77 protein-coding genes (2 of these 77 running past the window's edge) are annotated in these 115,343 nt (G+C 58.3%); 38 read left to right on the top strand and 39 right to left on the bottom strand.

The annotated features are described in order from the left end of the window. The 4 genes from UH5x_RS22900 to UH5x_RS22885 form a co-directional block, all read left to right on the top strand. Positions 1-407: the 3' portion of a hypothetical protein gene (locus UH5x_RS22900; RefSeq protein WP_047814514.1), read on the top strand. The gene continues 532 nt to the left of window position 1, outside the view; the window shows 407 of its 939 coding nt (coding positions 533-939); its start codon lies beyond the left edge, outside the window; the stop codon is at positions 405-407. Positions 408-616: 209 nt separating this feature from the next. Continuing rightward, the gene (locus UH5x_RS22895) at positions 617-2,704 is read left to right on the top strand and encodes a cytochrome c3 family protein (protein WP_482636056.1); all 2,088 of its coding nucleotides are present in this window, start codon (positions 617-619) and stop codon (positions 2,702-2,704) included. Then, the gene (locus tag UH5x_RS22890; protein WP_482633784.1) at positions 2,691-3,431 is read left to right on the top strand and encodes an ATP-binding protein; all 741 of its coding nucleotides are present in this window, start codon (positions 2,691-2,693) and stop codon (positions 3,429-3,431) included. Before UH5x_RS22895 ends, UH5x_RS22890 begins: the two co-directional genes overlap by 14 nt. An 11-nt stretch (positions 3,432-3,442) precedes the next feature. Then, positions 3,443-4,066, top strand: a complete 624-nt coding sequence (locus tag UH5x_RS22885; RefSeq protein WP_047814512.1) for a hypothetical protein — start codon at positions 3,443-3,445, stop codon at positions 4,064-4,066. A 703-nt stretch (positions 4,067-4,769) separates the two neighbouring features. Here UH5x_RS22885 and UH5x_RS22880 read toward each other — a convergent pair. After that, positions 4,770-6,701 (bottom strand): DUF3352 domain-containing protein, encoded by a 1,932-nt coding sequence (locus tag UH5x_RS22880; RefSeq protein WP_482633783.1) that lies wholly within the window; start codon positions 6,699-6,701, stop codon positions 4,770-4,772. Positions 6,702-6,858: 157 nt separating this feature from the next. Here UH5x_RS22880 and UH5x_RS22875 point away from each other — a divergent pair, with 157 nt between their 5' ends. From UH5x_RS22875 to UH5x_RS22860, 4 genes are all read left to right on the top strand, one after another. Then, entirely contained in the window at positions 6,859-7,521 is a 663-nt protein-coding gene (locus UH5x_RS22875; RefSeq protein ID WP_482633782.1) for a BON domain-containing protein, read from the top strand. A gap of 127 nt (positions 7,522-7,648) precedes the next feature. Next, on the top strand, positions 7,649-8,746 hold the full coding sequence (gene rlmN / locus UH5x_RS22870; RefSeq protein ID WP_047814510.1) for a dual-specificity RNA methyltransferase RlmN: 1,098 nt from the start codon (positions 7,649-7,651) through the stop codon (positions 8,744-8,746). A 131-nt stretch (positions 8,747-8,877) separates the two neighbouring features. After that, the gene (locus UH5x_RS22865; protein WP_236696229.1) at positions 8,878-9,507 is read left to right on the top strand and encodes a hypothetical protein; all 630 of its coding nucleotides are present in this window, start codon (positions 8,878-8,880) and stop codon (positions 9,505-9,507) included. A 1,102-nt stretch (positions 9,508-10,609) separates the two neighbouring features. Continuing rightward, positions 10,610-10,918 carry a hypothetical protein gene (locus tag UH5x_RS22860; protein WP_482633781.1) on the top strand — a complete coding sequence of 103 codons (309 nt, stop codon included), beginning with the start codon at positions 10,610-10,612 and terminating at the stop codon, positions 10,916-10,918. A 525-nt stretch (positions 10,919-11,443) separates the two neighbouring features. Here UH5x_RS22860 and UH5x_RS22855 read toward each other — a convergent pair. The 4 genes from UH5x_RS22855 to arfB form a co-directional block, all read right to left on the bottom strand. Beyond that, on the bottom strand, positions 11,444-12,109 hold the full coding sequence (locus UH5x_RS22855) for a response regulator transcription factor (protein ID WP_047814506.1): 666 nt from the start codon (positions 12,107-12,109) through the stop codon (positions 11,444-11,446). A 466-nt stretch (positions 12,110-12,575) separates the two neighbouring features. Then, positions 12,576-13,976 (bottom strand): sensor histidine kinase, encoded by a 1,401-nt coding sequence (locus tag UH5x_RS22850; RefSeq protein ID WP_482633780.1) that lies wholly within the window; start codon positions 13,974-13,976, stop codon positions 12,576-12,578. Positions 13,977-14,033: 57 nt separating this feature from the next. Continuing rightward, positions 14,034-14,768: a UvrB/UvrC motif-containing protein gene (locus UH5x_RS22845; RefSeq protein WP_047814504.1), complete on the bottom strand. Its 735-nt coding sequence runs from the start codon at positions 14,766-14,768 to the stop codon at positions 14,034-14,036. Positions 14,769-14,876: 108 nt separating this feature from the next. Beyond that, positions 14,877-15,305 carry an alternative ribosome rescue aminoacyl-tRNA hydrolase ArfB gene (arfB, locus tag UH5x_RS22840; RefSeq protein ID WP_482633779.1) on the bottom strand — a complete coding sequence of 143 codons (429 nt, stop codon included), beginning with the start codon at positions 15,303-15,305 and terminating at the stop codon, positions 14,877-14,879. Between the two features lie 97 nt (positions 15,306-15,402). Between arfB and UH5x_RS22835 the strand changes: the two genes are divergently transcribed. From UH5x_RS22835 to UH5x_RS22825, 3 genes are all read left to right on the top strand, one after another. Continuing rightward, a complete protein-coding gene (locus tag UH5x_RS22835) occupies positions 15,403-16,860 on the top strand; it encodes an outer membrane protein assembly factor BamB family protein (protein ID WP_482633778.1) in 1,458 nt (485 codons plus the stop codon). A 292-nt stretch (positions 16,861-17,152) separates the two neighbouring features. Continuing rightward, the gene (locus UH5x_RS22830; RefSeq protein WP_047814500.1) at positions 17,153-18,895 is read left to right on the top strand and encodes a VWA domain-containing protein; all 1,743 of its coding nucleotides are present in this window, start codon (positions 17,153-17,155) and stop codon (positions 18,893-18,895) included. 134 nt (positions 18,896-19,029) lie between these two features. Continuing rightward, positions 19,030-19,791, top strand: coding sequence for a YggS family pyridoxal phosphate-dependent enzyme (locus tag UH5x_RS22825; RefSeq protein ID WP_047814499.1), 762 nt, complete (start codon positions 19,030-19,032; stop codon positions 19,789-19,791). Between the two features lie 576 nt (positions 19,792-20,367). On the opposite strand, the gene UH5x_RS22820 is transcribed toward UH5x_RS22825, so the two are convergent. Then, on the bottom strand, positions 20,368-21,549 hold the full coding sequence (locus UH5x_RS22820; protein WP_482633777.1) for a serine hydrolase domain-containing protein: 1,182 nt from the start codon (positions 21,547-21,549) through the stop codon (positions 20,368-20,370). A 331-nt stretch (positions 21,550-21,880) separates the two neighbouring features. On the opposite strand from UH5x_RS22820, the gene UH5x_RS22815 reads away from it, so the two are divergent. Then, complete coding sequence (locus UH5x_RS22815) at positions 21,881-22,291, top strand: DUF3859 domain-containing protein (protein ID WP_482633776.1); 411 nt, start codon at positions 21,881-21,883, stop codon at positions 22,289-22,291. Positions 22,292-22,480: 189 nt separating this feature from the next. Here UH5x_RS22815 and UH5x_RS22810 read toward each other — a convergent pair whose 3' ends face one another. Both UH5x_RS22810 and tkt read right to left on the bottom strand, forming a co-directional pair. Continuing rightward, positions 22,481-23,794 (bottom strand): adenylosuccinate synthase, encoded by a 1,314-nt coding sequence (locus UH5x_RS22810; RefSeq protein ID WP_173442651.1) that lies wholly within the window; start codon positions 23,792-23,794, stop codon positions 22,481-22,483. Positions 23,795-23,994: 200 nt separating this feature from the next. Then, a complete protein-coding gene (gene tkt / locus UH5x_RS22805; RefSeq protein WP_083434931.1) occupies positions 23,995-26,046 on the bottom strand; it encodes a transketolase in 2,052 nt (683 codons plus the stop codon). A 541-nt stretch (positions 26,047-26,587) separates the two neighbouring features. On the opposite strand from tkt, the gene UH5x_RS22800 reads away from it, so the two are divergent. Beyond that, positions 26,588-27,610, top strand: coding sequence for a hypothetical protein (locus UH5x_RS22800; RefSeq protein ID WP_482633775.1), 1,023 nt, complete (start codon positions 26,588-26,590; stop codon positions 27,608-27,610). A 1,385-nt stretch (positions 27,611-28,995) separates the two neighbouring features. Here the strand turns inward: UH5x_RS22800 and UH5x_RS22795 are convergent. The 3 genes from UH5x_RS22795 to UH5x_RS22785 are packed head-to-tail and all read right to left on the bottom strand — an operon-like array spanning position 28,996 to position 33,486. After that, positions 28,996-30,060 (bottom strand): hypothetical protein, encoded by a 1,065-nt coding sequence (locus tag UH5x_RS22795; protein ID WP_482633774.1) that lies wholly within the window; start codon positions 30,058-30,060, stop codon positions 28,996-28,998. Positions 30,061-30,112: 52 nt separating this feature from the next. Next, a complete protein-coding gene (locus tag UH5x_RS22790; RefSeq protein WP_482633773.1) occupies positions 30,113-33,049 on the bottom strand; it encodes an exo-alpha-sialidase in 2,937 nt (978 codons plus the stop codon). After that, positions 33,046-33,486 (bottom strand): fluoride efflux transporter FluC, encoded by a 441-nt coding sequence (locus UH5x_RS22785; RefSeq protein WP_150122568.1) that lies wholly within the window; start codon positions 33,484-33,486, stop codon positions 33,046-33,048. Before UH5x_RS22785 ends, UH5x_RS22790 begins: the two co-directional genes overlap by 4 nt. A gap of 147 nt (positions 33,487-33,633) precedes the next feature. Here UH5x_RS22785 and ilvB point away from each other — a divergent pair, with 147 nt between their 5' ends. From ilvB to UH5x_RS22765, 4 genes are all read left to right on the top strand, one after another. Further along, on the top strand, positions 33,634-35,427 hold the full coding sequence (gene ilvB / locus UH5x_RS22780) for a biosynthetic-type acetolactate synthase large subunit (protein WP_047814493.1): 1,794 nt from the start codon (positions 33,634-33,636) through the stop codon (positions 35,425-35,427). Between the two features lie 8 nt (positions 35,428-35,435). Further along, positions 35,436-36,386, top strand: coding sequence for an acetyl-CoA carboxylase, carboxyltransferase subunit beta (gene accD, locus UH5x_RS22775; RefSeq protein ID WP_482633772.1), 951 nt, complete (start codon positions 35,436-35,438; stop codon positions 36,384-36,386). 3 nt (positions 36,387-36,389) lie between these two features. Then, positions 36,390-37,307, top strand: a complete 918-nt coding sequence (locus tag UH5x_RS22770) for a serine/threonine protein kinase (protein WP_047814491.1) — start codon at positions 36,390-36,392, stop codon at positions 37,305-37,307. A 250-nt stretch (positions 37,308-37,557) separates the two neighbouring features. Next, positions 37,558-38,469 carry a sugar phosphate isomerase/epimerase family protein gene (locus UH5x_RS22765; protein WP_482633771.1) on the top strand — a complete coding sequence of 304 codons (912 nt, stop codon included), beginning with the start codon at positions 37,558-37,560 and terminating at the stop codon, positions 38,467-38,469. Positions 38,470-38,760: 291 nt separating this feature from the next. Here the strand turns inward: UH5x_RS22765 and UH5x_RS22760 are convergent, their stop codons facing one another. The 5 genes from UH5x_RS22760 to UH5x_RS22740 all read right to left on the bottom strand — a co-directional run bounded on the left by UH5x_RS22760 (position 38,761) and on the right by UH5x_RS22740 (position 43,444). After that, positions 38,761-39,537 carry a PIG-L deacetylase family protein gene (locus UH5x_RS22760; RefSeq protein WP_482633770.1) on the bottom strand — a complete coding sequence of 259 codons (777 nt, stop codon included), beginning with the start codon at positions 39,535-39,537 and terminating at the stop codon, positions 38,761-38,763. A gap of 9 nt (positions 39,538-39,546) precedes the next feature. Beyond that, a complete protein-coding gene (locus UH5x_RS22755) occupies positions 39,547-40,368 on the bottom strand; it encodes a hypothetical protein (RefSeq protein ID WP_482633769.1) in 822 nt (273 codons plus the stop codon). 210 nt (positions 40,369-40,578) lie between these two features. Further along, positions 40,579-41,385, bottom strand: a complete 807-nt coding sequence (locus tag UH5x_RS22750; RefSeq protein ID WP_173442650.1) for a TerC family protein — start codon at positions 41,383-41,385, stop codon at positions 40,579-40,581. A 35-nt stretch (positions 41,386-41,420) separates the two neighbouring features. Next, on the bottom strand, positions 41,421-42,422 hold the full coding sequence (locus UH5x_RS22745; protein ID WP_482633768.1) for an RluA family pseudouridine synthase: 1,002 nt from the start codon (positions 42,420-42,422) through the stop codon (positions 41,421-41,423). Beyond that, on the bottom strand, positions 42,422-43,444 hold the full coding sequence (locus UH5x_RS22740; protein ID WP_482633767.1) for a YfgM family protein: 1,023 nt from the start codon (positions 43,442-43,444) through the stop codon (positions 42,422-42,424). Before UH5x_RS22740 ends, UH5x_RS22745 begins: the two co-directional genes overlap by 1 nt. Before the next feature lie 114 nt (positions 43,445-43,558). On the opposite strand from UH5x_RS22740, the gene UH5x_RS22735 reads away from it, so the two are divergent. Together UH5x_RS22735 and UH5x_RS22730 are read left to right on the top strand one after the other, a co-directional pair. Beyond that, positions 43,559-43,951: a response regulator gene (locus UH5x_RS22735; RefSeq protein WP_482633766.1), complete on the top strand. Its 393-nt coding sequence runs from the start codon at positions 43,559-43,561 to the stop codon at positions 43,949-43,951. A gap of 1,788 nt (positions 43,952-45,739) precedes the next feature. Then, positions 45,740-46,909 (top strand): DUF1559 domain-containing protein, encoded by a 1,170-nt coding sequence (locus UH5x_RS22730; protein ID WP_482633765.1) that lies wholly within the window; start codon positions 45,740-45,742, stop codon positions 46,907-46,909. 185 nt (positions 46,910-47,094) lie between these two features. On the opposite strand, the gene UH5x_RS22725 is transcribed toward UH5x_RS22730, so the two are convergent. Then, positions 47,095-48,108: a zinc-dependent peptidase gene (locus tag UH5x_RS22725; RefSeq protein WP_482633764.1), complete on the bottom strand. Its 1,014-nt coding sequence runs from the start codon at positions 48,106-48,108 to the stop codon at positions 47,095-47,097. A gap of 183 nt (positions 48,109-48,291) precedes the next feature. On the opposite strand from UH5x_RS22725, the gene UH5x_RS22720 reads away from it, so the two are divergent. The 8 genes from UH5x_RS22720 (at position 48,292) to UH5x_RS22685 (ending at position 57,459) form a co-directional block, all read left to right on the top strand. Next, the gene (locus UH5x_RS22720; protein ID WP_482633763.1) at positions 48,292-49,485 is read left to right on the top strand and encodes an amino acid aminotransferase; all 1,194 of its coding nucleotides are present in this window, start codon (positions 48,292-48,294) and stop codon (positions 49,483-49,485) included. A 79-nt stretch (positions 49,486-49,564) separates the two neighbouring features. Further along, the gene (locus UH5x_RS22715; protein WP_482633762.1) at positions 49,565-51,532 is read left to right on the top strand and encodes a peptide ABC transporter substrate-binding protein; all 1,968 of its coding nucleotides are present in this window, start codon (positions 49,565-49,567) and stop codon (positions 51,530-51,532) included. Next, positions 51,529-52,458 carry an ABC transporter permease gene (locus UH5x_RS22710; protein WP_047814480.1) on the top strand — a complete coding sequence of 310 codons (930 nt, stop codon included), beginning with the start codon at positions 51,529-51,531 and terminating at the stop codon, positions 52,456-52,458. Before UH5x_RS22715 ends, UH5x_RS22710 begins: the two co-directional genes overlap by 4 nt. Further along, positions 52,455-53,690, top strand: a complete 1,236-nt coding sequence (locus UH5x_RS22705) for an ABC transporter permease (protein WP_482633761.1) — start codon at positions 52,455-52,457, stop codon at positions 53,688-53,690. Before UH5x_RS22710 ends, UH5x_RS22705 begins: the two co-directional genes overlap by 4 nt. A gap of 32 nt (positions 53,691-53,722) precedes the next feature. Then, positions 53,723-54,772 carry an ABC transporter ATP-binding protein gene (locus UH5x_RS22700; RefSeq protein WP_047814536.1) on the top strand — a complete coding sequence of 350 codons (1,050 nt, stop codon included), beginning with the start codon at positions 53,723-53,725 and terminating at the stop codon, positions 54,770-54,772. Continuing rightward, a complete protein-coding gene (locus UH5x_RS22695; protein WP_482633760.1) occupies positions 54,769-55,809 on the top strand; it encodes an ABC transporter ATP-binding protein in 1,041 nt (346 codons plus the stop codon). Before UH5x_RS22700 ends, UH5x_RS22695 begins: the two co-directional genes overlap by 4 nt. A gap of 56 nt (positions 55,810-55,865) precedes the next feature. Then, positions 55,866-56,471 carry a peptide deformylase gene (gene def, locus UH5x_RS22690; RefSeq protein WP_047814477.1) on the top strand — a complete coding sequence of 202 codons (606 nt, stop codon included), beginning with the start codon at positions 55,866-55,868 and terminating at the stop codon, positions 56,469-56,471. Continuing rightward, on the top strand, positions 56,464-57,459 hold the full coding sequence (locus UH5x_RS22685; protein ID WP_482633759.1) for a methionyl-tRNA formyltransferase: 996 nt from the start codon (positions 56,464-56,466) through the stop codon (positions 57,457-57,459). The genes def and UH5x_RS22685 overlap by 8 nt, the downstream gene beginning before the upstream one ends. A 630-nt stretch (positions 57,460-58,089) precedes the next feature. Here UH5x_RS22685 and UH5x_RS22680 read toward each other — a convergent pair. The 4 genes from UH5x_RS22680 to rplA form a co-directional block, all read right to left on the bottom strand. Then, on the bottom strand, positions 58,090-59,034 hold the full coding sequence (locus tag UH5x_RS22680) for a sugar phosphate isomerase/epimerase family protein (RefSeq protein WP_482633758.1): 945 nt from the start codon (positions 59,032-59,034) through the stop codon (positions 58,090-58,092). Positions 59,035-59,443: 409 nt separating this feature from the next. Beyond that, the gene (gene rplL / locus UH5x_RS22675; protein WP_047814473.1) at positions 59,444-59,857 is read right to left on the bottom strand and encodes a 50S ribosomal protein L7/L12; all 414 of its coding nucleotides are present in this window, start codon (positions 59,855-59,857) and stop codon (positions 59,444-59,446) included. A gap of 97 nt (positions 59,858-59,954) precedes the next feature. Further along, positions 59,955-60,479 carry a 50S ribosomal protein L10 gene (rplJ, locus tag UH5x_RS22670; protein ID WP_047814472.1) on the bottom strand — a complete coding sequence of 175 codons (525 nt, stop codon included), beginning with the start codon at positions 60,477-60,479 and terminating at the stop codon, positions 59,955-59,957. A gap of 172 nt (positions 60,480-60,651) precedes the next feature. Further along, a complete protein-coding gene (rplA, locus tag UH5x_RS22665; protein WP_047814471.1) occupies positions 60,652-61,329 on the bottom strand; it encodes a 50S ribosomal protein L1 in 678 nt (225 codons plus the stop codon). A 522-nt stretch (positions 61,330-61,851) separates the two neighbouring features. On the opposite strand from rplA, the gene UH5x_RS22660 reads away from it, so the two are divergent. Then, positions 61,852-62,646 carry a glycosyltransferase family 2 protein gene (locus UH5x_RS22660; RefSeq protein WP_482636055.1) on the top strand — a complete coding sequence of 265 codons (795 nt, stop codon included), beginning with the start codon at positions 61,852-61,854 and terminating at the stop codon, positions 62,644-62,646. A gap of 777 nt (positions 62,647-63,423) precedes the next feature. Here the strand turns inward: UH5x_RS22660 and UH5x_RS22655 are convergent. After that, positions 63,424-63,834: a hypothetical protein gene (locus tag UH5x_RS22655; RefSeq protein ID WP_047814469.1), complete on the bottom strand. Its 411-nt coding sequence runs from the start codon at positions 63,832-63,834 to the stop codon at positions 63,424-63,426. A 269-nt stretch (positions 63,835-64,103) separates the two neighbouring features. On the opposite strand from UH5x_RS22655, the gene ffh reads away from it, so the two are divergent. The 4 genes from ffh (at position 64,104) to rplS (ending at position 67,207) form a co-directional block, all read left to right on the top strand. Beyond that, positions 64,104-65,579: a signal recognition particle protein gene (ffh, locus tag UH5x_RS22650; protein ID WP_047814468.1), complete on the top strand. Its 1,476-nt coding sequence runs from the start codon at positions 64,104-64,106 to the stop codon at positions 65,577-65,579. A 155-nt stretch (positions 65,580-65,734) separates the two neighbouring features. After that, positions 65,735-66,109: a 30S ribosomal protein S16 gene (gene rpsP, locus UH5x_RS22645; RefSeq protein WP_047814467.1), complete on the top strand. Its 375-nt coding sequence runs from the start codon at positions 65,735-65,737 to the stop codon at positions 66,107-66,109. After that, a complete protein-coding gene (trmD, locus tag UH5x_RS22640; RefSeq protein WP_047814466.1) occupies positions 66,106-66,834 on the top strand; it encodes a tRNA (guanosine(37)-N1)-methyltransferase TrmD in 729 nt (242 codons plus the stop codon). The genes rpsP and trmD overlap by 4 nt, the downstream gene beginning before the upstream one ends. Positions 66,835-66,853: 19 nt before the next feature. After that, a complete protein-coding gene (gene rplS, locus UH5x_RS22635) occupies positions 66,854-67,207 on the top strand; it encodes a 50S ribosomal protein L19 (RefSeq protein ID WP_047814465.1) in 354 nt (117 codons plus the stop codon). 1,030 nt (positions 67,208-68,237) lie between these two features. On the opposite strand, the gene UH5x_RS22630 is transcribed toward rplS, so the two are convergent. Beyond that, positions 68,238-69,011 carry a gamma-glutamyl-gamma-aminobutyrate hydrolase family protein gene (locus UH5x_RS22630; protein WP_047814534.1) on the bottom strand — a complete coding sequence of 258 codons (774 nt, stop codon included), beginning with the start codon at positions 69,009-69,011 and terminating at the stop codon, positions 68,238-68,240. Positions 69,012-69,831: 820 nt separating this feature from the next. Between UH5x_RS22630 and UH5x_RS22625 the strand changes: the two genes are divergently transcribed. The 3 genes from UH5x_RS22625 to UH5x_RS22615 all read left to right on the top strand — a co-directional run bounded on the left by UH5x_RS22625 (position 69,832) and on the right by UH5x_RS22615 (position 72,642). Continuing rightward, on the top strand, positions 69,832-70,953 hold the full coding sequence (locus UH5x_RS22625; protein WP_482633757.1) for a 3-oxoacyl-ACP synthase III: 1,122 nt from the start codon (positions 69,832-69,834) through the stop codon (positions 70,951-70,953). 193 nt (positions 70,954-71,146) lie between these two features. Then, a complete protein-coding gene (locus tag UH5x_RS22620) occupies positions 71,147-72,208 on the top strand; it encodes a TraB/GumN family protein (protein WP_482633756.1) in 1,062 nt (353 codons plus the stop codon). Between the two features lie 83 nt (positions 72,209-72,291). Beyond that, positions 72,292-72,642, top strand: coding sequence for a hypothetical protein (locus UH5x_RS22615; protein WP_482633755.1), 351 nt, complete (start codon positions 72,292-72,294; stop codon positions 72,640-72,642). A 615-nt stretch (positions 72,643-73,257) separates the two neighbouring features. Here the strand turns inward: UH5x_RS22615 and UH5x_RS22610 are convergent. Next, positions 73,258-74,739: a hypothetical protein gene (locus tag UH5x_RS22610; protein WP_047814462.1), complete on the bottom strand. Its 1,482-nt coding sequence runs from the start codon at positions 74,737-74,739 to the stop codon at positions 73,258-73,260. 924 nt (positions 74,740-75,663) lie between these two features. On the opposite strand from UH5x_RS22610, the gene polA reads away from it, so the two are divergent. After that, complete coding sequence (gene polA / locus UH5x_RS22605; protein ID WP_482633754.1) at positions 75,664-78,843, top strand: DNA polymerase I; 3,180 nt, start codon at positions 75,664-75,666, stop codon at positions 78,841-78,843. 1,019 nt (positions 78,844-79,862) lie between these two features. On the opposite strand, the gene UH5x_RS22600 is transcribed toward polA, so the two are convergent. The 11 genes from UH5x_RS22600 to UH5x_RS22550 form a co-directional block, all read right to left on the bottom strand. Continuing rightward, a complete protein-coding gene (locus UH5x_RS22600) occupies positions 79,863-81,953 on the bottom strand; it encodes a PulJ/GspJ family protein (RefSeq protein ID WP_047814461.1) in 2,091 nt (696 codons plus the stop codon). Positions 81,954-81,995: 42 nt separating this feature from the next. Next, entirely contained in the window at positions 81,996-87,449 is a 5,454-nt protein-coding gene (locus UH5x_RS22595; RefSeq protein WP_482633753.1) for a hypothetical protein, read from the bottom strand. 77 nt (positions 87,450-87,526) lie between these two features. Next, a complete protein-coding gene (locus UH5x_RS22590) occupies positions 87,527-88,783 on the bottom strand; it encodes a type IV pilus modification PilV family protein (RefSeq protein ID WP_047814459.1) in 1,257 nt (418 codons plus the stop codon). Further along, a complete protein-coding gene (locus tag UH5x_RS22585) occupies positions 88,780-89,937 on the bottom strand; it encodes a pilus assembly FimT family protein (RefSeq protein ID WP_482633752.1) in 1,158 nt (385 codons plus the stop codon). The genes UH5x_RS22590 and UH5x_RS22585 overlap by 4 nt, the downstream gene beginning before the upstream one ends. Before the next feature lie 8 nt (positions 89,938-89,945). Further along, the gene (locus UH5x_RS22580; RefSeq protein ID WP_047814457.1) at positions 89,946-91,217 is read right to left on the bottom strand and encodes a type II secretion system protein; all 1,272 of its coding nucleotides are present in this window, start codon (positions 91,215-91,217) and stop codon (positions 89,946-89,948) included. 67 nt (positions 91,218-91,284) lie between these two features. Continuing rightward, complete coding sequence (locus UH5x_RS22575; protein ID WP_482633751.1) at positions 91,285-92,430, bottom strand: type II secretion system protein; 1,146 nt, start codon at positions 92,428-92,430, stop codon at positions 91,285-91,287. Positions 92,431-92,595: 165 nt separating this feature from the next. After that, positions 92,596-94,035, bottom strand: a complete 1,440-nt coding sequence (locus tag UH5x_RS22570) for a type II secretion system F family protein (protein WP_047814455.1) — start codon at positions 94,033-94,035, stop codon at positions 92,596-92,598. Positions 94,036-94,237: 202 nt separating this feature from the next. Beyond that, complete coding sequence (locus UH5x_RS22565) at positions 94,238-94,594, bottom strand: four helix bundle protein (protein ID WP_482633750.1); 357 nt, start codon at positions 94,592-94,594, stop codon at positions 94,238-94,240. A gap of 59 nt (positions 94,595-94,653) precedes the next feature. Further along, entirely contained in the window at positions 94,654-96,369 is a 1,716-nt protein-coding gene (locus UH5x_RS22560) for a GspE/PulE family protein (protein ID WP_274405405.1), read from the bottom strand. Between the two features lie 132 nt (positions 96,370-96,501). Continuing rightward, positions 96,502-97,608 carry a type IV pilus twitching motility protein PilT gene (locus tag UH5x_RS22555; RefSeq protein ID WP_047814452.1) on the bottom strand — a complete coding sequence of 369 codons (1,107 nt, stop codon included), beginning with the start codon at positions 97,606-97,608 and terminating at the stop codon, positions 96,502-96,504. A 491-nt stretch (positions 97,609-98,099) separates the two neighbouring features. Beyond that, positions 98,100-99,857 carry a GspE/PulE family protein gene (locus UH5x_RS22550; protein ID WP_047814451.1) on the bottom strand — a complete coding sequence of 586 codons (1,758 nt, stop codon included), beginning with the start codon at positions 99,855-99,857 and terminating at the stop codon, positions 98,100-98,102. 1,085 nt (positions 99,858-100,942) lie between these two features. Here UH5x_RS22550 and UH5x_RS22545 point away from each other — a divergent pair. After that, positions 100,943-101,272: a hypothetical protein gene (locus tag UH5x_RS22545; RefSeq protein ID WP_482633749.1), complete on the top strand. Its 330-nt coding sequence runs from the start codon at positions 100,943-100,945 to the stop codon at positions 101,270-101,272. A gap of 171 nt (positions 101,273-101,443) precedes the next feature. Here UH5x_RS22545 and UH5x_RS22540 read toward each other — a convergent pair whose 3' ends face one another. Then, a complete protein-coding gene (locus UH5x_RS22540; protein WP_047815982.1) occupies positions 101,444-102,559 on the bottom strand; it encodes an EAL domain-containing protein in 1,116 nt (371 codons plus the stop codon). 632 nt (positions 102,560-103,191) lie between these two features. Next, complete coding sequence (locus UH5x_RS22535; RefSeq protein WP_482633748.1) at positions 103,192-106,302, bottom strand: vitamin B12-dependent ribonucleotide reductase; 3,111 nt, start codon at positions 106,300-106,302, stop codon at positions 103,192-103,194. A 1,312-nt stretch (positions 106,303-107,614) separates the two neighbouring features. On the opposite strand from UH5x_RS22535, the gene UH5x_RS22530 reads away from it, so the two are divergent. After that, a complete protein-coding gene (locus UH5x_RS22530) occupies positions 107,615-109,240 on the top strand; it encodes a 2-isopropylmalate synthase (RefSeq protein ID WP_102017633.1) in 1,626 nt (541 codons plus the stop codon). Between the two features lie 1,526 nt (positions 109,241-110,766). On the opposite strand, the gene UH5x_RS22525 is transcribed toward UH5x_RS22530, so the two are convergent. Together UH5x_RS22525 and purM are read right to left on the bottom strand one after the other, a co-directional pair. After that, entirely contained in the window at positions 110,767-112,269 is a 1,503-nt protein-coding gene (locus UH5x_RS22525; protein ID WP_482633747.1) for a S1C family serine protease, read from the bottom strand. A gap of 2,316 nt (positions 112,270-114,585) precedes the next feature. Further along, positions 114,586-115,343, bottom strand: the 3' portion of a protein-coding gene (gene purM, locus UH5x_RS22520) for a phosphoribosylformylglycinamidine cyclo-ligase (protein ID WP_047815986.1). Its footprint extends 322 nt past the window's final position; 758 of the gene's 1,080 nt are visible here — the last part of the coding sequence; its start codon lies beyond the right edge, outside the window; it ends in the stop codon at positions 114,586-114,588.

Raw genomic sequence — 115,343 nt, 5'->3', positions numbered from 1 at the left:
ATCAAATCGATTGGCACCGAGAACAATTGGCGGCGCGAGCCACGCAGCGACTGGACAGTTTGACCAGCGTGGATTCACAGCGAGTGCTGGGTGAGTTCGACGACCAATACTTGCGTCGGTACTTGGAATCGCCGCTTTCATGGTCCCACCGGTTGTTCGCACACTCGTTTCGTCGTCGCCGTTTGGTGATCGGGCTGAAAGAGCTGCACCGTTACCTGGAAGACGATGGCAAAGAAGTCGCCGATGAGCTGGCAGGTTTGGTTCGTCGCCGCGATGAACTGGACACACAACATGCTCTTCAGTGGCGACTGCGAGCCTGGGTGGCGGTTCACGCCGTGATGTCGTTGGGATTGGTGGCGCTCGCCATCATGCACACCATTCATGCCCTGCAGTTTGTGGAATCATGAGACGCGACGACTTTCAACTGCCGACACCACCACGGATCGAGCGTCCTGGGCACCCGTACTCCTGCGGTCGTTCACCGGGATGCGATCGATGTCTGCAAGGCCCGAGCCTGACGGGCGAGTGCCCTTTCGCCAACAGCAACGATCCGGAACAGGAAGCCTGCCATCCCCGGCGGACCTGGGCCGGTCGCCGTCGTCAGTTCACCGCTGTGATGTTGGCGTTGCTGGCGGTTGCGATGGTGATCCTGTTTGCGACTCGGATGACGCCCAAGGTGATCCAGCCCGGCAACCTGACCACCGCTCACTCGCAAATCCTGTCCGGTGAATTGGCTCAGGACCGATGTGCGGCGTGCCACCAAAACGCAACCAGCAATCGTTGGCTGGCAACGGCCAGCGAAGCGTCGGGCTCGGCCCCAAACACAGACAAGGGACTCTTCAGCCTGGCAAGCTGGATCAGGGGCGGCCAACACGCCGACTTGCCAACGGTGCCGATGACCGATTTGTGCCTGAATTGCCACGAACAACAGATGCCGCGTCAGTCCGCTCGCTGGGCACACAACTTGTCACCTGAGATTCGTGATGAGCTGACTTTGGCAGCGCTCGAAAAACGAGACGGCAAGACATTCGATTTGGAAGCCAGCTTGCGGGAGGCAGAAGCTTCCCAGAACAATCTGTCCCTCCAAACGGTGAGCCGAACGTCAGCGTTTCAAAACAACTTGGCGTGCAGCATTTGCCACCAAGAGCACCACGGAGCGGACGCCGACTTGGCTGCGATCACGGATTCGCGTTGCCAAACCTGCCACGTCAACCAATTTGGTTCCTTCGCTGAATCGCACCCTGAATTTGGGCAGTGGCCATACCAACCAACATCGAACATTCACTTCGATCACGGCCGCCACGCAAAAATTCACTTTCCCAGCGAAGCAGAGAAACAACACAGCGAAGCCGAGAAAAAAAACAGCGAAGCAGAGAAGAACTCCGGCGACCCGGCAACGAGCAACCGCTTCGCAACGTTTGATTGCAAGGCATGTCACATCGGCCCAAGTTTCTCGAGTTTTGACTTGGACTCCACCGATCCGGTGATGACCACGTTGCCTTACGAGATCGCTTGTGCCCAGTGCCATGATTCGTCCTTGCGAGTGCAGATCGCCGAAGGCCCGTCGCTATTGCAGTTGCCAACGCTGCCGGAGGACATCGCCGCACAAGTCGCCGAATGGCCTGAACTGGCGACGGGATTCGCGGATGGCACCGTCGACGGTTGGATGGCGTTGATGTTGCGAACCGAAACCAGCGAATCGGCACTCCGTCGATTCCAACGAGTGGAAGCGGCCAACTGGGACTCGCCCATCGTTCAAGTCGAAGCCGTGTCGCTCGCCAAGGCCATCACCCAGCTATCTCAAGACCTGGCCACCTCCGGCCAAGACGCGTTGATGCAGCGATTGCGTGACGCCGGCGTGGAGGAGCAGATCGCTCAACCGCTGGTCGAATCCTTCCCGCCCCAACTCATCCGAGACGCAATGGGAGTTTGGTTTGGAGGCGTTCCACCGATGCCCGCCACTTCGCCCGAGGCAGAACCGGTTGCCGACTCAGGCTTTGGATTGTTGGACAACGAACTGGACCGAGATCCGGCCGAACTGGATCCTTTGCTCGCCAATGACCCGTTGCTGACTGTTGATCCGTTGCTGGCGGACGATCCACTGACCGCCTGGGGAGCGTCCGAGGAGAGCTCAACGTTGCCCACCAAGATCGATTGGGCGGCAGAACTGGCCGCTCGATACGATGCGGCGAAGACACAATCATTCGGCGGTTGGTACCGCGACGACCTGACGATGTCGATTCGATATCGCGGCAAAGGGCACTCCGACGCCGTGTTGCGATCGATGATTGAAATCATTCAGCGTCTGCCAGCCGACGATCCGCTCAGAGAAACCATGTTGGCGCAGCCCGCCGTCCAAGCCTGTGCGGCGTGCCATCAAGTCAACGCGAATCCCGGATCGGAACCGACCCTGGCATCCATGCGGTGGCGAGCTTTCCAAGCGAAGACCAACGGGGATCGGCTGACCCATTTCTCCCACACGCCGCACTTGAACATCCAGGGACTGCAGGACTGCCGGCACTGTCACCAATTGGGAACGACCAACCCGGCCAATGCGGTGCACATGGAAGGCGAATCGCCGGTGGAATTGTCGCCGGAGTTTCTGCCGATGACCAAAGCCAACTGCGCCAGTTGCCACACCAAGTCCGCCGCGGGGGATCACTGCACACGATGCCATCGCTATCATGTGCATGATGTCCCATGATTTTCACCCGCCGTCTCCACGCACCAATCCGTTTGCCAGTCGCCACACGCGACCGGGTGCGATCCCGTATCGCTTTGATCCAAACGGGAACGACTCGGACCAGCCGATTGCTTCGATCCTATCGGGTCTGAGGCAACATCGACTCGGCTTGATTGTTGGGAACCACGGGTCCGGCAAATCAACCTTGCTGCATGGGATCGCGGAATCCCTGCAGGCCGAATTTCCCGGCGGGAAATGGATCCAGTTGACCGGTGATCCAGATCGTCCGCCGCTTCGAGGCGTTTCCAGCGTGTTGGCGAATGATCGTGCGGTGGGCGAGGTGCAGGCGACGGTTTCGCCCGGCGGGGTGCTGGTCGTCGACGGGGCGGAACAATTGTCGCCCTGGGGACGTTTCCATCTTCGTCGTCGAGCCCGGCGTGCGGGACATGCTTGTTTGGTCACGGCCCACCGAGACCTGCGTGGTTTTCACGTGTTGCACCGAACCAGAGTGACCGCCAAGCTGATCGAAGACCTGCTGCACGAATTGTTGCGAGACCACCCGGAAGCTCGCGAAAAATTGAAGCGTGCCAGCGAGGGTGGCTTGCCCGAGATGCTTGACGATGTCACCGACGTTCGCGAATTGTGGTCCCGACTTTATGATGTCGTGGGATTGCCAGCGGAGAAGTCTGAGTCAGGATGTTCCAGCAATCGTCTCGACGCCCTTCCCGAAAACTGCCCCGACCACTGAGTTGATCCTTCATGGCTGTTCGTTTGAACGTGATCGTGCTGCGTCCCACCGGCGAGCATCGCCATTTCGACCCGGCCTGCGACGATGCCGTGGGGCAATTGCTCGGTCGGCCTGGTTTGGACTTGGTGTTGCTGGATCGGATTCCTGGCCCCAACGAATCGGGTACCGAACGGTTGGCGGTGGAATCCGTCGCGGGCGACGTTGCCTGTGTGGCTTGGACGGATGCCGAACAAGTTTCCAAACCACTCGGATTGTTGGGCAAACGAGTCGCTCGCGTGCCCCATCGTCGCGACGTGGAAGCCGCACCGGTTCAAGACGCCGAACCGATCGCGAAGCTGTACCACTTTGACATGCGTCGCGAGGGAGCCTCGCAGACCATTCTGGCGGACTTGCAAGCCTTGCTGGCGACCCGGCAGACGCCGACGTTTCAGATTGGGGCGGGCGGATCGGCGAAGCCCATGCGAGCGAGTGCGCCGGCGGCTCCGAAAGCCCAGTCCAAAGTCGCCCCCATCCAGAACATGACACCGTCCCCGGCCAAGCCATCGGCGGCCGTCGTCTCGCCGCCGCCATTGACTCCCAATCAAGCCACGGACTTGGATGCATTGGTGGATCAACTGGACGAGCTGGATCTTTGATTGGAGTGGGTGTGCGAGGGTTGCAGATCGAATGCTTGCGAGCGGATTTGGTTGCGAGGGGGCTTGGCCGTTGAGGGTGGCCCGACGGAACAGTGGAGGACAACTGTTCTACTCTGGTGCCCGGACTGTGGAGCACTTTGGTTGCGCAAGTTGTCATCCCGGTGGTGCAATCCAGGAATCTACTTGGCATCCGCAAGCAGAGCGTCAATGGTGACGGATTGTCGACTCAGTTCTCAACGACGTTTCGACGCTCGTAGGATGGGCACTCTTGCCCCTCAGAGCCGGCCAAGACCACCCATCACAACCCGACGCGTGAGCGAGGGACGGCCCCAACTCGCACGACGGCCCCATCCGGGGCGACCGTTTGTTTTCCGGCATCGGTCTCTCGGGGCTTCCGCCCCGAGCTAAGCAAGACGGCCCCATCCGGGGCGAAACCCAGACGGCAGCCACCATTCATTTTTCGAATGTCCCGCGCAGCTACCCCCGGCTACCATCCTTCATCCCTACCGGGATGAAGGGAGAAGCAAACATTTAAGCATTCATGCATTGGGTTGCGAGGGGGCTTGGCCATTGAGGGTGGCCCGACGGAACAGTGGAGGACAACTGCTCTACTCTGGTACGCTGAGCGTCGTCGTTCCCATCAACGGCCGTTCTCAGACCATTCCGCTGATATGAGAACGAACCGTTCGAGATGAACAGCGACTCACTCGATCGGGCGAAGGTTCAGCGAGCCGATGTGGATGCCGCCTGGTTCGTCGTAACCGAAGATGCCGCTGACGCTGAAGTACTTTTCCAGGTCTTCCCACTCCGGCCAATCATTGCGCCGCATCAGCTCGGCCACGCGGCCCGCGATGGGGTTTTCGCCGCCACGCTTCTCGACCGACTGAGCGGTCTCTTCTGAGTTGGCCATTTCGTACAAGATGCGGTACGACTCAGCATCACGATTGAACTGGAACAGGAACGGCGTTTCGCCTTCGAGTTTGGCTCCCAGTTCACTGGTCAACAGCACGTAGTCCTCATCGTCGGCTAGGCGATCAATTTCACCGGCCTCGGCACGCAGCACTTGCAGCAGCACTTCGCGGCTGTCGCTGAACAGCAACCAGTTGTCCAGCAACATCACGCTGTTTTCTGGCACGCGGACACCGGGTTGTTCAAATTGACGCTGTTCGGAGAAGTACACCGTTTTGCCGCGAAGAACCTCGGGCTTCATGCGTTGCGGTGGTGCCTTGGCTTTGACCTTGTCGAGCAACTTGCCAGCTTCCTTCGCGTCTTTGACCTCGATTGCGATCACGCGTGCCATGGAGTTCCAGTTGGCGGGCAACTGATAACGCTGGATCGTGACGGCCCGACCGGTCATCAACGGGAACACTTCTTCCTTGAGTGAGACATCAAATCGCTCTTTGGCTGGCTTCTCCGTGTTCTTTTCGAAACTGCCTTCCCCCGCGAAACGGTTGACAATCTTGGCAATGTTTTTGAACGCGGTCTCAATGTCCCATCCCACACAGGTGAAACTGGCGGCGTCGGCGGGAACCCAAGTCGGCGGCGAGACTTCGATGTCCTCGGGACGCAGCACACCGAAGAATCCATCACGCGGTGGATCGATCAGCACATGCATGTGCCCAACCGATTCAATGATTTCACCTCCGCGAAAGACACTGCCGCCGATCCCGCGAATTTTTTCGATGCCCAGGTCTTGGACAATCGGCGCGATGAAGAACGCCGAACCACTTCGGGCGATGATTCGTTTCACAATGCCATAAGGATTGACGAAGAACGTGATCTGCGGGATCTCGGCTTCGGCACCGATCGACCGACTCATCACCGCCACGAAGTCCGCGTTTTGGGCCAGCGTTTCGGTTTCGGGAGAAGAAGTGGTGGCGGAGCGTCGCGAGCGTCCGGAGGATTGGCTGGTGTCTCGTTGTTCGTCATTCAGTTTCTTGGCAATGGATTGAGCGATCGTGCGTCCCAGTCCAATGACATAGAAGCCGTCTTGTTCGAACCATTCAATGACATCGCCATTGCCACGCTGACGAACCAAACGTGTCAGTTCGATCGAACCGATCTGTTCGTTCTGGACGATGAAGCGGTTCTTTTCAGCCAGCTCCATCAAGCGTCCGACCAAAGTTTCCATCGCTTGGTTGTTCGGCCCAGCATCGATCATGATCGCCACCGCGAAGGAATTCTGTTGCCGGCGTTTGTCTCGCAAGCGACGAGCGATCGCGTCATCGTCTTCTTCCTCGTCCGCCTTCTTTTCGTCCGTTTTCTCTTCCGGCGGCGGGCCCTCGAGCAGGGCGATGGCGAGTTGGCCTTGCGGCAGTGACCGAAGTTCGTCGAGCGTCAGCCCCATTTCTTTGCCGGGTTTATCGAACAGATCGTTCAGAATTTGATAGATGTCTGAAACGAAGGGACGCATCTTGGGATCGTCCAGCATTTTCCCCAAGGAGGACCCGCCCCAGTCGGCGCGAATGTCGTTGACATTGTCGACCCGCAAGTAAGCCAAGGTCCCCGAGGGCAACAGCCGGGGAGCCGGAACGGTGGTCCGACTGTCTTCCGTCGGTGAACTTTGAGCAGCGACCTCCGGTGCCAAGGCGATCGAGCCGATCGCGAGCAGAAGGCAGGCGACTGTCGTTATCAACGTTACAACTGGAAACTTCCGTGTGAACGAGCGACTGAAAGGCAAGGATCGAAGAGGAATCATTTTGGACGAGCTCGTGGGGGCTAGCTACAATCAGAGAAGGAGTGTCACTCCCTCAATCGTATCCGAAACCCAACGTCCACCGAGCGATAGTCGCATGAAACGAACGTCTCAAATTGTAGCGTGCCTGGCCGCATCCACTCTCTGGATCGCACTGGGATCGTCGGCGCAGGCACAGCAGGGTGAAACAGGAACCGCCGCGGGCGGCCAAACAGACGGCGCCATCAGCCAAGGTTTGGACCCCGACGCAGTCTTCAGTGAGGGCATCCAGCGAGGCGGAGCAGTGGGTGCCAACACAGCATCGCCTGTCGGTGCAGCCGCGGTGTCCCAAGCGGGCGGTGGCGGCACGGGAGGCGGCGGATTTGGCGGTGGATTTGGCGGTGGCGGTGGCCTTGGAGCGGCCTTTGGCAGCCTGTTTGGAGGTGCCAACGCGGCCCGTGGCAACACAGCCACCCCTCCGATTCGAACACGACTTCGCAGCGCCGTGGAAGTCGCCCCCCTTGAATCCAGTCGTGTGCAGCAGTCCGCCTCATCGCGTCTGCGGGGCACATCGAATTTGACCACCGTCAACGGCAACCTGCCTGGCCGTATGAATTCTCAATCCTCGCGGTATGATGGTGTGAACGTTCAGATCCAAGATCGCACCGCCACGCTGAGCGGCATGGTTCGCAACGAATCCGATCGCCGAATGACCGAATTGCTGATGCGATTGGAACCGGGCGTCTCGCGAATCGACAACCAAATCAGCGTTCAACCCTGACGCTGCCGTTGCAGGTTGGTTGGCCATGATTTCCATTTGCATTCCAGGCCAACGAAGCGTCTGATAGGGAAGTCACGCCGGATCAAAATCACACCGCCGCTTCCTCTTTTCAATTTGTTTGACTCCGATGGTCTCATTGCCGCTCGTCACGACCTCTGATTCGGAGTCCGCCGGCCCCCGTAAAAAGCACTTGCTGAACTGGTCGCTCGATCAGCTCAAAGAATGGTTGCAAGAGCAGGGCCAAAAACCCTTTCGTGCCAAGCAAATCCGGCGTTGGCTGTTTTCCGGACGAGCCACCTCGTTCGACGAAATGACGGACTTGCCGGCCAAGCTGCGAGATCAGCTGGAAGAGCACTTTGCGATCTTCAACGCCACCGAAGCCGTCGTCTCAAAGTCCAAGGACGGCACTGAGAAAATCCTGATTCGTTTGGTCGACGGCGGCGAAGTCGAATGTGTGTTGTTGCGGGACGGTCCGCGACGCAGCATTTGCGTCAGCAGCCAAGTCGGTTGTGCGATGGGCTGCGTGTTCTGCGCCAGTGGACTGGATGGCGTGGATCGCAATCTGACCGGCGGCGAAATCCTGGAACAAATGCTGCGACTGCAGCAACGCCTGCCCGCCACCGAACGGCTCAGCCACATCGTGATGATGGGGATGGGCGAACCGCTGGCCAATTTGCCAGGTGTGTTGGCCGCTCTCGACGTCGCTCGCAATGAAGATGGGCTGGGCATCAGCCCGCGACGCATCACGATCAGCACGGTGGGTTTGCCACCGGCGATCGACAAACTGGCGGCAACCGGGGTTCCGTACAACCTGGCGGTCTCGCTGCATGCCCCCAACGATGAACTGCGAAGTGAGCTGGTCCCAATCAATCGCAAGATTGGAATCGAACCTGTCTTGGAAGCCGCGGATCGCTACTTCCACTCCTCGGGTCGACGTTTGACGTTCGAATACGTGTTGTTGGGCGGGATCAATGATGGCGATGAACACGCGCGTCAGTTGAGCCAAATTCTTCGCGGCCGCAGCGTGATGATGAACGTGATTCCCTACAACCCCGTGGCGGGTTTGCCCTATCGAACGCCCAGCGGGGCCGCGATCGCACGATTCCGAGCGATTTTGGAATCCGCGGGGGTGAACGTGAATTTCCGGCAACGCAAAGGCGACGAAATCAACGCGGCATGCGGCCAACTGCGTCGCAACCGCGGTGCCCAAGAAGCCGCGAAGTAGTGCCAACGCGCTGTTTTGGCGAATTCTCGCAATTGTGTTGACCCCTGTGGGCTGAATCGACTATTCCACGACCTTGGCGATGAACGCATCGCCATTTGTGTGTCAGTCATTCAATTCCAGGGATGGAAAATATGTCCGTTTCAGTCATGCGGATCTTGGGTCGTTTTGCTCTTGGTTTCTCGGTCGCAGCCGCAACGCTCTCGATGACCGGTTGTGGTTCGTCCACCCCCGAATCCGTTGCCTCCCAATCCGCCACAGCCACCCCAACCACCGCTGCTTCTGCGGACGAAGCCGAATCGGTTGTCGGTCAGTTCCTCGACCGTATTCGTCGTGGTGGCGCCGAGAACACCGCCATGACGCTGCTGACCAAGCGTGCTCAGTCGGAATTGGCTCGAATTGGCCACGTCGTCCAGCCGCTTGGATCGCCTGACGCCGAAGTCACCATCACCCGCAGCGAAGAAGTCGGGATGGAACACCTTCCCGAAGGCCAGAAGTACCCCACGCGATTGGTTCACTGCGTCTGGAGCGAGCCCTCCCAAGCCGATGGAACCAAACAGGAATTCCAAATTGTCCTGCCCGTCGTGCAACAAAGTGAAGGCTGGAGAATTTCGGGAATGGTCCTCGGGATCGCGACCGGCGAACCCGAACTGATCCTGGACTTCGAAAACGGCGACGAAATGGCTCGCATCCTGAACGCTCAGGACCAAACCCAAACCGCTGCGGCCCCCGCTGCAACCGCCACCGAATCGATGCAGCGATAGTTCGTCGATTGGCGTCCACCTCTCCCGAAACGAAGTTTGGGGAGAAGTGGAGCGAAGCGAGGGGAGGGCTCTGCATTGGATCCGGCGCGTAACCGTCCCCGGCCCGAAGCGGTCCGACCCTCCCAAAGGGAGGGTGAATTAAAACGGCACGACCTCCTTCGTCGGGCGGGGTTCTGACGGCGTTACTGGCACGGCACTTAAGAACCGCGCGACCTCTGAATCCCGGGTGTCCCGCGAGACGTCTTTGGTTGGGAACGCTTTGCGCACAATCCTCCGCCACGAAATCCGGCCTGAGGAAGATTCCACGCCATTTCTGATTGGCCGCCTTGTCCGCGGCGAGCGACTTCTAAGATGCCAGTCGCCCCGGCCATCCCGCAAATCCCCTTGAAAACGTGAATTTGCGGGGCAATCGGCTGAATCCGCTGGGAAATCGTCGTCCCGATTTCGAGGGGCGAGCCACGGACTGGGTTCCGAGCGGACGGCCCAAACCCGCTCGGCAGAAGGAGTTTGGGTGCTTTGGGCAATTGACAACATTTACGAGCGAGCTACCGTAACGCAAAGTCACTGCAAGCGGTAATGTCACCGCACCTCCCCCTGAACCCCCTCTCATGGGCGAATGACGGACGGAGTGTAAACGCAATTGATCAGGGTGACCGGATGCCACCTCAATTCAAGCGTGCGAACACGGATCGCACCGAAACCTCCGAACTTAACTCTGGAGAAACACATGAATCGGAATTTGGTGAAGGGTACCGCCGTCGTCGCACTGATGTTGGGTGCGTCGTTGGCTTTCAGTAGCAATGCAAGTGCTTTCAAGTTCTTGCACTCCAACCAATGCTGCAACTCAGGCGGCTTGTTCAGCGGCTTGAAGGCTCACAAGTGTGGCGGCGGATTGCTGGCCAAACTGAAGTCGAAGAAATGCTGTGCACCAGAGCCTTGCTGCGAACCAGCTCCAGCACCTTGCTGCGAACCAGCTCCTGCACCGTGCTGTGAAGCAGCACCTGCACCAGCACCTTGCTGTGGCACACCTGCACCTGCTCCTGTTGTCGAAGCAGCTCCTTGCTGCGGTGGCTCAGTTGCTCCTGTGATGGAAGGTTCCGTCATGCAAAGCAGCGAAGGCTTTGAATTGGCTCCAGGCGAAACTTTGGTTCCTGGTAGCGTCGTCACCGACGAAGCTGCTGCAACCGAAGAAGCTGCACCTGCTGCTCCCGTCGCTGACGAAGCAACGGACGCGACTCCTGCCGAAGAAGCTGCTCCACCAGCACCTGCTGCTGAGGAAGCTCCTGCTGCTCCTGCTGCTGAAGAAGCTGCTCCTGCCGCACCTGCTGCAGAAGAAGTCAAAAGCAGCAGCGACCAAGCTCAAGAAGCTGCTCCTCCAGTGCCACAACCCGATGCCAACACCGACATCTAGTCTGTGCTGATTGAGTTTCGACTCAATCCATCGAGAATGAAATTCAAAACCCCGCCTGTGTTCTCACAGGCGGGGTTTTGTTTTGTTGGCACGGGTTTGTTGTGGTGGAACGCTGAAGGACGCTGGGTTGGAACGCGAACGGGCCTGAGGGAACAAGGGCCGAGGGACCGCTGGACGGCGTCTGGGTATCGCCCCGGATGGGGCCGTCGTGGGAATTGGGGGCGTCCCTCGCTCACCGGCTTGTTGATTCACTCGATTTCACAACCCGACGCGTGAGTGAGGGACCCACAGGCTCGTTGCAATGTCACGCGATCCCTCGCTAAGCAGGCACGCAGGAATGATTGGGTTTCACCTTGTGAGCCGTTTGGGCGTTAGCCCCGGTTTTGCGTGGGAACCGTGGCTAACGCCAAACGGCTCACATACTCGATGACACCTGCGTACCTGCTTAACGCTTCGGGTTAGGATTCAATCAACAGGCCGTCACGTGTCGGGTTGTGATTGACGGCCTCAGCGTTCGACGCGAAATCAATCCTCGTCGTCTTCGAAGACGTCGTCCGCACCAGGGGTCTTGGGATCCTCCGGGGCTCGCTTGCGAAGCTTTCGTTGCAGCGAACGACGGTGGATGCCCAGTCGGCGGGCGGCTTCTGAGATATTGTTGCCGCAATCGGACAGCACCCGGTGAATGTGTTCCCACTCGTTCCGAGCCAGTGACGGTGCTGGGAATGCCAGCCCGCCTTCGGGAACGTTCTGCCCTTCTCCACGAATGAAGGCGGACAGAATGTCGTCGGTGTCTGCGGGTTTGCTCAAGAAGTTGACCGCACCGGCACGGACCGCATCGATCGACGCAGGAATGCTGCCGAACCCTGACAGCATCAGGACGCGGCAATCCGGTTTGATCTCCAGCAATCGGCGGAGCAAATCCAAGCCGCTGCGACCTGGCATTCGCAAATCAAGCACTGCCAAGTCGGTTGGCGATTGGCTGAAAACGGCCACGGCTTCGTCGTAATTCCCCGCCATCGTGACGCGAAAACCACGGCTTTGCATGGCCACTGCCATCCGTTCGCGAAGCACGACGGTGTCGTCGACCAGCAAGATGCTTTCTGCACCCACGGTTTCGGAGGTGCACACCTCGGATGGACTGGAATAGGGCAGCACACCGTCGTTGCCGCTGTTCGGATCAGAGAAACTCATCGTTGCACCAGTGCATCAGTCGGTGGGAGTACGGGCGTTCCAGTATAGCAGTCGAGGGAAACGATTCAGCCCCACGGTCGGCATGGATTTCGCCAGTCGTCCGATCACAGAGGCCCACACGTCAGACGCATCCAGATTCCCCCCTGGTGAAGAGGTCGGGCAGTTTTCTGATGCTGGGTTTTCGCCAAGTTTCCACATGGCGTACCTCTCCCGAAACGAAGTTTGGGGAGAGGTCGAGCGACGCCGTTCAGGCGTACGCGAGGGTGAGGGCCGAGCATGGGATGCGTCGCGGATTGCCCTCCCCCGGAAATCTCGCTGAACGCTCGCTTTCCGACCCCTCCCGCTGCGCGGGCGGGGTTCTCAAGGCGTTACTGGCACGGCACTTCAAAACTGCACGGCCTCTTTCAACGGTCGGGGTTCGCAAGACGCTGTGTGCACAGCACCTCAAAGCCGCACACCCTCTGAATCACTCCGCCGCGGTGGGTTCCTTGGGCAAAGGCAATCGCACCGTGGCGACCGTGCCCAAGCCCGGAGTGCTATCGAACTTCAGCGTGCCGCCCAATCGGGTGATCACATTGCGAGTCAAAAACAATCCCAACCCGATCCCACGGCCGGGTTCTTTGGTGGTGAAGAACGGATCGCCGGCGCGACCGAGCACCTCTTCGGACATGCCTTGGCCCTGATCTCGCACTTGCAAGCGAGCCTCTTCCCCGTCCACAAGCAACTCCACCGCGACGGATTGCTCCTGGTCGCTGGCATCCAGCCCGTTGTGAATCAAATTGCGGATGGCTTGGGCGACCGCCTCCTCAGGCAGCCACATCGGCTGGTCTTCCCACGACGCATCCCCAAAGGGCTCCACGATCTCCACCCGGTGTGGATCGCGAATGCCTTCGAGTGCCGTGTCGATCAAGTCGCCCAGCGTGGTCCGATTCCAACGTTGTGCCGCGGTGTCACCGGAAGCCGCTCGCATTCGGGAAAGAATCTGGCGGCACATCAGCAACTGGCCGTCGATCAACGACAAGTCCTCGTCGACGGACTTCGGTTTAGGAATGTCCTCCAGATGCCGTGTCAACTCACGACAAGCCACATCGATCGCTGACAGGGGCGAGGCCAGTTCATGAGCTGCCCCCGCGGCCAGCGTCGTCAAACCTTCCAAACGCATTGCGTCGGCTCGCTCGGATTGGCTGCGTCGAAGATCCCGTTCTCGCAAACGCAACTGACGAGAAATCCGGGTCACGAAGTAAGACAAAACGGTGGCACACGTCACGAAGGCAAACAACATTCCGCAGTCACGCAAATCCAACGTCGCGATCAACCAACCGGGAGTCACTGCCGGCTGAATCGTCAGCCCCGCCACGGACCAAGAATCGAGGAGCAAAACGACGTAGCCAAGAATCGCCAACCCAGTCAGCGTCCAGGTCAGCGGCGCGGTCAAGATCACGCCGCCAACGGCGATGTTCACCAAGTAAAACAAACTGAACGGGTTGTCCGCCCCACCGGTCAAGTACAGCATGGCGGTCAGCGTGATCAGATCCATCGCCATCAGCACAAACGCCACACGCAGCGGTGTCTCCGATTTGAACTCACTGAGCACATTGGCGTGGCCGTCCATGCTTTGCGAAAACATCTCTGCCTCGGCTTCCGCCCCAGCCGCTGACAAAGCCTGATCCGTTGCGGATTCCGTGGGCGATTTCCCGCGATTGCGTTCCGCTCGGGACAGCCACCAACCATAGGCACCGTTGGTGATGGCAGTGAAGATCACCAATACCAGCAGGGCACTGATGGGAAGCAACGTTGGTGTGAGCAACCCCGCAAAGAGAATCGTGATCAGCTGGCCAACAATCGCGAACGTCCGCAGTTGCAACAACCAAGTGGACGATCCCAGGGCGCGGGTGCGATCAGCGGCATGGCAGGCTCGTGCGAATCAGTGGGTTTCGCGACGAGTCAGCTCGTCACGCAATTGAGCTGCCAACTCGTATTTCTCTTCTTGAACAGCCGCGTCCAAGCGTTCCCGCAACGTTTGTCCGACCGAGTACTCGTTGCGAAGCGATTCGCGAAGGTCAACCAATCGCACGATCAATTCGTCTTCGTCGAAGTGCTCTTCGGCCTCGTGTTTGATAAAAAATTCACGCAGCGTGTCCAGCCCACGATTGATCGCCTGGATGGCTTCCTCGGGAGTGTTTTCTTCCAGTTCGCCGAGAGCCTCCGCTTGAGTGCGATGAAACAGCACAAACGGGCGATATTGCTCGTGCGATGAGATCCACTCGGGATCGTCAGACATTTCGTCGCACAAATCCATCAATCGCAACGTGTGATCAGCGTCCATCACGGCGCGGTGGTAAAACTGCAGCCGCAGCCAGCAGATTCGGCGGTGATAGAACTGCATGAATTCGCGATCGATTTCATTGCAGTCTTTTTCGGAAAGTTCCGCGTCGGGGTTTCCCAAGCGATTCATTTGCAGGTGCTGCAAATACGTTTCGCTGGACTCGATCAATTCGCCGTCCGGCCGGCCGGTCGTTTCCAGCTGGAGGATGCCCATGTCGACTCGCATCTGGATGACGTCGCGATCATCTTTGCCCTTGATCAGACGGACGTTGAGCGAAGTGGGGTCGAATTCCCAACTGCGGAGAAGATCGTCAAGATGCCGAGCACGCTTCATTGAGCAAGGATGCCAAAGTGAATTGAAAGGGAGAAGAGGATTGGCGAGAGTCATTCCATCGGACTCGCGCACGGATCAGTATAGCAAGGGCCCGCCAAACGAGAACCTTCAATCGTCCATGCGGGGCTTTCCACGCATGCGTTTCTTCTCGGATTGCTGGCGTTTTCCCTCCAACCGGCGCCGCTTGCTGCCCAGTGTCGGTCGCGTTGCGTTGCGTTTTTTGGGGGGCACCCGGCATCCCAGCAACATCGAGACCAACCTTTCGCGAGCGTCGGCAAGGTTTCGAGACTGGTCCCGCGTCGTTTCACTGTGCAGGACCATTTCCCCCTCTTTGTTGATGCGGGTCCCGAACTGGGTGACAAAACGCTTGCACCAAAATTCGTCGAATCCCGTCTGCGGCTGCGGCTTCCAACGCAACGTCACCTTGGAATTGACTTTGTTGACATTCTGCCCACCCGGACCACCACTTCGCGAGGCCGACCAATTCAGGTCCGCTTCTGCAATGATAAAACGATTTGTGACGTGTAAATCAGCCATGGTCTCTGGTTCTACAATGCATCTTGGATGGGGACCAGCGTCCGCTGCCGGATCCCACTTCAACAACTTGATTTCACTTCTTACCGAACGTATTTCGATGATCGCTCCACGAGCCCGCTTCCTGATCCCGCCCCGCCTGCTGGCCAGCTTCCGAGCCATTGCTCTGGTGCTGGTCTCATTTTCTCTCGGCTGGGCTGAATCCCCGCTCACTCAGCCCGACTGGCCCCGCTTTCTCAACGACGACTTCAGCGGCAGTGCAAAACTCACCGAGTCGGCTCCCAAATCCATCGCTTCGTTGAACTGGAACGATCCCCCCCAATGCCACTGGACGTTGGAAGTGGGAGACGGCTATGGCATCGGTGTGGTTCGCGACAACAGCTACTTTCACTTCGATGAAAGCAACGACACCGAACGAATTCGCAAGATCGACCTGACAACCGGAGCTGTCCTGTGGTCGCGTTCTTACCCGCTGAACTACCGCGACATGTACGGGTACGAAACCGGTCCGCGATGCAGTCCGACCATCGCCGAATCGAGTGACGGTCCCGATCAAGCCCAGATTTTCACGTACGGCGTGGCAGGCCAACTCACCGCCTGGAGCTGTGCATCGGGCGATCAACAATGGACGACCAACTTGAACGAAAAATACGACGTCGTGCAGAACTTCTTCGGTGTCGGTTCGTCGCCGTTGATCGTCGGCGATCAAGTCATCGTGATGGTCGGCGGCAGCCCCGAGGAACAACAATCTCTGGCCCCGGGGCGGCTGGGCCGAGCTGTCCCAGAAGGAACACTGATGGTCTCGCTGGATCGAATGACCGGTGAGGTACGATGGACCGGCGGAGACGACTTGGCCAGCTACAGCAGCCCACGCACCATCACACTGGACGGCAAAGGCACACTGGACGGCAAAGACTACCTCCTGATGTTTGCCCGCGATCACCTGTGGCTGCTGGATCCCCAGGACGGCCAATCCCTCGGCAAGGTCTATCACCGGGCCGACATTCTGGAGAGCGTCAACGCGATGGTCCCGATCGTCGCTGGCAATCGAGTGCTGATCAGCGAGTGCTACGACGCGGGTGCGGCGGTCTATGACATCAGTGTGAATGGCAAGCAAGCCACATTCGAAACGGTTTGGAAAGATCCCGTCGGTCGCAGGCGATCTCAGTCATTGCGTTCCCACATGTCCACGCCGATCCTGCACGAAGACAACCTGTACGCCTGCAGCGGTCGGAATGCCCCCGACAGCGATTTCCGCTGCCTCGATTTTGCCACCGGCGAGGTCAAATGGACGGCGCTGGATCGACGCCGAAGCACCGCGACCCGGCTCGGCGACGTGCTGTTGGTAGTGAAGGAAACCGGCTCGCTGCACGTCGTCCGGGCCACGCCGGATCAGTTCGACGAGTTGGCGGTCTGGGAATTGGAGACCGCTGCCGGCGACCGGCCCGCCTTGCAGTACCCGTGCTGGTCCGCTCCCGTGATCGTCGGCAATCGCATGCTGATTCGCGGCGACCAAATGGTGCTCTGCCTCTCCCTGCCGGAGCACAACCCGTCCTGAATCGCTGGCCCGTACGACGGTCTTCCAAGACCGTCGACAACAATCCGTACGATGGCCTTCCAAGGCCGTCGACCCACCGGTGAAAAGGTCCTTCCAGGGTCCACTCCAACCCCGCCAAGGCGAAAGAACACGGTTTGGCCGGGCTTGGAAGCCCAGCCTACGAACACCAAGACCAATCCAGCAAAGCACTTGGACCACTTCTTTGAACGCGTCGCTTTGCAGCCGCGTAAAATGCGGTTCCTGGCGATCGCAGGACGCCACCGCAACGCTCGAACTCCCAACGAAACCATTCATGGACACTTCCCAACCCAAATCTGATTCGCCGTCTCGCGACCGACGCGATCCTGTGGGTGGGGTGATCCACTCCTATCAAAAGTACGATCCGGTCGCATTTCCGCCGCCCAGCCAACCGCCGCCGGACCTGGTGTCGCCCGCGTTTGAACAAGCATTGATGTACGGCAACTTCCACGAATTGTCCGAGGAAGACCTCGCCAACGCGGTGAAGCTCGACCCCAGCCAGATCGCGGGCTTGGGCCCCAGCATCGACTTTCTGAAAGCGTTGCTGGAAGATCGCAAACGCAAGATCTTGGAAACCTACGAAGCTCGAACGGTTCAAAAGAAAGCTCGCAAGGCGTTTCATCAGGCCGCCAAACGCGTGCGACCACCCGCCAAGATGGAAAAGCTTTTCCAGATGGCGATCAATCAAGAACAACCCTTCATGATTGAGCGGCTGTGGTACCAGGCGGGCGACGACAACAGCGACCTCGCCCGCAATCTGCTGGCGACCGGTTCGGCGATGGAGGACAAACACAACCTCGAAGAGCTGGCAACCAAGTACGACTTCATCGGCAACGAATCGATGTCGATTCCCAAGGCACTCGAGATCAAAGAAGAACTCGAAAAGATTGACGAGTTGCTGCAGCAATTGGAAGAAGCCGAGAAGTCCGCTCAGATCGGTTTGATCGACATGGACATGCTCAGCGAGTTTGCTCAACCGAGCGACATGGAACAACTGGAGGACATGCGTCGCCAAGTCGAAAACTTGATGCGAGAACAAGCCGAACGCCAGGGCCTGGAACGCAACAAGGACGGCTCCGGCTTTCGCCTGACACCGCAGGCTTACAAGATCTTCCAAGGCCGTTTGCTGGAACAGATTTTCAGTGAACTCGATCCGTCACGCACCGGGCGTCACGAAGGCAATGTGGTCGGCGAAGGTGCCGTTGAACTGCAGCAGACCAAACCCTACGAATTTGGTGACAGTGTCGCCAACTTGGATTTGCCGCAAACGATCATCAATGCATTGCTGCGCCAAAAGGATGAACGTCCGCTGCGACTGCACAGCGATGACATTGTGGTCCACAAGACTCGCAACCACCCCAAGGCCGCCACGGCGGTGATCATGGACATGAGCGGGTCGATGCGGTACGAGGGCCAATACATCAACGTCAAACGCATGGCGTTGGCTCTCCAAGGATTGATCAACAGCGAGTACCCCGGTGACTTTTTGAAGTTCATCGAGATGTACACGTTCGCCAAACTGCGGACGCCGGGCGAAATCATTGAGTGCATGCCCAAGCAGGTCACCATTCATGATCCCTGGGTTCGCTTGAAGTGCGACATGAGCAACCCAGACATCAGCGAGCACGAAATCCACCCGCACTTCACCAACATTCAGCACGCGTTGCAAATGGCCAGGCAAAACCTGGCCACCTGCGACACTCCCAATCGACAGGTTGTGTTGATCACGGACGGTTTGCCAACCGCCCACTTCGAAGGCGAGTGGCTGTACATGCTGTACCCACCCGATCCGCAAACCGAAGAAGCGACCATGCGGGAAGCTCAGCTTTGCGCCAAAGAAGGGATCACGATCAACATTTTCTTGATCCCCAGCTGGTCACAAAGTGAAGAGGACATTCGGTTCGCTTACCGCATGGCCCAATCAACCCGCGGCCGAGTGTTCTTCACCAGCGGCAAGAACCTTGACCGGTTTGTGCTCTGGGACTACGTCAACAATCGCCGCAGCATCATTGCGTAAAAAGTGGCCTAGGCTTCTAGCCTGTGATTCGAACCGACATCCGCGATCTCACAAGCTGGAAGCCAATGCCACATGCTTTTCTCATAGCCTGGAAGCCTATGCCACTTTGGTTGGCGTTGTGCTAAAACGCCTGCATGGCTGAACCAATCTCAAAACAACAGATGGCGTGCGACGAAGCGACTGCGAAGTCGCTGATCGCAGACAATTGGAACGCGGTCCGACAATCTGTATCTGAAACCGCCGAGCGCTGCGGGCGTTCCCCCGACAGTGTGCGAGTGGTCGGTGTCACCAAATACGTTGATGCCGAAATCACCGACTGGTTGGTCGAAGCTGGCTGCCATGACCTGGGTGAGAACCGTCCGCAATTGCTGGAGAGCAAATTCCAAACGCTCGACAACTCCACCATTCGCTGGCATCAAATCGGCAACTTGCAGCGAAACAAAGTCCGCCGCCTCCTTCCCGCCGAACCACTCGTTCACGCGATTGCCAGCGAACGGTTGCTCGCTGCGTTGCACAACGAAAGCCTGCTTCAGTCGCGTTCCATTGCTGGGTTGATCGAAATCAATGTCAGCGAGGAAGAGGCCAAAACCGGATTGCCCATCGAGCAGTTGGAACCGCTGCTGGTTCATTGGCGGGATCTCGCGGCCGCATCCGACTCAGGACTGCAGATCCAAGGCCTGATGGCGATGGCGGGCTGGGGCACCGACGAGGCCGCTGCCGCCAAGCAGTTCGGTAAACTGCGAGAACTTCGCGATCGAATGGAATCCGCCACCGGAATTTCGCTTCCGGAATTGTCGATGGGAATGAGCGGCGATTATCCCGCCGCGATCGCCGAGGGCGCCACGCTGGTCCGCATCGGCACGAGGTTGTTCCAAGGTGTGCTGCCGACAGGTTGATGCCAAGACGGAGGCAGTGGACGAGGTCACGAGTCCTTTTGAGCGAGTGAGAAACGAGGGACTCGTAGCCTCGTCCACTACCACGGACTTTCATTCTAGCAACGCGTGAACAACAAGTGACCATGTTAGCGGTGTGGCGCAAGCCGCCCGGTGAGGAACCGGAGGGCTCGCGCCCTTCCGCTACGTCACTTGTTGTTCACGTGGTCCTTGGGCGTTGACGCGTCTGGAGGGTCCTCGTGGCAATGGATGCGAGAATCGGAAAATGGCTTGACAACGGAACGTGTGAGGACGGAACAATTGGGGACAATTGTTCTACTCTGGAGCCGACTCGGTGATTGCAAATTGCAAAGTGAACATTGCAAACGAGTGGTCTGTTACCGTTAAAAGTTAGGATTGATCGTAGTGGACGAGGCAACGAGTCCTTGGATTTGACGCCAGTTCAGGACTCGTCGCCTCGTCCACTACCCTAAGAACAAGTCGTGACAGACCACTAGCAATTGAGAGAGGGCGGTATCACGTGCCAAAAGCATTTTGCAATTTGCAATCAAGAGCGACGCGACCTCGTACCGCCATCTTCTACAAAGCCTGCATCAACGCTTCGCCAAACGCTTGCCGAACCTTGGAAGCGTCCGCGTTCGGAAAATTGGCTCGCTGGACCATCAGGATCATCGCCACTTCTTTTTCCGGATCGATCCAAACCTGTGTTCCATGAGCACCCCCGTGACCGAACGTTCCCGGCGTGAGGGCCTTGGTCACGCCTTGCGGTTCGCGAATCACGCAGCAACCGATCGCCCATCCGTTGCCGGGGGTGAAACCAGTTTTCAAATCGCCGGTGCAAACGGTTCGCATCTGTTCCACGGCTGACTGAGACAGCAATTGCCGATCGCCCACTCGTCCCCCTCGCAACAACATCTGGCTGAACTTTGCGTAGTCATCCGCCGTGGAAAACAAACCACCATTGGCGGCGGGGAATCGGTTGCGGTTCATGGCGGTGCCACCGGACAAGACTCCGATCGTGGCTTCTTCCAGGTGCTTTGGTTTGTTGCCATCACGATCGACAACGCGGTAGGTCTTCGTCAATCGCTGGTGCTGTTCCGGCGACAAGTAGAACGTCGTGTCGGTCATCCCCAATGGCTGGCAAATTCGCTCTTCGACAAAGCGGTCGAACGTCATTCCAGAAACCACCTCCACAATTCGGGCGGCGGTGTTGATGCCCGTTTGGCTGTACCGCCATTCGCTGCCCGGTTCGAACATCACGGGCAACTCGGCGTATCTTTCAGCGGCGGCTTCCAGCGTGGGTTCGGTGTAGGCACTCTCGCGTGGCAATTCGCTCATGCCCGAGGTGTGCGTCATCAAATGCCGAATCGTGATGTTCGCTGGCGTTCCGTCGGCCAGCTTCAAACCCTTCATCGCTGGCAGGTGCTTTGCGATCGGATCATCGACCGACAGTTTGCCTTCGTCTTGCATCATCAGCACGCAAGCCCCGGTGATGGGCTTGGTCATCGAAGCGATCCAGAACAGCGTGTCTCGTTGCAGCGGCGTTTCATTGGCAACGTCAGCCATCCCGACCACGCTGGCGTGCTTCACCGAATCTGGGCCGACCACCAGCGTGACCGCCCCCGCGATTTCTTTGTCCGCCACGAATTGCTGCATTGACTGCGTGATCGCAGGGATTTCGGGATCGTTTGCTCGAGCGTGATCGACAGCCAAATTCCCGGCCAACAAACTCATCACCAATGCACCCAAAATCCAACGCATGATCTCGCCTCCGCCACCAAGGAACTCACCAGCGTCCGACACAATTGCCTGACGCCCCAAAACATTCGAGCTGTTGATTCACTGAGCGGTTTAGGCGTTCGACATCGGTTCCACCACCGCAGAACCGGGGCGAACGCCCAAACGGCTCACAGGAAGAACCGAAAGTCGACTCAATCAACCTCCTCATTCTATTCGGGCTGACGAACGCAATGTTTGCTCCCCCGCGGCACGGGATTTTCTTCGCCGCCCATTTATGGCATGGTGAAGAACCACAGCGAGGCATCCACTGTCAGGTCGCTCGCACGGATCCTCCTCGAACTGAGAACCATCGTTGGCGAAGAAGAAAATCCAGACGCGAATGCGAACCTTTGGGATTCATTCCAAGTGGGATGGTGAATCCAAAAAACTTCCACGGTTCATCCGCAGCACCACCATCATCCCGGCTCGAGTGGACGTTGAATTTGGGTTCATCGTCAACATCAGGGGTGCCAAAAACCAAGAGCTGTTTTTCTGCATCGATCACCCTGGCATCAAGGATGAAAAAGGCAAAACTCGCGAGCCCTTTGATGGTTCCGTGTACGTCAAAACCAACGATTGGAACTTCTACTTGGGCGACACGGTCTGGGAACCGATCGACGACAAATTGGGTCCGTGGCAAATGTGGCTGGAGATCGACGGCAGCATCGTCGCCGAGAAAACCTTTGAGGTTGTCCCGGCATCGGATGTGGCGGAAGCTTCGTAAGACAGCGGTATCAACTTCCAGCCGGTCACGACAGGCGAAGCAGGCACGCAGTTGTCGCGGGCATGTGAGCCGTTTTGGCGTTCGCCACGGTTCCCGCGTACAACCTTGCTAGCGAAGGGGGGATCGGCGTCCAGCCTGTCAATTCATCGCGACGACAGGTTGGAAGCCTATCCCACACCATTGCCGATCCTAGAGATCCATTGCTTTGGATTCTTCGGTGAAGATGGTTTGAGAACGGTCGGGGCCGACCGACAACACGCCCACCGGAACCCCCACCAACTCTTCGATGCGTTTGACGTAAGCCAGCGCGAGTGGCGGGAAGTCTTCGACCGAACGAGCGTCGTCGACGGGCGTGTTCCAACCTTGAATCGTTTCGTAGATTGGTTTGCAACGACGAAGCTGTTCCGCATGAGCTGGCACGCGATGGATTTCCTTGCCATCCAGTTCGTATGCAACGCAAACTTTCAGCTCGTCGAAGTGAGCGAGCACGTCCATCATCATGAGTGCCAAGCGGGTCACACCAGACAAGCGCGCGGTGTAACGAACGGCGACCGCATCGAACCAACCGCAACGACGCGGACGTCCGGTGGTCGTTCCAAACTCGTTGCCAAGCTTGCGAATCTTCTCGCCGGTTTCGTCTTCCAATTCGCTTGGGAAGGGACCGCCGCCAACACGCGTGCTGTACGCCTTGCAGACACCGAGAACTTGGTTGATCCACTTGGGCGGCACACCGGCACCGGCACATACCCCAACCCCTGACGAGTTGCTGCTGGTGACGAACGGGTAAGTCCCATGGTCGATGTCCAGCAAGGCACCTTGGGCACCTTCGAACAGCATCTTCTGGTTGGCTTCGGCTGCGTCCAAGACCATGTCGGTCGTGTCGGCGATCATGGGAGCCAAACGTTCCGCCCAGGAAGCCGCCAGAGCGACCATCTTCTCAGGTGCGATCGAATCAAGTTCTTCCTCGGAGGCACCCAAGTTCTTCAACAACGCTTGCTTCTGTGAAGCAACGGTTGAGATGCGTTCGTCCCGAGATCCTTCGATCAAATCGATCATGCGAATCGCGTGGGTCCGCCCGACCTTGTCACGGTAACACGGGCCGATGCCGCGGTTGGTGGTGCCGATCGATTCGCCTCGCACGGCGGTGGCGTTGATCGTGGCGTCCTCGATCATGTGCCAAGGCATCACCAAGTGAGCCCGTTCACTGACCTTCAGATTCTCAAAGACGTCGATCCCGCGAGCTTGCAGGCCATCGATTTCTTGGAGCATCGTGGTCGGGTTGATCACGACGCCAGGGGTGATGACGTTTTGAACATCGCTGTGCAGAATCCCGGATGGGATGTGATGCAGCTTGTAGGTTTCATCACCAGCAACGACGGTGTGTCCCGCGTTGGCTCCGCCTTGATAGCGAACAACCCAATCAAAACGTGGTGCCAACAAGTCGACGAGTTTGCCTTTGGCTTCGTCGCCCCACTGCAGACCAATGACGCAAGTTCCGGACAAGGGATTTTCTTTCAGTGATGAAGGGTCGGTGACACGGAAAGGCCGTTCGACGAGCGATCCGCCCGCAAACATTCAGCCTTCCGTTCTCGATCAAAGTTGGAAGAAGTCAGCCGACGGCTGACACAAGATGAGTCTCGCATTCGTTAACGGTCAACGGATTCCCATGCGAGCGAATCCGTGACCGGCAAACACGTTGAGACTCAGGAAAGAGCCGCTTTGACAACCGCATCGGCATTGATGCCGAACTGCTCGTAAACGGCATCGAATGGGCCACTGGCACCAAAGGAGTGCATGCCGACGAATTTGCCTTGCAAGCCAATCCAACGGTCCCAGCACATTTGGATGCCAGCTTCGATCGCAACGCGGTTGGTGACTTCGGATGGCAAGACTTCGTTGATGTAGGCGGCGTCTTGCTGAGCGAAGATGTCCATGCAAGGCATGCTGACCACGCGAACCTTTTTGCCTTGAGCGGTCAATGTTTCAGCCGCGTCAACGGCCATGTAAAGTTCGCTGCCACTGCCCATCAGGATCACGTCGGGCGTGCCTTCGCAGTCGCTCAAGATGTAACCACCACGAGCACATCCGGAGGCCGCGGCGTACTTGCTGCGATCCAGGGTAGGCATGTTTTGACGCGACAGAACGAACGCACTGGGGTGATCGTTGATCCCCATCGCGGTGCGATAGCATTCAGCGACTTCGTTGGAATCACCCGGACGGAACACGTTCAAACCGGGGATCGCACGGCAAGCGGTCAGGTGTTCGACCGGTTGGTGAGTCGGTCCGTCTTCGCCGACGCCGATGGAATCGTGCGTCAGGATGTACATGGTCGGTTGATGCATGATGCTGGACAACCGCATTCCACCACGCATGTAATCGGTGAAGACGAAGAACGTCGCGGCGTATCCACGCAAACCGGACAAGCACAAACCGTTGGCGATTCCGGACATCGCGTGCTCGCGAATCCCGAAGTGCAGGTTGCGGCCCTTGTATTGACGCGGCAAGAATTCGCCGGCACCTTCGAACTTCAAGTCCGATTTGTTCGACGGTGCCAAGTCAGCACTTCCGCCGATCATGAAGGGAACGTTTTTGGCGATCGCGTTGAGGACTTTGCCGCTGCTGTTACGAGTCGCGTCGCCTTTGGCGTCCGCTTCGAAGACAGGAATGTCTTTGTCCCAACCTTCCGGCAATTCGCCAGCGAACATGGCTTTCAGTTCGGCTGCCTTGGCTGGCTCAGCCGCTTCGTACTTGGTCCAAACGTCTTCCCACTGGCTCGATGCAGTTGCACCACGTTTGCCAACGCCTTCGCTGAAGTGCTCTTTGACACCTGCAGGGATGTAGAATTTCTCGTCTTCGGGCAAACCGTAGGACTTCTTGGCCAGGGCGACTTCGTCCCAACCCAGAGGGGCACCGTGAGCGCCGTGCGTGTTTTGCTTGTTGGGTGCACCGTAGCCGATGATCGACTTCACCACGATCAACGTGGGCTTGTCGCCGCAGGCTTGGAATTTCGCGATCGCTTTGCCCAGCGCGTCCACATCGTTGGCGTCGTCCACTTGCAGGACGTTCCATCCGAGGCCTTCGAACTTCTTGCCCATGTCTTCGCTGAAGGCAAGTTCGGTGTCACCTTCGATGGTGATGTTGTTGTCGTCGTACAACCAGCACAGGTTGTCGAGTTTCAAGTGACCGGCAATGGAAGCGGCTTCGGTCGCGATGCCTTCCATCAAGTCGCCGTCGCTGCAGATGGCGTAGGTGTTGTAGTTGAACAGGGTCAAATCGTCGGTGTTGTAGTTGGCAGCCAACCACTTTTCGGCCATTGCCATTCCGACGCTGTTGCTGACGCCGGCACCGAGCGGTCCGGTCGTGGTTTCGATGCCGGCGGCTTCGGCGAATTCGGGGTGACCGGCACAAACGCTGCCGATTTGGCGGAAATTCTTGATGTCTTCCAACGAGATCGATTCGCCACCGGTGGGTTTGCCGTAACGGTCGGTCGCTTCAACGCCGATCAGATGCAGCGTGCTGTAGAGCAGCATGCTGGCGTGACCACATGACAACACGAATCGATCCCGGCCCGGCCAGTGAGGCTTGGCAGGGTCGTAATTCATCGTGTTTTGGAACAATTGGTACGCGATGGGGGCCAACGCCATCGGCGTGCCAGGGTGACCACTGTTGGCGGTTTGAACGGCATCCATGCTGAGGCAGCGGATGGTGTCGATGGCGAGGGTTTGAATGTCAGTGGTGGTGGCAGTCATCGGCACGCGCGAGATGGTTGGAGGAGCAAAATTTCAGACCCCGAAAGCGTACCGGCGGGGCCCGAACCACGAAAGCCCCGGGGTGAAACAGACCACCAAATCGCCCCACCCCCCGATTGTGCCTGATAAACTCTGGCATCTCTGGACGAAACCGGCCCCAATTTGCAGGTGGAAGACGATGAAACAGCGAAACAGGATGAAGGCAGTCGGCACGCTCGTGGCAGCCCTGGTGACTTGCCAGTTCGGAATCACGAACGCGCAACCACCGGCGTTTCAGGGCCCCCAATTCGAAGGCCCCAACCGCGCCCAAACTTCGCCCCGCTACCAAGCCCCCACCCCTGAGTACCCTGATTCGCCCCACCAACCGGGCCCCAACCAGCCCCCACGGGCCTACGCTTCGCCACGGGATAACGCTCAACAGTCCCCCCCATCTCAACCTCCGCGCTCACCTCAGTACTCGAGCCCACCTCAGTACCGCGGCCCGTCCCAACAAAACGCCCCGTCCCAAGGCCCCCCGTCCCACGAACAGAAAGCTCGGGAGTGGGCAATGTTCCTTCAGCATCAATTCCATCAGCGAGTGCAAATCGACACCGAACGCAAACTCAGCGAATTGCCTCGATTGATCCAAGAAGAACTGGGTGTCCCCTGCACACTCGACCAAGCCGCGATGCGAATCGCGAAAGTCGACCCGTCCGCCGCGGTCGTCCAAGTGCGAGCGGCGGAGATCCCGTTGCAGGTTGCTTTGAAGCGAGCTCTGGCTCCACTGAACCTGGCCGCCAAGCTGACCTCGGACGGCCTGGTCATCACCGCTGATTTCACGAAACTGGCTCGGGCTGGCATCGCAACAGATCGCTGGGCGGGGATCTCTGCCAAGACCGTTGAGACGATGGAATCCGACCTGAACCAAACGGTCTCGATTGAGTCCGACGACATGCCCTTGGACGAGGCGGTCGCGTCTCTGCAAGAACAGCTTCATCACCGCATCGTGCTTGACGTTTTCGCGATGGAAGGCGAAGGCCTGTCAGCCGACATCCCAGTGAATATTCATGCCAAGGAAACAAGATTCCGTTCGGTCATGAATCGAATGCTTCGCGATCAGAATATGACCTTCCAATTCGAGGACAACGTGTGGGTCGTGACGACGGTCACGGCTGCCGAGGAACGTCCTCTCCATCGAATTCACTATCTGGAGGCGACCGGGCTGACCAAATCGATTTCCGAAGCCATGCAATTGATTCAAACTTCCATCGACCCAGAGAGCTGGGAAACGCTCGGTGGAATGGGCACCATGGCACCCTTGCCAACCGGCGGATCCAATCGGCCAGGCATCCTGATTTCGACCACGTTCGCAACTCACTTGAAAATCGAAGCCCTCTTCGATGCCCTCCGAGCCGGAACGGTTGGCGAGGATGTGCCAACCAAGTCCGTGCCATTCCAAGATTCTTTTGGCGCTATTGATTCGGGCTATTTCTGTGGGACATGCCTTCAGGCCGCTGAGGGAGGCGGAAACACAAACGGCAGCAGCCAGAATGCTCCTAACACGCCACAACAAACCGGCGGCATGTTCTGAACCTGTAGCACGGTGGTCCCCACCGTGAATCCACCCTCAGCTCGCCCGGAGACCGTTGAGCTGCAGGTTCATGCTCGACTTGCTGGGAGGCCCCAGCAAGCTACAGGTTGCCGCATGTTCGAAACCACCGCGTTGAACGAAAACGGTGGCACGGTGGTCCCCACCGTGAGTTCATGCTCTGCTTGGCGGGAGACTGCTGGGCTGCGGGTTCGCGTTCGGCTTGCTGGGGCTACAGGTTGCGGCGAGATCGTAACCTGTGAGGCCGTGCAGCAAACTCCTCTGCGTCTCCGCGACCCACCGCCTCTGCGTCAAGCTTCGCCCACGATCGCGCCAGACAGCTCGACGATTCCGCACCAGCACGCAAACAGTTGGGGACAACTGTTCGACTCTGACTCAGGCAAAAGGCTGGGTCCGAACCGAGCTGGCATCCGAGACAACCAACTCCTCTGCGTCTCCGCGACCCACCGCCTCTGCGTCAAGCTTCACCCGCGCTCGCGTCAGGCAGCTCAACGATTCCACACCAGCACGCAAACAGTTGGGGACAACTGTTCTACTCTGACTCAAGCAAAAACCGAGGTCCGAACCGAGCTTGCAATCGAGACAACTAACTCCTCTGCGTCTCCGCGACTCACCGCCTCTGCGTCAAGCTTCGCCCGCAATCGCGCCCGGCCGCTCAACGATTCCACACCAGCACGCAAACAGTTGGGGACAACTGTTCGACTCTGACTCAGGCAAAAGGCTGGGTCCGAACCGAGCTAGCATCCGAGACAACCAACTCCTCTGCGTCTCCGCGACCCACCGCCTCTGCGTCAAGCTTCGCCCGCGATCGCGCCAGACGGCTCGACGATTCCGCACCAGCACGCAAACAGTTGGGGACAACTGTTCTACTCTGACTCAAGCAAAAGGCTGGGTCCGAAGCGAGCTAGCATCCGAGACAACCAACTCCTCTGCGTCTCCGCGACTCACCGCCTCTGCGTCAAGCTTCACCCGCGCTCGCGTCAGGCAGCTCAACGATTCCGCACCAGCACGCAAACAGTTGGGGACAACTGTTCTACTCTGATCTCAAGCAAAATCTGGGTCCGAAGCGAGCTAGCATCCGAGACAACCAACTCCTCTGCGTCTCCGCGACCCACCGCCTCTGCGTCAAGCTTCACCCGCGCTCGCGTCAGACGGCTCGACGATTCCACGCCAGCACGCAAACAGTTGAGGACAACTGTTCTACTCTGACTCAGGCAAAAGGCTGGGTCCGAAGCGAGCTAGCATCCGAGACAACCAACTCCTCTGCGTCTCCGCGACTCACCGCCTCTGCGTCAAGCTTCACCCGCGATCGCGCCCGGCCGCTCAACGATTCCACGCCAGCACGCAAACAGTTGGGGACAACTGTTCTACTCTGGCTTTGCGTCGCGTTTGACGGATGGGATCTTCAATGGCTTCGCTTTCGGGCCGTCCCAGACGTCCTCCACTTCTTGCCCGCCAGCGGACTGGCGGAGCAGCAAGTACACGCCGCCGACCATCGCCCAGCCGACGGTGATTCCAACGATGATTGGGAAACGCGAAAGGAGTGCGGTCCAAACCGGATTCCGCATCGTGGAGATCGCGGTCAAACCGACCAACTGCCAGCCACCCACCACGATCGCCAGCACCACACCCGCTGGCACCAACAACAGAACGAACTGAGGCAAACGGCGGAACGTGACCTCGTAGCCTCGGCTCAGGCAATCCATCGCATCCACCTTCTCTTGGCTAACCAGTGCCGCCAACCCGAAGGGAATCGCCGCCTTTGCCCCCGCCATCAACAACCCGACAATCAAGGCGGCGGGAATCGCCAGTGGTGCGAGCAAGAAACTCCAGACCAGATGAGGTTGCTCGCCGGTTGCCAAACCATCAGCCAACACCAGAAACAACACCAGCGGCAAAGCACACACGGCCGGCAACACGCTGATCAACAGGGCCGACTTCCAGCGTGTGCCAATGATCTTCCAGGTCTCCACAAACCCTGGCAAATCACGCCCGGCGGTCAGCAGAATCCCCAATCGCAACAACACCATCGCGACGGGTGTCCACCAAACAAACGTCCACAGCACTGCCGCCCAGTGGAGCATGAACAACGGCACGCCATCCATCCACGGGGCTGGGACCGGACGGCCCCAAGGTCCAGTCCAAATCAAATCTCCTAGGGTCGTGGACGTTTGCCATCCGTCCGCCGCCAGAGATCCACCGGCCGAACGACCAATCATTCGTTCCAGCCCAATCCGCCAGATCAAATCCACGGTCGCGACGACGACCAACCAAACCGGCGCGCCAGCCAACCTGGCCACGCGAACCAATCGCAGCCAAGGCATGACGTCCGTCCACGTCCGAACGCGATCGAACAAGGGCTGCTCGGGCGGCCGGGTGTACGACCGAATGGGTTCGTCGGCGGAATCAGTTTCAGGGGCAGTGTCAGACAAAACCGAACTCAAAGGATCAGGGCGTTCGCATGCCGCGACTCACCAGAATCGATCACTCGCCAGGCATGGGAAAGAAACGCCAGTGTTGCGGATTGGGCAACGCTTGAAAATCAGAGGCCAATCGCCCGGCGTCGCCGATTGGCGAATGGCCTGGCGTTGAATCCGCGGAATCCCCCGCCGGCGACGAACGCACACGGACACCAAATTGTTCTGAAAACCGCGACCAAGAATCCGCACGTGGCAAAATCTCGACCAACGGGATCGCAATTTCCGCCAACACCCGCGGGCCTCGGCTGAAAGACGACTCGGAAGCAACCTCGTCGCTCGATTCGCTCTCGCTCCATCCACTCAGTGCGGCGTACCAGTTCGGTTGCCATCGCACCGACCCGTCCACCGAAGCGTGACGGTTGCCTCGCGAGTCACACCAGAAACGAAACGAGGACATCAAATCGCCATCGCCATCGATCCACAACTCCAATGCCTGGGGCCGACCGGACTCAGCCCCCGTGCCACCGGAGTTCCCTGAGTCAACGACCGCGACGTACAAGTACTCCCGGTCCGTCACGCAAGCGAACATGAGATCGTCGGTGCGCTGCCAACGCAGATCAGTCCAGCAAGCATCGTCCAACTCGCAATCCAATCTCGGTCGCGAGGCAACGCGAGGCAACGCGTTGGATTTCCGGGTTTGCGATCGCGAGGAAGCAGTCGATTCTTCTTCCGAGGGACCATCCCCCGCTTCCACGCCCACGCCCGAGATGCGTCGAGCCGCCATCACAACGGGATGGTATTCCCAATTGGTTCGCTGGCTCATCGGTGACAAGGTTGGCAACGAACTCTCCAGTGCTCCAGATGCCAGTGAATTCAGCGAACCGGCGCGAGCCATTCCGCCAGCGGACGAACGCGAGTTGATCGCAGACGAAGTCGATTCATACGCCACCGGCTTCACCGCAAAGGGCGACAACGATTGCGTTTGCCAATGCATTCCCGATTGCACTGCGTCCTGCTGACCGCCCGCGTTCCCGAAACCGTCCCCTGCCCGGGTGCCGCCATCGCGGTTAGCAGATCCTTTGTCGCCCCAACCGGGGTGCGAACCGCCGGCCTTCGACGCCAGCCAACCAGGCTGGCTCGGTGACATCGAGACCACCGAACGTTCAAAGCTTTCTTGCCGGGCTTGCAACATGCAGTCCGCCCAGCGCCGCACGGAGTCCACGGGTGCGGCATCGACGATCGTCCGCAGCAAAATGTCTTCGCACGCCGTCAAGGATCTAGCGTGCTGCCAATTCCCCTCTGAACTGGCGAGTTGCGCTGCGTGCCGAGTTTGAATCCACAACCACCACAGCATCCGCGTCCGATCCTCCGAAGCCGTCCGGGGCAAGAGGACCTCCAGCGTGTCAGCCAGTTCCTTGGAACGGAGTCCCGGGTCGTGGAGCAACTCTTTCAAACGCGACAACTGGCTCATCCTGGCGGTCGCGATTTGCAAGCGTCGCCGTGAAGCTTGATCGGTCACACCGGAGCCAAACTGTTGACCAGCCGCCAGCACCAACCCGCCGGTCAGTGACAGATCCCGCCGAAGCTCTGTCGCGGTTCCAGGCATGGGCGAAACCACCACGCTCTCGGGCACCGCCGTTCCTGGGGCAACCACCATCATCGCATCCAATGCCAAATCGCCCGCCAACACGGCTCGACCCGACAACAGCGCATCGCTGCGAAGGGCAACGCTGCGGGATGAACTGACGACGGCGCCAGCCAGCAACTCGCTGGCGTAAACACGCCGAGGCTGCTTGCGTGTCAATGACGCAGTCAATGGAAAATTAGAATCCTCCAGCGTCGCATTGACCCAAGCCTTTCGCGTTGCCTCCGGCAAATTCGCGTCCAGCACCACCACCGCGGGCTGATGCTGCTGCAGCAAATCCACGGAAGGCTGCCGATCCGATGTTGGACTGCTGCACCAAACCGCTTTGGCAACTCCCAGTCGCATGGCGGCGTGCCGCACCCGGCCCAGCCTGCCGACGGTTTGTGCGCTAGCGGGATTCGCAGAATCCAGCACGACGACGACACGTCGTTTCATTTCCAATGTTTCGCGACCGATCAACGCCCATGGCACGGTCTGTTCCGAAGCCGCCACAAACATCACCGCAGGCGCACGTCCGGCACCGCGGACAGGGTTCCAAGTTCGTCCGTCGTCCGTCGATCGCTCGATGAGCCCATGAGCATCCACGCGAACTCGCCACCCTTCGCCTTTGGTCTGGCGAGCCGATTGGCTGTCTTGCACCAGCACATCTTGACGCAACCAGTCACGCAACTTGCTGCGTGACTCGGGCGATTGAGCGGTGTCTTCCAACCAAGTCAAACCGCCATCGAAGGAGTGAAAACGATTGCCGGTCGAAGCTTCCGCGTCGTCCCCAATTGCCTCCAGGGAACCAGCGGGCAGCGGTTCGGCATCGAAACTGTTTCGAACCGCCATGCGGTGCAACTTCGTCGCTTCCATCGCGTCGACTCGGTGCCAAGTCCGCCCAGCATCGTCGCTGGCAATCGCCACCCCGCGACTCAGTCCCGTGACAGGCTCGTAGCCACCGCCGACCGCGACCACGCGAGTTTCATTCAAAAACCGAACATCACACAGAGCCAAGTCGACTCCCGAGGCAAAGTTTCGCCAGGTTTGGCCCGCATCGTCACTGCGAACGACCACGCCCCAATCACCCACGGCAACCAAAACCTTGCCATCAGGCGAGACTGAAACCGCGTGCAGCGAGGCGTCATCGGCAAATTGCGAAGCCGAAACGTAGGTGGCAGGCAGATCAAACGTTTCCGACGTCGAGGCCACGTGGCGACTACGCGTCGTGCCGGTCTTGCCGAACGCATTGTAAAAACCAGGCATGGTTTGGCCGCTGGCAGGAGCAGCCATCCAGCCGGCCAGCAGCGCCGCCAGAAGGGGCAGCAACCGCAGAACCCAATTGCCAATGGGAAGTGAAACAACCGAAGCGATCATGAGGTCCAGTTCCGAACGACCGACACCGCGGCCCAAAAAAGACACCAGCCAGCGATGACATTGATCCCTAAAAGCAGGGAACTGGCCAAAATACGTCCCTGCGAGGCAAACACAGCGGTTTCGCCGATCAGGGTGCTGAAGGTGGTTAAACTCCCCAAAACACCGATCCGAACGGCCAAGAGCGTGCGAGGCTGCGCCAGAGACGCCGCCCAACCCGTCGCGACCCAATCGGAGGCCACCAACGCCTGAGAGAATTGATACAGCCCCCCCAAGGCGAAACACCCGAGCAAGTTTGCAAGCGTCGTGCCGACACTGCCATGCATCGTCAACCATCCGCCTAACGGGGCAGAAACCACCGTCAATGCGATCAGGTAGCGAAGAACGGCCCCGATGGAGCCACCAAGGGCGATCGCGAAGAGGTCTAAAACAAAGCTCATTGGGGTCAGTTCCTCGTTTTCACCATTGCCAGTCAGGGCTGAGGAATTTACGTTGGAGGGCCCTAGCTTCGGAAGTTTTTCACGATCGGAGCAAGGTCCATTTCGACTCTTTTCGAATCCCACTCTGTCCCCAGTAGTCAACCACCGATGAGTACCGCTTCGAGCTCTTCCAACGCCAGCGCCGCGAAAGGCGATCAGCAACCGATGAATGGAGCCGATGTACTCGTCAAATCATTGGTCGATCACGGTGTCGAAGTCTTGTTCGCCTACCCAGGCGGCTGCAGCATGCCGATGCACCAAGCCCTGACACGTTACGGGGACTCGATTCGCACGATTCTGCCCCGTCACGAACAAGGCGGTGCGTTTGCCGCGCAGGGTTACTCGCGCAGCACCGGCAAAATCGGCGTGGTGATGGCGACCAGCGGCCCTGGTGCCACCAACCTGGTGACCGCCATCGCGGACGCGAAACTGGACAGCATCCCGATGCTGTGCATCACCGGGCAAGTTCCCACGGGATCGATCGGAACCGACGCGTTCCAAGAAACCCCGATGGTCGAAATCTGCCGTGGAATCACCAAACACCACTACCTCGTGACTGACTTGGCTGACTTGCCTCGCATCATGAAGGAAGCCTTCCACATCGCTACCAGCGGTCGGCCCGGCCCCGTTTTGGTGGACATGCCCAAAGATGTTCAATTGGGAAGCTTCCCAATCGACATGGATCCAGAAATGGATCTCCCGGGTTACACCCCCGAACCACCCAAGGTTGCCAGCGAAACGATCAAGCAAATGGCTGCGGCCATCAAGTTGGCGCGTCGCCCTGTGATCTACGCCGGTGGCGGGATCGTTTCCGGCGAAGCCAGCGAAGAACTTCGTGAACTGATCAAGAAAACGGGCATTCCAACCGTGACCACCATCATGGGCTTGGGCGCTGTTTCGCCCGATGACCCACGCTCGTTGGACTGGTTGGGCATGCACGGTGCCGCCTACGCCAACTACGCCGTTCGCGATTGCGATTTGCTGATCGCACTGGGCGTGCGTTTCGACGACCGCGTGACCGGCAAAGTGGAAGCGTTCGCGAAAGACGCGAAGATCATTCACGTCGACATCGATTCGTCGGAACTGAACAAGAACAAACAAGCTCACATCCCTGTTCGCGGCGACGTGAAGGATGTGCTTCGGGAACTGAACCAAATCGTCCAGGCCCCCGAGATCGAAGCTTGGCAGAAGACCTGCACCGACCTGAAAGCCAAGTACCCGCTGAAGTACGACAACTCGTTCGACGGAATTCTGCAACAGCACGCGATCGCGACGCTCAGCAAAATCACCGCTGATCGCGAGACGTACGTCAGCGTCGGCGTGGGCCAACACCAAATGTGGGCGGCTCAGTTCTTCAAGTTCCGCCAGCCTCGGACTTGGATGAGCAGCTCCGGACTCGGCACGATGGGATTCGGATTGCCAGCCGCCATGGGTGTGCAAGCCGCTCACCCGGACGCTCTCGTCATCGACATCGACGGCGACGGCAGTTTCCAGATGAACATCCAAGAACTCGCGACGTGTTTCTGCGAAAAACTGCCGGTGAAGGTCCTGTTGCTGAACAATCAACACCTGGGAATGGTGGTTCAGTGGGAAGACCGATTCATGGACCGCAACCGCGCTCACACCTACCTTGGCCCCATCGATCACGAAGAAGCCAAGGGCAAGAGCACCGCAGATCGCTTCGAATACGCCAGCGACCGTTACCCGAACTTTGTGCAAATTGCCAAAGGCTACGGTTGCGGAGCCGCCACGGTCAAAAAGAAAGCGGACCTCGAAGGCGCCTTGCAAGAAATGATTGATCACAAAGGCCCCTTCTTGTTGGACGTCGAAGTGCCCTACCAAGAACACGTGCTGCCCATGATCCCCGGTGGAATGACCGTGGACGACATGCTCTTGGACTGATCCCGAAAGTGGAAATGGATACCGCAGTGGAAAATCCCGCAGTGGATAGCGCAGTGAACAGCAACGGGCAACCGTCTTCAGCCGCGACGTCGTCAACCTCCGACGCAACGCCAACCTCTCCCACCCCCAACCGCCCCGCGCCCAACACGGCCGGCAATCGGAAACGAGGGGTGCCCGAGGGCGTGTGGCGGAAGTGCGACTCGTGCGGCGCGTCGCTGTTCTACAAAGAAGTCCAGCAACGCCTGAACGTCTGCCCCCAGTGCGATCACCACTTTTACGTGAGTGCCTGGGAACGCGTCGCTCAGGTGCTCGACGATGGCACGTTCGAACCGATGAACGAACATCTGCGACCAACGGACCCGCTCGAATTCAGCGATCGCCGTCCCTACGCCGAACGACTGATCGGCGAGCAGAAACGCACCGGTTTGACCGATGCGGTCCTGACCGGCACCGGCATGATCCGCGCTCGCCGAGTCGCCTTCGCGGTGACCGACAGTGCGTTCATCATGGGCAGCATGGGATCCGTCGTCGGTGAACGCCTGACGCGGTTGATCGAACGCGCCACCGAACAAAACCTCGCGCTGATCATCATCAGCGCCTCCGGTGGTGGGGCCCGAATGCACGAAGGCATCCTGTCGCTGATGCAAATGGCCAAGGTCTCCGCCGCTCTTTCTCGCTATCACTCCGCAGGCGGACTGTTCATCAGTGTCCTGACCAACCCAACCATGGGTGGTGTTGCCGCCAGCTTCGCCTCGCTCGGTGACCTGGTCTTTGCCGAACCCAAGGCCCTGATCGGTTTTGCTGGACCGCGAACGATCAAAGCCACCATCGGCATCGAACTGCCCGAAGGGTTCCAAACCAGCGAATTCTTGCTGGAGCACGGCTACATCGACCGTATCGTCCATCGCAAAACTCTGAAGACAGAAATTGCCACCGCCATCGACTATTGCGGGAAGTAACCGATGGGGCTGCTCGATTCGATCAAAGGTGCGTTCTCCAAAGGCGGCGGCGGTTCGCTGAAGCGGATCGATGTGGAGAAACGATTCGAGCGATCTCGAACGGCAGCCACCGGCACAATGAGCAACTTCTTCGTTGCCTACGACCTGGAACGCAAAGAGAACGTCGGGGTCAAAATCCTGGACCCCGAAAAGTACGAACTGTTCGAAAGTCGCTTCAAAGGTTTGAACAAACCTTCCGAAGGCGAAATCGCGATGCAGATGAAGCATCCGCTGATCGTGAAAACATTCGAACACGGCATCACGGCCAAAAACCAACGCATCTTGGTGATGGAATACATCGCCGGCGTGGGCATCCAAGACGTGATCGTTCGCAAGAAACGCGATGTCATCGACGGCAAGGAAATGCTGTTGATGCGAGAGATGGCCGAGTCACTTGCCTACGTGCACGACCAAGGCTTCATCCACCGCGACGTTTGCCCTCGCAACTTCATTTGCACACCCCCGGAAGAAGGCGAAGAAACCGTCTCGGGTGTCCGCTTGATCGACTTTGGCTTGTCCGTTCCCGCCACACCACCGTTCATGGCACCCGGCAACCGCACCGGCACGCCATTGTACATGTGCCCCGAAATTGTACGCCGACGTGCGACCGACCAACGCGTCGACGTGTTCTCTCTCGGCGTGACCTTCTACTGCCTGCTGACCTTCAAACACCCGTGGCAAGGTGAGATCGTCAGCGGACGTGCGGCACTGCAACACGACACGGAAACTTCCACCCCGATCCTAGAACGACGCGACGACATCCACCCCAAAGTGGCTCGCGTGATCACGCGGATGATTGAACCGAATGTCGATGATCGACTGCCTTCGATCAAAGAATTCTTGACGCAAACCCGCGGCCTCGAATCCGCGTTCGTCAGCTAACGAATCGCTCGGCACACTGTGTCCCCTCCGAGAAGAGCGACACAAGCCTCGGCTGCGCAGACCTTGGTCTCGCCCGACCTCACGACCGGTCTGCGCCCAACCCTCCTGCGCCACTTCCAACCCGCGATGACACCATTCGCGAAAACGGCAGACACCGGTTCGGTTAAACTGGCTCCCGTCCTCCCTTGCCTGCACGCAAGGCGAGAGTGACGCCCCCACCTCACGCCCCACCGCTCTCTCGGAATCCATCATGCCCAACCGCCGTGATTTCCTCGCTGGCTCGCTCGCCGCCGCGTCCCTGGCGTCGCTTTCCACTCGCAGCCTGCTTGCAGCCGAACCGAAGGCGGATCACCGCTGGCCGATCTGCGTTTTCACGAAGCCCCTGAACTCGATGTCCTTTGACGACATGGCCTCGGCACTCGCCGAAGCAGGTTACGACGGTGTCGAAGCCACCGTCCGCAAAGGCGGCAACGTGGCCCCCGCGGAAGCCGCTGAGAAACTGCCCGAGATGCAAAAGGCAATGCAAAAGCACGGCTTGGAAATCACGCTGATCACGACCGACATTGGCGACATGGACGATCCACATCGAGCGACGGTCTTGGAAACCGCAGCCGACCTGGGCATCTCACGATTCCGCATGCGATACGGCAAGTACGACCATCAACAACCCATCGCAAGCCAGCTGGATCACTGGAAACAACGATTCGGAAAGCTGGCAGACTACTGCGGAAAACTTGGTGTGCAGGCCCTCTATCAAAACCATGCCGGCGAGAACTACCTGGGCGCCTCGCTCTGGGATCTGGACCGAGTCCTCACGGAGATCGCGCCAGATCACATGGGCGTTGTCTATGACATCCGGCATGCCCAAGTCGAAGGCGGCATGAGCTGGCCGGTGACCTGGCGAATGATCCAGCCTCGCGTTCGGATGCTGTACGTCAAAGATTACCAATGGGTCGATGGCCGCGTCGAAAACGTGCCGCTGGGCGATGGACTGGTCAGCCAAAGATTCTTTGACGCGGTGAAAGCCAGCGACTTGAACTGCCCGATCTCGCTGCACGAAGAATACCTCGACCACCGCGATCCAGCCTTGGTCCCCCAACACCTCGAAGCCATGACCACCGATCTAAAAACGCTTCAGCAACGACTCGGCATCAACTCGTAACGTGTTTCCGCAACCGCGGGGGACGTCCGGTTGAAACCCGACGCGATCGAATGTCACCGCTCCGCGGTTGGCCGGCGACATCTTGACCGAACAGCGCGCGTAGGCCAGGTTCCACCTGGCGATCGCTCTCCGCCGGCAGACCCTGCTCTCGCGAAAGCGTTCGAAGAGAGGGCTCGCTTTGTTCCAAAGCATCGGCATGATTGCCATGTAAAACATGGCCTACGGGGTGATTGCAAAATGGCAATTGCCGATTGCAAACACCCCACGTGCCCTCGGTGGCAAACCACCCAGCTACAGATTCCTGGTTCCTTCGGCGATCTGATCGGCCAGCGCGACTCGCAGCGGATCATCGTTGGGGCCACAAAATCCCCAGTGCTCGCGGCGACGCCAGCCTTCGGCGTGCTCAAACTGCCCGCTCATCTTACCGACCATCCGTGACAGGTCTCGCATCGACTCGATGTAGCTGTCCATGCCTTGGCTCTCGTCGAGCCATTGCTTTTGGCTGGCGTGACATGCCAACGCATCGGCCTTCTGCTCCACGACGGATCCGTTGTCGACATAAAAATGCGGCGTCACCAGCTCACCGGTTGGTTGACGACAACCGACCGGCTGAGCGTGATAGACCGTCACAGGATCCATGTAAACCGGCGTCGGCGGAATGCTTTCCAGGTTCGGCATCCCGTGGGCGAACGCGGCACTGACCGCCAACCGACAGGCGTTTTCGTGATCTTCCATGTAATCAATGGGCGAATGTGTCAACACGATCGACGCCTTGGACTGACGCACGACCGCGGCAACCCTCTGAACATTCTCGGTCGTGTAGGCAACTTCCATGTCCGCACAAATCGGTGGATAAAACGTTGCCCCGAGACACTTGGCGGCGAGTTTGCCCTCTTGCAGGCGAGTTGCGGCACACTCCTCGCGTCCCATCGTGGTGCTGCCGCGAGAACCATCGGCCACATTCATGTAGTGCAGATCCCAGCCACGCTGGCCCAGCAACAGCATCGTCCCGGCAAACAAGAACTCAATGTCATCAGGGTGCGCGGCAACAGCAAGAACAGACGGCATCAGGGACCTCTACTTCGATGAAACGAGACTCAACTTTTCCAGAGGCACATAGTAACGAACATAGCGATCCCCGTTGCTGAACAACTCCCCTTTCGGGTCTTTCACCAGCACCGTTGCGCGGCGTGTGATGCGATTGACACGCCCGACCACTCGCCGCGTTCCCTCTCGAAACGCAACTTGGTCGCCAACGCGAATGTTGAACTTGGTCGCGGCCCGCTCACGCTGGGTGATCAAATTGTGTTGGTAATCCGTGTGCCCAAAGAAGCTGCGGGCGATCGACTGAAAACGCTTTTGATTGCAGTTGCCCGCGTTCCAGATCAACATCTCGATCAGGTGTGTCATTTCATGTTCCGCGACTCGCTGCATCGCTTCCAAGCGATCGCGACACGTGCGCCCCGTGACCGTGACAGGCCGATCCACATCCTCAAATGTCTGAAACAAAAGCGTCGACGAAAGGATCATCTCAAAACGCCGCGGACCATCGCGCTTGCCGCCGGGATAGTGCGTCACAAGTTTGCCGGCGGCACTGGTCATCCGAGACGAAAACCCAAACTCCAAACCTTCCGCCTTCGCGACTGGCAACACGCGGCCTTCGAAGAAAGCTTCGTCGAGCAGATGGATCAAACGCACCAAGTCATCGCGTCCAACCCGTTTGAAATTGGGCCGGTCGATCGTCCGACTGAGCCCCAACACCTCGGCGTGAATCTCACGCTGGACGACGGGAATCCGCTGGGGGTCCGGCCGCCGCGCCTGCAGAAACTCTGCCAATGCGAACAATGTGTCTCGGTCGCGAGGCGGAACGACTCCTGGTGGAACCTTCGCTGAATCCACAACCGGCTCGGACGAGTGCTTCCCCGAGGCCGACGACTGGGCTGCAGCAATGGAGGGCGCCGCCCCTTTCGGCCTGGAAGGAGCGACCGGGGGCTGAGCCGACTTCGATCGAACAGCCTTGGGCGGTGGAACTCTGCCAGGTTCCAGATCCGTGACGGGACGTCGCTTGGGAGCAGGTCGCCGGTGCGGGGACGCGGACATACGAACCCTCTAGGCTTGGACTTTCTTTGGGAGATTTGCCTTGGCGGCTTCTTGCCGTGCAAGCAACGTCTTCTGGTACTTGCCCTGAACCACATCGACCACGATCAGAATCGCCAACACAAAGTAGAACGTGCTCTTCGCCATCGCATGGACTTCATGACCAAACAACGCGACGTGAGCCAGGTGACCGCCTTCACTGACCAACATCACCCCGACGATGAACAACACAAACAGGCCCAGCACTTCGTACATGCGGTTCTTCTTCAAGAAATCTGCCACCCGGTCAGCCAAGAAAATCATCATCGCTCCGCTGATCACAATCGCGGTCGCCATGATTGCAAAGCTCTTGGTCAGTGCCATCGCGCTGAGAATCGAATCAAACGAAAAGACCAAGTTCATCATCACGATCAATCCAATCGTTTTGCCAAAACTGGCCTTCGCTGAGTCTTCGGAATGCCCGAGTTCGGGTTCAGCGAGCAAGTGATAGATTTCCTTGAGAGCGGTCCAGAGAATGAACGCACCACCGAACAGAACAATCAAACTGTGCCCGGAGATGGCAGCGTCGATGTAGCCATTGTGGAACTCAATAAAGGGCTCTTCTAACAACGCGATCAACCTCACGACCACGAACAGCAGTACGATTCGCAAGATCACGGCCAATCCGATGCCGATCTTTCGGACCTTGGACTGCTGATCCTCGGCAACACGCTGACTCTCGATGGAGATGTAGAGCAAGTTGTCGAACCCCAACACCGCCTGCAACAGCACCAGCATCCCAAGCGTGAACAAACCGGAGATCGAAAAGAGCTCAGCCATGGCGACGAGATTCCAGGAAATTGCAGAGAGAAGAATTAATGAGAAGGGTCAGAAGACAGCAGATCAAGAACGGCTTGCATGTCGGGAGGAATGGGCGCGGTCAGCGTCATTTCTTTCCCGGTTTGTGGGTTGGTGAAGGTCAATGCTTTGGCGTGCAAGGCTTGACGCCCCAGCAAAACCTGCTGGTCTTCAGAAGTCGGCTGCACACCAGGCGCTGCGACTTCCATGCCGGCCATCCGGCGAATCTGCGAACGGCTCAACTCGGAGTGCCCACCGTACAGTCGATCGCAAAGAATCGGACACCCGATGTGCGCCAGGTGAACTCGAATTTGGTGCGTGCGCCCCGTCTTGGGCCGCACGTCCACTCGCGTCACACGGCCATGGCGTTCCACGACTTCATAGAACGTCGACGCGGACTTGCTGGTCGAATGGTCTTCACGGATCGCTTGTTTGTCGCGCTGGTAGGGATGACGTCCGATCGAAGCGTGAATCCAGTCACGATCTCGATCGAGTCGGCCCGATGTGATCGCGGTGTATTCCTTCTGCACCAATCGGTCGTGCCACTGGGCAGCTAAATTCAGGTGCACCGCGTTGTTCTTGGCAACGACGATCACGCCGCTGGTGTCTCGGTCCAGACGATGCACAATGCCTGGACGAGTGGGACCACCCACGTCGGATAGCGATTGAAACCGAAACGCGAGCGCGCTCGTCAGCGTCCCTGACCAGTGGCCACGTGCCGGGTGCACGACCATCCCAGCCGCCTTGTTGATGACGACCAAACCATCGTCTTCATAGAGAATATCCAGCGGGATGTTCTCCGGCACCGTGTCGTCGGATGCCGGCGGAGGCACGCGAAACCGGATCGTCTGCCCAGCTTTGATTTTGTAGCTGGGACGAATGACCCGCCCATCGACTTCCGCACCATCGTTCTGAACCGCGTCCCGAATTTGCGATCGGCTGTAGCCATCGCAGGACTGGGTCAAGAACAAATCGATTCGAAACCCATGAGCGGATTCAGGAACGACGAATTCGCGCATCACTCGTCAGATACGGCGGGTTCATCGGCAGCGGGTGCTTCTTCTGCGGCGGGAGCTTTCTCAGCGGCAGCTTCCTCAGCTGGCGTTTCTGCTTCCACCGTTTCTTCTGCCGGAACTTCTTCTTTGGCAGCTTCCTCAGTGGACGCTTCTTCGGCCGCAGCCTCTTCCTTCATTTCTTCGGCTGGCTCAGCGGCTTCTTCCGAGGCAGCCTCTTCCTCGGCGGCAGCTTCCGTTTCAGCAACTTCTTCGGTCATCGCTGGCTCTTCAGTTGCCTCAGCTTCCTCCGTCACTTCTGCATCCGCTTCGGTCGCATCGTCCATTGGGAAATCCAAGGGTGGCAAATCCAAGTCTGGCAGGTCGGGGAGTTCACCGGCTCCTGGCAACGACGGTGGCATGCTCGGTTCCGCTGGCGAGAAGTCTTGTTCTTGGAACCAAGCCAAGAATTCCTTCGCTTGAGGTGACGAGAGTGAGGCGACGCGAGTCTTGGCTTCTTCGATCATCGCGGCGGATTCGCCCACCGCCATCGCGGCTTCGTATTCCTGCACTGCCTCTTCCACGTTGCCTCGCGCTTCCGCAATTTGCGCGAGACCGTAGTGGGCACGCGATTGGATCATGGCATCGTTGCTCAGCTCCATCGCTTGCTTGTAAGCGTCGACGGCATCGTCGAGCAATGTTTCCGCTTCATCTCGGCTGGTGTACAACGATGAGAACCCGAGTCCCATTTGCTGGCCGCCTTGGTAAAGACGTGCCCAAGCCGCAGCGGAGGTCTTCGGGTATTGGGCGGCGATGGTCGCTAGACTCTCTGTGTCGCCGGTGATGGACGCATCGATCAACTGCAACGTGGCGTCGCTTCGATTGTCCGATCGAGTACTGGAATAGACTCCATAACCCAAGACAGCAACGAAGAACGCTGCGACACCCAAGGCGATTGTCTTGGAGTAAGGCTCAATCGAGTGATTCAACTTGTCGAGGACTCCGGCAAGTTCATTCTCGTTCAGCTGGTGACGTCGCTCGCTGTTCATACGTTCGCAGGGGTGAAGGGATTCGAATCCGTGAGCCCGAAGTATAGAAATCGCCGGAACTTAACGTCAAGACAAGCAAGGCCGGCACACCCCCATGAATGAACGCAAAAAAACATGAATGCTGCACAAAAAAAACGGGTTTTGATCGCGGAAGACGACCCCGTCCTGCGACATTTGCTGCAATTCACCTTGGACCGCGCCGGAATGGATGTGACCGCGGTCGCAGATGGCCAACTGGCCTGGGACATGATTCAGTCCAGCGAAAAGTTCGATGCGCTGGTCACCGACCACGAAATGCCCGCTCTGAGTGGAGTCGAGCTGATCGGCCGCGTGGTCGAAACGTCGCCAATTTCAGTGATTGTCCTCTGCACGGCCAAGGGCTTTGAAATCGACCCGGACAAAATCGTCGAACGCCCCGGCTTGGTTTCCCTGGTCAGCAAACCCTTCAGCCCCAAACAGCTGGTCAGCATCATCGAAGAACGACTCGCAAAAAACGCCACCGATTGAGAGGGCTCGCGTCCAAATCCCGGCGAATCCGGCTACGACGCCTCAGATCGTAGGCCATGTTTCACATGGCAACCGCACCGATGCTTTGGAACAAAGCGAGCCGTCCAGCAGTTGTAAGCCGGATCAAGGACCGGAGGGACGCCGCTTCGGCAGTCGTGGTGGTTGCGGCCGCGATGATGCGGACCGGGGTTGCTGGAACAACGCTTCGCTTGGTCCGGCCTACGATTGTTCGAGCGTGTTGGCCAGCCAACAACCGCTCACCAAAACCCAACGCCAGGTGGAACCTGGCCTACGTGGTGGCTGGATCGCAAAGTGCCAATTTGCAATCGCCTCGTAGGCCATGTTTTACATGGCAACCGCGCCGATGCTTTGGAACAAAGCGAGCCGTCCAGCAGTTGGAGGCCGGATCAAGGACCGGAGGGACGCCGCTTCGGCAGTCGTGGTGGTTGCGGCCGCGATGATGCGGACCGGGGTTGCTGGAACAGCGTTTCGCTTGGTCCGGCCTACGATTGCTCGAGCGTGTTGGCCTGCCAACAACCGCTCACCAAAATCCAACGCCAGGTGGAACCTGGCCTACGTGGTGGCTGGATCGCAAAGTGCCAATTTGCAATCGCCTCGTAGGCCATGTTTTACATGGCAACCGCGCCGATGCTTTGGAACAAAGCGAGCCGTCCAGCAGTTGGAGGCCGGATCAAGGACCGGAGGGACGCCGCTTCGGCAGTCGTGGTGGTTGCGGCCGCGATGATGTGGACCGGGGTTGCTGGAACAGCGCTTCGCTTGGTCCGGCCTACGATTGCTCGAGCGTGTTGACCTGCCTACAACCGCTCACCAAAGTCCAACGCCAGGTGGAACCTGGCCTACGTGGTGACTGGATCGCAAAGTGCCAATTTGCAATCGCCTCGTAGGCCATGTTTTACATGGCAACCGCGCCGATGCTTTGGAACAAAGCGAGCCGTCCAGCAGTTGCAAGCCGGATCAAGGACCGGAGGGACGCCGCTCCGGCAGTCGTGGTGGTTGCGGCCGCGATGATGCGGACCTGGGTTGCCGGAACGGCGCTTCGCTTGGTCCGGCCTACGATTGCTCGAGCGTGTTGACCTGCCAACAACCGCTCACCAAAGTCCAACGCCAGGTGGAACCTGGCCTACGTGGTGGCTGGATCGCAAAGTGCCAATTTGCAATCGCCTCGTAGGCCATGTTTTACATGGCAACCGCGCCGATGCTTTGGAACAAAGCGAGCCGTCCAGCAGTTGCAAGCCGGATCAAGGACCGGAGGGACGCCGCTCCGGCAGTCGTGGTGGTTGCGGCCGCGATGATGTGGACCTGGGTTGCCGGAACAACGCTTCGCTGGGTCCGGCCTACGATTGCTCGAGCGTGTTGGCCTGCCAACAACCGCTCACCAAAATCCAACGCCAGGTGGAACCTGGCCTACGTGGTGGCTGGATCGCAAAACGCCAATTTGCAATCGCCTCGTAGGCCATGTTTTACATGGCAACCGCGCCGATGCTTTGGAACAAAGCGAGCCGTCCAGCAGTTGTAGGCCGGATCAAGGACCGGAGGGACGCCGCTCCGGCAGTCGTGGTGGTTGCGGCCGCGATGATGCGGACCGGGGTTGCTGGAACAGCGCTTCGCTTGGTCCGGCCTACGATTGCTCGAGCGTGTTGACCTGCCAACAACCGCTCACCAAAGTCCAACGCCAGGTGGAACCTGGCCTACGAACGCCAGTGACTGATCTGGCTTACAATGCACCTGAGACGCTGTTCCCAATTCCCTGAACTGCGAGGTGCGACGATGACAGGCAATCGATCCGGACTGACGCTGCTGGAATTTATGGTGGTTTTGATTTGCATCGTGATTGTGATGGCACTGCTGTTGCCAGGAATTGGCGATGGCAGAATTCATACGCGCCGAAACCAATGCTCCACCCAAATCAAAAACCTGAGCTTGGCTGCGATCCAGTACTCCGCTGCCAAGGGCGAACTCCCAGGATGGGCGATGGAGTTTGGCCACTTTGGCTGGGCCCCTGAAACCGAAACCATTCTTTACCCATTGGTTGATCCCTCCGCCGATTCCCCCGAAGCGAACTCGCAAAACCTCTCCCCTCACCGCAAGATCGGAACCAGGGCAGTCGCCCTGCTGCCTTGGCTGGACGCTCAACCAACCTACGAACACTGGACCGAGGACCGCTTCCCGATCCTCACTCAGGCCGAAGGTTCCACCACCGGATTCAGCGGGCAAGGCTTTCACCCGCTGGCGGCACCCAACCTGGCGACCATGCAGTGCCCAACGGATCCCACCCAAAGTGAAGACGACGGACGCAACAGTTACGTCGCCAACGCGGGTGTCTTCTTCCCACCGAACGACATGATCTCGGGCCAACACGCCATCTTCCATCCCGACGGCACGACCAAAACCGTCACGTTCGCTGAATCGATGAGCAAACAATTCGGAGCCCTTGGGAATCAGGTCTCCGCTCGACTGGAACGATCCGACGCAGAGGCCCGCGTTCCGATCGCGAAACCAATTCAATTGGATGACATTCGCGATGGAGCGGGCAACACGGTCCTTTTCTCCGAATCGCTTCATGCGCTTTCCTGGCATCGATCGGGATTCGTCAACGATGAGGATCTGACCTTCGAGAACCATCCCGACGAAGTGCTTTACCCCACACTCAGCCGGTTCACCAACACGATGGTTTGGCACGGGGTGGACTGGAGCAACAACAAGCAACCCCGCGAGATTCACCGGATCAACGGGGAACGTGCGCTCACTGAAACGATGCAGATGAATTCCACCAACGCCGCCGACTTGGCTCGCCCGTCGTCGGCACATATCGAAGGAGTCAACGCTGCCATGGCTGACGGCGGCACCCGATTCATTTCGGAAACGATCGACCACCGTGTTTGGCAATCGCTGATGACACCTCGCGGCCGCGAACCGATTTCAGACGACGCGATGTGAGCAATGGCCTGGCATCCATGTCGGACCGAAGGGAGCACCAGATCAGAGTAGAACAGTTGTCTCAACTGTTCCGTCGAGCAGGCCTCCACCACCAAGCCTCGTCGCACCCGATTCAGCTCCAAACCGTTCGCTTCACGCTGCTCGACGACACTCATCAGACACGCAAACATTTGAGGACAAATGTTCTACTCTTTTTGAGTGCCCCGAGGGCGTGGCAAGCCTTGCATCGTTTTGCGGCGGCAGCAGTGCTTGAACTTGTCTCCGCTGCCGCAAGGACACGGGTCGTTGCGTTGGACTTTCCCGCGACGTTTGCGACGACCGCGAAACAGACGCTTGGGATCCTGGTGGTACATTTTGCGAAGCATCGCGTAGAGCTTTGGGTTCTTGGCTTGCAACTGCGCCGGCTTTTCAAAGAAGTACTCCGACAACACAGCGAAGTACTCCGCCTCGTTGGTGTACGCGTAATCGTCGATCCCTGAACGCGTTCCCTCGGATTGCAACTCTTCCCCCACCCACTTCACCCACGGCTCGGTGACTTCCGATGAAGCCGACGCGGGGATCCCATCGACTTCGCCGTCCGCTTTGTCGACCAAGTGAGCGAACTCGTGAATGCCAACGTTGCGTTTGTCACCCGGGTTTGAGAATCCAGCCAGCAAAGAAGGCTTGGACAAAATCATCACCCCGCTCAGGTGATTCACGCCGATCATCCCCAACGTGTTTTTGTCGCTGTCACCTTCGGTCTGATAATCCGCACCAAAGGACCCGGGGTAGATCAGCACTTCGCCCAATCCCGAGTACTCGAAGTCGTCCAGCCCCATGATCGGGATCACCGCGCTGGCACCCACCAGGGCTCGCGTCGTTTCATCGACGTCGGTGCGGATTCCCGTGATGGCGACCTCGTCCAAAAAGACCTTCATGCGATTGCGAAAACCCTCGCGTTGATCCTCGTCGAGCATGCGGTAGTACACGACATGCGTTTGCAGCGCGGCTTCCCAAACGTCCGGGAAGGGCGAGGCCATGACTTTCAATCGACGCACCGTTCGCCGGCGGAACCACCAATGCAGGGCCCACGCCAACGACAACGCAGCGAGAGCCCAGGGGCGAACGAACGCGACGCCAACGACCAGCAGGGCGAAGGCGACCGAGATGCCAACCGCCCAGCGACGGTTGGCTTGATCCAATTCAGGAGTGACAAGCATGGCGGTAGCATAGAGTGCCGAGGGCCAATCTGCAGAGAGCGGAGAACGTGCTCCCCACCCTGGGACTCCGGGCTGAGCACTTTCCCGCGTGTAGGCGAAATCCGGCTGGGTAGTTATTCTCGTGGCTCCGTCGACCCAATGTGACGTCGACTCCCTCCCCTCCACTCAGATTTCGGTTTCCCCGTGCACCGATTCGATTCCATTTCTGTTGCTGCTCCCGACGCCATTTTGGGACTGACTGAAGCGTTCAAAGCCGATGAACGCGAAACCAAAATGAATCTTTCCGTGGGCGTGTACCAAGACGCTTCGGGCACCACGCCCGTGCTTCGCTGCGTGAAAGAGGCCGAAAAACGGCTCCTCGAAACCGAATCGACCAAGGGCTACCTCTCCATCGATGGCCTGCCGGATTACCGCGAAGCCGCCCGTCAATTGATTTTCGCCGATCAAATCGCCCCCGAACGCGTGGCTGCCGTGCAGACACCGGGCGGCACGGGTGCCCTCCGCGTGGCGGCGGAATTCCTGGCCACTCAGTGCGGACCGTTGCGGATTTTCTTGCCGACGCCAACCTGGGCCAACCACAACGCGATCATGGCCGCTGCCGGCTTGCCCGTGGAAACCTATTCTTACCTGGGTTCGGACAAAAAGACGCTGGACTTCGACGCCTTGATCGAAGACCTGAAAACCAAAACCAAGGCCGGCGACGCGGTCCTGCTGCACGCTTGTTGCCACAACCCAACCGGAGTCGACCCGACACCGGAACAATGGGAACAAATCGCCAGCGTCGTCGCGGAAAAGAACCTGACCCCGCTGCTGGACTTCGCCTACCAAGGCTTCGGCACTGGCCTGAACGAAGACGCGGCGGGCGTTCGCACCGTGCTGCGGCATGTCGACGAAGCCATCGTGTGCTCGTCATTCAGCAAGAACTTTGGCCTGTACAGCGAACGTGTCGGAACCGCTTGCCTGGTGTCCGGGTCCGCTGACACGACCAAGGCAGCTCTCAGCCAACTCAAGCGAGTCGTCCGAGCCAACTACAGCAACCCACCCCGCCACGGCGGTGCGATCGTGGCCACCGTGTTGGCCGACCAAGGGCTGACTCAGATGTGGCACGAAGAGCTCGCCGAGATGCGAACCCGAATCGCTTCGCTGCGAAAACAATTTGTCGATGGCATGGCCGCGACGGGAGTCGACCAAGACTTCTCGTTCTTGCTGAATCAGAAAGGCATGTTCTCATTCAGCGGTTTGTCACCGATGCAAGTCGACCAATTGCGTAGCGAACATGGCGTCTATTTGGTCGGCAGTGGCAGAATCAACGTCGCTGGCATGAATGAATCGCGGATGGAATGGTTGTGCAACGCAGTGGCGTCTGTCTTGCGATAGACTAGCCACAGTCTGTCCAATGCATTGAAGATGAAACATGATGCTGACGCCCTGTTTCCCTCCCTCCTGATTTTCCGCCATGCCTTTGGAACTTCGTCGAGCGTTTTTGGTTGTGGCTGCCATCGTGGTGATGGTGTCCCTGATCTGGGCGTCTCGATTTGATGCGATGCCGCCGGCTGACTTCAGCTTTCAAAACGGCACCGACCCCAAAACGCTTGATCCACACCGAGCGACCGGCCAACCCGAAAGCCGGATTCTGTTCAACATCTTCACCGGTTTGCTGGAAGAGTTGCCTGAGGGCGACCCGGATCCAGAAACCGGCGTCCAACCCATGACTCCTCAGGCGGGCATCGCTTCGTCTTACGAAGTCTCGCCGGACAACATGACCTACACGTTCCACTTGCGGGACGATGCCACCTGGAGCGACGGGGTCCCGATCACATCGGCTGACTTTGTCTGGTCGTGGACACGGATGCTGCATCCGGAAACCGCCTGCGAATACAACTTCCAACTGTTCGGCGTCCAGCACGCCGAAGCCTACGCGACCGGCGAAGTCCAACCCGGCGACAAGGTCGAAGTCGAACTGTGGGACCGCCCGGGTGAATCGATCGACGGCGATCCAGCCCCCCAAACCTTCCCCCGTGGGACCATCGTTCACGGCACCCTGAAGGCGCTCGACAAACCGCCCCAGCCCACCGTTCCGGAAGACGCCTCCAAAGAGGAAAAGTCCAAGGCCACTGCCGATTGGCAATCCGAATGGCTGTACACCGTTGATCTGGCGAAACGAGACGGCGATGAAATCCTCTGGGACGAGGTCACCGAAACGGTCACCTACACCAAAAACCTGCAGACGCCCTTGGCGAAGGACAACACCCAACGAGCCCATGCCGTCCTGGTCGCCTTCGATCAACTCGGTGGCGTCGAAGCTCCCGACCCATTCACGCTGATCGTCCATCTTCGCGACCCCCTCCCGTACTTCCCGTACCTGACCGCGTACTACCCTCTGTTCCCAGTCCCTCGCCACTGCATTGAAGAGCATGGCAAACCGATGTGGACGCGGCCCGAGAACATCGTCACCTGCGGCCCTTATAAAGTCGGCCTTCGAAAACTGCGCGACCGAGTCCGCTTGGTCAAAGACGAGCGATGGTACGACGCCGACACCGTGGGGATTGAAACGATCGATGCCCTTTCCATCGAGAGCCAAAACACAGCGCTCAACATGTACGAGACCGGCGAACTGGACTGGGTCACCGACCCGCCCGTCACCCTGATCGAAGAACTCAAGCAACGCGACGATTACCACGGCGCGCCGTACTTGTCGGTGTACTACTACGAACTCAACACCAAACGCCCGCCACTGGATGACGTGCGAGTCCGCAAGGCGCTTTCGATGGCGATCAATCGCGAACAGATCGTGCGTGAAGTCACCAAGGCTGGCCAACAGCCTGCCTTTGCCTTGGTACCGCCTGGGATTGCCGGTTACACGCACGTCAAAGGCAATCGAGGATCGCTCGAAGAAGCCAAGCAACTGCTGGTCGAAGCAGGTTACCCCGGCGGACGCGGCTTCCCCAAGTTCACGATTCTGTACAACACCAGCGAAAGCCACCGGGCGATCGCGGAAGTCATCCAACAGCAATGGCAAAACAACCTGAACGTCAAAGCTGACCTGCAGAACATGGAATGGGGCAGTTTCCTCGACAAACGCCAGCAACAGAAGTACGACATTTCGCGAGCCGCCTGGAACGGCGACTACCCGGACCCGAACACGTTCTTGGATCTGTTCCTCAGCAAAAGCCCTCAGAACAACACCGCTTGGAACAACCCTCGCTACGACGAACTGGTGGCCGCCGCGGCGTCCGAATCCGACAAAGTCAAACGCATGGAACTGTTGGCGGAAGCCGAAACGATCTGGGCCGATGAGTTGCCTGCGATTCCAATCTATTACTACGTCGGACTGAACATCATCAAACCCCACGTCAAGGGTTTGTTCCCGACACCACAAGACACGCACCCGTTTCAAACGATTCGATTGGAACCCAAGCCATGAAAGACTTGCTCGGATTCCTGGTCCGACGCCTCGGCTGGATGGCCATCACACTGTGGGCGGTTTACACCGTTTCGTTTGTGCTGATGCGTGCGGCCCCCGGCAGCCCCTTCAGTGCCGAGCGCGCGATGCCTCCCGCGATCGAGCAACAGATGCGTGCCCGGTACAACCTGGATGCACCGCCACTGCAGCAGTACTGGGACTACATGTGGGGCATCCTGAGCCGCGGCGACCTCAGCTGGTCGATCAAGCTGGAGGATTACAGCGTCAACCAAGTCATCGCGGAAGGCTTCCCCGTCTCCGCCTCGCTGGCCATCTTCGCCTTGGTTTTCGCGATCATCCTGGGTGTTTCCGCCGGAGTCATCTCGGCCGTTTATCGCGGCACCGTCGCCGACGTGGCGATGATGGCAACCGCGGTGCTCGGCATCGCCATTCCCAACTTTGTGTTGGCATCGATCGCGATTTTGCTGTTCGTGTTCTTGATCCCTCTGTTCCCGGCCGCAGGCTGGGGAACCCTTCGACAAGTCACCCTGCCGGCGATTTGTCTGGGACTGCCCGTTGCCGCCTACATCGCCCGCCTGACCCGAGCCGGGATGCTGGAATCGCTCACCCGCGAACATGTTCGCACCGCGTTCGCCAAAGGACTGCCCAAACGCACCGTGATCATCAAACACGTGCTTCCCGGCGCGTTGCTTCCCGTGGTCAGCTACCTCGGTCCGGCCACGGCGGGCGTCCTGACCGGATCGCTGGTGCTGGAAAAAATCTTTGCCTTGCCCGGGATGGGCAGCCACTTCATCTATGCCGCGACTCAGCGTGACACGACGCTGGCGACCGGCATGGTGCTGACCTACACCGTGCTGCTGTTTGTGATGAACACCATCGTTGACTTGGCCTACGCTGTCATTGACCCGCGAGTCGAACTGGAATGAACCTTCCCGATTCAGGCAAGAACGAAGAAGCGCTCGCGAAGCTGCTGGAGGAATCCCGCAAGATTCGCGGTGTCTCGCTTTGGAAAGATGCTTGGCGTCGATTGCGTCGCAACCGCCCTGCCATGACCTCGCTGGTCTTCTTGATCGGTTTGGGGTTGGTCGCGTTCCTAACGCCGATGCTGCCGCTGCAAAGCCCGCTCGACAAAGACCTCAACAACCGCCGCTTCCTCCCACCCTCGTTCGAATCGGTCACGATGGGATCGCGGGAAGGGTTGAAGTTCGCCGACAGAAAACTGACCAGCCAACTGGCACTCTTCGAAGCCAACATCGCCGAAGAATCTGCGGCGGCATTGGCAACCACCGACCCGGCCGAACAAGCCAAACAGCTTGAGTCGATCCAAGACCGAATTCGAGTCGAACATCCCTTCAACCAACTCTGGAATCAACTCGGCAGCGTCTCCTTCAAGATGGTGCAGCTTCGCGTCGCGATCTTTGGTGACTACGCGGTGCCATCCATTTTTGGAACCGACAAACTCGGACGCGACCTGCTCGCTCGAGTTTTCTGGGGCGCTCGCGTTTCACTGGTCGTGGGTGTGGTGGCGACGTTGGTCAGTTTGGTGATCGGCGTCAGCTACGGCGCGATCGCAGGCTACTTCGGTGGCTGGGTGGACGCAGCGATGATGCGGATCGTCGACATGCTGTATTCGATCCCGTTCATTTTTGTGGTGATCTACCTGGTCACGTTCTTGGGCGAGGAGAGCGTGAAAGCGTGGCTGGAAAGCTACGGCATCGACCAAATCATGATCTTCTACATCATCATCGGTGCGATCTATTGGCTGACGATGTCACGTGTCGTTCGCGGCCAAGTGCTGTCCCTTCGTCAAGAACAGTTCATTGAGTCGGCTCGCACAATCGGTGCCTCATCGATGCGAATCGTGTTTCGACACCTGGTGCCCAACGTGCTTGGCATCGTCATCGTTTACCTGACCTTGACCATCCCCGCCGTGATGCTGTTCGAAGCTTTCCTCTCGTTCCTGGGTTTGGGCGTTGCCCCGCCCGATGTGTCCTGGGGATTGTTGCTCAACGACGGCGTGGAAGCCCTTTCCAGCGTCAAACTTTTTTGGTGGGTGGTGATTTTCCCAGGCGCGGCTCTGGCCATGACCCTGTTCGCTTTGAACTTCTTAGGCGACGGTTTGCGTGACGCGTTGGATCCAAAGATGAAAAACCGATGAACCCAGCTCCCGGATCGCCCACCGCTTCCTCCATGCCTGCCACAGCGGACGCAATCGACGCCCCTCGCGGGGACGACCAACCACTCCTCCAGGTTGCCGATCTGAAGGTCAGCTTCAAAACAGATGAGGGGCAGGTCCAAGCCGTCCGCGGGATATCTTTTGATGTTCGAGCAGGGGAGACTGTCGGCATCGTGGGAGAGTCAGGCAGCGGAAAAAGCGTCACCAACTTGGCGATGATGGGACTGATCCCACAACCGCCGGGACAAATCGATTCCGGAACGGCGCTGTTTCAAGGTCGCGACCTCCTGAAGATGACCGATCGAGAACTGCAAAGCGTCCGCGGCCGGCATGTCTCGATGATCTTTCAAGATCCGATGACGGCGTTGAACCCACTGATGACCATCGAGCAGCAAATGACCGAGATGACTCGGTTGCACTTGGGACTCACAAAGAAAGAAGCTGCCGCACGCGCGGTGGACATGTTGGGAATGGTTGGGATCACGTCACCCGAAAAACGCCTCCGCGACTACCCGCACCAATTCAGTGGTGGGATGCGACAACGCGTGATGATCGCAATGGCGTTGTCCTGCGAACCGGAACTGCTGATTGCGGATGAGCCCACCACCGCACTGGACGTGACCATCCAAGCCCAGATCATGGATCTGCTCGCTGACCTGCAAGAACGCAAGGGCACAGCGATTGTCTTGATCACGCACGACCTGGGCGTGGTGGCCGGTGTCGCTGACCGCGTGATGGTGATGTACGCCGGACGCATTGTTGAAAAAGCCAACGTGAACGACCTCTTCGCGTCCCCCCAACACCCATACACACTTGGCTTGCTCGGTTCGCTGCCACGGTTTGACACCGATCGCCACGAGAAACTGCTGGCGATTCCCGGTGGCCCGCCGGACATGTCCGAACCCATCGTCGGCTGCGCGTTCTCGCCGAGGTGCAGCTTCGTGCAACCGGTTTGCGAGCGTGAAGAACCCACGCTGGCGTTGAAAACAGAACCTGCCGGCGGTGCGAACCTGCCCGTCGTGCAACCTCACCTCGCGGCTTGCCATGTGGAGATGCCCTCATGAGCGCAGTCAACGCCCCACACGAAGCCACCCAAGGATCAGGCAACGCCACCGCGGACCCACCGCTGCTGCAAGTCCGCGACCTGAAGGTTCACTTCCCCTTTCGACGTGGATCCCTGTTCAATCCCGAGCAAGGCCTGATCCGCGCCGTCGATGGCGTGTCCTTTGACATTGCCAAAGGCGAAACACTGGGGTTGGTCGGGGAATCCGGCTGCGGAAAATCGACCACCGCTCGCGCGATCATCAACCTGGTTCACCCGACCTCAGGCGACGTCCTGGTTGACGGCAAATCGATTGCGGGACTGTCCGACAAAGAGATGCTGCCGTACCGACGCCGCGTGCAAATGGTTTTCCAAGACCCCTTTGCCAGCCTCAACCCTCGGATGACCGTCGGTGGCATCATCGGCGAACCGCTAACGGTTCACAAACTCGCCTCCGGCAAAGACCGCCAACTCGAAGTGCTGCGACTGATGGAATTGGTGGGCCTCAACCCTCGATTCCTGAATCGCTACCCCCACGAATTCAGTGGCGGCCAACGGCAACGCATCGGCATCGCTCGCGCCCTCGCGGTCCAACCGGACCTGATCCTCTGTGACGAACCCGTGTCCGCACTCGATGTTTCGATCCAAGCACAGATCATCAACCTGATGATGGATCTGCAGCAACGACTCGGTGTGGCGTACCTGTTCATCGCTCACGACCTGGCCGTCGTCCGCCACATCGCGACTCGAGTCGGAGTGATGTACCTCGGCCGAATCGCGGAACTCGGCACAGCAGAAGAACTCTACGCCGACCCCAAACACCCCTACACCGAAGCCCTGCTGTCCGCCGTCCCAGTCCCCGATCCAGCGATCGCGGCTCAGCGGCGACGAATCGTGCTGCAAGGCGAAGTCCCCTCGCCGGACAAGTTCTACCCCGGTTGCTCGTTCGCCGACCGCTGCCCGATCGCCGTGGACCGCTGCCGAACCGATCGGCCCGGACTGCCAGACCGATCGCACGCCGCGGCTTGTTGGGAGCGTGATGATCCGCCGGAAGTTTGATAAGCTGCGGGATTGATTGAACTCATCCGCCGTTTCGTCTTTTTCCCAACTTCATCATGCCGTTGTCGATCATCCATTTTCCGCATCCGACACTCCGACACACCAGCCGCCCCATCATGCGGGTGGATGCCAAGCTGAAGTCGATGGCCGAAGAGATGCTCGACCTGATGTACGAGTTCGACGGCGTCGGCCTGGCGGCCAACCAAGTTGACTTGCCCATCCGCATGTTCGTCGCCAACCCCACGGGAAAACGCGACGAGGGCGAGTCCTGGGTGATCCTCAACCCCGAGATCGACCGCCACAAAGGCAACGACACCGCCCAAGAAGGCTGCCTCAGCGTGCCGGGCATTTACGGCCAAGTCAAACGCCCCAAAACCGTGCGGTTGCGTGGATTTGACCTCCAAGGCAACGAGATCAACCAAGTCCTCGATGGTTTCATGGCACGCGTGGTCCAACACGAAGTCGACCACCTCGACGGCATCATGTTCTTTGACCGCATCGGCGAAGAAGGCCTCCGCGACCTCGAAGACCAACTCGAAGAATTCAAAACCGATTACGAGTCCAAGCAGGGCACCGGGTCGATCGCCGACGCAGCAACACTGGCTCGGCAACGAGCCGAATGGGAAGCCATGTACACCGGCGGGACCTCCTCCCATGACTGATTCCCTGCGTTATGTGCTGATGGGGACCGGCCCCTTTGCAGTGCCATCCTTTGAGGCAATCCGCCAACAACTGGATTCCACCGGCGACGAAATCGCCCGCGTATTCGTGCGGCCGCTGCCGCCCATCAAAAGCCGCGGTGGCCCGCCACCGCAACCGGTCCGGGAATGGGCGGAATCACACAACCTTCCCGTCGATGCTCCCGCCAGCATCAACGATCCCGAAACCGTGGCCAGCCTGGTCGCCATGGACGCGGATCTGCTCGTCGTTTGCGACTACGGCCAAATCCTGAAACCCGATGCACTGCAAGCCGCACGCCTGGGCGGCATCAACTTGCACGGCTCGCTGCTGCCCGCCTACCGAGGCGCCGCACCGGTTCAACGAGCCCTCTTGTCTGGCGATCGCGAAACCGGCGTGTCGGTGATCCACATGACCCCGCGACTCGATGGCGGACCAATCGTATCCTCTCGCACCACACCCATTCACGACGACGAGACATCCGGTGAACTGGAAACTCGCCTGTCAGCCATTGGTGTCGATGCCACGCTGGAAGCCATCGGCCTGTTGCGAACAATCGAGTCCCTCGAAACTCACGGCCCCCTTGGCCAACCGCAGGACCCCGCCAAGATTTCCAAGGCACCGCGATTGTCCAAGGCCGAAGCCCAGATCGACTGGTCCGCGACGGCCCGCCAAATCGATTGCCTGGTGCGAGGCATGCAGCCGTGGCCGGTGGCCTTCACCCATGCGATCGTGAACGAAAACAAACCACCGCTCCGCGTCGCGATTCGCGAAGTCCGCACGGAAACGTTCACCGCTGACCCCGCCAACGTGGGCCGGGTGATGGAGCACGATGGGCTGGCCATCGGATGCGGCGACGGCCAAGTCATCGTCGAGCGACTTCAACCGGCCGGCAAAAAAGAAATGTCCGGCCTGGACTTCAAACGCGGCCACCGCCTGACAGCCGGCCAACCGCTGATCGCACAACCGTAGGCCAGGTCTCACCTGGCAATCATGCCAATGCTCCTGTAGGCCAGGTCCCACCTGGCAACCACGCCGATGCTTTGGAACAAAGCGAGGCGTCCAGTCCCCTCGTCTTGCAAGCCCAACGTCCGCCTGCCAAGAACCACCGCCTGCCAAGAACCACCGCCAGGTGGAACCTGGCCTAGGAACGCCGATTTTGCAATTTCAAATTGTCAATTCACTTTTGCAATCGAACTCGAAGCACGCTCCATCCAGGCGGACGCCCCGACGATCACCGCCATCAGAGTAGAACCGTTGCCCTCAACTGTTCCGTCGTGCCACCCGCCAACGCCGGGCATCATCGCTTCTCAGTCCAGCCTCACGCCGCTCGACGACAGCAACCAGCCAACGTAGGCCAGGTCCCACCTGGCAATCATGCCAATGCTCCTGTAGGCCAGGTCCCACCTGGCAACCACGCCGATGCTTTGGAACAAAGCGAGGCGTCCAGTCCCCTCGTCTCGCAAGCCCAACGTCCGCCTGCCAAGAACCACCGCCAGGTGGAACCTGGCCTACGCCTGTCGCCCTTTCCAACTTCCCGCCCAACAAAAAAACCCGACGCAGTGCGCCGGGTTTGCATTTTCAATCAGATGCGAAAGCGACTTACGCTTTGGCCAGTTCGTCGCGAACGCGTTCGAGCAACTTCTTGCTGGCCAGGATGCCTTCGGCTTCGCTGAGCCCACCACCTTCGTATTCAATCCCAACGTAGCCGTTGTAACCAAACTCGGTGACGATCTTCATCATCTTGAAGTAGTCGGTGTTCTTCTCGTTGCCTTCTTCGTCAAAGTCGTGCGTCTTGGCACTGACAGCTTTCGCGTACGGCATCAACGCTTGCACGCCGTGATAGCGATCGAACTCATCTGCGTTCTTGCCACGCGAGATGAAGAAGTTGCCAAAGTCCGGCAGCGTGCCGCAGTTGTCCATCCCAACGCGCTCCATCACGACGGCCAACCAAGCACCGTTGCTGCTCAGACCACCGTGGTTTTCAACGATCACGTTGATGTCCTGCTTGGCGGCGTACTCACTGAGTTGGCTCAGCCCATCGGCTGCGTACCCGATCTGCTCAAGGTAAGAACCGCCGCTGGCTGCATTCACACGAATCGAGTGGCAACCGAGGAACTTGGCCGCGTCGACCCACTGATGATGATTCTCAACTGCTTTCGCACGAGCATCTTTGTCAGGGTCGCCCAAGCGCCCTTCCCCGTCGACCATGATCAACAGGCTCTTCACGCCGTTGTCTTTGCAACGCGAATTCAGCTCCGACAAATACTTCTCGTCACGAGCCTTGTCCTTGAAGAATTGATTGACGTACTCGACCGCATCAATGCCGAACTGCTCTTTCGAAACCTTCGGGAAGTCCATGTTGGTGATTCCAACCGACTGATCCCGGAGCGTGCGGTGCAGCGACCACTCGGCCAAAGAAATTTGAAAGGGAGCGTGATCATGATCATGCCCTTCGTGAGCATGAGCCAACATTCGCGAACCAGCGATTCCGGAAACGGCGGTGGTGGCGGCGAGCGACTGCAAAAATTGACGACGTGGCAACATGCGGGCTGTTCCTAACGGTTCTGAGGTGGGGCGTGGGGACTTCAAAGAGGAAATTCAAGGGCGTTCACATCACTCGGCCTGAGCGCACCAATGTGAGCGCAGCAGCGAATGCAAACCGAATCACAGTCTAACTGGATACCCGTCGCAACGCGCAAGAAATTCGCGAGCTCCACGCGTCGCGAGCCCAACAAACGGGAGGCAAGCGAACGGCCGAACCAAGCGAATCAAAGCTCACCCTCGCAGCGGAGAGCGAGTCAAACGAACGGAGAAACCAGCCGCAGAACAACCCGCCCACGCACTTGCGTGATACCAGCTGCCGGCGCAGCAAAATGACCGCGGATCCAAGTGAATGAATCCACGATCATTGACTGATTTGACCGATTTCCGAACGAACCAATCCGGCTTCGAACTACTTGAGTTCGACGGAGCCGCCAGCTTCTTCGACTTCGGCTTTGACCTTTTCAGCGTCTTCTTTCGAGACAGCTTCTTTCAGGGTTGCTGGGCAACCTTCGACCATCTTCTTGGCGTCCATCAACGATGCACCCGTGATGTTCTTGACGACCTTGACGACGTTCAGTTTCTTCTCACCGAAGCTGGTCAAGACGACATCGAATTCGGTCTGCTCGACTTCGGCGGCAGCACCACCTTCGGCAGGACCAGCCATCATCACAGCACCACCGCCGGCGGCTGGCTCAATGCCATGCTCATCCTTGAGGTAGTCGCTCAATTCTTTGGCTTGCTTCAGGGTCATGTTGGCGATTTTGTCGCCCAGTTCTTTTGCTTCTGCGCTGAATTCAACGACAGCGGTTGCTTCATCGGACATAGTCAAACTACCTCAAAAACGAAAAAGGTGATTCGGAAATGGTTCAGGAAAAAAGCCGGGACACGGACACAGGCCCCGGCTACTTGAGCGGAGACGACTATTCGTCGCCTTCGCCCTTGGACTTGATCTGGCTGTTGAGCGTTTTGCCCGGACCAAGCATTGCAGCACTGAGTGTTGCACCTGGGCCAAGGATCTGACCGACCAACATGGAAATTTGCTCTTCACGGCTGGGCCACTTGCTGACCGCCTTGACGGCATCTGGATCCAGTTTCTCACCGTCCAGAACGCCGCCCGTGGTGACAAACTGTTCGAACTTCTCTTTGTCCTTGTCCAGCCGGACGGCTTCCTTTACCAGACTGACGAAGTCGCTCGAGCCCCAGAGCACGGCGACTTGCCCATTCATTCCATCGAACGCGGGGAAGAGAGACGTGCCTTCAGTGGCGCGACGGGCAAGTGAGTTTTTGACAACCATCATCTGGATGTCTTTTTGGCCCAGCTCGCCACGCAGCTCGTTGGTCGTGTTTGCATCCATGCCGGAGCAATTGACCAACACGGCATCCTCCACGCCATCAAGCCGACGCTTGAGATCGCGAGTCACCAGTTCTTTGACGTATTTACTCATCGGATTTTTTCACTCGAAAGAGCCAAACCTTGGCCGCAGTTGGATGTGATCGTTTGGGGTAGGATCAAGAACATTGATCCTCCAACATCAATTTGAAAACCAACGCTTTCAACCATGATGTTGGTTGACCGGGGCAGCCCGATGAAGCGAATCATCAGGCCAAACCGTGCAGCTAGGTGGTAACGCGAACGCTAGGCGTCATCGTCGCACAGATCGCCACGCCTTTGATGTACGTGCCCTTGATGGACTGAGGCTTCATGGCAGCGATGAAGTCCACGAACGACGTGATGTTTTCTTCGAGCTTGCTGGCGTCGAAGCTCATCTTGCCGACCATCGCGTGAACATTGCCACCCTTGTCGTTCCGGAACTCGACCTTACCAGCCTTGTACTCGCTGACGACTCGACCGACGTCAGGGGTAACGGTTCCAGCACGAGGGCTAGGCATCAAACCACGAGGACCAAGCACACGACCCAAAGGTCCGACCAATCCCATCATGTCGGGGGCGGCGATGCAGACGTCGAAGTCTGTCCAGCCGTCTTTGATCTTCTTGGCCATGTCTTCTTGACCGACTTCATCCGCACCGGCTTCTTCAGCCGCTTTGGCTGCATCGCCCTTGGCGAACACAACCACGCGTTGGGTCTTGCCGATGCCGTGTGGCAACACGAGCGAACCGCGGATGATTTGGTCAGCCTGGTTTGGATCAACGCCCAAACGCATGTGAACTTCGACGGTTTGGTCGAACTTCGTGGCGTCGTATGTTTTCAATACCTCGACGGCCTTGCCCAACGGAAGCATTTCCTTGGGCTGTTTTTCGAGGGCGGCACGATACCGCTTGGATTTCTTTCCCATTTAGTCACGACTCATTTGTGTCGGGTGGTATGGCGATTCCACGCTGGCCCGAACTCTTTGTTGCCAGCTAATCATTCCGATCGGCTGAAAGAACGCCCGGCGGCAGAATCTCCCACTTGTTAAACAACCGAAACCCTCAAAGATCTGGGTTGCGATCGAAGCGGGGGAGTTTGGCGAAGGCCAGCAGCAGCGTCAACCTCAACTGGGCCAAGCAATTCGGTTTTTTTTCTTGGTTTTTCGAAGTGAGGCCTTCATCGAGGCACATCGGTTGCAATCGTGGGAAGATGCAGGAAAACCTGTCACAATCGACCGCAAACCTTAACATGCCCCCTGAAGCACGCCGGGAGCATGGTTTTCACCGGGTCTCGCCCCCCCAGAACTGGCCTGCTGTTGCACCCAAACGACCAAGCCTGACCACCATCCTGAATGGCGGAACCAGATGGCTCGGCAACATTTTGATGAAGCCGATGCAGTGCCAGCACCTCGCAGTGCACGCGAAAGAACCGAAAGAGAAATCGAATGATAAAACCTTGGCTGACCGCACTTCCCGTCTACAACGAAGCTCAATACGTCGACGAAGTCCTCGAAAACGTGCTCCAGCACGCGAACCAAATCCTGGTGGTCGACGACGGCAGCACGGACGGAACTCCCGAACGACTGGACGCCTGGGCCAAACGCCTGCCTGAATCGGTCGCGGTCGTGCACCATCCCCAAAACCGGGGCTACGGCGCCGCACTGCAAACTGTCTTTTCCCACACCATCCAAGAGGGCTACGAAGGCGTTGTCACGCTGGACTGCGACGGGCAACACCAACCTTGCCGGATCCCAGAGTTCATCGAGGCTGGCCAGCATGCGGACATTGTCTCTGGCAGTCGCTACTTGAAAGTCTTCGAGGGCGACGACGCACCTCCCCAAGAACGGATGTTCATCAACCGCCGGATCACAGCGGACATCAACCGCCGACTCGGCTTCTCACTGACCGACGCGTTCTGCGGCTTCAAGGCTTACCGAACCGAAGGCCTGCGAGCGCTCAAAATCACCGACGACGGCTACGCGATGCCACTTCAACTGTGGGTCGAAGCCGCAGCGGCAGGACTGCAGGTCACGGAACTGCCTGTCCCGCTGATCTACTTGGATCTCGAACGCTCCTTCGGCGGTTCGCTGGATCACGCGGAAACCCGCCTGAATTACTACAACCAAGTCCTCGATGACGCGATCGACCTGGCGTGCCGCGAAGGCCGATTCCAACCCAGCGAAGGAAAAAACGGGCAAGCCGACTCGCCATGCAGCGAGAAATCCAAGCGAGCCGCCAGCTAAGCAGCCGCCTTTCCCAAGCAGCCGCCGAGGCTCCCCTCGAGCCCTCGCCTCCCTGCCAACTTCCCTTGCACCCTTCCCCCGGGAGGATCGAGCGGAGGGCAAGCATTGACAATTGCAAAATCCGAGCGATTGACGAGATCCGAGGTGGCACCGTCCAGGAAGACGGGCAACTGCCGTCGCTCTGCGACTGATCGTGCGTGCCTGGTGATCCAGCAACCGCGGAGCGAAGGCTGGAGCGGTTCACCCCCATCGCCCCGGAGGGGCCGTCGTTGCTAGCTCGGGGCGGAAGCCCCGAGTTGGATCACGAAACACAGAAAGGTCGCCCCGGACGGGGCCGTCGTAGATGCGGTGCGGGGCCTGACTGACGCGCCGGGGTTCCTTGCCGACGGGCGGAGAGACCATCCTACGGGCGAGCATTGAAAAAGTTAAATTGACAATTGCAAACTGCAAATTGACTTGCCAGCCGACCAGCCAGTGCCCGTGGTGGACCAGGCACCCACACATCACCAAGCCGAGGCGTTGAAACCAAGCAAGGCGTCCAACATCTCGCCAGCTTCCGCCCTGAGTTCACAATTTCAAATTGTCCATTTCACTCCTTCAATCGAAACACAAGCGTGCGGCCACCGGAGTAGAACCGTTGTCCCCAACGGTTCCGTCGGGCAGCCCTCCAACGCCAAGCCTCGTCGCACCCGAGTCACTGCCAACCCGTTTGCGTCACGGTGCTCGACGACAACCAACAAGCACGCAAACACTGGGGACAAATGTTGGACCCTGCCTTCAGCGAGGCAAACGCTTGGATTCGGTCTCGGGGGAGGCGTTGCCAACCGATTTCCCCACCGCGGCGGTCGCCAGTTGACGCATCGGGCGTGACGCCAGCCCAGCGGCCATCATCAATCGAGCCAGCCCGACCATGGTTTGATGCCATTGGTGCACCATGTCAGGCGTGCCGAAACGGGTCGCATCCTCTCGATGAAACCCCTGCTCACTGACCCGAACCTCGGTGGCCATGTGCATCAGGGCCTCCAGCATCACATGGCTGTGACGGTCAGAATCCGTCAACCCTTCGTCGTCGTAGATCCACAGATGGGGCTGCATCGCGAGATCGACACTGTGCATCGCAGCAGCATCGGCATCCATCGCATCGACGACCAACGAACGGGCACCACATTGAACGTAAAACTTAGCCATGGGATTGATCTTCCGTGAAAAGGCGGTTGCGGGGGGATCCGCCGCCGAGTGAACCTCCCGGCGACACACATAGGATCGCAACCGGCGTGACACGTTAGGTCACGGGGACCGGAGGGAGCTCGTGCTCGTGCTCGTGCCTCCCTAAAACAGACCTGAAAACCGTTTCCCAGCGGAATTCGGCGTTCTCTCCATTTACAAAACGGAGGCGTCCTGGATAAACTGCCGGGCTTTCCTGGAAAAACCGCTTTTTCGCCCGCCCCTTCCGACGCGTGTTCGATTCACTCTCCGACGGTCTGCAATCCGCTTTCAAAAGTTTGTCTGGCAAAGGCAAACTGACCGAAGGCAATATGCGCGATGGTCTCAAGATCGTGGAGCAATCGCTGCTCGAGGCGGACGTCAGCTACAGCGTCGTCCAGGACTTCATGGGGCATGTTTCCGAAAAAGCCCTCGGAAAACGCGTTCTCCTGTCGCTGCGGCCGCAAGAAGAGCTGGTTCGCATCGTCTACGACGAGCTGGTCGAAACCCTCGGCCCAGTCGATTCCGCCCTGAATTTGAAAGCCGATGGTCCCACGATCATCATGCTGTGCGGGCTGCAAGGAAGCGGGAAAACGACCACCTGCGGCAAGCTGACCAAGCTGCTGCAAGAACAAAACATCACTCCCTTGCTGGTCGCGGCTGACTTGCAACGCCCCGCCGCCATCGAACAACTCAAGGTCATTGGGTCGCAACTCGGCGTCCCTGTTCACGCTGAAACGGACCATAAAGACCCGGTCAAGGTCTGCCAAACCGGTGTCGAAATGGCCCGCCGCGACGGCAATCGCGTGGTCATCTTGGACACCGCAGGACGTTTGGCGATCGACGCCGAACTGATGGCCGAGCTGAAGAAAATCGACCGCAAAGTCGGCCCCGATCAGGTTTACTTGGTCGTCGACGGCATGACGGGTCAAGACGCAGTCAACAGTGCCGGTGCGTTCAACGACGCGTTGGAACTGGACGGCGTCGTGATGACCAAGCTGGACGGCGACGCTCGTGGCGGAGCCTTGCTGTCCGTCAAGCAAGTCACCGGCGTACCGATCAAATTCATGGGCACGGGCGAGCACTTCGATGCTCTGGAACCCTTCCGCCCTGAAGGCATGGCCAGCCGCATTTTGCAGATGGGCGACATCGTCGCCGCGGCTCGCGAAGCACACCGAATCGTGGACGAAGACGAACGAGAAGAGCTGGAGGCCAAAATGGCCAGCGGCGACTTCTCGCTCGACGACTTCAAGAACATGATGCAGAAAGTCGCCCAGCCCGGGCTGATGGGACGCATGATGGGGCTGATGCCTGGCATGGGCCAATTCAAAGAAGCGATGGAATCGGAAGCGGCCGGCGGCCAACTTCGACAAATTATCGGGGCAATCAATTCGATGACCCCCGCGGAACGCAAAAACCCTAAGCTGATCGATGCGACTCGTCGCACGCGAATCGCGAAGGGTGCTGGCGTCCAATCGCCAGTCATCACGCAATTGATCAAACAATTTGATGTGATGAAGCCGATGATGCAAGCGATGTCCGGCAAGGGCAGCGGCGATCGGATGGCGATGATGCGTCAAATTCAAGCCAACGCAATGTCGGGCGACCCCCGCTTGGGTGGATTGAAAACAAAGCAGAGCACGGGGAAACGACTCTCCCCAGCCGAAAAGGCTCAGCAACGCAAAGAACGCGACAAGCTGAAACGAAAACTCAAACGAAAAAAACGCTGAGCGAGATCAAGTGGGCCAAGACCGGAGCGGTACAGCCCTCAGTCTTCAGCCCCCGAAATCAACCTCAATTCCTTGGAGAAACGACCGACATGGCAGTAAGAATTCGCATGAAAAAGATGGGACGCACGCACCGTCCTTTCTTTCGTGTTTGTGCAGTGGATCAACGCAACCCACGTGATGGTCGTGTGATCGAAGAACTCGGCACCTACGATCCAATGTGCCCCGAAACCGACGCCCGCACCACACTGAAGGCCGATCGGGTCGACTACTGGATTGGCGTTGGCGCTCAACCCAGCGACAAAGTGGCTGTGCTGATCAAAAAGTACGGCACCGAAGGTTCGCACCTGGAAGCCCAAAAGGCAGCCGTCGAGCGACTCGGACGCCGCAAAGATTACACCCCACCACCAGAAGCTCCCGCTCCCAAGGCTGCTCCCGTGGCAGAAGCCCCTGCGGAAGAAGCTCCCGCAGAAGAACCTGCTGCTGAAGCCTCGACCGACGATGCTCCTGCTGCAGAAGCCACGACGGAGTGAGATTCGACGTTGTCACCCTGTTTCCGGCCATCTTTGACGGTTATCTGACCCAAAGCTTGCTGGACAAGGCGATTGCTCGTGGTTTGGTAGAGATTCAGCGACACAACCTCCGCGATTGGGCCGAAGACACCCCTCATCGCAAAGTCGATGACCGCCCTTTTGGCGGCGGCCCTGGAATGCTGTTGCAAGTCGAACCGACCGTGAATTGCGTTCGGGACGTGGACGCCATGGCCGCTGTCCCGGCTCGAAAGATTTTGTTGACCCCGCAAGGTCGACGGCTCGACCAACGGTTGGCCGAAGACCTCGCCACCAGCGACCGCATCCTGTTGATGTGTGGTCGTTACGAAGGATTCGATCAACGCGTGTTGGATATCCTCCAACCCGAAGAGATCAGCATTGGCGACTTTGTCCTCAACGGGGGCGAGGTGGCCGCGATGACCATCATCGACGCTGTCGTCCGGTTGCTGCCTGGCGTGCTCGGTGATGAACAAAGCAGCCTGGATGATTCGTTCAGCCGAGGTAATCGGATGCTCGAGTTCCCCCAGTACACCCGGCCCCGTGAATTCGAAGGCCACACCGTCCCCGATGTTCTGCTCAGCGGCGATCATGCCGCGATCGCCGCCTGGCGAGCCGAACAAAGCTGGGCGAAAACGATTGACCGTCGCCGCGATTTGCTGCCCGAGCATTCCGAACCAAACAACGAACACCCCAACAAACTCTCCTGAACATCACAGAGGTTCCCAAATGAACAACGCCATCATGGACATGGTCGACAAGGCCAACCAAAAAGAAGAGGCTCCCAAGTTTGAAATCGGCGACACCGTCGACGTGCACTCCAAGATCTTGGAAGGCAACAAAGAGCGAGTCCAAGTTTTCACCGGCGTCGTGATCGGCCGCAGTGGCCAAGGTTCCCGAGAAATGTTCACCGTCCGCCGCATCGTGGCTGGGGAAGGCGTGGAGCGTAAATTCCCGGTTCACAGCCCCCGCATCGAAAAAGTCGAAGTCAAACGCAGCGGTGTCACCCGTCGCGCCAAACTGTACTTCCTTCGCGATCGCGTCGGCAAAGCCGTTCGCTTGAAAGAACGTCGCCGCGTTTGATCGCTGCCTTCGGGCACCTCCCAACACTCGCCAAGCTGCTCCGGTTCACCGGCGCAGCTTGTTTGCTGCGCGGTGAGGGGAGAGAGCGAACACAGCATCATCGCTGACCGCCCCCCCAGTCGCTTCGATGATCCAGAAGGTGGGTGGCACCATCCGGGAGCACGGTTGCCCGATCCCCCAACACACACCAACAGTCGCGGAGCGACGACAGCCGAAAGCCTTGGGTTTTCAACCCAAGGGCATACGCCGACGAAACATCCGTCGCAAGTCGCGGAGCGACGACAGTTGCTTGTCGCACGATCGCCAAACGATCTCCAGGTTTCCCGTCCCCAAGCAATGACCGTGCGAGATGGTGGGTGGCACCATCCGGGAGCACGATGCCCCCCTGTGACCGAAGACGAACCGGACGCTAGCGCGTTCCGGCTGATTCATTCAGCAGGCTGGTGAGCGAGGAGCCTTCCAACCGAGACCTCGGGTTCGTGCGAGATTGAACCAGATGGTGGGTGGCACCATCCGGGAGCACGCGTGGGTTGATGTTGGCCGTTGGCCAACAAAACCCACTGCCAACCCGCAACTTCAAAACTCGCGCTTCGGGTTCCTATTGATTCGACGGGCTTGGAAGCCCATCGGGCGAGTACGAGTACGAGTACGAGCACGAGAAGCTAAAAGCTAAAAGCTAAAAGCTAAAAGCTAAACCAAGTGAGCTCCCGGCGCATAAAAAAACCGGGCACGCTCCAGTGGAACGCACCCGGTTGAACTTGTCAGCCGTGACTTGTTGTGTTGCCGAATTGGATTTTCGATCGGGTCGATCCATGACCACCAACCACCTTCATCCTGGAAGGCGAGGGACTCCCGCCAAGGAGTCCCATTCTCACCGGGTTCGCCGCATCAGGCGATGCTTCCGTGCTGCCAACCCGCCAATCCTTTGGCGGAAACGGTTCTCGCGGGACAACCGTGGGCAGCGAACCCGGTGGGAAGGGATCAAAACGTGCAATTCGTCAACGTCCTCTCCGTAGTGTCGTTTCGATCCTCAAGCAACCAAACGGTAGGCTTCGTCGCCCTCTTTCGCAGGAGACTCTTGGTTGCGTTCGCGAACAGCGTCGACGAACTCCTCGAAGATCCGAATGTCCAAGGCCGAAGCAGCCTCGGATTCGGGGTGGAACTGCGTTCCTAAAGCGAACCAGTCGATCATTTCGCTTTCGATGGCTTCGATCACGCCATCGGGGCAGCGTGCGGTGACGCGGAACCCAGGGGCAACTTCATCGATCGCCATGTGGTGACGACTGGTCACGCGAATTTCGCCGTCGCCGTAAACGCGTCCGATTAACGAATCGCTTTCGACATTCAGTGTGTGGCGGTGATTGACGTCTTGACCGTCAAAGTGAGGCACCGCTTCCGGCAAATCTTCTTTGATGTGCAAGAACAGGTTGCCGCCCTGCTGGACGTTGATCAACTGCATGCCGACGCCAATTCCGAAGACAGGCATCCGGCGTTCAGCGATTTCGGCCATCAACATGCGATCGCTGTCTTCGCGTCCCGCACTCATCGGACGAACGCTTGGGTGAAGCATGAATCCGTCGTTGCGAGGATCCAGGTCGCCACCGCCGATGAACAAAAATCCTTCGACTGCGTCTAAAACTCGGGCCACCGATTCTTCATCGGCTTGTGGGGGAACCAAGACCGGGATACCACCAGCTTTGATAATTGCTTCGTAGTATCCGGCGGCGATGTAAGCAAACGCGGGGGTGCTGCGGGCGGCGGCACGGAAATCGGCGTTCAAACCAATCAGGGGCTTGCGCGTCATGGGAAGATCCTCTTCGTATCGGCGTTTGGTGTGGCCCGCACTGGTCAAGCATTGGACCCAGCAGTTAGAAGCTGAATCCAATCGAGCGAGAATCAAAACCGCGTGGTCTCAGCCGCATGATGCCGCCTGCTGTTCTGGCAGGGAAAAGGGCAATCATGGGAGACCAATCCAGCCTGTCTCATCATGAAACAAACTGGTCGCTTTGCTTCCCGGACTCTTCCAATGAGGTGAATGATAAGCGGCGCGGCGACGGTGTCGCGTCTGATGTGCGGGGAGATTAGAGGCGGAGTTTCACAACACCAAGCAAGAACGATATCTTGTGGAAAAGTCGCCCGTGGACACTACAGGTAGTGCTAGCAAATGCTTTTTTTGCTAGCAAAGCCCCCGATTCCGCCTGTTTTCAGGGAGTTTCTGCGCATTCCAGACTGAAGTTCGCGCCCCACCGGGGGGAACCAATCCTGTCCCCCTGTCACCGCATTGACTCTTCAGAAATCAATTTGGTGGACGGTCCGCCAGCTTCCTACCAGCGATCGTTTCACCGGCACCAATCGCACAGTGCGGGCCATTCTTCCGCCAGATCGATTTGACGGCAATCCCTCGCAACTTGAGCAGTGCTGCGCCGCAAGGACTCCCAGCCAGAATCCCCTCCGTTTGAACGCCTCGCCACCCTGGTGATTCGTCCCATCGAAGCAATCTGGTAATCTGTTGGACGGCCGAACGGACGGTCACCCGGGCTGGAAAAAAACCCAGTCTGTTGGAAGGCCTGAGGTCGTGAGGGCCCGATTTGTCGAAAAGCCTTAGGTTTTGAAGGACCGCACCTGTGCAATTTCCTGACGTCGCGTTGGCTTCCATCGGAGTCACCATCCCCCAGGCCCAGTGGACCAGCGAACAGATCGAAAAGGATCTGCAGCCGCTGTATTCCCGTCTGAAGCTGCCCGAGGGCCGATTGGCGATGATGAGCGGCATCGAAAGCCGGCGAGTCTGGGAGCCCGGCACGGTCCCCAGCGGCCCCAGCATCCAAAGCGGCCGGCACGCGATCGACGCCGCCTCCATCGCCCCCGACCAGATCGGAGCCTTGATTCACGCCAGTGTCTGCCGGGACTTCCTCGAACCCGCCACCGCCTCCCGAGTGCACCACGAACTGGGATTGTCTCCCAACTGCTGGGTCTACGACGTTTCCAACGCCTGCTTGGGCGTTCTCAATGGCGCGGTCCAGATCGCCACGATGATTCAGTCGGGGATGATCTCGGCCGGCATCGTGGTGGGCACCGAAAACAGCCGCCCCCTGATGGAAGCGACCATCGCTTCCTTGAACGCGGACACTCAACTGACGCGTAAAACGGTCAAGCCCGCGTTTGCGTCGCTGACCATCGGTTCGGGCAGCTGCGCCTGGTTGCTGACCCATCGCGACCTGCACCCCAACGCCACGACCCTGGAACACGCGATCGCTCGCGCCCACACTGCCCACCACGCTCTCTGCCGCAGCGACCAAGACACCGCGGGAGCGGGGATGCAGCCGTTGATGGAAACCGACTCGGAAACCTTGATGGCCGAGGGCATCGCGACCGGCGTCGCTGCCCTGGACGATCTGCTGCAGCAATCCGGCTGGTCCCGCGACCAAATCAACCGCTCCATCTGTCACCAGGTCGGCTCCCGGCACCGAGTCGGAATGCTGGAAGCCATGCAGCTGCCCGTCGATCGAGACAGCGTGACGTTCCCAGCCCTCGGGAACACGGGTTCGGTCGCCTTGCCTCTGACAGTGGCTGCCGCGGCGGCCACCGGTGACCTGTCCCCCCAAGACCACACCGCAATGCTCGGCATCGGATCGGGGATCAACAGCGTGATGATCGGAGCCAAGTGGGGCGAAACCGCGATCGCAGGCGACTGGGCAGGCTTGCTCGACGAATTGGCCCCCTCACGCTTGGCCGCATCCGCCCATTGACCGCCGAACCACGGGAACGGGAAACCGATCGCGCCCTCAGTGCGCCGCGTCCTCGCCTGCTGGTACGTGCCCACTTTACTGGACGCCGTGGCCCATCCTTTCCCAAGATGCCTTCGTTTGCTTGCCGGAAAGCGTTTCTAGCGCTATGGTGAAAGCAGGCCGCCTCTTTCCTACCGACCTCTGAGTGATCTCGATGAAACGCCATTTTCTTCCCCGACTCTCAGCTGGGCGGGTTGCCCTCCTATCCGCTTGGAAACCTCTCCAGCGTCACCTTCGCACCAGCGGGTTGGCCGTTTGCGCGGCAGCCCTGTTTGGTTTCGCACCTGTCTCTGCCCAAGACACCCCGGTCGCGGAACCGCCTGTGCAAACGGAAGCGGCCACGCCACCTCCACCCCTGGCGGAAACCAAACCAGCGACAACCACTCCCACCGAGCCCGCCCCGGTCGACGACGCACAGGCAGCCGAAGAACCCAGCTACGTTCGGGTTCACGAAGTGGACGACAAACCATTCGCGTTGCAAACCGCGACCGTTCAATTTGTCGGCCAGCCCGGCACACAGTATGACGGTGCGATCGTGGATCTGGTCGGCGTCGTTCACATCGGACAGAACGAGTACTACACCGACCTCAAGGAACAACTGTCGAAGTACGACTGCGTGCTCTACGAATTGGTCGCCCCTGATGGAACGCGGATCCGCCCCGAAGACTTGGAAGAACGCCGTTCCATCTTGGCATCGGTTCAGACCGGTATGAAAGACATGTTGAACTTGGAGTACCAACTCGAAAAAATCGACTACATGGCCGAGAACTTTCGGCATGCGGACATGAGCCCGGAAGAGTTTGTCGAGGACCTTGAAAAGCGTGGCGACAGCATCTGGAAGATGGTCGCTCGGATGCTCGGTGCTGGCATCGCTTCGCAAGCCAAGACGGGCGGTGACGCTGGGTTGATGATGGCAATGTTCAGCGGCGAAGACCGCCCGATGAACATGAAGCGAGCGATGGCCCGCCAACTGGTCGACATCGAACTGGTGACCGCCGGCATGGACGACGCCAACGGGGAGAACACCTTGATCAAAGGCCGCAACCGCAAGGCCTTCGAAATTCTCAAGCAAGAACTCGATGCCGGCAAAGAGAACATCGCCGTGTTCTACGGAGCCGGCCACTTGCCCGACATGGCCGACCGCCTGGAAAACGAATTCGGCATGCAGCCAACCCAGACGACTTGGTCCAACGCCTGGGACCTGACCCGAAACTGAGGCAGCAAAGCTTCTAGCTTCTAGCTTCTAGCTTCTAGCTTCTAGCTCTTAGCTCTTAGCTCTTAGCTCTTAGCTCTTAGCTCGTGCTCGTGCTCGTGCTCGTGCTCGTGCTCGTGCTCGTGCTCGTGCTCGTGCTCGTGCTCGTGCTCGTGCTCGTGCTCGTGCTCGTGCTCGTGCTCGTGCTCGTGCTCGTGCTCGTGCTCGTGCTCGTGCTCGTGCTCGTGCTCGTGCTCGTGCTCGTCCGGTGGGCTTCCAAGCCCGTCGAATCAATAGGAACCCGAAGGGCGAGCGAGGAACTGCACCTGCCGTCGCTCCGCGACTGGTCGCCGCATGGCCATTCTCGTGACGTTGGGTTGAAACCCAACGCTCTCGGCTGTCGTCGCTCCGCGACTGATCGTGCGTGCCTGAGTGATCAGGCAACCGCGGAACGGTGAGAGGAGCGGTTGACCACCATCGCCCCGGAGGGGCCGACGTCGTTAGCTCGGGGCGGAAGCCCCGAGTTGGATCACGAAACACAGAAAGTTCGCCCCGGACGGGGCCGTCGTAGATGCGGTGTGTTCCTCGCTGACGCGTCGAGGATCCTTGTCGACGGGCGGAGAGACCATCCGACAGGGCTGTGATTGGAAAATTGCAAACTGCAAATTGACTGGTCACGTCCCCAGCCAGCGTCCGCCTCAAGCCAGCTTTCACCCCGATTGTACAATTTCAAATTGTCGATTTGACCTTTGGCATCGAACCCCCAGGGCGTCACCCGGATCGCAGAGCCTTGCGGTTCACCATCCAGGCCGAAGCGAATGTCGGTATCAGAGTAGAACAGTTGTCCTCAACTGTTCCGCCGGGCAGCCCTGAACCACCAAGCCACATCGCACGCGATTCAGTGCCAAACCGTGCCCGCCACGCCGCTCGACCACACCAACCAGTCACGCAAACATGGGGGGACAAATGTTCGACTCCGTTGGCGCCTCGTGCTACTTCCTTCCTCCGGGGAGGGTCGAGCGAAGCGAGCGGTCCGCTCGCTTCACAAGTCATCCTCCGGCGACCGCGTCGAACTACGGTCGCAGGATCTCGTTGTTGCGTTGCACCCGGTCTTTCTGCTCGGTGAAGATCTTCGGCAGACTGTTGGGCAACGACTGAGGAGCCGTCGATTTTTCGGGAGCAAAGTCGCGTCCCCGAACGGCGGATCCCAGCGGCGTCGTCAGCGAATCATCGATCGTCTTCAGATAGGCTTGCAGCTTCCAAGCGGGAATGATGGTCACACCATTCTCGGTTGCCTTGGCTTTCGCTTTTCCGACCGCTTCGATCTCACTGGCGTTGTCCGCTTGGTCGTCCAACCGCTCCGATTCACCAATCACCAAGAATCGAACGCTGCTGTCAAACGTGCCTTCTTGCGTTCCATCGGTTCGCAAGATCGCTGCCACCTCGGCTCCTGCGGCCCGAATCATCGAAGAGATCTCGGTGGTATCGGGGCGGCTGTCGTCGTCGATGTCGATGTTGTCCATCAAAGCGATTTTCACGCGACGTCCGGGTGACCAGAACGGGGAGTAGATCTGGTCGCCAGGGATGATGGGGTAGCGAATCTCGGGGAATGCCACCACACGAGCTTCCGCGCGGTGATCGCCCAACAGCTTGGTGACCTGGATCGTGGCTTTGATCTTCGCGTCTTGCAAACGCGTTTCGTCACCATCGATCACGCCGAACGTCACACCAGGCGTCAGCTCATCGGCCGATCCCAGATTGATCGTCACCACGTTCCCGTCGCGATAGACATAGCTGATCAAACCCTGGGTGCTTTCGAAGTTGGTGCTGCGAAGTCGCACCAGTTCTTGCCGTTGGTTTTCGATCGTGCTGGACAAGCGAGTTTCGAGTTGCTGCAGTTCGTTGATCTCGGCGGTGACCTTGTTTCGATACGTCGTGAATTCCGTGATTTTCTTTTGCAGGCTGTCGCTGGTTCGCTCCGTCGTCAGCTTCATTTGCTGACGGTCTTCCGCGAACTTGGATTGCTCCGTTTCCAGTTTCTTATTGGCATCGTCACGACTTTGCTCGGCCACCTCTTGGGCTTTGCGAGCCACTTCGATGTCACTGTCGGCCTGCGACCGAATTTGGGTCGCTTCATCCCGAGCCTGGCTGTACTGGACGTTGCGGTTGCGAATCGCGTTGACCAAGAACTCTGGCAGAGCGGGGTAATTGCGGTTTTGCGGGTCGACTTCGGGGCCGAACAACGCCATGTCACGAGCGAAGTTTTGCTCGATCGCTTCGATTTCGGGATCGCCACCGGTGCTGGACGTCAGCTGGTCGAATTGAGCCTGACTCAACCCTCCCACGCCGAGCATCGCTTTCATCAGCGTCGCTTCGCTCTGCATCGTTTGCAGCTCATTGCCACGTGCCTGCAGGCGTTCATTCGCCCCCGCTGCCGTCTCGGCTTGCGTGTCGCCCCAACTCCACAGAAAGAAGTTGAGCGCCAAAGAGAGCACCAGGAAAATCAGGCAGGCAATCAAGCTGCCTCGGATCACTGAATCGTCGCGTGCGGCCATGGGGGCGGTGAAGAGTAGGAGGAGATGGAGTGCCCGTGCGAGGGCAGTCGGACCAACAGGGGTCGCATGTGGACTCGATGAACAGCGGCCACCGACCCATTGGGAATGGCGAACCACTCCCTTCTGCAAACAGCGATTGTATTCAGTGACGGTCCGAAACGCATCTTTTTGACACAGAAATCAGCCTGAAACTGTTCCCCCGATCGCGCCACCCCACCGGTTTGCTCCGATTTTGACGACGAACCGCTTTGAAAAGCCATGGCCAAACGCCTTCCCCCCCGCCCCAAACAGAAGGTTTTTCAGCTTTCAGCTTTCAGCTTTCAGCTTTCAGCTTTCAGCTTTCAGCTTCTAGCTTCTAGCTTCTAGCTTCTAGCTCGTGCTCGTGCTCGTGCTCGTGCTCGTGCTCGTGCTCGACTGCCGCCATCGCCCCGGATGGGGCCGTCGTGAGGGATGGTGGTGTGGTCCCTCGCTCACGCGTCGGGTTGCGATGTCGACGGGCTTGGCAGCCATCTTCGCGCCACTCGCCACTCGCCACTCGCCACTCGCCACTCGCCACTCGCCACTCGCCACTCGCCACTCGCCACTCGCCACTCGCCACTCGCCACTCGCCACTCACCACTCACCACTCACCACTCACCACTCACCACCTCTGAATTCTGGCGAATCCAGCTACCCAATGACGCGAGTCCAGAGTTCCCCCGCACGGAACCACCGCCAGGTGGAACCAGGCCTACCAATCGAGTCCTGTGGCCCTGAGCTCCTGTGGCCCTTTCCCACTTCACCAGCACAATCCTCCCCGATTCGTCTTTCGCGGCCACGAGTTCGCCGATCCAAACTGCCCGATTTCGATCGATCGCGGTATGCTCTCGCCAGCCCCACGCCAAGTTGCCCTTCTCGACGCCTCGCCACCTGTTTACGGTTCCCATGGCCAAATCTCGACCCCGCCCCAAACAGAACGACGACGACCAAATGCTGTTCAGCGGGTTCGACGAGGCCCCCGCAGCGGCCGCTTCCACTGCCAACCAAGTCGCCGAATCCACGCCAGACGCGACAGCATCGGCCCCCGGCCCGAGCGACACCCCCGCCGCAGAGCGTGACCCGAACAAACTGTCCGCCACCCGCGGGTTCACCCCCAGCCCCAACGCCGAGACCGTTCCGTCCGTCGCGGGCAAAGGCGTGACGCCGCTGCCAACCCACGCCGCCCGGCAATCCCACGCACCGACTTCCTCCGAAGCTGCGCCCCTGGACGCTTCTCACTCGGGCCCGCGAGCCGATCGCGAAACACAGGAGGAACGCAAGCAACGGCACGACGCGGTTCGAATCGCCGACGATGCCTTGCCCGCTGTGCTGCAACGCCCCATCCCGGAAACCACCGACGATCCGGTCCCCGACCTGACCGACAAACTCGTCGTCGTCGTCGACGCTCACTCGTTGATCTACCAGGTCTTCCACGCCTTGCCGCCGATGACCAGCACCGGAGGGCTGCCTGTCTCCGCCGTTTATGGCTTCGTCGGCGACATGCTGGAATTGCTCTCACGCAAGAACCCGGACTTCTTGATCGCCGCGTTCGACAAAAGCGAGGTCACGTTTCGAAACGAGCTGTATCCCGACTACAAAGCCAACCGGGACTCGATGCCCGATGAACTTCGCCAACAAATCCCTCTGATCCGACAAGCCATCGACGCGATGGGCATCGGCATCATCGAACAGGGCGGCTTCGAAGCCGACGATCTGCTGGCCACCGTCGCTGCGAAAGTCGAAGACGCCGGCGGCCGCTGCCTGATTGTCACCAGCGACAAAGATTGCCGGCAACTGATCAGCGAACAAACCAAGATCTACAACATCCGCAAGGACCAAGAGATCGACGCCGCCGAACTGCAAGAACTGTGGGGCATCCGGCCCGACCAAGTCGTCGATTACCAGGCCCTCGTCGGCGACCCAGTCGACAACGTTCCCGGCATCTCCCTGATCGGCCCCAAGATCGCCCAGCAACTGCTAGAAAAGCATGGCACCCTGGAAGAGATTCTCAACAACGCCAAGTCGATCTCGGGAAAGAAACGCAAAGAGAACCTGATGAACGGCCGCGAGGCGGCGATGATGTCACGTGAACTGGTCGAACTCAAACGCGATGTCGAATCACCGATCCCCTGGAACCGCTGCGTCCGCTCCGCCGCCGACCTCGAACGCGTCGACGCGTTGCTGCAAGAGTTCGGCTTTCGTCGCCTCCGCGGTCGCGCCGCAGAATTGCTCGGCGGGGAAGCCCCGGTGGAAGAACCACCACCGGCCTGGGAATCTCGCTACCAAACCATCACCAACGAAAGCGAACTGAACGCCCTGGCCCAAGAACTCGCCAAGCAAACCGTCCTCGCCATCGACACGGAAACGACCAGCACCCAAGCCCGAGGCTGCGACTTGGTCGGCATCTCGATCGCGTGGCAATCCGGCGAAGCCGCCTACATTCCCGTCCGCGCCCCCGCCGGAGATCCAACCATCGAGCAGTCCGTGGTGATCGAAACCCTCCGCGAGGTCTTCGAATCCTCCACGATCGAGAAGGTCGGCCACAACCTGAAGTTCGACATGATCGTGCTGCGTTCCGCCGGCGTGCAGCTCGGCGGCATCACACTCGACACGATGGTCGCCGACTACCTGCTCAATTCCGGAGGCCGCAACCATGGGCTGGACGACCTCGCCAAACGCAAACTCAATCACGACAACCTCTCCATCAAAGAACTGATCGGGACGGGCAAGAAACAAATCACGATGGACCAAGTCCCCGTCGACGACGTTTCCCCCTATGCCTGCGAAGACGTCGACGTGCCCATTCGAGTCGCCCCCACGCTCCGCGACGAATTGACCGAGTCCGGTTTGGATGGCTTGTTCGATGAAGTCGAAATGCCGCTGATCGATGTGCTGGCCGAAATGGAATTCAACGGCATCCATGTCGACGCGGGCACGCTGGCCCAAATGAGCGAGCGATTCGAAAAGGAAATCGCGGACCTGCGAGCACTCGTGTTCTCCTCCGCCGGCCATGAGTTCAACCTCGACAGCCCCAAGCAACTCGGCGTGGTCCTGTTCGAAGAACTCGGCCTGCCGGTGATCAAAAAAACCAAGACCGGGGTCAGCACCGATGCCGACGTGCTCAGCCAATTGGCGGTCAACCACGAGATCGCTCAGCACATCCTGCAGTACCGCCAAGCGACCAAGCTCAAGAACACCTACATCGATGCCCTGCCGCAATTGATCTGCGAAAAAACCGGGCGCGTCCACACGTCGTTCCGGCAAGACGTCGCGGCCACGGGCCGGCTCAGCAGCAGCGAACCGAACCTGCAAAACATTCCGATTCGAACCGAGCAAGGCAAAGCGATCCGGGCCGCGTTCACCGCCGGCCAAGAAGGCTGGTCGTTGCTCGGCGCCGATTACTCGCAAATTGAACTGCGAGTCCTGGCGCACTACAGCGGTGACGAAGCCTTGATCAGTGCCTACCGCGACGACGCCGACATCCACACGCGAGTCGCCGCCGAAGTCAACGGCATCGACGAATCGGAAGTGACCAGCGACCTGCGGCGGATCGCCAAGACCATCAACTTCGGAATCGTGTACGGGCAAAGCCCGTTTGGGTTGGCCAAGACACTCGGCATCAGCAACGACGAAGCACGGGATTACATCGAGTTGTACTTCCAACGCTACGCGGGTGTCGAAGCGTTCATGATGGACACCCTGGCCCGCTGCCGAAACGAAGGCTACGTGACAACCATGTTGGGTCGTCGGCGAGAAATCAAAGGCGTTCGCGACCTCGCCAACCTGCCCGAATCGAAACGCCGCAGCCTCACGGAACCGGAACGCATTGCGATCAACATGCCGATTCAAGGCACCGCAGCGGACCTGATCAAACTGGCCATGCTGCGAGTCCACGAGCAATTGAAACAGAGCGACTTGCAAGCCCGTCTGCTGCTGCAGATCCACGACGAACTGCTGCTCGAATCCCCCGACGAAGAACTGGACGCCCTGTCCGATTTGATTCGCGAATCGATGACCAGCGTGATGGAACTGGACGTGCCCCTGAAAGTCGACGTCGCCCACGGCCGAACCTGGGCCGATTGTTAGGCCGGCGGAGCCGGCCAGCTCCTAGCTCCTAGCTCCTAGCTCCTAGCTCCTAGCTCCTAGCTCCTAGCTCCTAGCTCCTAGCTCCTAGCTCCTAGCTCCTAGCTCCTAGCTCCTAGCTCCTAGCTCCTAGCTCCTAGCTCCTAACTCCTAGCTCCTAACTCCTAACTCCTAACTCCTAACTCCTAACTCCTAACTCCTAACTCCTAACTCCTAACTCCTAACTCCTAACTCCTAACTCCTAACTCCTAACTCCTAACTCCTAACTCCTAACTCCTAACTCCTAACTCCTAACTCCTAACTCCTAACTCCTAACTCCTAACTCCTAACTCCTAACTCCTAACTCCTAACTCCTAACTCCTAACTCCTAACTCCTAACTCCTAACTCCTAACTCCTAACTCCTAACTCCTAACTCCTAACTCCTAACTCCTAACTCCTAACTCCTAACTCCTAACTCCTAACTCCTAACTCCTAACTCCTAACTCCTAACTCCTAACTCCTAACTCCTAACTCCTAACTCCTAACTCCTAACTCCTAACTCCTAACTCCTAACTCCTAACTCCTAACTCCTAACTCCTAACTCCTAACTCCTAACTCGTGCTCGTGCCCCTTGCCCCGTGCCCCGTACGATGGGCTTCCAAGCCCGTCGAAATGAAAACCCGACGTTCGATTGCCGCCATCGCCCCGGATGGGGCCGTCGTGGGGGATGGTGGTGCGGTCCCTCGCTCACCGGCGTGTTGCGATGTCGACAAGCTTGGCAGCTCATCTTCTCATACTCGCCACTCGTCGCCGAATTCGCCAAGAATTTGGACCGCCCACCAACCCACGTCTTTGAATTCGGGCGAATCCAGCTACCAACACTTCACAACCCGACGCGTCAGCGAGGGACCCTACGGAACCTAGTGAATCCAGCGACCAACGACGCAAGCTCCGAGTTCCCTCGCGCGGAACCAGCGCCAGGTGGAACCTGGCCTACGAATTGGAGTCCCTGTGGTCCGGAGCCCCTTTCCCACTCTGACTCTCACTCATCCCGCACCGTCACACTGGCCTGTCGAATTTGCCGCGTGGTGGGATTCTCCAAACGAACCGAAATCTGAACAGCTTCGGGAGTCGCGACGAACGGTGGCAACGTTTCTCGTTCGCCCAGGTCGTCCGGCCCGTATCGTCCGATGACGGATGCGACTCCGGCTTGATAGATGCCCAATCCTTCCATGCCATCAGCACCAAGGTCAGCGGTCGCCCCGGCCGTGGTGGTCCACCGAGTCCCCTCAGCCGTGGCGCTCACTCGCCCCTGAAGGAAGCCGTCTTTTTCGTACCACGAAGTGTAGGTATCGAAGGCAGGCTGGAAGAGCGAAATCGTATTGACCGCCGACGTCAGCAGACGTCCTGAACGGTAGAGCGGATTGGAATACGACTGCGAGGCATTGGAGAATGAATCCAAACCAGAGAAAGGTGTGGTGAGATAGTCTGGCGTCGCTGCGATCGTCGATCCTGTGGTCGTGTTCACTCGGTCCAGATAACGGGCTTGCCAACCTCGAAGAGATCCCCCGGCGAGCACCGGGTAACAGAGGTCAACGAATCCTCCCGTCAAAACCGGCGTCTCTGAATTGGTGATTGCGTCCAGCAGAGTTTCGCGATACCCAGCGTCATTCGGACTGACAACAAGCCCCGTGTTCGTCTCGAACAAAGAGACTTCGGGGTCGTAGACTTTGACGTCGAAGCTGAGTGCATTGTTGACCACCACATCCTCTCCTCGACGATCAGCGCCCCAATACTTACCCGGATTGAGATGCGTGCTGTCGTCGCCAAGCACAAGTTCACGTCGCAAGAAACCACACAGTCGGCTCGGGGTGACAACCGCGGCCGCACCAGCACTGGAAAGCGGTGGCGCCAAGCGTGGAGTGGAAGCGGAGAGATTGAGCATGTTCAAGATGGTTGCAGGACCAGACAACGCCAATACCGGCATCGAAGTGGGGGCAGATCCCCCCGAACCAGTCAACACCGAATTGGGAACCCGAACGTGTGCGAAGCGGTTGTGCGGAATGGACAGATCTGAAAGGGAGTTGGCTGCGACATTGGCAGTGGGAGTGCCCGCCGCATTGAATACCCGACGTACCGACAGGTCACATTGTTGATGCACGCCTGCCATGCCGTATGCCCACCCGGAAGCAACTGGGGCGGTGCCGCGAACGGTGGCCGTGGTCGCGTCAGGCCAATTGTCCGCCCGCATGAATGGCACCGAGGTGCCGCCAACCGTTCGGCTCTGAATCGGCAGCGGCCCTGTGGAAAGGTTTAAATCTGGCCGAATCAGCAAGACTCGCCGATGGATCTTCATCCGATCGGGCAGCCCATTCTCCGACGCCGTCCCGCTTCCCAAATCCGTGTCGCCGTCCACGTCGACATAACGGAGATAGTCCGGGTCGTCCGCAGCCACGTCGGGATACTCGGGACTCGCGAAGTACACAATCTCTGCATAGCGAGACCGGATCATCACCGGCTCAAACGGAACCTGACTCTCATCGATATCGGGCGTCGAGATGTTGTCCGAAGGGATGCTGTAAGCCGTCCCCGCCAAATCCGCCGCTCGTTGATCCAGGATGTATCGAGGAACCTTTCCCGAAAACCAACTCCCCTTGGGCGCGATTGCGGTGAAGGCAAGGTAGTCATCGAAGTCCCCGTAACGGGAGTCCGGAACATCCACCGTCCCATCCGCATTCAGCCCCGCGCGGAACAGCGATGAAGTTGCGTCGGTCACCGGCCCCTCGTAGTACATGAAATAACCCGAGGGATCTGGCCCACCGGTTGTTGGCGTCAGACTGACCGTGCAACGGGTCGTCTCATCATTGAGCCTCGTGGTGATGTCACGCAACTCATTCGCCAATTGCACATTGCCACGACTCTCTCGGATTCTCGCTCCGACAAAGGCAAACGCCCGCGCGACTGCCGCCATCATCAACAACGTGACCGTCATCGCAATCAACATCTCCACCAACGTGAAGCCTCTCGCCGACGTCGTGCAACAACGTTGACAGGAAGCGGCACGAGCGTTTGGCTTGCGAGACATGAGCTGGATAGGTCGCAAATTCGTGGAATCGAAGATAGAAAGTTTCATGATGGATCACTCGAGAAGCGGAGCGGTACTACGGACGCGTCCTCATTGGAAATACCGTTCGAAAACGACCGTGTCCCGCGCGTTGACATCTTGGCCAGGGATGAAGCCAACCGGAATCGATCGATCAATGATGAACATCGCGTGATACCGCTGGTTCTCGCCTTTGTCTTCGTTGTACTCCGCCCCCAAGTTCTTTGTGTTGGTCGCATCGACCTCGAAAAAGCCCAGCGTCATCCGAACGAGGAAGGTTTGCGAATTATCTGACACCAGATTTGGCATCCGATTCACCGTCTGGTATTTCAGGAACGCATTGCGATTCCGGTCTTGCGACAAATTCGTTGCCCCCACAGCAGGCGTCTGTGTTGACTCACGAACGAACAACGAAACTTCATTCGGCGATGTTCCGCCAGCCGATTCCTGTTCGTCTAGCCGACCTGCCGCTCGCAGCAAACCAACATTGACCCTGCGACGTCTTAGATCTTCCGATTCATCCAGGGCTGTTGTGCCCAAATTGCGAACTTCAGGTGCGCGGTGGCCCGATGTGGATCGCTTGAAGACGCCCGCGAACTGCGTGGGAAAGCGTGGATCCAATTGATTGGGCAAGTAGTTCACCGGAGTCGTTGCGTCTGCATCCATCACCGTCGTTTTAGTTCCAGTTGGAACGTAACCGCGGCGAGACTTCACGAATTCGTTGTATGACAGCTGAGTTGCCGTGCCAGCACCCGCAGCAGTGGTGTATTCACCTGCATTCAGATGGCCCTGCATCAGTCCCTTCCAAGTCGAGAATTCCTCGATGGTGTTGAGATTGACTTTCCCGATTCGTCGATTGTCTTCCACGAAGTTGAATGGTGCCGAGTACAAGGGTGCCAACGGAGTTGCACTGATCAGTGCAGGTGGAATGGGAACCGATTCACCTCGGAACGGAGGCGGGGTGCCAACGAAGTCAAACAGGGCGTTGAACTCCGCAGCAGGGGCAGCACCAGAGTGTTTCACATTCTCACTATGAAAGAAATTCAGCAGGTGCCGGAAGGGCGAGACAAATGTCTCCGCGTAGGCCGGGTCCGTCGTCGTGGTGCTGGTCTCCGGTAGGATCTCTGGATCCGGATTCGCAGGATCCACCACGCTGAATTCTTCGAACAGTCGCCCCGCCGAACAGGCCGGCACCAACATCAGCTCGTGCGGCGTGGCATACGGACGATTCAACCACGGGTGCATTGCAAACGGGACCGCCGGACGCCCACGCACAGGGGTGGTCACTGGTGCACCGAAGTTGGTGTTCAGATAATTGAACGTTGTCTCGAGTGCGGCCCCAAGATTGAAGAAGTCAGTCCCGCCCGGAGCCATCGGTGGAGCCACGGTCGCTGGAACTTCCGTGCTGTAGGAATACAGGACGTTGCTGCCACCCCCATTCATTCCAACCCCATCCCGCTGGCGGCTTTCCGTTGCGTAGGCAAGCTCCGTGGTTGGAGTGGCAGGTGCGTTGCCACCGCTCGTCACACTTGACGCCGTGTCCTCGCCACTGAAGATCGTCAGATCGATTGCGATTTGATCCACGGTCCGATAAGGGTTCAACGTCGGATGAAATCCCCGTGTTGGATCGGCTAACCGTTGCAAGAACGCGGTGCGATAATTCGGCACCGTTCCGAGCATCGGGTCTGCAACCGTCGCCGGATCGGCCGCAAAGGCTTCAGTCAACTGTCGGATTGGGCCGTTGACTCGCATGTCTTCGGGTCGGTCACGGACGGCCCCTGCGATGAGATTGGCCCCACTGTCGATCTCGACATAGGCATCCACCGCGGGATAGTTGGGAGCGTTGATGTAACGATTGGTTGGTTCGGCGTAGTAGTCCCCTGCATTGATCGCGAGAGGTTCCGAAACATTCAAACCAATGCCGTTCGGTGACGTGGCAGCCGTGTTGGTCCAATCCCCCGCAGCAAATCCAGAAATGGGCAACGACAGTCCCGGAAGAATGTTGGTGGTGGTATCCGGAGTCAACGTCGTTCCGGCCGCATCGAACTGAATCAGCCCGACTGCCGGTGCCGTGTTCTGAATCTCGAACACCTGTTGGCTCGGCGCCGTTGGGCCGGCGGTGTAGCTTTGACTGCCGAATGTGGTTGTCACTCGGGGAGCGATCGTCAGATACTGTTCGGGGAACAACGAAGCTGCCGTGCCGCTCCGACTGAAAAAGACACTTGCCTGCTCCGTGATATCCGGAATCGGTAAAATCGCGTCTTGCAGATCAGCAATGGATGCGTAGTCCGTGAAGAACACAAATCGATTCAGATCAAGATTCCCTGCTGTCAAATCAATCTCGTCCATTGCATTGAGATTCCCAAGCTCGGGTTGAAATGAGAGCGTGTCTGGAAGTGTGTCTCGCAACTCCACTGGCGAGTTCCCTTGGCCGACAGGGTTGTTGGCAGCCGTTCCCGTATCGAAGTGCGGTTCACTGATGGCGATCCGCCAGATAGGAATTTCTACATCCGCCGTTGAAGTGTCACCCCATGTGGTTCCGTCGAAGTAGGTCGTGATCGTACGGTCCAGATCGAGCGAATAGGCAACGTTGGTACCAGAGGTGTTGACGTCGTAAAGCTCACGAGGGATTCCTGCCGTGTTGGGATCCACATTCGGAGCAATGACGCGTCGCCGAGGACAATACAATTCCAAAAACAGCGATCCCTGAGGAATGCGAACTTGATCGGTGTCCTCGTCCTCGTCAGGCGCCATGTTCCCCTTTTTGTTGTCCGTGTCGAGATCGGTATCACGCACCCGGACATCATGCATCGCATAGGATTCGGTGAACAACAACTCGGGTTGTTCGCATCCGAAGACGACAGGACTTTGGGCAGTTGGCATGGTTGTGCTGGTGCCAAAACGTTCATCGGGTGTCGATGTGGTATCAATCACGCCATCACCGTCGAGATCATCGGCGACCGCCCAGCTATCGAACGGGTTGGGGTCATAGGGGAACCGGGTCATGATCGAATCGGAATCACGATAGTCCACGACGTTCACCGCCCACTGTGCCAGTCGCCGTGCTCGATACGCCTCCGGATCCGAGGTTGGAACAGCAGGAGAAATCATATCACCGTATCCGGGATAGTTGTTCCGCAGATCGTCGCTGATGATCATCATCAAGACATACAAGTGACGAGCGAGCAATTGCCGTGGGGGAACCGGATCGGAATCATCACGGACGTAGTCAGGAGCTACCCCGAGGAAGTTCGCATCCACCGTTTGTCCCGCGTAAGACTGGAATGCTTCCGTCTCCGTCCCGGTCGTTTCACTGGTGCCATCGACGATATCGTTGCCATCGTCATCGTAGACCGCCACGTTGTACTCACGCGGTTCGTCCACCACGCCATTGGCGTTGTCGTCCACCCCGTTTCCGATGCGGCGATTGATATCCAGGCGTTTGGCCAAACGCAACTCGGGGGCAACCAAATCATTGAGTTGAGCATTTGTGAGAGCAGCCCCTCCGATCGCGGTGATGAGTGAACGCAATTCGTCGTAGGCCGACGCCGCACTGACGCCCGCATAGGGCGAATCATCGGAAAGACTGGTCGTCGTGATTGCGTTGACCAATCCTGGTTCCGCTGTCACCAGCGGCCTGACCAACTCCGTCAATCGTGTTGGCAGCATTTCACTGTCAAACTCATTCGCACGAACAATGGCCTCGAGCTCGTCTTCCGTGTAGCGACGGTCGCCGCTCAGACGACCAGTTGGGTCGGACTCGTAAGGGTTGTCGACCAATTCGTCCGAAGTCGGTTCAACAAAGCTCGTTGTTGCCGGATCATCTCCAAGTGCCTCGCCAAGATCAACAGGAGAGAGCACTGCGGTGTCACCATCATTGGCAGGGACAAGGTCACCGCTGAGCGACATCGCGTAACCGCCACGTCCGTAGGGATCAACGGAATTGCCGTAAACACCAGCACCGACGAGAGATGCTGGACGGGCGCTCGCCGTCAAAATTCCCAACGCGTCCACGCCCGTTCGACCGGGCACCATTTCGCTAGTCGCGGATCCAACTTGATATCGCCCACGAAGCAGTGGAAAGAGTTGGGTAGCAGTGCCAGGAATATTGATCTCCGCCGGACCAAAGCCAAGACCGCGGAAAGCAAACTGGGACACTCCGGCTGTGCCCGCCCAGTCGCCAACGATTTGGTTGACACCTGCTCCTTGATTGATCAACGCATAATTGCCATGGGCATTGACGTTCAAACGTCCCGACATGTCGCGGATCATGGGAGCGATCAGGGGCCGGAGCAGCTTGCCTTCAGGTGAAGTCACCAGAGGCAAACCCATGTCGACCCAAATGCTGTCGGGAATTCCATCAAAGTCGTTGTCGACGTCCCAAGGGCCTTCGATCAAAGCACTCGCCAACTGATTCAAACGAGCACGAGCCGCGTCGTAGTTGGGAGTGGCTCCTCCCGTTTGCTGCATCGGAAGCGGAGCACGAAGCGCAAAACTAGGATTGCCACCATTGAAACGAGAGTGAACCGCCTCTGATCCACCTGCCATGAGTGGCCGCAACTGATTCTCGGCAATCGGGATCGGCCGAAACGTTCCTCTCGCGATGCTTGCGACCACATCGGAATACCCATTCGTGGGTGGAGCATCCCAAGTCGTGGTTTCATTCAGGATGTAATTGATGACCGAGGGGCGATGAAACGATGGGACAACGACGCCGCTCGAATCGCGGTAGCTGAGAAACCAATTGTTGAAATCGGCAGCGTCGTAACTCTCGTCGAAGTCACTCCCAGCGGTAGCGACAAAGGTGCTCTTATCAACACTGTCGTCCAGCAGATTGGGCTGAACTGCAAGGGGAAGGGAAAACCCAACGTTTCCGTACGCAGCAGTGGTTCTTGGCGCAGTTGCCGTGACATTCGTGCCGTTGAACCCAATTCCCACTGCATTCCGTGGGACACCGTTCATCCTGATCGTGTTACCCGCAACCGGAACGAAGGCTCCCAATTCAGCGTCCGCGGACACGATAAAATCATGCAATCCCGCCCCCGTGGAAATGGATCGTAAAATTCGAAACGAACGACCGGTCAAATTGCCCGAAGTGAAGGTGATGACGCGGCCCGTGTAGAGATCGTCAATGACCGCCGTGGAGAGCAACTTGCTGCCCGTGACCGTTGTGTCGTTGGCGACCGAGAATCGCAAGAACGAATTGTTCAGGATCGCTGCGACGGTTCCCGTTCGCACCTGCAACGCCGAGAAATCGGTGCGTCCGTAGTAGTCACTCAGCAAATCTTCGCCAAAGAACGGACTGGTTCCGTCGTTCGTCCCACGAATCAAGGTCATCAACGCTTCGTCGAGCAAGCTGGTTGGATGGCTTTGCTTCACGTTTCGGGAAGCGATGGCGAATGATGCTTGCCGAGCTTGGTTGCTGAAAACCAAGAAGGCAGCAACCAACACGCTGAAGAAAGTCAGCATGCTGAGCACGACGAGCAGGATGACCCCGCTGTTTTTATTCGTTGGCGACCGTTTCATGGCATTGGTCCGCGCGTTTCTAGGAAGAAGAGAGAAGAGTGTCGAAGGTGGTTTCGGCTGGCTGAATTGAACGAGCGTCAAAGGTCGGTCCAGGGGACCAAGCGTTCGGTCACCGAAACCACGCCCTGGACCATCGTGGCAAAGGTGTTGTCGTAAAAGGAGTTGTCAGAAACTGGATCTGTCGTGAAATCAAACTCCCAATCCGGACCATCCAAGGAAACACGTCGTCGCCAAAGTTCTTCCGTGGTGCGATTGATTCCTGTTTGAGGCGTCGGAAGGGCAGCCAAACCGGTTTCCAATTCGGAATTGCTATACGCAAAGATCTCCTCGGGTTCCTGGTCCACCGCAACGACTCGATACCATCGAAAAACCTGAGTGCTGTCGGGAAGCCGACGTGACAACATCACCCAGTCATTGGGAGCGAGTTCCGACGAAGTGGTGGCGGAAGCGGTCAAGTGAACCACTCCTCCCGCACCACCTGAGAAACCAGACGCAAATGTGACCTGAGCGACTCGTTCACTCATCCCGTTCATCTCGGGAAGAATCGGAGGAGTCAACGCAACCGTGGGAAAGTCAATGTCCGCCACTCGGTTCCGCATCACCACAATCGACAGGTGAGCAAACCGACTGTTCTCGGACGGCACCAGCGTTGCGATCCAGCTGAATTCGCCGGTTGGGATTCGCCGCCCATAATCCATCTCACCAGAATCCAATCCGGTTAACTTGGCAGGGATCGTTGTGTCTTTCGGTTGCTGCACCACCAGATCATTGACGCTCTCAATGATCGTCCGCGCCAACTCGGCACTCGCCCCCGACAGACCAACACGGGTCAGTCGCGGTGCGCTTCCCGCCTCCCCGGCAGACCAAGGGAACATGCTCGGAGGCTCCCAGGTTGAGTCGGAGTTAGCTGGATTCAGTAGCGGGTCATGAGCGGCAACATAGTAAGGAAAAACACTGTCGTCGTAACTGTTGAATGCTGTGCTGCTGCCACCCTGAACAGCGTAGTAAAGCGGGTCGATGCAGATTCCCGGCAGCGCTGTTCCTGAGGAAGTGATTTCCAATTGGTTGGAGGCAAAATCGTAGCCAACCGCGTTGCCGCCGGACATTTCCGCAAGATTTCCGTTGCCCAACCATTTGCGGATCGAAACATTCTTTGCAATCGTGTCCCCCATCTCAGCACCCACGCTCAACGACACGGCGTCTCGAGCGCGACCTCCCGCCAATGGCATGACGGAAAGCAGACCGAGAAGGCCGATCATGATCACTCCAATGGAGAAGATCACTTCGATCAGTGTGATGGCAGCACGTGGAATGGATGAGATGCGAGAGATCATGGGGTTGCGTCCAAGGTGTCTGAAAGGATCGCCAACGACCGTGCGTCGCGAAGGGCAGCAGGCATCGACGCTGTCGAACTCACCGAAGCGTTGGGAGCAACCACGCAGCGGCCCGTCGCTGGGTTGATCACAATCCAAAGCGAATCCTGATTCATCAAGTTGGCTGGCGTACGTGGATCAGCATTGAATGGGGTTGCTGGTTGAAGACCATCGCTGTCGCCGATGCAGAGGAAAATCAAACCGGTCGGAAGCCCCTGGTTTCCGACCGCATCAATGGAAGTCATTTCAACACGACCGTCTGGACCAAACACGATCTCAAGCGGTTGGTTTGCCAATGTGCCTTGAGCAGCAAATTGATTGCCTTCAATCCCGATGCCGGAATAGGTCATATCCACCACGATGCCACGAGGAAACGTGAGACTTTGGCTGGTCGAGACAACCGGCGATCGGTGAATGCGGTAGGGCACCGACGCACCGTCGATCGGCTGATGGATCACCGGGAAGGCATTTGAAAAAGAGGCGGTGATGCCGGAGACCGGCGAATCCAAATCGATCGTCGCCGGCACGATGTCGGTGCCGCCTGAAGCGAAACTGCCTGTGTAATCACCCAAGTCCAGGCGGAAATAGCGTCCACCTGGCAACTCGATCAAGTCGCCATCTTTGATAGGCGCCGTATTAAGCTGATAAAGCGAAGCCGTTGGATCGGTGTACAACAATAACAGCTGGTTTTTGACTCCCGAGAACTCCAAACCCGCGGTCGAAGCACCTGGTGTTGGGTAATTGAAAGTGACCCTCGCGTCCGCCGCTTCACCCGTGTATGGAGGCACGCCTCTCAGTTGGCGAAGACGAACTCCCGCCGCGGTCCGGAAGTCCGCCGTCGCAGCACCGCTGGCTCGCTCGATCCGCACACCGACAAAGCGTCCTTCTGAAATGGCACGACTGCGAGCTTCATCCAGGTAGGCAACAATGGTGCGTGACGCCTGGCTGACCTTTTGATCGCTGATCAACGTCCGAACAGTTGGCAATGCAATGGCAGAGACCAATAGAAAAATCGACATCACGATCAACAGTTCAACCAGCGTGAACCCAAGTGTTCTTCGCTCGGAGGTTCGAATCGAACTCCGTGTCAAACTCACTTGTCGCGTGAGAGGCATCAACGCGTTCATTGAGTCACCTGCAGAGAGAAGTTGGTGATGTTGTCAGTCAACACATCGCTGGCACGTCCTGTCAATTCTTCACCCGGCAGTCGTCGATCGGTGTCCGTGGCATAGGTCGCGCTGGTCCGATCAATGATCCCAGGATCATTGGCAGCAATGAATCGACGCATATAAGGATCCACCCAGTCGTAATCCGAGGTGCCACGCCCTTCGAATTCGACTCCCATGTTGGCTGCATTCTTCGGCCATGCCCAAGTGGACGCCGAGTAGTCATACGCCTGCAAAGCACTCCCGGCTGAATTGACTGGATTGAACGCAATCCCAAATTCGCCGTCTTCACCAGATGAAATGATCAATGGACGCAACGCCCACGGTGCACCGTAAGCTCCACCATTGACGTTGACGGCCGGCAGGACCGAAGCCGAGGACGGGGCAGGTGGCGTTTGGACGGTGTAATAAAAATCCGATTTGAACAGATCGAATTCATCAGGGGTATTGAGATCCAAAGCTCCATCAGGGTCGTCGTACCCAATCGGCCAACGGATGAATCCGATTGGAAACCCCCATCCGTCGAGAATCTCAAACATGCCATCGCCATCGACGTCCCCGATGTTGCTCGTCGGGATTGCATCAATGGCGGGAGTCCCCGCCGAGTACGAGGTCGCGAGAATCAGGTAAAGGCACTCGGCACTTTGAAACTCTTCTGTCGCCGTTGTCGGAACCCGGTTTTGATAGGATTGAACCAGTGAAGGTGCCGATCCACTGGAGAACCACGACATTGAAAATGGAAGGCGTGAAGAACGTTCCTGGCGGGTTCCAATAATTTCGGTGGTGTCGCCATCGCCGTCGATGTCAGCGGTGTCGATCATGACACGATTGGCCGATCCGTAGACCGAAGCAGGTGCCCAGGTAGCACCCATAAAATCAGAGTACCGATCTGGCATCTCCATTCGCTGAAGATCTCGAATCATGTTCAGGCGGACCCGCGCGGCTTCCGTCCCCATCACTTCAAACGAGAGTGTTGATCCGGTCACACCAGCCAGATAATCCGTGGTCGGAATCTCAACTGGCAGCGAACGGTACTTGTAAGACTCGTACTTCTCCTGAATGACGTTGTCAATCAATCCAACGATCGTGCGGGTGCGAGATGTTCGCGCGCTGGCGGTGACGCCTTGGACGGCGGCCATCACCATGCTGGCCATGATTCCGATCACCACCATGACGACCAGAATCTCGACAAGCGTGAAGCCTGCGTTCGATTGTTTGTTTGGAATCATTGAAAAACCTCAAGCCCGAATTCACAACGCACCGCGCTGAATGACTGATAAACAGATCGCTCATTCATCAAGGAACGTCATCAACGACCGTGCCGTTGCTGAAGTTGGTGATGTTGTCAGCCGGGTACTGTTCGATGCTGCCGAAGGCAGATTCTTGGTACTTCGAAACGCTGGTGACAATCAGATCTTCGGGCGTCGCAACCCCCGTCAAAAGTGCAATCGCCGCTCCTGATTCATACTGGAAGTAGATTGGTTCTGGAGTCGAATCGCTGTTCACGTCATAAGACTCTGTATCACCAAAATTGTTATCGAGCCCAGCACTGACGATTTGGAACGTATTCGGATTCACAAACTGCCACCCACCGAGAGCTTCGGCCTGAGTGGTGTAATTCCCGCCCGATCGATTTGCATTCGCACTGGTGGAGAGATACGGCCGCACATAACCGTACGTCGATGAGCCGTATCCATTGAACCCATAGGTCGCATGATAGAGCGAGTAGGTGCGAGAATCGAAATACACGAACGGAGCTCCCTCCGAATCCGAGCGATAACTCAAGAACAAATCACCATCGCTGGACTTCCTCCGATTCCCTGCGGCGAAAGTCATCGGCGCACCATCATTGACTTCGCTGTAGTCCAGCTGAGAGGCATCAAAGTCCATCAAGGCATTGGGACGGTCAATGTTGACCTGAAAATTGCGAGGATCCTGACGTTCAGGGTCAGTCGCGGCATCGTAGGTGTCAGTACCATCGCCCGTCCAAGCCAGTGGCCCACCCGGCCCAGTGAAGGGACGCTGCGTGTCATCGCTGTATCCACCCAGTGCCCAGGCCAACACCTCCCCGCGATCGAGAATCGTTGGATCATAATTGCTGGATGAGTCGAGCAGCATGTTGTAAAGCAGTGTCGAATCATTCGTTGACATCCGTGGGAACGCCTTGCGGTAGTGTCGCTCGACGATCGCCCAACTCGAGAAGTCTGGCGGGTAATCGCCATGCTTCTGTTGATACTGCTCGACCGCACCTTCCAAGGCCGTGATCTCGAGACGCAAACTTGTCACGCGAGCCGTTCGGACCGCATTGGTCACCGCCGGGATCAGGACCGCCGCCAAGATTCCGATGATGGCAATCACCACAAGGATCTCCACCAACGTGAAGGCGGAGCGGGTCTTGGGGGCCACGGGGGCTGGCTGCAGGAGATTGGATCGAGCGTTCATCGCTACTCTCGGAACAGGGAAATGGTGCTGGCGGTCGTCCGCTTCACACAACTTGCGAAGCACACGGCGGTGCGATTGAAAGTGGAACAGGTGTATCGGGTCAAAATTTCGATTTTGCGAGAACCGAATTCTGGCGAATTCGGCTCCCAACAAAAGATCTGGCTTCTAAGTCAATCCGGAGATCAGCGACACCAACGGCATGAACAAACTGATCACGATGAAACCCACCGCGACGCCAAGGAACACAATCATCAAGGGCTCCATCAACGCGGTCAGAGCGTCGGTCATGATCCGGACTTCTTCGTCATACGTGTCGGCGACCTTGTACAGCATCGTGTCCAGCTCACCGGTCTCTTCCCCGACGTCGACCATGTTGACGACGAGGTCATCGACCACTCGGCCTTTGATCTTGGTCAGGTAAAACAACACGCACAGCACGGATCCACCGGCGATCATGTACAAGGACATGAACGTCAGCATCTCGACCATCGTGCCGTCATCGAGCTTGCCGCCCTTGGCCGTCAGCGCGACGCTCAGGACCATGATGCCGGGGAACGATCCAAACAATGCCCAGAAGATCGCGGTCATGGGGTGGAAACCCAACACCGAGAATTCCTTCAACGGCTTGCTGATCACTTCCCCTTCTCGGATCTGGTTGCTGACGCCCGTGAACATCCGCTCGAACATGGCGTTGCCCGCCGTTTCTCGCGTGATGTTCAGCGCTTCCAAAATCGGCACCCCGGAACTGATCAGGGTTCCCAGTGTCCGTGTGGTCCGAGCCAGAATGTTCTTTTCAATCAGGGTGCCAAAGATCGGCACCCGGATGATGAACATGTCAAACCCAACCCGCCCCTGTTTGAACTTCCTCATCAATTTGATCAGGATCAACGCGCAAACCGGCATCGCGATCAACAGGAACCAATAACCCGCGATGTAATTGCTCATCGCGATCAACAGCACCGTTGGGGCTGGCAAATCCAACCCAAACTCGTCGAACATCTTTTCGAACGTTGGGACGATGAACAACATGATGAACGTCAGAATCAACGCAGCGACCAAGACCACGATGACCGGGTAGATCAACGCCCCTTTGACCTTCCGCTTGAGCGATTCGGCTGACTCCAAGAAGTCGGCCAACCGGTTGAGGATCGTTTCCAACGCACCGCCGGCCTCACCGGCTTTGATCATGTTGACGTACAAGCGACTGAAGACCTTGGGGCACTTCGCCATCGCTTCGGACAAGGTCGAACCGCCTTCGATCTCGTCGCAAACATCCATCAAGGCGTTCTTGAGCTTGCCGGGTTTCTGGTTGCCTTCCAGAATCTTCAGGCTGCGCAGAATCGGCAGACCGGCGTCTTGCAAGATCGACAACTGACGTGTGAAGGCGCAGATGTGTTTGGTCTTCGCCCCGCCCATCGCGAAGGGACGTTTCTTGCCACCGCCAGCCTTGGTGGCCCCCGCCGCCTGTTTTTTGACGGCGATCTTGGTGACGAAGTAACCCATCTGGCGGATGGTGGTTTGAGCTTCGTCCTCGTTGGCCGCATCGATTTCGTCCCGGATCTCTTGTCCGGTCGCGTCCATCGCTTCAAAGGTATAAGTCGGCATGGGATTGTTTCTTCAAGTGAAAAGGGCCGCAGAGCCACAGGGCCACAGGCTTGGGGGTTCTTAGCTACTAGCTACTAGCGATTAGCTTCTAGCTTCTAGCTTCTTCATGGGAGTTGGATTGATTGGTCATGGACGCAACGCGTTTCTAGGCGACTAGCTGTTAGCTGTTAGCTTTTTCTGAACAAGGGTGGTGCAAGTTGTTTCATGAGCTTCGAAGTCGCTGGATGAAACTGCGAAGCATGCGTTGGATTTCGTTGAGTTGTTCGTAAATCAGGTCAAAGGCCGATGACTCGATGTAACCAAGGTCCTTTGCGAGCGACAGTTGATAGTCCGCCTCACTGGCGGATCCCATCGCGATGTCGCAAAAGCGAGCCAGTTCGCGATCGGTTCCGCGTCCGCAACCTTCGGCCATATTCGTCGGAATCGAAGCAGCCGAACGTCTCAGCTGTGACGTCAATCCATACTTCTCGTCGCTTGGAAACCTTTGAGTGATTTTGTAAATCGAGAGCGTGAATTCATGAGCCTTGGCCCAAACATTCAAATCTCGAAAGTCTTTCATCTGATTGTCGTTTTAAGTGGAACGCCAGTCGCTAGAAGCTAGAAGCCGCGGCTTCGCCGCTAACCGTCAACGACGGTTTCGCGGACGATTTCGTCGAGGGTCGTGACTCCGTCGCGGGCCAGGCTCATGCCGAACTCTCGTAGGATCACCATCCCATTGCTCTGGGCTTGATTTCGCAGTTCGTCGGTGCTGGCGTTCTGCATGATCATTTCGCGAATCGTGTCGTTGAGAATCATCAACTCGAACAGCGCGATCCGGCCCTTGTAGCCGGTGTTGTTGCACTTCTCGCAACCGACGCCTTTGAAGTAATCCGTCGTTTCGATCTCTTCCCGGGTCATCCCGAGTTCCATCAGCAAGTCGCTGCTGACACGGGTCTTTTCCCGGCAGCCCGTGCAGATTCGGCGGACCAATCGCTGAGCCAAAATGGCTTCGACGGTCGCGCAAATCATGAAGGGTTGGATCCCCATGTCGGTCAACCGAGTGACCGTGCTGGGCGAATCGTTGGTGTGCAGGGTGCTGAACACCAAGTGACCGGTTAGCGCCGCCTGAATGGAGATCTCGGCGGTCTCCAAGTCACGGATTTCACCGACCAGGATCGTGTCCGGGTCCTGCCGCAAAATCGCTCGCAAGCAGGACGCAAAGGTCACCCCGGCGTCGGAGTCAATTGGGATCTGAATGATCCCATCAATGTCGTATTCCACCGGGTCTTCGGTGGTGATCAGTTTCTCGGAAATCTCGTTGAGTTCCGACAGGGTCGAATACAGCGTGGTCGTTTTGCCTGATCCCGTGGGGCCGGTGACCAGCACGATCCCGTTGGGGCGATCGATCGCCGACCGGAACCGCGCCATCATGTCCTCGTCCATGCCGACGTTTTCGAGCGACAGGTTCACCACCGAGCGGTCGAGCACCCGCATGACGGTCGACTCACCAAAGATTGTTGGCAGCACCGAAACTCGAAGGTCGACGGGGTGACCGCCCACCATCAGTTCGATCCGTCCGTCCTGCGGCATCCGGCGTTCGGCGATGTCCAGGTTGGCCATCACTTTGATCCGCGTCGTGATCGCAAACGCGAGGTGACGTGGCGGCGGGACCATCTCGTACAACACGCCCTCGGATTTGATCCGAATCCGGAACTCGTCTTCAAACGGTTCGAAGTGAATGTCCGACGCGTGGTCCTTGATCGCCAACAGCAGCACCATGTTGAGCAGCTTGCGAACCGGCGCCGAATCGGCCAGTGCTTCGGCGTCGGTGATGTTGAACTTTTCGTTGTCCAGCAAGCTGGCGGCCGCTTTCAGCTCTTCGTCTTCGGCCAGTTCAGCGACCAGTTTCTCGACGCTCTCAGCTTCGCTGTCGTAGTACTTCGTGATCGTTTTGCTGATGTCCGCTTCGGTGGCCACCAAAATCTTGATGTCATACCCGAGGAACGTCCGCAGTTCGTCTTGAATGTTCAGGTTCTGTGGGTCGCAGGTCGCGATGGTCAGCGAATTGCCCTCGAACTGAATCGGAACACACCGATACAGCTGAGCCATCGTCTCGCTGATCTTTTCCATCACCTCCGGTTCCAGCTTGGCGTCTTCCAACGAAACCGTCTGCATCCCCATCTGTTCGGCGAGCCCTTGAATGAGCTGCTCGTCGGTGATCAGTTGCATGTCCTCGGCGACTTTTCCAAACAGCGCACCGGGCTGCTGCTCTTGTTCGTCCAGCACAATTTGGAGCTGATCATCGGTGAGGAAACCGAGGTCGACGAGGATCTGTCCGATGCGACGTGGGGCCATGGCAGGAGAGCTTTCTGTTGGTAGCGACTAGCTGCTAGCGACTAGCTTTTCAGGTTGTGGATTCTGGTTTGGTTCGCAACATCATGAGCTAACAGCTAATCGCTAGTTGCTAGCCGCTCGATCGCAACGCGATCAGTCTTCTTTGATCGGAACGGGTTCATCACCCAGACCTTGTCGGGCTTGAACGATCCGTTTGGCCAAGTCATCGGGACGGTGGGCTTTGGCCAACACGTCTTCCACCGAGACCCGGTCGCCTTTCCAGTGATTGAACAAGGCGTCGTCCATCAACTGCATCCCGAACTTGGCACCCGTCTGCATCGACGAGTTGATCCGGAACGTCTTGTTTTCACGAATCAGGTTGGCGATGCCGGGCGTGACGTTCAGGACTTCGTAGGCGGCACACCGACCACCACCAATTTTGGGCAGCAACGTTTGAGCGACCACGCCGATCAGCGTCGAAGCGAGCTGGGTCCGAATCTGGTCCTGCAAGTTGCCGGGGAACGCGTCGATGATCCGGTTGACCGTGCCTTGAGCACTGTTCGTGTGCAGGGTGCCAAACACGACGTGCCCGGTTTCCGCCGCACTGATCGCCGCTTCGATGGTTTCCAGGTCGCGAAGCTCGCCGACCAGAATCACGTCGGGGTCTTGCCTCAGCGCACGACGAATCGCTTCAGAGAAACTCGGCACGTCCACGCCGACTTCCCGTTGATTGATCGTCGACTCTTTGTGTTCGTGATAGAACTCGATCGGGTCTTCGATCGTGATGATGTGGTGGTCAATGGTCTCGTTGAGCAAGTTGATCAGCGAGGCCAACGTGGTCGACTTTCCCGAACCCGTCGGACCGGTCACCAAGAACAACCCCCGCGGGCGGTGCACCATTTTGACGACCGCCTCGGGCAAACCAAGTTGCTCGGGTGTCAATTTGTCATTGGGGATCTGACGCAGCACCATGGAGATGAATCCACGCTGCTTGAAGACCGAAACCCGAAAGCGGGCCAAATCGCCAAACGCGAACCCGAAGTCGGTTGAGCCCGATTCCTGCAACTCACGCTGACAACGCTCCGGCGTGATCGACTTCATCAACGCGACGGAGTCCTCGCCTTCGAGCGTCTTCGTTTCCAACTTTCGCATCCGGCCGTGCAACCGAAACACAGGCGGCTGACCAACAACGATGTGAATATCGCTCACACCTTGCTTCACAGCGGCTTGCAACAGTTTGTCGATCAGCACGGTGGCCATGGAAAACGCCTGACGGTGGGTGAGAGGGCGTGAAGAGCAGAAAAGGGGTCTCAAGTCTGGCTGAGATTCGGCGGCGACTCGGCCAGCCCGCATTCGACCGGTGTTTCAACCGGCCACTCCCCAGGTGATTCGCAAGAAAAGACGAGTACGAATCACGCCAGAGCAACCGGCATCCCGCCAGATCGTTCGGCAACGGGACAGTGTGTCCCAGACAAGTCGCCTGACACGTGATTTCCCGTGCCAGACGCTGCCATTATGCGTGAAACAGCGTCAAAGGCAAAGAAATTCGCGTCTTGTCGCCCGAATGCACACCCAACCACCCCTATCGAGGCAGCCAGAACCAGCCCGCTCGGCCATGCGGCGGCACCAGAACCGACTGCCGAGTCCTCTCGCCAGCCCGTCGCCGGGACCCGGCCAAGCGGCCACACCCCCCGAAGTCCGAATTTGCGGGGCGTGTCGGTCGCGTCAGGGGCTCGCGAAGTCGAACCGGCCTACAGCGACGACAGCTCTTTCGCGATGTGGTCGAGAGCGAGCGCTTCTTGCTCGGTCTTTTTGGCGACCCGATACACTTCGTCGAAAGTCGTGATCCCGCGAATCACCTTGAGCATGCCATCGGCGTAAAGCGTTGACATGCCGTTCTTTATGGCCTCTTCGCGAATCGTTTTGGTGGTCGTTCCTTTGAACATCAACTCGCGAAGCTTGTTGTTGATCAACATCAGTTCGTAGATCCCGATCCGGCCCCGGTAGCCGGTGCGGCCGCAGTACGTGCATCCCTTGCCCTTGCAGAACTCGGCTTGAGCGAGCATCTCTGGTGGGATCTCCGAGTCGTCGATCACGCTCTGAGGCGGCTGGTAGCGGACCTTGCAACGAGGGCAAATGGTCCGCACCAAACGCTGAGCCAGCACCGCGATGACGGAACTTGCCACCATGTAGGATGGTACACCGATGTCCACCATACGTGATATAGCACTGGGCGCATCGTTCGTGTGTAGAGTACTGAAAACCAAGTGTCCAGTCAGTGAGGCTTGAATTCCCATCGATGCGGTCTCGTGATCTCGCATTTCACCGACGAGGATGATGTTGGGTGCTTGCCGCAACATGGCCCGAATGATGCGAGCGAAGTCGAGGCCGATGTTGTGCTTCACTTCAACCTGATTGATCCCGGGCAGGTAATACTCGACCGGGTCTTCCGCCGTGATGATCTTGCGGTCGGGTCGGTTCAGTGCGTTCAGGGAGGCGTACAGGGTGGTGGTCTTTCCGGACCCGGTTGGGCCGGTGACCAGCACGATCCCGTTGGGCCGACGGATCAACGAGTTGAAGTTGCGGAAGTCCCGCTCGGACAGGCCAAGTTGCCGGGTGCCGACTTTGATGTTGTCCTTGTCCAGCAGCCGCATCACGCAGGACTGGCCGTGGTTGGTGGGGATGATGCTGACCCGCAAATCGAGTTGCTTGTCCCCCACCGTGATTTTGATCCGCCCGTCCGTCGGGCGTCGCTTTTCGCTGATGTCGATCTTCGAGAGGATCTTGATCCGGGCGATGATGGCCGACAGCATCCGCCGGGGGGCTGCTTCCCGCTCGACGCAGACGCCGTCAATTCGATAACGGATTCGAACGCGATCTTCGAAGGGTTCGACGTGGATGTCGCTGGCCCGCAACTGCACGGCTTCCGCGATCATCAGGTTGACCAGCCGGATGACGGGGGCGGAGTTGTCATCAACGGTTTCCTCCCCCCCACCGGTGTCAGACTCGGTTTCGGTGAAGTCGATCGCTGTGTCGGTGAACTCTTGCAACATCGAGTCAGCCGATTCACCTTCGACCTGACCGTAGTACTGGTTGATCGCCCCGTTGATGGCTTCTTTGGGAGCCAGAGCGGTTTCGATTTTCCGGTTGAGGATGAAACGCAGCTTTTCGATGGTCTCGAGGTCAAACGGGTCGGCGATCAGAATCGTCAGGGCCCCGTCTTCTTCTTTGAAGGGCAACACCGTGTTTTCGCGAGCGACCGATTCGGGGACCAATTCGATGACGGATTCGCTGATCCGCTCGCTGCGGAGGTCCACAAAGGGAATTTTGTGGAACTTCGCCAAGGCCATCCCGACTTCTTCGGGGCTGGCGTATTCCATTTTGATCAGCACGTCACCAATGTCCGCACTGGTGTTCTTCGCGACTTCTTCGGCTTCGGACAGCTGATCGAGACTGATGACGCCCTGTTGGAGCAGCAAATCGGTGAAATCTTGCATCGTCCGGCTCATGGTGAATTCCTTCGTCGACAGAAAAGCTTTGGCAGCCGAGTGCTCGCAAAAAGGACGCCCGGCGACGTGATCTTAGGATATCACGAGGATCCGGGGCAGGTTGCGTAATTCTGAGCCCGACGAGCAAAACAGGGGCTCAGGGGGTTGCGAACTCACTGCCAACTGTCGTCGCTCTGCGACTCACACGTGTGCTGGGCACGCGTGAACCTTGGGTTGAAACCCCAAGGCTGCTCGGATGCCGTCGCGCCGCGACTGTGGCCACGAACGGGCTCGCCCCACCCAACCGCGGAGCGGTGACAGCTGCCAGCCTCGGGTTTCCAACCCGAGGTCTCGGACCGTTCCCCACGCCCGGGAAGCCGCGGAGCGGCGGCAGGGGGTGACGAACTCGTTGACAACTGTCGTCGCTCCGCGACTCGCCGGTGTGCTTGGCTTTCGTGGACCTTGGGTTGAAACCCAAGGCTGCTCGGATGCCGTCGCGCCGCGACTGTGGCCACGAACGGGCTCGTCCCACCCAACCGCGGAGCGGTGGCAGGTGCCAGCCTCGGGTTTCAACCCGAGGTCTCGGACGGTTCCCCACGCCCGGGAAGCCGCGGAGCGGCGGCAGGGGGTGACGAACTCGTTGACAACTGTCGTCGCTCCGCGACTCGCCGGTGTGCTTGGCTTTCGTGGACCTTGGGTTGAAACCCAAGGCTGCTCGGATGCCGTCGCGCCGCGACTGTGGCCACGAACGGGCTCGTCCCACCCAACCGCGGAGCAGTGGCAGGTGCCAGCCTCGGGTTTCAACCCGAGGTCTCGGACGGTGGCGAGATGGTGGCTGGCACTATCCGAGAGCACTCGGAACAGCGACAGGTGCACGCACAACTGTCGTCGCTCTGCGACTCGCCGACGCGTGGCAATTCTCCCAACCTTGGGTTGAAACCCAAGGCTTTCTCATGCCGTCGCTCCGCGACTGTTGCCGCAATCGCAGCCGGCACACTTAACCGCGGAGCGGTGACATCCGACAGCCTCGGGTTTCAACCCGAGGTCTCAGACGCAACCCACACACCCCAAAAGCCGCGGAGCGGCGACAGGTGCCGAGAGACGAAATGGCTGCGGATAACACCGGCGAGTCCGAGTCCGAGTCCGAGTCCGAGTCCGAGTCCGAGTCCGAGTCCGAGTCCGAGTCCGAGTCCGAGTCCGAGTCCGAGTCCGAGTCCGAGTCCGAGTCCGAGTCCGAGTCCGAGTCCGAGTCCGAGTCCGAGTCCGAGTCCGAGTCCGAGTCCGAGTCCGAGCTAGAGCTAGAGCTAGAGCTAGAGCTAGAGCTAGAGCTAGAGCTAGAGCTAGAGCTAGAGCTAGAGCTAGAGCTAGAGCTAGAGCTAGAGCTAGAGCTAGAGCTAGAAGCTAGAGCTAGAGCTAGAGCTAGAGCTAGAAGCTAGAAGCTAGAAGCTAGAAGCTAGAAGCTAGTGGTCTGTCAAAGCTAATAGTTAGGGTTGTTCGTAGTGGACGAGGCCACGAGTCCTTGGATTTGACGCCAGTTCAGGACTCGTGGCCTCGTCCACTACCCTAAAAACAAGTCCTGACAGACCACTAGAAGCTAGAAGCTGGCCTCACGCCGGAGCGGGGCGGCCGTAATAGAAACCTTGGGCCAGGTCGAAGCCGACTTCTTGGCAGGCTTCGACTTCCTCGATCGTTTCAATTCCCTCGGCCAGAGCGGAGATGTCCAGGTCTTGCACCATGTTGACCAGCGACCGCAGCATTCGCATGCGATTGCTGTCGACGACGCTCAGTCCACGAATCAGGCCGATGTCGAACTTGACGTAATCGGGTCGGGCTTCGACCAATTCCGCCAACCGGGCTTGGCCGGCACCGAAATCGTCGTAGGCCAATTGGATGTCCAATTCTTTCAACGTCGAATGCAGACGCCGCATTTGTTCGGGGTTGGTCACGGCGGATTCGTGAATTTCCAACACGATCTTGGTGTTCGATGCCATCGTCCGGACCTTGGACAAGGAATCGATCAACGACTGGCCGTCTTCCATTTCTTTGGGGTGAGTGTTGACGAACAAGGTCGGTGAATCTGGAAGTTCGCGGCCCACCCGAAGTCCTTCCCAACGCAGCAGTCGACTGAGTTCGACTTCCAGGTTGAGTTGCTCAGCGGCTTGGAACATGGCGCCGACGGATTCCAGCCCGAACACGCTGCCTCGACCAAGAATCTCAAACCCGATCATGCGAGCACCAATCACGGTGACGATCGGTTGAAAGTGCGGACGGACCAGCCGTTGGCTCATCAATCGGTCGAACTGAACCAGCGCCAAAGCTTGGTCGCAGACGTTTTCGGAAATGGTCCCCGCGGTGACTCCGGTCGGGGATTGTCGCCGCACTCGGAAGGGAGCTTCAGCGAAGTGAATCAGATCTTCATCCCCCACCACGACCGGTTCGGTGACGCGTTTTCCATTGAGGTACGTGCCGTTGGTGCTCTCGAGATCGCGAACGATCAGTTTGCCATCGACGAGCTTGAGCTCGGCGTGGTTCCCGCTGACCGTGCGAAACTGCAGCTTCATGGCAACGCCGGATTTCCGGCCCACGATGAACGGTTCTTGATCAATCGGCGTGTGTTGCAGAGTGTCACCGGGACTCGTCGGACCAGACAGAAACCACACGTCTTCATAGACGGCGGTGCTGCGACGAAGTCGGTCGATTGGAAGGCTATCAACGGAAGCCATAACAACAATTTCACGGAGGAGCGTGCTGGGAAACGAGCGGTCTCCGAGAGGGTGGATCCTCGCTCTGCTGCAAAGCTAGGTCACGAGCCGTGAACAAACGCTTTGTGAGCAAGAAATTTCCGCAATTCCCCCAAGCTGTACTCAGGAAGACAACAGATAAGAACGAAGAGACCGCCCCCCGAATCGATTGTGCGGAAGATCAGAGTTGAACCGGCCAGCTCCAGGAAGGACCAGCCGGATGCTTGGGAAATATCCCGGAGTGGCATCCTCTCTTAGCGGAGCGGCGCAAGCCCAATGCCATCTACTTTGTAGCGGAACGGCGCGAGCCGTCCGGTGACGCGCCGGAAAACACCGACGATTTACCGGACGGCTTGCGCCGTTCCGCTAATAAAATCCCCTCGATTGGTTCTAAAGTAGATGGCATTGGGCGCAAGCCGTCCGGTGCCGCAACAACGGAGGGCTCGCGACCTTCCACGACGAAAGAAACCACGACGTTTCTTCGCAACAGTTCCCTGGGCCGGCCTTCGTTGCGTCCCGACCTCTGAGACATGGATCCACGAAAAAAGGCCGGCCTCTTTCGGTGGAAAGAAGCCGGCCTGCGAATGTCATTCAGCGTTCAAGGACGAACGGACTCAGCTGCAACCCATCGAGTTGCCACAGTTGTGGCACAGGTAGCAGTTGCCGTTGCGGACCGTGATGCTGCCACAGTTGTCACAACTGGGAGCGTCGGTTTGGAATCGCGAGAACTGGTCGGATTGCCCGCCCAATCCATCGGTCGACTTTTCTGCCACCGCACCGGCGGCGGAATCGCCGTTGGAGTGCCCGTTGGTTGCACCACCGTTGCTAGAACCATTTTGCAAACTGGCCAACAACGTGGCTCGTTCGACCAACGCGACCGCAGCCCCCGCGTCGGCTCGCAGTTCCGCCATCACGGGACTGTTGTTGTTCGCCGTTGCTCCGGCAGGAGCGTTGGTCAGGTCGGGACCGTTGCCACCTGTTTTGGCCGCACCTTCTGCACTGGGGGAATAATCGTTGCCGGACATGAACGTGATGCCCAACCAACGAGCGATGTAATCCACGACGCTCTTGGCGATGCGGATGTCCTTGTTGGACGTGTGCCCCATGGGCTCGAAACGGGTGTGACTGAACTTGTTGACAATCACTTCCAGTGGCACGCCGTACTGCATCGCGATGGAGAGCGCGGTGCCGAAGCTGTCCATGATGCCGCCGATCGTCGACCCTTCTTTGGCCATCGTGATGAACATTTCACCCGGACGTCCATCGGGATACAAACCGACGCACAAGTAACCTTCATGTCCAGCGATGCTGAACTTGTGAGTCAAACTTTGACGGGTGTCAGGCAAACGTTCGCGACGCGGTTTGTAAACGATCTTCTCGACCGTTTCGACTCGAGCGGCCTCCGCTGCGTCGGTGGCTTTCTGCTCGTCCGACTTGGTGTTCAGAGGTTGCGACTGCTTGCTGCCGTCACGATAAATCGCGATGGCCTTCAGTCCCAATTCCCAACCCCAGAAGTAAGCGTCAGCGATGTCTTGCGGCGTCACATCGGTGGGCATGTTGACGGTTTTGCTGATCGCTCCGGACAGGAACGGTTGAGCAGCGGCCATCATGGTGATGTGAGCACGCCAGCCGATGCTGCGAACACCGTTGGCTGGTTTGAAAGCACAATCGAACACGGCCAAGTGCTCGTCCTGCAAACCGGGGGCACCCTCGATCGTGTCGTTGGCATCCACGTACTTCAGGATCTCTTCGATCGTGTCAGCGTCGTAGCCCAGTTTCTTCAAACCCAGCTTCACGGTTTGGTTGACGATCTTCAACATCCCGCCGCCAGCGAGTTGCTTGTACTTCACCAACGCGATGTCCGGCTCGATGCCCGTCGTGTCGCAGTCCATCATGAAGCTGATCGTGCCGGTGGGTGCCAGCACGGTCGCTTGAGCGTTGCGGAAGCCGTACTTCTCGCCAATTTCCAGCACGCCATCCCACAATTCGCGAGCGGCTTCTTTCAGTTCCGCGGGGCCATCGTCATTGATTTGATCGCAGGCGTCGCGGTGCATTTGCATCACGCGGAGCATCGGGGCTTCGTTTTCGGCGTACCCGTCGAACGTTCCGACGACGCTGGCAAGCTCCGCACTGGTGCGGTTGGCTTCGCCGTGCAACAGAGAGGTCAAGGAACCGCACATGCCACGAGCAGCGTCGCTGTCGTAAGGCAAACCAGCCGTCATGACAACGCTGCCGAGGTTCGAGTACCCCAGTCCCAAAGGACGGAACTTGTGGCTGTTGCGAGCAATTGGCTCGGTCGGGTAGCTGGCGTGATCGACCAAGATTTCTTGAGCGATGAAGAACGTGCGGCAAGCGGCACGGAAACGCTTGTGATCAAACACCCCGTCCGACTGGACGAACTTCATCAAGTTGATGCTGGCCAGGTTGCAAGCCGTGTCATCCAGGAACATGTATTCCGAGCAAGGGTTGGATGCGTTGATCGCTCCGCTGTTCGGGCACGTGTGCCATTTGTTGATCGTCGTGTCGTATTGCACGCCGGGGTCGCCACAATGCCAGGCGCACTCGGCCATTTTGTTGAGCAACTCTTTGGCGACGTAACTGGGTGGATCGGTGGTGGGTTTGTCGGTGATCCAGCGAGTTTGGAAGGTTCCGTTCTTGCGAACCGCTTCCATGTAGTCGTCGGTCAAACGAACCGACAGGTTCGCATTTTGGAAACAAACGCTGGCGTAAGCTTCGCCGTTGAAGTTCGAATCGTAACCTTCCCGAATCAACGCGTGAGCCTTCTTTTCTTCCGCCCATTTGCACTCGATGAACTCGAGAATATCGGGGTGCCAGACCTTCAGCGATTGCATCTTGGCCGCACGCCGAGTCTTGCCGCCCGACTTCACGACGCCAGCGATCGAGTCATAGACTCGCATGAACGACAACGGGCCGGAGGGCGTTCCACCGCCGGAGAGTTTTTCGCGTTGGCTGCGGATGGTCGAAAGGTCGGTTCCCGTGCCGCTGCCGAATTTGAACAACATCGCCTCGCTGCACGCCAGACGCATGATGTCTTCCATGTTGTCATCCACGGACTGGATGAAACACGCCGAACCTTGAGGGTATTCGTAGGGGTTGTTGGGCTGGGCGGTGGTGTTCTTGGTGCGGTCCCAGTGCCAGTTGCACATGTCGCCTTCGACACCGTACTGGGTGTGCAGACCAACGTTGAACCACACGGGACTGTTGAAGGCACCGTGCTGGTGCAAGCACAACCAGGTCAGATCGCGGTAAAAACGCTCGCCGTCTTCAGGCGAGTCAAAGTAACCGTCGGCCAAACCCCAATCGCTGATCGTGCGGGTGACACGGTGGATCAGTTGACGAACACTGCGTTCGCGCTCTTCCGTGTTCTTCGGGTCGCCATAGAAGTACTTCGAAACGACCACGTTGGTCGCCAATTGACTCCAGGACGCTGGCACTTCGCAGTCGGTTTGCTCGAACAGGGCATGGCCGGATTCGTCTTTGATCGACGCCGAGCGCAAATCCCAAGCGGTGGTTGCGAACGGGGTCCGCCCATCATCAGGGCAGAAAGTGGTTTTGATCTTCAAACCGGCACGATCGCCTCGCAGGGCGGTGCCAAACTTCTCGCGTGCGTACTCGACGCCATGCTCGGAATCGACCTTTTCCAAGGCGGGGTCATTGGCGGGAAGGCGGGAAGTGGCGTTCGACTCGGGCAGAACAGTGGACATAGCGCGTCACAAACTCCTTAAAGAGATCGTCCGTGGACGGTGCACCGGAAGTTGCCATTCGCGGTCCTCGCGAAACAACCGATTCCGTCAAATTTGAAATGAGAGCTGGCTGTCGCCACTGAGTGCCACTTCCGTGGGCGAAACGACCTGCCGGGTGATCCAAGGGTCGATTTCGGATCTTTGATCGTCAAAATCGATGCAAAATGATTTGCTATCACTACCGGTAGTGGTTTACATGCCTTCGAGGCACTACATGTGGGCGACGGCGGGAATATTAGAGGTTCCCAGGATTGTGTCAATCTCGAATTTCAAACTGCCGTAAACAACGATCAGCAATCGGTTTGCGCACTGCTCCGAAATTGCACCCCAGGCATCTTCGGCCTCCTACCCGTCGACGTAAAGCTCGCTGTGGTGAAGAGTTAGTGAATCTCCCGTGAACACCGTTTGGCCTCGTGGAAAACTTGTCGGGAATCAATTTTTTCTTCTCATCACCTACCAACTACCCGGTCACTTGGGGAGATCGTGAGAGGTGGGTAAGAAGTAGTGGAAAGGGGATCAGGGGCTGCAGGGAATCAGGGAACAAGAGTCAGGTGGATCGATTGAAAAAGTGAAATTGACAATTTGAAATTGTAAAATCGGAGGCGTGGGCTCTGACTTGCTCGGTGGGCTGCCTGGCGGGTGGATACCTTGCTTGTGTCCAACGTCTCGGCCATGTGTTGGGGCAGGATCTGGCCTGCCACAGACGCTCGCTGAGCAGATCACAAGTCAATTTGCCATTTGCAATTGTCCATTTCACTTTCTCAATGCTCGCCCGCACCTCATCCCCAAACTTCGTTTCGGGAGAGGGGCGACAGGTGGAAAAACGCCAACCAGCCATATCAAAAACGGCACGACCTCGGAGGCTGAAGGGGCTGCACGAGCACGAGCACGAGCACGAGCACGAGCACGAGCACGAGCACGAGCACGAGCTAGAAGCTAGAAGCTAGAAGCTAGAAAAAACCCACTGTGGCCCTGAGCTTCGGAGGCCCTTTCCCACTTCACGCCTTGACCGGTGTGGCGGGATCCGATTATCGTCAGACGCATGAGCGGACAACTTTGCCTCCTACTGAATCTCGACCTCAGCCTTCTAGCGAACGGCCTGAGCGGATTCGTGGTGGACGCCTGACGGCGGTTGTCTTAATTTTCCATCGAATGAATTTGCCCGGGCCGCACTTGCCGCGACTCGGGTTTTTTTGTGCCCGAATCCCTGTGTGGCGGGTGCGATTCGGGGGCTCCGAAGTTTATCTTCTCCCCTTTCCGAGATTGCAGTCCCATGTCTGACCAACCGACACCTGATGCCATGACCCAGTCCGCCGAATCCCAGTCTGCCGATTCCCCAGCCACCGAGAACTTGGCCACTCGCCAAATTCGAATCTTTGACACCACGCTGCGTGATGGCGAGCAATCGCCCGGTGCCAGCATGAACTTGGCGGAGAAGCTCGAGGTTGCGTCGGCGCTGGTTGATTTGGGGGTCGACATCATCGAAGCCGGTTTCCCAATCGCTTCCCCAGGGGATTTCGAATCGGTCCGGCAAATCGCCACCACGATTCGCGGGGCCACCATCTGCGGGTTGGCTCGTTGTGCAGAGAAGGACATCGACCGGGCGTGGGAAGCGCTGAAGACGGCTCCTCAGGCTCGCATCCACGTGTTCTTGGCCACCAGCGCGATTCACCGCGAATTCAAACTGCGGATGACACCGGACGAGATCGTCGAACGAGCCGTGGCTGGGGTTCGCCGCGCCGCTTCGCATTGCGACGACGTGGAGTTCTCGCCCGAGGACGCCTGCCGGACCGAGCACGATTTCCTGTGCCGCGTCGTCGAAGCCGCAATTGACGCCGGAGCCACCACCATCAATGTGCCCGACACAGTCGGCTACACCACGCCAGGCGAAATCTTCGACCGCTTCAAAATGTTGCGGGACCGGGTGCCGAACATGGACAAAGCCGTCTTGAGCACGCACTGCCATGATGACTTGGGCATGGCGGTTGCTAACTCGCTGGCCGCCGTGGACGCCGGGGCCGGACAAATCGAATGCACGATCAACGGCATCGGAGAACGAGCCGGCAACGCGGCGCTCGAAGAATTGGTGATGGCGATGAAGACCCGCCAGGACTTCTATCACTGCCAAACCAACATCAATTCGAAACGCTTGGTCCCCGTCAGCCGCTTGGTCAGCAAAACGACGGGCATCAATGTGCAACGCAACAAAGCGATCGTCGGTCGCAACGCGTTCGCACACGAATCTGGCATTCACCAAGACGGGATGTTGAAGGAACGCACCACCTACGAAATCATGTCGCCCGAAGAAGTCGGCTTCACCAAAACCGATTTGGTCTTGGGCAAACACAGTGGACGCGCCGCACTGGCTGATCGTGCCAAGCAATTGGGCATGACGTTGACCGGGGAACAGTTGCAAGAGGTCTTCGAAGCCTTCAAAGAACTCGCCGACAAGAAAAAGGAGATCTACGACGGTGACATTGTCGCGTTGGTCCAACAGAAAATCAGCGAGACCGTCGCTCCGGAATGGACCCTGATCGATTACGAAGTCACCAGCGGCAAGAACCAAACCCCGAACGTGCGGGTCACCCTGCGACGTGACGAGCAAGACTTCACGGAACAGGTTGCTCAGGGCGACGGACCGATTGACGCCGCGTTTTGGGCGGTCGAAAAAATCACCGGCATTCAACTCGTCTGCAAAGACTTCCGGGTCCGCAGTGCCACGCTCGGTCGTGACGCGATCGGCGAAGTCAACTTGGAAGTCGAGCACGAGGGCAAGACTTATCGCGGGACTGGCGTCAGCACGGACAGCGTCGAGAGCACGATCCTGGCCATGCTGAATGCGATCAACCGCGTCGTCGCGGGAATCGCTTCCGATCCAGGCGAATTGCCTCAGCCCTGATCGCGAAGTTGATTGGACGCCGAGCTCGGTTTGGTTCTTCGGAAGTGCTCCCGAAACGCTAGTCTTTCAAACAACGGAGCCATCCGAATTATTGGCGAATCCGGCTACCAGTAGGCCGGACCGCAGCGAAGCGGAGTTCCGGCAGCGCAGAGTAGAACAGTTGTCTCAACTGTTTGCGTGAAGGGATCAACTCGTCGAGCGACATGACGCGATCGCGAGCATCGTTGGACGCAGAGGCGCGGAGACGCAGAGCACCGGACAATTCCAGTCCCCCAATCGCGAGATTCCAAGCAACTGCTTCCCGTCGTTCCTCTCACTCCACTCGAGCGATCCCATGCGTCTCTGCGCCCTGGCGTCTCTGCGTCAAGAAACATCCCACCGCTCAGCACGGCACGAAACGCAAGCCTCTCGAACAACGGAGCCATCCGAATTCTTGGCGAATCCGGCTACCAGTAGGCCGGGCCGCAGCGAAGCGGAGTTCCGGCAGCGCAGAGTAGAACAGTTGTCTCAACTGTTTGCGTGAAGGGATCAACTCGTCGAGCGACATGACGCGATCGCGAGCATGGTTCGACGCAGAGGCGGGGAGACGGGGAGACGCAGAGCACCGGACGATTCCAGTCACCCAATCGCGAGATTCAAAGCAACGGCTTCCCGTCGTTCCTCTCACTCCTCTCGAGCGATCCCATGCGCCTCTGCGCCCTGGCGTCTCTGCGTCAAGAAACATCCCACCGCTCAGCGAGGCACGAAACACAGGCCTCTCGAACAGCCGAGCCATCCGAATTCTTGGCGAATCCGGCTACCAGTAGGCCGGACCGAAGCGAAGCGGAGTTCCGGCAGCGCAGAGTAGAACCGTTGTCTCAACTGTTTGCGTGAAGGGATCAACTCGTCGAGCAGCATGACGCGATCGTGAGCATGTTGGACGCAGAGGCGGGGAGACGCAGGGGCGCAGAGTGCCGGACAATTCCAGTCCCCCAATCGCGAGATTCAACGCAACGGCTTCCCGTCGTTCCTCTCACTCCACTCGAGCGATCCCATGCGTCTCTGCGCCCTGGCGTCTCTGCGTCAAGAAACATCCCACCGCTCAGCGAGGCACGAAACGCATGCCTCTCCAACAACCGAGCCATCCGAATTCTTGGCGAATCCGGCTACCAGTAGGCCGGACCGCAGCGAAGCGGAGTTCCGGCAGCGCCAGAGTAGAACAGTTGCCTCAACTGTTTGCGTGCGAGCATCAACACCTCGCGACACTCAACCCGAATGGGAAACCATTTTTGACGCAGAGGCGGGGAGACGCAGAGTCCCGGATGATTCCAGTCACCCAATCGCGAGATTCAAAGCAACCGCTTCCCGCTGATCCTCTCACTCCTCTCGAGCGGTCCCATGCGTCTCTGCGCCCTGGCGTCTCTGCGTCAAGAACATCCCACCGCTCAGCGAGGCACGAAACACAGGCCTCTCGAACAGCCGAGCCATCCGAATTCTTGGCGAATCCGGCTACCAGCGTGGTGTTCGGGCAGGCCTACAACCTTGCTCTATCGATCCAAGTTTTCGGGTCGGCGTTTGAGCCTCACCTCGACCGTCATCGGTTCCCCGTCCCGAGTCAGTTCCACGTTGAGCAACGTTCCATGCCCCAGATTCGCGATCAGACGCATCAAGTGCCCGACATCGCTGACTCGGACACCGTCGACTTTCAGCACGATGTCGCCGACGTCCAGCCCCGCGATCGCGGCCGGTGAATCTTCGCCGGTCACCCCAGAAATCAGGGCCCCGCGAACTCGCAGGTCCTCCCCGCGATGCATCGAATCCGGGACCTCTGACAACAGAACCCCCAGCCATCCGCGTTCCACCTTGCCCGTTTCACGAATCCGATCATAGATCTGGCGAGTCACGTTGCTGGGGATCGAAAAGCTGACGCCTTGATAAGTGTCACCGACAATCGCTGTGTTGATGCCAACCAAACGCCCGCGAGCGTCGACCAACGGGCCGCCACTGTTGCCTGGATTGACGGCCACATCGCTTTGCATGAAGTCTTGGTACCGGGCGCTGGAACCGTGTTGCACACCCGCCCGAACGACCCGGTGTTTGCCGCTCAAAATCCCAAACGTGATCGTACGATCCAAACCAAAGGGACTGCCCACCGCCCAAACTGGTGACCCCACCCGCAACGCATCGCTGTCGCCCCAAGCGATCGGAATCAAACCGTCCGCATCGACTTTCAACACCGCCAAATCGGTGGGTGTGTCACTGCCCACCAACGCGGCGGGCAAACGTCGCCCATCACTGAGCGTCACACTGATCGCGACGCCATCGGCGATCACATGCCGGTTGGTCAAGATGTAGCCGCTCTCGTCGATGACCACACCGCTGCCTTGGTCGGACAAGGTGTAACTGTCTTCGCCGAGCAAACGCTGCAGGCTGCGATCTTCCTCGGAAACGGATCGTTCGACGTCGATGTGAACCACGGTGGGGCCCACCGCGGACGTGACCATCTCATACGCTCGACTGAGAGAATCCAGCGAGACGTTTCGCAAACCTTCGACGCCGGTTTCATTTTCGGCACGCATCTCGCCGCGATGCCAGGCGTATCGAATCTCTTCAACGATGTGCGGGACGCTGTACCGAGCCAGCAACAACATCAGTGCCATCGTGGCCAACAGTGTCAGGCTCTGCAAAACCGGATGCGGTTGCACCGTGACTGACGGGCCGCTCTCGGCATCCGACCGCGGTTCGTCAGCCGATGAACTGGCAACGGGTGGGCTGGCAACGGGTGGAGAAGGGCATTCCGAGTGACTGTCGTCTCGCGCGGAGGACGAATCCGCAGGGAAGTTGCCGAAACAAAATCCAGCCGCCTCCATCTCGGGATCCGACGAAGGCTCCTCCGCCTGAGAACCCTCCCACCCAGATCTCATCCCGTCTTTGGCCGCGTTCAGCATGGCTGATTCGGCATCTTGATCCGCCGAGAACACCGAAGGCACAGGGATGGGCGTGATCCCATCGAGCGACATCGGTTCGTCAGAGGGCTGGTCGTTTCGCATGGCCACAATTCCAAAAGGAAGGCGTTCCAGATCCAAAACTGAAACGAGGAAGTGCTGGTCCCCGTGGGAGAGATGCAGTCAGGGAGGGAGCCTGATTGTAGCGACCTGGCGAAGCGACTTCGTAACAATTTTGGTTCACACCGCACGGCAGAGGGGTCCACGAGCACAGAGGGGGGCCGATCGCAGCGATTTTCGCAGCTGAAACGTCTCGGATTGGGGCTGCCGCACCGCGAACCCCCTTTCGGACGTCATCGAAGCGTTTTCAAACCTAGACTTGCTGCGCGCGTTCCGTGCGCGGTCAAACAAAATCGGTTTGAAAGCTCCCAAGAATTGGATCTCCATTCGTGCATCCGTTGTGTTGATGTTTGCCGGAGCAACCCTGCTGTCCTGACCACCCAAACACCGACTTCGAACCTTTGTGAGAAGATTCCACCGCCTGGTCTTCTGGAATGTCCGATATCTAGGTGTGTCCCGGACACCGATTGCCTCCCAGCAAGGTTTGCCCAAAGCAAACAAGTGGTTCCACGGACGACCAAATTAAACCAAACCTTCCATGGAGATTCCCTATGAGCCGTTTCCTCGTTCCTGCCGTTTTGGCTTTGGCTGTTGTTGCTTGTAACGTTCAAGAAGCAAGTGCTTTCGGACACCTGAAATCGTTGTTCGGCGGATGTGACAGCGGATGTGACGTCGCTTGCGAACCAACTTGCGGTTGCGAGCCAATTTGCGAACCCGTTTGCGGTTGCGAAGTCATCGAACCTTGCTGTGCACCAAAACAAGGCTTGCTGCAGCGTTTGTTCGCTAAGAAGCATGGCTGCGACGCTTGCTGCGAACCAGTTTGTGAGCCAGTTTGCGGATGCGAATCCGTTTGCGAACCAGTTTGTGGTTGCGAAGTTGTCGATCCTTGCTGTGACAGCGCACCTTGCTGCGACCGTCCCGTCTTGGGCATGTTCAAGAAGCTGTTCAGCCGCAAGAACGCTTGCTGCGACAGCGGATGTGACATCGTTGAGCCAACTTGCGGTTGCGAATACATCGAGCCTTCCTGTGGCTTCGAAGCACCAGCTTGCGGATGCGGACACTGATCCGTCCGACGCAACACTGACTCAAATGACCCCGTTCGTGTACGAAGCCACGAACTGAGTCGCCCTTGAGATTCCGATTGCCCTCGTGTTTGAAACCTCGGTTTCGAACGCGAGGGTTTTCCTTTGCGCGCTGATCAAGTGTGGCATCGGCTGTTGATGGAGTGCGTTTCACAGATGGAGCGATCAGCCATTCGGCGATAGCCCACGGTCACCGGAGACGAACCGAACGCGATCGCCAGCATGGTTCGACGCAGAGGCGGGGAGACGCGGGGGCGCAGAGCACCGGACAATTCCAGTCACCCAATCGCGAGATTCCAAGCCACTGCTTCCCGCCGAACCTCTCACTCCTCTCGAGCGATCCCATGCGTCTCTGCGCCCTGGCGTCTCTGCGTCTCTGCGTCTCTGCGTCTCTGCGTCAAGAAACATTCCAACGCTCATTGAGGCACGAAACGCAGGCCTCTCAAGCAACCGAGCCATCCGAATTCTTGGCGAATCCGGCTACCAATGTAGGCCGGACCGCAGCGAAGCGGAGTTCCGGCAGCGCAGAGTAGAACAGTTGTCTCAACTGTTTGCGTGAAGGGGACCGACTCGTCGCGCGGCACGACGCGATCGTGAGCATGGTTCGACGCAGAGGCGGAGAGGCGCAGAGTGCCGGACAATTCCAGTCACCCAATCGCGAGATTCCAAGCAACTGCTTCCCGCTGATCCTCTTACTCCTCTCGAGCGATCCCACGCGTCTCTGCGTCTCTGCGCCCATGCGCCCATGCGTCTCTGCGTCTCTGCGTCAAGAAACATCCCACCGATCAGCACGGCACGAAACGCAGGCCTCTCAAGCAACCGAGCCATCCGAATTCTTGGCGAATCCGGCTACCAATGTAGGCCGGACCGCAGCGAAGCGGAGTTCCGGCAGCGCAGAGTAGAACAGTTGTCTCAACTGTTTGCGTGAAGGGGACCGACTCGTCGAGCGGCATGACGCGATCGTGAGCATGGTTGGACGCAGAGGCGGGGAGGCGCAGAGTGCCGGACAATTCCAGTCACCCAATCGCGAGATTCAACGCAACGGCTTCCCGCTGAGCCTCTCTCTCCTCTCGAGCAATCCCATGCGTCTCTGCGTCCTGGCGTCTCTGCGTCAAGAAACATCCCACCGCTCAGCACGGCACGACACGCAGGCCTCTCAAACAACCAAGCCATCCGAAGTCTTGGCGAATCCGGCTACCAGTAGGTTCCGGCAGCGCCCTCAGGCGTCCTTGTAAACGACCTTCGACGAACCTTCCACGATCCGGCCGATCGGTGAGCAAGTGATGCCGGCCTCGGAAAGCTGGCTGGCGACGCTGGCGGCGTAATACTCATTGACCACAACGGCCATGCCGATGCCCATGTTGAACACGCGCCGCATCTCGGACGTGGCCACGTCTCCGGTTTGTTGCAACCAGCGGAAGATGGGGTTGGGCGTCCAAGCGTTCGGATCGATCTCCGCGTTCACGCCTGGCGGCAAGATCCGGTCCAGGTTCTCTTCGATCCCACCACCGGTGATGTGAGCGATCCCGTGAAGGACTTGCTTGACGCGGTAATGAGACTGGATCGCACGAATCGCCGAGACATAAATTTTGGTCGGACGCAGGCAAACCTGAGCGAGCGTTTCAGGTGACGAGCTGTCTTCGTTCAGTTCGTCAATCACATCGCTCCATTGATGCCCATGATCAGCGATGATTTTTCGAACCAGGGAGAACCCGTTGCTGTGCAGCCCGGACGCTTGCAGTCCCAACACGACATCGCCTGGGGCGATCAGGTGCCCATCGACCAACCGCTTGCGTTCAACGACACCGACCGCAAAACCGGCCAAGTCATAATCTTCCGTGCCGTACATGTCGGGCATGATCGCGGTTTCGCCACCAAGCAGGGCGAGATCCCCATCGACGCAGCCATCGCTGATGCCTTGGACGATGCGTTCCAAGCGAGCTGGATCGTCTCGTCCCATCGCGACGTAATCGAGGA

The organism is Rhodopirellula sp. UH5, from assembly GCF_056839225.1.
Note: the sequence above shows the minus strand (reverse complement) of the source record. Positions and strands in the feature narration are given on the sequence as shown.

What these genes read in the sequence shown, in the direction of transcription:
- UH5x_RS22895 (WP_482636056.1), top strand. Translation starts at nt 617, where the DNA reads ATGTTGGCGTTGCTGGCGGTTGCGATGGTGATCCTGTTTGCGACTCGG.
- UH5x_RS22890 (WP_482633784.1), top strand. Translation starts at nt 2,691, where the DNA reads ATGATGTCCCATGATTTTCACCCGCCGTCTCCACGCACCAATCCGTTT.
- UH5x_RS22885 (WP_047814512.1), top strand. Translation starts at nt 3,443, where the DNA reads ATGGCTGTTCGTTTGAACGTGATCGTGCTGCGTCCCACCGGCGAGCAT.
- UH5x_RS22875 (WP_482633782.1), top strand. Translation starts at nt 6,859, where the DNA reads ATGAAACGAACGTCTCAAATTGTAGCGTGCCTGGCCGCATCCACTCTC.
- rlmN (WP_047814510.1), top strand. Translation starts at nt 7,649, where the DNA reads ATGGTCTCATTGCCGCTCGTCACGACCTCTGATTCGGAGTCCGCCGGC.
- UH5x_RS22865 (WP_236696229.1), top strand. Translation starts at nt 8,878, where the DNA reads ATGTCCGTTTCAGTCATGCGGATCTTGGGTCGTTTTGCTCTTGGTTTC.
- UH5x_RS22860 (WP_482633781.1), top strand. Translation starts at nt 10,610, where the DNA reads ATGCAAAGCAGCGAAGGCTTTGAATTGGCTCCAGGCGAAACTTTGGTT.
- UH5x_RS22855 (WP_047814506.1), bottom strand. Translation starts at nt 12,109, where the DNA reads ATGAGTTTCTCTGATCCGAACAGCGGCAACGACGGTGTGCTGCCCTAT.
- UH5x_RS22845 (WP_047814504.1), bottom strand. Translation starts at nt 14,768, where the DNA reads ATGAAGCGTGCTCGGCATCTTGACGATCTTCTCCGCAGTTGGGAATTC.
- arfB (WP_482633779.1), bottom strand. Translation starts at nt 15,305, where the DNA reads ATGGCTGATTTACACGTCACAAATCGTTTTATCATTGCAGAAGCGGAC.
- UH5x_RS22835 (WP_482633778.1), top strand. Translation starts at nt 15,403, where the DNA reads ATGATCGCTCCACGAGCCCGCTTCCTGATCCCGCCCCGCCTGCTGGCC.
- UH5x_RS22830 (WP_047814500.1), top strand. Translation starts at nt 17,153, where the DNA reads ATGGACACTTCCCAACCCAAATCTGATTCGCCGTCTCGCGACCGACGC.
- UH5x_RS22825 (WP_047814499.1), top strand. Translation starts at nt 19,030, where the DNA reads ATGGCTGAACCAATCTCAAAACAACAGATGGCGTGCGACGAAGCGACT.
- UH5x_RS22820 (WP_482633777.1), bottom strand. Translation starts at nt 21,549, where the DNA reads ATGCGTTGGATTTTGGGTGCATTGGTGATGAGTTTGTTGGCCGGGAAT.
- UH5x_RS22800 (WP_482633775.1), top strand. Translation starts at nt 26,588, where the DNA reads ATGTTCCTTCAGCATCAATTCCATCAGCGAGTGCAAATCGACACCGAA.
- UH5x_RS22790 (WP_482633773.1), bottom strand. Translation starts at nt 33,049, where the DNA reads ATGATCGCTTCGGTTGTTTCACTTCCCATTGGCAATTGGGTTCTGCGG.
- UH5x_RS22785 (WP_150122568.1), bottom strand. Translation starts at nt 33,486, where the DNA reads ATGAGCTTTGTTTTAGACCTCTTCGCGATCGCCCTTGGTGGCTCCATC.
- ilvB (WP_047814493.1), top strand. Translation starts at nt 33,634, where the DNA reads ATGAGTACCGCTTCGAGCTCTTCCAACGCCAGCGCCGCGAAAGGCGAT.
- UH5x_RS22770 (WP_047814491.1), top strand. Translation starts at nt 36,390, where the DNA reads ATGGGGCTGCTCGATTCGATCAAAGGTGCGTTCTCCAAAGGCGGCGGC.
- UH5x_RS22765 (WP_482633771.1), top strand. Translation starts at nt 37,558, where the DNA reads ATGCCCAACCGCCGTGATTTCCTCGCTGGCTCGCTCGCCGCCGCGTCC.
- UH5x_RS22760 (WP_482633770.1), bottom strand. Translation starts at nt 39,537, where the DNA reads ATGCCGTCTGTTCTTGCTGTTGCCGCGCACCCTGATGACATTGAGTTC.
- UH5x_RS22750 (WP_173442650.1), bottom strand. Translation starts at nt 41,385, where the DNA reads ATGGCTGAGCTCTTTTCGATCTCCGGTTTGTTCACGCTTGGGATGCTG.
- UH5x_RS22745 (WP_482633768.1), bottom strand. Translation starts at nt 42,422, where the DNA reads ATGCGCGAATTCGTCGTTCCTGAATCCGCTCATGGGTTTCGAATCGAT.
- UH5x_RS22740 (WP_482633767.1), bottom strand. Translation starts at nt 43,444, where the DNA reads ATGAACAGCGAGCGACGTCACCAGCTGAACGAGAATGAACTTGCCGGA.
- UH5x_RS22735 (WP_482633766.1), top strand. Translation starts at nt 43,559, where the DNA reads ATGAATGCTGCACAAAAAAAACGGGTTTTGATCGCGGAAGACGACCCC.
- UH5x_RS22730 (WP_482633765.1), top strand. Translation starts at nt 45,740, where the DNA reads ATGACAGGCAATCGATCCGGACTGACGCTGCTGGAATTTATGGTGGTT.
- UH5x_RS22725 (WP_482633764.1), bottom strand. Translation starts at nt 48,108, where the DNA reads ATGCTTGTCACTCCTGAATTGGATCAAGCCAACCGTCGCTGGGCGGTT.
- UH5x_RS22715 (WP_482633762.1), top strand. Translation starts at nt 49,565, where the DNA reads ATGCCTTTGGAACTTCGTCGAGCGTTTTTGGTTGTGGCTGCCATCGTG.
- UH5x_RS22710 (WP_047814480.1), top strand. Translation starts at nt 51,529, where the DNA reads ATGAAAGACTTGCTCGGATTCCTGGTCCGACGCCTCGGCTGGATGGCC.
- UH5x_RS22705 (WP_482633761.1), top strand. Translation starts at nt 52,455, where the DNA reads ATGAACCTTCCCGATTCAGGCAAGAACGAAGAAGCGCTCGCGAAGCTG.
- UH5x_RS22700 (WP_047814536.1), top strand. Translation starts at nt 53,723, where the DNA reads ATGCCTGCCACAGCGGACGCAATCGACGCCCCTCGCGGGGACGACCAA.
- UH5x_RS22695 (WP_482633760.1), top strand. Translation starts at nt 54,769, where the DNA reads ATGAGCGCAGTCAACGCCCCACACGAAGCCACCCAAGGATCAGGCAAC.
- def (WP_047814477.1), top strand. Translation starts at nt 55,866, where the DNA reads ATGCCGTTGTCGATCATCCATTTTCCGCATCCGACACTCCGACACACC.
- UH5x_RS22685 (WP_482633759.1), top strand. Translation starts at nt 56,464, where the DNA reads ATGACTGATTCCCTGCGTTATGTGCTGATGGGGACCGGCCCCTTTGCA.
- UH5x_RS22680 (WP_482633758.1), bottom strand. Translation starts at nt 59,034, where the DNA reads ATGTTGCCACGTCGTCAATTTTTGCAGTCGCTCGCCGCCACCACCGCC.
- rplL (WP_047814473.1), bottom strand. Translation starts at nt 59,857, where the DNA reads ATGTCCGATGAAGCAACCGCTGTCGTTGAATTCAGCGCAGAAGCAAAA.
- rplJ (WP_047814472.1), bottom strand. Translation starts at nt 60,479, where the DNA reads ATGAGTAAATACGTCAAAGAACTGGTGACTCGCGATCTCAAGCGTCGG.
- rplA (WP_047814471.1), bottom strand. Translation starts at nt 61,329, where the DNA reads ATGGGAAAGAAATCCAAGCGGTATCGTGCCGCCCTCGAAAAACAGCCC.
- UH5x_RS22655 (WP_047814469.1), bottom strand. Translation starts at nt 63,834, where the DNA reads ATGGCTAAGTTTTACGTTCAATGTGGTGCCCGTTCGTTGGTCGTCGAT.
- rplS (WP_047814465.1), top strand. Translation starts at nt 66,854, where the DNA reads ATGAACAACGCCATCATGGACATGGTCGACAAGGCCAACCAAAAAGAA.
- UH5x_RS22630 (WP_047814534.1), bottom strand. Translation starts at nt 69,011, where the DNA reads ATGACGCGCAAGCCCCTGATTGGTTTGAACGCCGATTTCCGTGCCGCC.
- UH5x_RS22620 (WP_482633756.1), top strand. Translation starts at nt 71,147, where the DNA reads ATGAAACGCCATTTTCTTCCCCGACTCTCAGCTGGGCGGGTTGCCCTC.
- UH5x_RS22610 (WP_047814462.1), bottom strand. Translation starts at nt 74,739, where the DNA reads ATGGCCGCACGCGACGATTCAGTGATCCGAGGCAGCTTGATTGCCTGC.
- polA (WP_482633754.1), top strand. Translation starts at nt 75,664, where the DNA reads ATGGCCAAATCTCGACCCCGCCCCAAACAGAACGACGACGACCAAATG.
- UH5x_RS22600 (WP_047814461.1), bottom strand. Translation starts at nt 81,953, where the DNA reads ATGAAACTTTCTATCTTCGATTCCACGAATTTGCGACCTATCCAGCTC.
- UH5x_RS22595 (WP_482633753.1), bottom strand. Translation starts at nt 87,449, where the DNA reads ATGAAACGGTCGCCAACGAATAAAAACAGCGGGGTCATCCTGCTCGTC.
- UH5x_RS22590 (WP_047814459.1), bottom strand. Translation starts at nt 88,783, where the DNA reads ATGATCTCTCGCATCTCATCCATTCCACGTGCTGCCATCACACTGATC.
- UH5x_RS22585 (WP_482633752.1), bottom strand. Translation starts at nt 89,937, where the DNA reads ATGCCTCTCACGCGACAAGTGAGTTTGACACGGAGTTCGATTCGAACC.
- UH5x_RS22580 (WP_047814457.1), bottom strand. Translation starts at nt 91,217, where the DNA reads ATGATTCCAAACAAACAATCGAACGCAGGCTTCACGCTTGTCGAGATT.
- UH5x_RS22575 (WP_482633751.1), bottom strand. Translation starts at nt 92,430, where the DNA reads ATGAACGCTCGATCCAATCTCCTGCAGCCAGCCCCCGTGGCCCCCAAG.
- UH5x_RS22570 (WP_047814455.1), bottom strand. Translation starts at nt 94,035, where the DNA reads ATGCCGACTTATACCTTTGAAGCGATGGACGCGACCGGACAAGAGATC.
- UH5x_RS22565 (WP_482633750.1), bottom strand. Translation starts at nt 94,594, where the DNA reads ATGAAAGACTTTCGAGATTTGAATGTTTGGGCCAAGGCTCATGAATTC.
- UH5x_RS22560 (WP_274405405.1), bottom strand. Translation starts at nt 96,369, where the DNA reads ATGGCCCCACGTCGCATCGGACAGATCCTCGTCGACCTCGGTTTCCTC.
- UH5x_RS22555 (WP_047814452.1), bottom strand. Translation starts at nt 97,608, where the DNA reads ATGGCCACCGTGCTGATCGACAAACTGTTGCAAGCCGCTGTGAAGCAA.
- UH5x_RS22550 (WP_047814451.1), bottom strand. Translation starts at nt 99,857, where the DNA reads ATGAGCCGGACGATGCAAGATTTCACCGATTTGCTGCTCCAACAGGGC.
- UH5x_RS22545 (WP_482633749.1), top strand. Translation starts at nt 100,943, where the DNA reads ATGGCTGCGGATAACACCGGCGAGTCCGAGTCCGAGTCCGAGTCCGAG.
- UH5x_RS22540 (WP_047815982.1), bottom strand. Translation starts at nt 102,559, where the DNA reads ATGGCTTCCGTTGATAGCCTTCCAATCGACCGACTTCGTCGCAGCACC.
- UH5x_RS22535 (WP_482633748.1), bottom strand. Translation starts at nt 106,302, where the DNA reads ATGTCCACTGTTCTGCCCGAGTCGAACGCCACTTCCCGCCTTCCCGCC.
- UH5x_RS22530 (WP_102017633.1), top strand. Translation starts at nt 107,615, where the DNA reads ATGTCTGACCAACCGACACCTGATGCCATGACCCAGTCCGCCGAATCC.
- UH5x_RS22525 (WP_482633747.1), bottom strand. Translation starts at nt 112,269, where the DNA reads ATGCGAAACGACCAGCCCTCTGACGAACCGATGTCGCTCGATGGGATC.